Below are 112750 nucleotides of genomic sequence, written 5' to 3' on the forward strand. Positions count from 1 at the left end.
AGATCTCGGGCCAGTTCCGCCGGGTAAGCGGGATGGTCGAGCAGGGTCAAGATGATCCGGGATCGAGTGGGGTCGGCCAGTGCACGACCCAGGCGGTTCATCACGTCGAGACGCGAAGCAATAGTCATCATGGACTGAACTATACAGCGTGAACTGAACACTCGGTCACAGGCGTCAGCCCAGATCGCATGCCCGTAAGGGGATCCTTCACCGTACGTCGAGCGAGCTCAGTCCTCGACGACTTCTTGTGAGGGATCGTCATGTACGCAAGACCCGTACGGTGACGTGGGCGGTGAGGGGAGGGTAACTGCAACAATGGGGACATGCATGTTGGCTACGCGCGCGTCTCGACTCTCGAGCAAGACCTCTCCGCCCAACGGGAAGCACTCGAGCGCCTCGGAGTCGAGAACAAGGACATCTACTTCGACCACGGCCTGACGGGAACGACCCGCGCCCGGCCCGGGCTGCGCGAAGCGCTCGCCGCGACCCGGGACGGCGACACCCTGGTGGTGACCAAGCTCGACCGGCTGGCCCGCTCGCTCCCGGACGCGAGGGACATCGCCGACGAGCTCACCACCAAGGGAGTGGCGCTCAGTCTCGGAGGCAGCGTCTACGACCCCAACGACGCCGTCGGCCGGTTACTGTTCAACGTGCTCGGCATGGTGGCCGAGTTTGAGGCGGACCTCATCCGCCTGCGCACTCGCGAAGGCATGGCCATCGCCAGATCCAAGGGCAAACTCAAAGGCAAGAAGCCCAAGCTCTCGCCCTCTCAGCGCAAGCACCTGCTGACGTTGCACGCCGCCGGCGAGCACGCCCAAGCCGAGCTGGCCGAGCTGTTCAACGTCTCCCGCACCACCATCTACCGCGAGCTGCGCCGCACCACGACCGACACCTGACCGCGCCTGCACCGCCACTGAGCGATCACAGAAACCCGCCACCAAGCCATCACATCCACAGGACTGGGTCGCCCGAGTCGTTGCCAAGAACCTATGGGTTGTGGCGGGAGGTTTCGAGAGCGGGGACGATCTCCCACCCCATAGACTCTTGAGTTGTGCCCAGTGCGAAGTACCCCATGCAGCTCCCGCGTGAGACCCCTACTCAGGTTCGGAGAACGAATCTAGATCCCGAGGGGAAGTTTCCTCATCCTTTGGTGGCATGCCTCGCGGAGGCGACGGTGTCGCCGGCAGAGGTCGATGTTTTCCCCATGGTGGTCCGAGCACAGCAGCCAGACGAGCTCCACCTTCCTGACTACGACCTGATCGTCTCGTTCGGCCAGCCAATCAATGGCGCCCAGGCGCCGGTCATCGTCTTCGGCCCCGTTGGCGGCCAACGTCTAGCCTGTCCGGAGGACTTCTTGCTTGAGGCTTCGTTCCACGGCTCAGTATTGGACGATGGCTACTCAGTTGAGACCCGGGAGACACAGCTGCGCTCGTTGATACAGGTGCCCCTGGCGGCAACACCTTGGAGGGATCTTCTCAAGGAAGGGCTCCAGCCGGCCATCTCAGCGAACCTGGGCAACCTTCACACCATTCAGACGTCTGACCTAGTGATCATGACCAGGGACAGCGAGCCGCAGATACAACACTGGTTGGGACCAGAGGAGGCGCTTACGCCGCTCCTGAAGTTCCAGGACGGCACGGTAATCGCCGCCATGGGGCTGACGGCAGAGCGCTTCCCCATCTTGTTCCTCCCGTCATGGACGCCAAACAAGCGCGCATGGCTGCTGACAGCATGGAGGGAGTGGGTCGCCGATGGCACCATAGATGCTCCTCCTCCCAGCGAAGGGTTCGACGACGCAGCCTGGACGACCGGGGCAGAGCTCCGAGAGCTGGAGGAAATCCATCGTCTTGAGCTCGATCTGCAGCGTGAGAAGGAGAGGTTGGGTCAGGCAATCGCGGCCGCGAAGGGTCGGTTAGCCGAGGCCTCAGAGGCTGCGGAATCGGGGGCGCGGCGTCTATTGACCAAGAACGGCGAAGACCTCGAATTGGCAGTGGAGGAGGCCCTCTCGGCCCTGGGCTTTGAGGTTACGCTTATGGATTCGGATGGGGTGGCCAAACTCGAGGACCTGCGGGTGAGTACAAGTTCCGGGACGTGGACCGCGCTTGTGGAGGTCAAGGGCTACTCCAAGGCTGGTAAGTCCAACGACTTCCAAAAGTTTGCCCGGTACAGCTCTGAGTACAGTCGCCAGACAAACATGCAACCGGACGCCTACTGGTACGTGGTAAATGCGTACATGGGACAACCTCCGGCCGCTCGGCCGGGCCCCTTCGAGTCAGTGCAGGACCACGTTCAAACCTTCAGCGAGGAGGGTGGTCTTGTAATTCCGACCGCAGAACTCTTCCGCCTGGTCAGGTCCGTCGAGGCCGGCGTTCTCACCACGGGGGCAGCGCAGGCCTCTCTTACTAGCCAGCGGGGTCTCTACAGTACAGATTCACTGACTCACGAGGCGTCTGATGGGGGCACTGCGGAGTAGACGGCAGTCCCCAGTCACCAGCACCAGGAACACCGGCGGCGACGGCCACGGGCATCTCGAACCGACCGACGTGTCCCCAGAGCTGGCCGACTACATACGCCACCTCACACTCGCAGCCGTCGCCTACCTCCTGGCTGAGGTCCAGCACACGCCCCCTCGACAGTGACTGCTGTACGGACCGGGGGACGTCGGTGACACCGCCCGCGGCCGAGGGCCACTTTTCGCGGGCCACACTGACTGACCTGCTCTGCGAAAAGTTCACCGCGTGTCGTGTGAAATCTTCACTGCATCTCGACAGCAGCGATGCCGTGACGTGGGACGACGGTGCCGGACACGACGAAGCCCCGGGACCGAACCGGTCCCGGGGCTTCGTGCTCCGCGGAGGATGGGGGATTTGAACCCCCGAGGGCGTGAACCCAACACGCGTTCCAGGCGTGCGCCATAGGCCGCTAGGCGAATCCTCCTTGGCGTGCCCCCGTGCGGCGGACCGCGCAAGGGCAGGCTCCATCATAACCAGATCGCCGCGCAGGGTGCCACTCGGGGCCGGGGGTGCCCGCGTCGGACCGCTGCCTCACGCGGGCGTCGCGCCCCGGGGGCGGCCACTGCTAGACTCTGGGACGGCCCCTCACGTGGTGTCATCTCGCCGAACTCCCCCAGGACCGGAAGGTAGCAAGGGTAGGTGGGCTCTGGCAGGTGCGTGAGGGGTCTTCGATTTCCCCGAGACCGAGGGAGGCCCCATGCCCGCCGGCCGATACGCCCCCTCCCCCACCGGGACCCTGCATCTGGGCAACCTGCGCACCGCGATCGTCGCGTGGCTCGCGGCCCGCGCGTCGGGCCGGGACTTCTGGCTGCGGATCGAGGACCTGGACCGCGTCCGCTCGGGCGCGGAGGCCGAGCAGCTGCGGGACCTGCGGGCCGTCGGCCTGGACTGGGACGCCGCACCCGTCCGCCAGTCCGAGCGCGCCCCCCGGTACGCGGACGCCGTCGCCGCCCTGCGTGCCGCCCACGGGCAGGACGCCGTCTACGAGTGCTTCTGCTCCCGGAAGGACATCGCGCAGGCCGGCTCCGCACCCCAGGCCGGGGACGAGACGGACGACGACGCGCCACCCGCCCCGCTGCGCCCGCCGGGCTTCTACCCCGGCACGTGCCGCGGGCTGACGGAGGCGGAGCGCGCCGTCCGCCGCCGCGAGCGCCCCGCCGCCCTCCGGATCGACGCGGCCCTGGTGGCTGGGCTGCCGGACGGGGCGGTCCCGGAGGCCTCCGCCCACGACCTGCTGCACGGCGAGGTCACGGGCCTGGTGGACGACCTGGTGCTGCGCCGCAACGACGGCGCGTGGGCGTACAACCTGGCGGTCGTCGTCGACGATGCAGCGCAGGGCGTGGACCAGGTGGTCCGCGGGGACGACCTACTCGACTCCGCGCCCCGGCAGCGCTGGCTGGCGGCGCGGATCGCGGAGGCGCAGGGACAGAAGGCCGCGCGGGTGGAGCACCTGCACGTGCCGCTGGTCCTCAACGCCGACGGACGGCGGCTGGCCAAGCGCGACGGCGCCGTGACCCTGGCAGACCTGGCCGCCGAGGACTCCGCCTGGACGCCGGAGGCCGTGCGGGACCGGCTCCTGGCGTCCCTGGGCCTGCCGGTCGGGCCGCTCTCCCATGCGGTGGCCGCGTTCGACCCGGCCGCGCTGCCGCGGGATCCGTGGGTGTTCCGCGGCCGACTGTGACGGCGGCCGCCGGGCCTCAGAGGACCTGCGCGGCCTGCTCGAACTCGAGCCGGCCCTGGCGCGGCTGCTGGGCGTTCTCGTCGTCGGCCGGGGCGTGGCCCACGTTGACGACCACGAGCGACTTCCAGGCGCGGTCCGCGTGGAACTCGGCGTCCACGCCGTCGTTCTTGAAGCCCGCCATGGGGCCGACCTCGAGACCGTGGGCGCGCAGGGCCATCAGCAGGTAGCCGATCTGGATGGCCGCGTTGAGCCGGCCCATTCCCTCGCGCATTGTCGGCCTGCCCTCGGCGTCCTGCTCGAAGCCCTCGCGGAACGGGGCCAGGTGACCCATGTGGCGGTGCCAGTCGAGGTCGTAGGAGGCGATCAGCGTCAGCGGCGCCCGCTCCGTCTTCTCCCTGTTGAAGGCGATCATGTGCGGGAGCAGACGCTGCTTCGCCTCGGGGGACGCGATGACGTCCAGGCGCAGCGGCTGGCTGTTCATGGCGGTCGGGGCCCAGCGCAGGTCCTCGTAGGCGCGGCGGACCAGCTCGAGGTCCACGGGCTCGTCCGCGAAGAGCTGGGTGGTGTGCCCGTCGAGGAAGAGATGGTCGATCGCCTCCCGGTCCAGCCGGCCGGTGTCGGCCCGTGGCTGCGTGGGGTGGGCGGTGTCCTCGGCGTCGTGGTGCATCTCCGCGGTCATGGCAGGGCCAACGCCGAGCGCCGCGGCCGGGATTCCCGGCACCGCCCTCCGCCGGTGGACGCCGCTATCGTGTCCGGACCCACCGGATAGGCTGACGCGGGTGAGCACCGCCCTGTACCGCCGCTACCGCCCCGACCGGTTCGAGGACGTGATCGGGCAGGACCACGTCACCGTGCCGCTCCGGACCGCGCTGTCCAAGGACCGCGTGAACCACGCCTATCTCTTCTCCGGCCCGCGCGGCTGCGGCAAGACCACCTCCGCCCGCATCCTGGCGCGCTGCCTGAACTGCGCGCAGGGCCCCACGCCCACCCCGTGCGGGGAGTGCGACTCGTGCCGGGACCTCGCCACCGGCGGCCCCGGCTCGCTGGACGTCCTCGAGATCGACGCCGCCAGCCACGGCGGAGTGGACGACGCGCGGGGACTGCGCGAGCGGGCCACGTTCGCCCCGGTGCGGGACCGCTACAAGATCCTCATCATCGACGAGGCCCACATGGTCACGGCGGCCGGCTTCAACGCGCTGCTGAAGATCGTGGAGGAGCCGCCGGAGCACCTGAAGTTCATCTTCGCCACCACGGAGCCGGACAAGGTGATCGGCACCATCCGCTCGCGCACGCACCACTACCCCTTCCGTCTGGTGCCGCCGGAGCCGCTCATCGCCCACCTGGAGCAGCTGTGCCAGGAGGAGGGCATCCGCGTGCAGCCCGGCGTGCTGCCGCTCGTGGTGCGCGCCGGCACGGGCTCGGTGCGGGACACCCTCTCCGTGCTGGACCAGCTGATCGGCGGCGCCCAGCAGGGGCAGGTCTCGTATGAGCTCGCCGTCAGCCTGCTCGGGTTCACCCCGGAGGCGCTGCTGGACGACGTGATCGACGCCGTCGCCGCGGAGGACACCCCCACCGTGTTCCGCGTGGCGGACCGCGTGGTGCAGTCCGGCCAGGACCCCCGCCGGTTCGTGGAGGACCTGCTGGACCGGTTCCGGGACCTGGTGATCGCCCGCGCCCTCCCCGACGAGGCCGGAGCCATCCTGCACGGCATGCCCGAGGACCAGGTCCGCCGCCTCGCCGCGCAGGCCGCCCAGCTCTCCCGGTCCGAGCTCTCCCGCCTCGCGGACGTGACCAACGTGGCGCTGACGGACATGGTGGGCGCCACGAGCCCCCGCCTGCACCTCGAGCTGCTCATGGCGCGCCTCATGCTGCCCGCCACGGATGACTCGCACCGCGGCCTCGCCGCCCGCCTGGAGGCCCTCGAGCGTCGCGTCGGCGCCGGCGCCCCCCTCACCGACGACGACGGCGTCCCCGCCGACACGGTCAGCACCCGGGGCACGGCGGATGGGGCCGCAGGGCTGAGCGGCGCCGCGCTCGCCCGCGCCGCTGCCCGGCGTGCCGAGACCGCCGCCGCCCCTGCCCCGGAGACCGCTGACACTCCGGCCCCCGCAGCGCCGACGGAGGACACCCGCCCGGCGCCGGTCGCGCCGGACACTCCGCGCCCGGCCGAGACCGGCGGGGGGACGGACGGGGAGGCCCCGGCGCGTCGTCCTGCGCCGGAGGCGGCGCCGACGTCGTCCGCAGGCCCCCGCACCGCGGAGGAGCCCCCCGCGCAGCGGGCCGCCGCACCGGCCGGGCCCGCAGCCGCGCCGATCCCCGCTGCCGCCGCGCCGAGCCAGGTGGAGAAGGTGCGCCGCGCGTGGCCGGACATCCTCGGGGCGATCGAGGACTCCTCACGCCTGGTGTGGATGCTGGTCAAGGACAACGCCTCGGTGGCGGGGTACGACGGCGACCTGCTCACCGTCGCGTTCACCCAGGACGGCCCGCGCCGGACCCTGCTCGCCCGTCAGGGGGACCAGGTCCTCGCGGAGGCCGTGCACCGCGTGCTCGGCATCCGGCCCGAGCTGGACCTCATCCTCGGCGGCGACGGCCCGCAGGACGGCGACCGCCCCGGCGGCGGGCCGTCCCGGCCGGACAGGCCCGCGCCCCCGCAGGGTCCGCAGCCGGGCCGAGGCTCCGCGCCCGAGAGTGCGGAGGAGCCGACGACGCCCCGGCCCTCGGCCGAGCGGGCCGCCCCTGCGCCGGCGGCCCCCGAGCGCCGGACCCCGGCCGAGCCGAGCCCGCCGTCCGCTCCGGCGGGGCGCACGTCCGCCCCGGAGGTCCCGGTGGCCACGTCCTGGCCCTCGCCTGCACCCACGCCTAGCGGGGCGACCCCGCCGCCGCCCGCCCGCACGGAGCAGCCCACGGGCCGGCCAGCACCGGCCCCGCCGTCCGGCGGGCCCGCCCCCACCGCGGCACGCCCCGCCGCCCCGGCGGAGGCCCGCTCGGCAACGCGCCCCGGACCCGCGGACACCACGCCCCCTGCGGCGCCCGCGCCGCAGGGCTGGGGCCGCGCGGACGAGGAGCCCCCCGCCTGGGAGGACGCCCCGCCACCGCCCGAGGACCCGTGGGACGACCTGCCGGAGTTCGACCCGGACGCGGACATGGAGGACTCCCCCGGCCCCGAGGGCTGGACTCCGGACCAGGACGGCGCGGAGGGCTCCGACCGCGCGGCCCCCGCCGCGCCCGCCCTGGACGTGCCGACCCCGCAGGACTGGGGCGCCCCCGCCGGGCAGGGAGCCGCCGCACCGTCGTCGCCCGCGCCGGACCAGCCTGCCGAGGCGCCCCCCGCCCCCAGCGACGCCGACGTGCGCCGCGCCTACGACCCGGGCCCGCTCGTCCGCGAGGAGGAGCACACCATTCCCGTGTTCGCGAAGCCCGAGGCCGAGCTGCGCGCCGAGTTCGCCGCCCGCTTCGGCGGTACGCGGCCGGCCGGCTTCGACGCCGATCGCGCGGCGGAGCAGGCGGACGACTCCCCCTCCGGGGACGACGACGCCGACCCCGACCGACCCGGAGCGGCCGTCCGCGCCGCCCTGGCCGGGGAGCCGGACCGGTACGGGCAGGACGCCGCCGAGCACGCGGCGGAGGAGGAGGCCGGCGTCCGGGAGGACCCGCAGGCCGCCGCCTCCGGTACGGAGGATCCCGTCTCCGCATCTCCGGCCCGCCCCACCGCGGATGACACGCCGGACCCCGGCGTTCCCGCGGAGCACCACGACGACGCCGAGGGTGACTCCGGGGGCGGCCGCACCGGGGCACCGACCCGCGCCCCCGGTGAGGGCCGCGGCTCCGGCCACCCGGACAGCTGGTTCGGCGCGCTCATGGAGCGGCTCGAGGCGGGGGGCCCGCTCGACCCCCCGGTCAACGCGGGGCGGCCCGGACCGGACTCCGCGGCGGGCCCCGGCGGGCGGCCCAGCGCCGCCGCGCTCGGCGGACCGGACGGGTCAGACCCCGCACCGCCCACGGGCACCGTCGACGTCGACCCCCGGGCAGCTGCCATCCGTGCCGCCCGCGAGGCGGCACGCGGCGGCGGGGCGAGGCTGGACGGCGACGCGCCCGCCGGCCCCGCTGCGGCGTCCGCCCCGTCCGTAGACTGGTCGGACGAGGTGGCGAGCGAGGACGACGTGTCCCTCGAGGAGTCCGGCCTGGTCGGCCGGCCGGTGGTCGAGCGCCTGCTGGGCGCGCGCCTGCTCGAGGAGCGGCCCCACGAGGGCGGCTTCTGACCCACCACAGCACCCGCAGGAGGACGGGCACCCGCGTGCCCCCAGGAGAGGACGGTGAGACGTGTACGACGGTGCCGTCCAGGAGCTGATCGACGAGCTCGGCCGACTTCCGGGCATCGGCCCCAAGTCCGCCCAGCGCATCGCCTTCCACATCATGGAGGCGGACGCCGCGGACATGCTCCGCCTGGCGGAGGCGATCCGCACCGTCAAGGACAAGGTGCGGCTGTGCACCGTGTGCTTCAACGTGTCCGAGGACGAGGTCTGCCGCCTCTGCCGGGACGAGCGTCGGGACCGCACCCAGATCTGCGTGGTGGAGGAGTCCCAGGACGTCATGGCCATGGAGCGCACCCGCGCCTTCTCCGGGCGGTACCACGTGCTCGGCGGCTCCATCAATCCGATCGCGGGCATCGGCCCGGAGCAGCTGCACGTGCGGGAGCTGCTCACCCGGCTCCAGGACGAGACCGTCCAGGAGGTCATCCTCGCCACGGACCCGAACCTCGAGGGGGAGGCCACCGCCACCTACCTGGGCCGACTCCTCGGCGCCACCGGGATCCGCGTCACCCGGCTCGCCTCCGGCCTGCCGGTGGGCGGCGACCTCGAGTACGCGGACGAGGTCACCCTCGGCCGCGCCTTCGAGGGCCGCCGCCCGATCGCCGGCTGAGCCCGCCCCCGCTCAGGCCACCCGCGTGCCGGCGGCGAGCTGCCCGGCCGGAGTGTCCAGCCGTCGGTGGCCCCACCACAGCAGGCCCGCGGTCAGCGCACCCTGCATGGCCAGGCCCAGCGGCCACATGGGCCACGTCTCCTCGCGGGTCGGCATCACGTTCGGGTCGATCCCGCGCAGCTCGCCGTCGAGGCACTCCACCGACGCCCGCGGATCCCGCTGCGCCTGCCGGTACACCGCTGACAGCCAGTTCAGCGGGCCGGCCTCCGGGGCGGAGCCGGCCGACGACCCGCCCGGACGGACGATCCACGGGGAGGCGTCCGCCACCACCACGAAGGGGTTCGGCGCCACAAGCCAGGCCACCCGGCGCCCGTCGGGGACCTCCTGGTCCAGCACCGGGCCCACGCACCGGTCGGCGATGTTGTCGTATGCCTGGGGGAACTGCCGCTGCTGCTCGGCGTAGTAGGCCGCCCAGTCGTCGTCGCTCATCGACGCCGCCTCCTCCTCGGAGAGGTTCTCCTCCGGGTACGCGTGCTCGGGCTGGCTCGCCTGCACGGTCATCGAGGTGAACTGCATCGACAGCACGAGCGCCACCACGGAGCCGATGGTCAGGGCCGCCACGAGCAGGTACGTCACCACCACGGCGAACAGGGTGCGCCCGGCGATCGCGGAGACGGCCACACCGATCCCGGTGACCACCGCGAACTCCACGAGGATCATCAGGATCCCGACCAGGACGTACAGGGGAGGGACCCGCCCCACGACGGCGGCGACCACCAACCACGGCAGGGCCGCCGCCACGAACGCGGCCGAGGCGATCCAGGCCGCCAGCCACTTGCCGGCCATGAGCTGCCATGTGGACAGCAGCGTCACCTGGGTGATCGCGAGCGTGCCCCCCGCCCGGTCACCGGAGATCGCGTTGGCCGCCAGCGCCGGCGCCACGAGCAGGGCGAGGGTGAGGGCGAACATGAGGACGCCGTCGAACATCCACTGCCCGGCCGTGCGCAGCGCGGCCTCCTGGTCGGCGGCGGTCATGCCGGTCATCTCCCCGGCGCTGAGGGCGCGCAGCCCCAGGGCCCCGAGGGTGACAGCCCCGACCAGCAGGAAGAACAGGCCCAGCAGCACGTACCAGCCGCGGGAGCGCAGCCGCTGACGCAGCTCCATGCCCACCACGGTGCGCAGGGCGGCGCCGCCGGACAGGCCCGCGGGACCCGTGCCGGGATCCTGCGGCGCGGCGTCGGGGGTGGGGCGGGTGTCCAGTGCGGTGCTCATGCGCGGTCTCCTTCGATGGGCTGGGGGCGGGCGCCGCCGTCGAGGGCGAGGTCCAGGTAGGCGTTCTCGAGGCGCGAGCCCTCGGGGGCGAGGCGGCTGACCGGCACGCCGGCGGCCACCAGGTCCGCCAGCAGCGCCGCCGCGGCGTCCTCGCCGCGCAGGCGCACCACGACGCCGGGCCGGTGCCGCTCGGGGCCGGCCTCCAGGGGCACGCCGCGCGCCTCGAGGGCGCGGACCAGCTCGGGCAGGCGCGAGGGGTCGGGCCCGGCGATCCGGTAGGGCCGCTCGCCGGCGGCGTCGTCCGACCCGGTGAGGTCCTTGACGGCCACCGTGGCCCCCGCGTTGACGAACACCGCGCGGTCGGCCATCTCCTCGAGCTCGGACAGCACGTGTGAGGAGACCAGGACGGCGGTGCCCTGCGCGGCCATGGCGCGGACGTCGTCGCGCAGGCGCAGCCGGGAGGTGGGGTCCAGCCCGTTGGCGGGCTCGTCCAGCATGAGGACCGCGGGCCGGTGCACCGTGGCCCGGGCCAGGGACAGGCGCTGCTGCTGGCCGCGGGAGAGCACGCGCGCGGGCCGGTCGGCGAACTCCTCGAGCCCCACCCAGGCCAGCTGCTCGCGCGCGCGGGCGGCGGCGTCGGCGGCGCGCATCCCGTACAGCCGGCCCAGGCTGGTGAGGATGTCCCGACACGTCAGGGCCTCCCACACGCCGAGGGTGTCCGGCATCCAGCCCAGGCGGGCGCGGGCGGCCGCCGGGTCGGTCATGGCGTCCACGCCCGCCACGCACACGGACCCCCGGTCCGGGCGCAGCAGGGTGGCGAGGATCAGCATCAGCGTGGTCTTGCCGGACCCGTTGGGGCCCACGAGGGCGGTCACGGACCCGGCGGGGGCGGTCAGAGAGACGTCCCGGACCGCATGCACGGCGCCGAAGGACCGCGCCAGGCCGTGGGCGGTGATGCCGCCGGGGGCGGGGAGGGCTGTGGTGGTCATGCCCCCCATCCTGGGCCCCGCTCGGCGGCCGGGGATCCGACCACGGGATGATCCCCGCTCCCCCCGCCTCGTCCACGGGGCGGACGTCCGGTGTCACCCGCCGGTCGCCGCCGGCGCGCGACCCTAGACTGGCTCCAGCCACCGCCCGGCGCCGGTCCCCTCCGGACCGCCCGGTCCCGGCCCCGTCCGCCTCCCCGTCCGGAAGGATCCTCTCCCGTGAGCCTGATCGTCCAGAAGTTCGGCGGCTCCTCCGTGGCCGACGCCGAGGGCATCCAGCGCGTGGCCCGCCGCGTCGTCGCCACGCAGCGCGCCGGCCACGAGGTCTGCGTGGTGGTGTCCGCCATGGGCGACACCACGGACGAGCTGCTCGACCTCGCCGCCGAGCTCACCGACGACGCCCCCGCGCGCGAGATGGACATCCTGCTGTCCGCAGGTGAGCGCATCTCCATGTCCCTCCTGGCCATGGCCATCGACGCCCAGGGCGTGGAGGCCCGTTCCTTCACCGGCTCCCAGGCCGGCATGATGACGGACGCCTCCTACGGCCGCGCGCGGATCGTGAAGGTCAGCCCGGACCGGGTGCGCCAGGCCCTCGACGCCGGCTCGGTGGCCATCGTCGCCGGATTCCAGGGCATGAGCCCCGAGTCGAAGGACATCACCACCATGGGCCGCGGCGGCTCGGACACCACCGCGGTGGCGCTGGCGGCCGCGCTCGGCGCGGACGTCTGCGAAATCTACACGGACGTGGACGGCGTGTACTCGGCGGACCCGCGCGTCGTGCCCTCGGCCCGCAAGCTCGGGCGCCTCTCCTCAGAGGAGACCCTCGAGCTGGCCGCCTCCGGCGCCAAGGTCCTGCACCTGCGCTCCGTGGAGTACGCCCGCCGGTTCGGCGTGCCGATCCATGTGCGCTCCTCCTTCTCCGACCACGAGGGCACCTGGATCATGCCCGACCCGAACGACACCATCACCCTCGAGGAAGGCGCTCCCATGGAACAGCCCATCGTCTCCGGCGTGGCCCACGACCGGTCCGAGGCCAAGGTCACGATCGTCGGCGTCCCGGACGTGCCCGGCAAGGCCGCCGAGATCTTCCGCGTGATCGCCGAGACCAACGTGAACATCGACATGATCGTGCAGAACGTGTCCCGCCAGGGCTCGGGCCGGACGGACATCTCCTTCACCCTGCCGCTCGTGGAGGGCAAGGATGCCATGGCCGCGCTGCAGGCCGCGCAGGAGACCATCGGCTTCGAGGAGATCGTCCCGGACCGGGAGATCGGCAAGCTCTCCCTGATCGGCGCGGGCATGCGCTCCAACCCCGGCATCTCGGCGACCTTCTTCAAGGCCCTCTCCGACGCCGGTGTGAACGTGGACCTCATCTCCACCTCGGAGATCCGCATCTCCGTGGTCACCTCCGAGGACAAGCTCGACGACGCCGTCCGCGCCGTGCACACCGCCTTCGGCCTGGACACGGACGTCGAGGCCACCGTGTACGGCGGCACCGGGCGCTGACCGGGCGACCACGACGCGCGACGCCCGCCCCGGACGGACCGGGGCGGGCGTCGTCGTCTCCGGGAGGCCCACCCCCGGCACGACGCCGCCCCCGCACCTTCGTGGAGAAGGTGCGGGGGCGGCGTCGTGCCGGGGTGCCCGTCAGAGGCGGGCAGACCCGTCAGGGGCGGGCAATCAAGGGACGACCGTCACCTCGACGTCGGTGGCGACGCCCTCGGCCCACTGGACCTGGCCGCGCCAGGTGCCGGAGGTCAGGCCCGCCCAGGACACGGTGGCCTCGGTCTCCTCACCCACGGTCACGGGGACCGGGTTCGGGGTGACCGTGAGGTTGCCGGCGTCCGAGGTCAGCTGCACGGTCTCCAGGGACGCGGTGTCCGCGCCCGCCGGGTTCGCGTAGAGCTGGGTCAGCACCAGGTAGGTGCCGGGCTCCGGGTTCTGGATGGTCACGGACTCGTCGGAGGACTCCGTGGCGGACGCCAGCTGCTGGCCGGAGGGCGTCTGCACCAGCATGTCCCAGTCGGCGGTGTCCACGCCGGAGTCCACCGCGAAGGTCACGGACTCCACGCCCTCGCCCACGGTGACCTGGGTGACCTTGGAGGCGCCGGGCTCGAGCGTGACCGCCTGAGCGTCCACCTTGTTCAGGCCCAGCACGGTGGGGGTGAGCTCGCCGGTGAAGCCGGGCTCGAGGGTGACCTGCTCGGAGCCGGAGGCCCCGGTGCCCTGTACGGCGGTCTCGGCGATGGCCGGGACCGACTTGAGGGTGATCGGCGAGGTCACCGTGGGGACGGCCTTGCCCTTGGCGGTGGACCAGGAGAAGGAGCCGTGGGCCCACTCGTTCAGGGCCGCGTCGGTGCGGGTGACCGTGAGGGTGATCTCGGCCGACTGGCCGGCCTTCAGGTCCAGCACGGACGGGGACGCGGTGACGTCGTAGCCGGGCATGTCCTCGGAGAACTGCCAGCGGCCGTTCTCGAGGGCGGTCACGGTGCGCGTGATCGTGGTGGTGCCCAGCACGTCCGGGATGGCCACGGACGCCAGGTTGACGTCACGGCCGCGCAGCTCGCCCATGATCAGGGCGTCCCACTGCTCGGCTCCCGACTCGTAGACCAGGCCCGGACGGGCGGCGGCCTTCGGGTCGGCCGAGCCGGCACCGGTGGCGAAGTTGTCCTCGTTGACGGAGCCGTCCGCGTCGTAGACGTCACCGGCCGAGGTCATGAGGGCCGACTTCACGGCCATCGGGGACCAGTCGGGGTACTTGCCGATGAGCAGGGACGCCATGCCCGCCAGGTTCGGCGAGGCCATGGAGGTGCCGGACATGAGGCCGAAGGTGTTGCCGTCGTAGGACGGGTCCAGCGGGGAGACGCCGGCGATCACGTTGACGCCCGGGGCGGCCACGTCCGGCTTGAGGAACTCCTGGTTCACGGCGTTGGACGGGCCGCGCGAGGAGAACCCGGCGATCTGCGGCAGCGGCTCCTCCGGCAGGCCGGTGGTGTCCTGCGGGACGATCGTGGCCGTGTAGTCGCCGTTCTTGACCTTCTCGATCAGGGAGGCGTCGTTGGTGTGCACGGTGGGCACGGAGTGGATGTCCGCGTCCAGGGAGCCCGGGGTCACGTTCACGAGGATCATGCCGATGCCGCCGGCCTCGGCCACGGCCTTGGACTTGTCCACGCGGGCGATCGCGCCGCGCTCGCAGAGCACGATCTTGCCGGCGGTCTTGGCCGGGTCGAGCGAGCCGGGCACGCAGAGGCGGGCGTCCTCGGCGCTGGCGCCCGCGGCCGCCACCTCGCTGGAGTGCACGACCTCGGCCGGGCCGACGCCGGTGCGGGCCGAGGATGCACCGCGCACCTTGGTGCCGTCGGAGAGCTCCACGGTGCCGGTCAGCTCGTTGGAGAACGTCTCGGCGGCCACGGTGGTGACCCACGGGGAGGAGTGGTTCACGGTGTTCGCCGTGGGGCCGGAGTTGCCGCCCGAGGCGGAGACGAAGATCCCGGCCTCGGCGGCGGAGCGGAAGGCCATGGCCACCGGGTCCACCACGGAGGTGTTGTTGCCGGAGATGGAGTAGTTGATCACGTCCACGTTGTTCTCGATGGCCTGCTCCACGGCGGCCACGGAGGCGGAGGTGTAGCAGCCGCCCGTGTCCGGGTCGGTGTCCTCCCAGCAGATCTTGTAGGAGATCAGCTTCGCGGCCGGGGCCACGCCCGCGCCGGTGCCGAAGGAGTCCCCGTTGATGGCCTGCTCGACGTCCGTGTTGCCGACGATCGTGGTGGCCACATGGGTGCCGTGGGAGAACACGCCCAGCGGGGAGATCCGCTCGGCGGGGTCGCGCTGGTCCACCGGGACGTACTTCTCGAAGTCCTCGGAGAACGCGTAGGCGCCCAGCAGCTTGGAGTCACAGGAGGAGGCCGGGAAGTCCGGGCCGGTCTCGCACTCGGCGACGGCGGTGGTGCCGTCCGCCTTGAGCATCGCGATCTGGCCGTCCGCCGTGCGGTACGGCTCGCCGACCTTCGGCTTGCCCTTCAGCGGGCCCACCGGCTCCCCGTCGATGTAGGGGTTGTCCGGGTGGATGCCGGAGTCGATCACGCCGACGACCACGCCCTTGCCGGCGTTGACCGGCTTGCCGTAGGTGGTGTTCCAGGTGCCCTTCTTGCCGGGCAGGCCGAGGAACTCGGTGGAGGTGTAGTCCGGGGCCACCTGCTCGTCCGGGGTGACGGCGAGGACCGAGGGGTCCTTCGCCAGGGTGGCGGCCTGGTCGGCGGACAGCTCGGCCACGAACGCGTTGACGGCGCGCTGGAACTGGAGCTTCGGCTCCACGCCGGCCTGGGCGGCCAGCTTGGCCTGCTGGCGCTCGAGCTTGGCCTCGTAGGCCTTCACGCGCGGGTGCGAGGGGTCGAACTTCGCCTTCGGTGCGGCGCCGGGCGTGATCTGCGCACCCTCGGCGACCACGGACGGGGCCTCCTTGAGGACCACGAAGTAGCGGCCGGCCTCGAAGACGCCGGTCTGGCGCAGGGGGCCCTGCGGGCTCTGGGCGACGGCGCCGTCGCCCAGGTCGAGAGCGCCGGCGGGGACGGCGAGTGCGGGGGCGGCCACGAGGCCGAGGCCGGCGACGGCGGCGGCCAGGCGCCGGAAGCGCGGAGCGGGGGTGGTGGAACGGGGCATGGGGCCTCCGCCTTTCTCATCACGAGGGGTGCGAGTCCGGCCGTCCACCTCCGTCTCGCCTCCGGATGAGGGGCGAGGATGTGAGGCGGACCACAGACGGTGAGTGGAATGTACACCCTGACGCACGGGCGGCGCCAGGCGGACGTCCAGAGTGCGGACAGAGGGTTCATGCGGCGACGCAGGACGCCGAGACCGGGGCCTCCCCGTCCGGGAGAATGGTCCCGCCATGCCCTCCCCTGACCATTCCCCCCTCGCCCCGTCCGCCCGTCCCCTGACTGTCCTGGCACCCGGGGCCTGGCGCGCTCGCGCCCGGGCCCACCGCGAGCGCATCGCCCGCCGCACCGACCCGCTGGTGGCCCTGCGCATGCGCGGCGAGAAGCACCCCGTGCAGGACTTCCTGTTCGGCTACTACACCCACTCCCCCGCGGCGCTGCAGCGCTGGCACCCGGGCGCCGGCGTCGTTCTGGCGGACTGCGACGGCGCCGCGGCCGCCGCCGAGGCCGCCGAGCTCGGCACGGCGCCCCGAGGCGAGTGGAAGCACTGGCGACGCATCGAGGCGGGCGAGGCGCCCGGCGTCGTGCTGGAGGGGCGCGAGGTGGGCGGCTGGGCCGTGGACGTGCCGGCGTTCCTGGCGGACCGCGCGTCGGGGGCCGCGTTCACCCGGGAGCTGCTGGCGCGCACGGCGGAGCGGGCGCCGCGGCTGGGGTGCTTCGGGCTGCACGAATGGGCCATGGCCTACCGGTCGGACGTGCACGGAGTGCGGCACTCCCAGCTGCCGCTGCGGCTCGGCGCGGCGGGGACGGACGCCGTGGTGGAGGGCTCGCGGATCCGCTGCACCCACTTCGACGCGTTCCGGTTCTTCGCCCCCGAGGCACGGGGGCTGAACGAGGGCGAGGGCGGCGTGCTACCCACCCGGGAGGGGATGCGGGAGATGGAGCAGCCCGGCTGCCTGCACGCCGGGATGGACCTGTACAAGTGGGCGTACAAGCTCGTGCCGCTCGTGGACTCGGACCTGCTGGCCGACTGCTTCGACCTCGCGTGGGACATCCGGCGCCTGGACATGGAGGCCTCCCCGTACGACCTGACAGGCGTGGACGATCTGTCCGACGGCGTCGGGGGCTACGAGGCCGTGCGGATCGAGGAGCCGGCCGGGCGCACCGAGTACGCCCGGCGGCAGCGGGAGTTCGCCGAGCGGGGCCAGGCGCTGCGGATAAGGCTGCTGGCGGTGCTGGACGCAGCGGTCTGACCGGCGGGGTCAGCCGTCGAGGATGCAGAACTCGTTGCCCTCGGGGTCCGCGAGCACGGCCCAGCCGAGATCGCCGCGACGGTCGTCGACGACGACGGCACCCAGCGCGAGGGCCCGCGCGATCTCCGCGTCCCGGGTGGACGGGGCCTGCGCCCGCAGGTCCATGTGGGCCCGGTTCTTCACGCGCTTGGCGTCCGGCACCCGGAAGAACAGCACCACCTGACCCTCGGGGCCGACGATCGAGCACTCGTCCGAGCCGGGCGCGTAGCAGTCCGGCTCGTCCACGTCCCAGCCGAGCAGCCCCCGCCAGAACTCGGCGACGGCGAACGGGTCCAGGGCGTCCCACGTGGTGTGGGAGAGACGCAGTGACATGACGGACTCCTCGGGACGGGGCGGGGCGGGTGCGCTCACTCGGGCACGCTGACGAGACAGAACGGGTGGCCCTGGGGATCGGCGAACACCCGCCAGCCCTTCGGGCCGGGGTTCTGCACCTCGGTCAGCGGGCGCGCGCCGGCGTCGAGGACCCGGGCGGTGGCCTCCTCGAGGTCCGCCACCAGCAGGTCGAGGTGAGCATGCTGCTCACCGCGTTCACCCGGCCACGGGGGCGCTTCGTATCCCGGGACCTCATGGAAGGTCAGCCGCCCGACCGGAGCCCATTCGAGCGTGATCCAGCCGTCGTCGCCCGTCGGGTCGGGCAGGTCCAGGATGCGCCGCCAGAAGTCGGCGAGCGCCCGCGCGTCCGCGCACTGGATGACGAGCTGGGTGAGGGTCCCGACGGCGGCCATGCGCCCAACCTAACCGCGGCCGGTACCCTCGCGCCATGATCGTGCACATCACCCTGCCGGCGGACTGGGCCGAGGCCCGCCGCACGGGCCGCTACGCGGTGTCCACGCGCGGCGCCACGTTCCCCGAGGTCGGCTTCCTGCACGCCTCCGAGGACGCCCGGCAGGCCGCGGCCGTGGCCGCGGTGGCGTACGCAGACCGCCCGGACGCGTTCCTCGCCGCCCTGGACGAGAAGGCTCTCGCCGAGTCCGGCTTCGCGGTGCGCCGCGAGCCCGGCGACCCCACCGACCCGTCCTCCGAGCTCTACCCTCACGTCCACCCCGGCACGGTGGCCTGGGACCACGTCCCCGTGCAGATGATGACGCCGGTCGCCATCCCTGGGGCTGAGGCCCGCGTGCTCCGTCAGGACACCGCCGAGGCCGCCGCTCTGCAGGACGCAGGGTGGACGGTGCGGTCTCGGTCCTGGGGCGCCCGGCTGCACCTGGCCGACGACGCCGGCCTCACCCCCTACCGCGACCTCGTCGCCGCGGTGGAGGCGCAGGGGGTCGAGGTGCGGGTGGTGGAGGCTGCGGACCTGTCCGCCCTGCGCGCTCTCGACGCCGAGGCCGCCCCACGCTTCCCGCGTACCGACGGCTCGTTCCACACGCCCTTGCCGGAAGACCTCGAGGCGCGGATCGCCGGGGAGGACGGCGTCGCCGTCGGCGCGTTCGCGGGCGCGGAGCTGATCGGCTTCACCCTGCTGAATCGCGTGGAGGACGGACGAGGGGAGGTCCGGTGGGACGTGGACCGGACGGCGGTCCGCCAGGGGCATGAGGGCAGGGGCGTGGGCAAGGCCGTGAAGGCGGCCTCGGCGCTGGCCACCCATGCCCGGGGCGGACGGGTCTGGGGGACCGGCGGGGCCGAGGTCAACACGGCCGCGCTGCGGATGAACAAGGCCCTCGGCTTCGAGCTCGAGCCGTTGTGGCTGGCCCTCGTGCCGCCGGCCCCGGCCCACGCTCGGGAGACGTCCAGTGACACCACCGGGAGCGAAGAGGAAGTCAAGGGTGCTTGACGTACAGCGTGCTTGACTGTCAAGCTTGCTTCACATCGCCGGGCACGGGGCCCGGCCCCGCACGAAGGAGCAGGCCATGACCTCCCCGCACACCCACGACGTCGCCACCCCCGCCACCGAGGCGCCCCGCACCACCACCGACCCCCGACGGGACACGCGCCCCCGCTGGGGCAGGTCCGCTCGGCTCGGCGGCGGCACGGGACGGCTGCTCCTCATGAGCCTGGTGCTGGGCCTGCTCATCGCCCTGCTGATCGGCGCCGCCGCCTACGGCCTGGCCACCCTGCGCGACCAGCCGGACGCTCGCTACCCCTGGATCATGGGCCTCATCATGGCGGCCACGTCCCTGCCGATCGGCGCCGGCGTCGCCTGGTTCTTGCTCGTGGATCGCACGACCGTCCGCGGCGCGATCCGGGACACCGAGGAGACCGTCGAGGGCCGCTGGCTGGAGAAGGCGCAGTCCGGGGCGTTCGGTGACCTGCTCGTGGTGATCGGGCTGGGCACGTTCGTGATCGGCATGACCGGGTGGCAGCCGTCCCCGTCCCTGACGGGTGCCACCCTGATCGTCGTCGCCGCAGCCTCCGCCGCGGTCCGCTACCTGCTGCAGAAGCGGCGGGGCTGAGCCGTGGAGAACTCGATCCCCGCCGAGCGCGCCCGGCTGGGCTGGTCCCAGCAGCGGCTCGCCGACGAGCTCGGCGTCTCCCGCCAGACCGTCATCTCCCTGGAGAAGGGCCGCTACGACCCCTCGCTCCCCCTCGCCTTCCGCCTGGCCGCCGTGTTCGGCCGGCGCATCGAGGACCTGTTCACCCCGGACGCGGACTGACCCGCCCGTAGACTGGCCCGACCCCGACCGGCCCCACCCCAGGAGCACCATGACCGGCCTTCCCCCCGAGCTGCGCGACGCCGACCTCACCCCGGACGACTCCCCGCGCCGCACCCGGCCGGTGGTCACGATCGTCGCCCTGCTGTGCATCGTCGGGCTGGTGTTCAGCGTGGCCGCCGGGTTCCTCTCCGCCTTCTGATCCGCGCCGCTCCCGACGACGACGCGCGGCCGGCTCAGCCGGCGACGTCCCCGTCCACGTAGCGCCACACCCCGTCCTCGCGGCGGAACCGGCTGCGCTCGGTCAGGCGCACGCGTGCCCCGGAGGCGTCCCGGCCGAGCGCCGTGAATGTGACCGTGCCGACCGAGTCGAAGGGTCCACCGCCGGTCGTGTCCGTGACCGCCAGGCGGGTGAAGCGGATGGCCGGGTCGCCCGGGGACAGGGTCAGGTCCGCCGGGGACGGTCGCGTCTCGGCCGCCCAGGTGGCGCGCAGGTAGGCGACCATCGCGGTGACGGTGCGCGCGCCGTCGTCGGACGTGGGATCCGCCGCGCCGAGACGGGCGAACGCCGTGTACCGCGAGCGCATGAGGTCCTCGGCCGTGGGCGCGGCGAGGGTGCCGTCCGCGGCGTGGCGCGCGTGCCAGCGGCCGCAGCACTCGGGGTACGGCAGGCCCCGGCCGCAGGGGCACGGCTCGGCGGCGGGCTGCGCGGAGGCCACCGGGTCAGGCGCGATCGGCGGCGGCGCGGCGACGTCCGGCGCGGGCGCGCATCCGCCGGATCGCGGAGAGCGCGACGCCGCCGAGGGCCAGCACCATGGCCGGACCCAACGGGCTGACGGGGCGCACGCGCCCGGAGTCGGAGGCGACGGCGGCGCGACGGCCGGAACTCAGGCGGGCGGGACGGCGGGGGATGCGGGCCAGGATCATGCGTCCAGGCTAATCCGGGCCACTCCCGTCGGGTCGACATCGGTTCGCAGGGTCGCCCTGATTCAGGACGACCCTGCGAAAGAGCGTCGACCCCGTGGATAGGGCTGGTCGGGCGGGGAGGACGACGCCGCACGCCCCCTCGGTAGACTGGCGGGGCAAGCTCGCGGAGCGTCCGGATCCCCGGCGTGAGACGGCACCACCGCTCTCTTCTGTCTGCCCCGGAGCACCACCCGCACGGCCCCCTCACATACCAGGAGCGTTGGATGCCCATCATCGTCGTCGACGTCATGCCCAAGCCCGAGATCCTCGACCCGCAGGGCAAGGCGATCAACGGCGCCCTGCCGCGGCTCGGCTTCACCGAGTTCAGCCAGGTCCGCCAGGGCAAGCGCTTCGAGCTGACCGTGGAGGGCAAGGTCACGGAGCAGATCCTGGACCAGGCCCGCCGGGCGGCCGAGGAGCTGCTGTCCAACCCGGTCATCGAGGACGTGGTGAACGTCGCGGTGATCGACGAGTCCGAGACCAACGACGAGGCCCACGCCTGATGACCACGGACCTCCCCCTGATCGGCGACTACTCGACGCCGCAGACCCCGCTGAACGGCGCCCGCATCGGCGTCGTCACCTTCCCCGGCACGCTCGACGACGTCGACGCCCTGCGCGCGGTGCGCCTCACCGGCGCCGAGGCCGTGTCCCTGTGGCACGCCGACGACGACGCCGCGGCCACGCTCGCCGGCCTCGACGCCGTGGTGATCCCCGGCGGCTTCTCCTACGGCGACTACCTCCGCGCCGGTGCGATCTCCCGGTTCGCCCCCATGATGACCGCCGTGGCCGAGGCCGCGGGCGGCCCCGAGGGCTCCGCGGACGGCCTGCCGGTGCTCGGCATCTGCAACGGCTTCCAGATCCTCACCGAGTCCCACCTGCTGCCGGGCTCCATGATCAAGAACGACCACCTGCACTTCCTCTGCCGGGACCAGCAGCTGCGCGTGGAGAACACGGACACCGCCTGGACCCGCGACTTCGAGCCGGGCCAGACCATCACCGTGCCCCTGAAGAACCAGGACGGCCAGTACGTGGCGGACGAGGCCACCCTGGACCGTCTCGAGGGCGAGGGCCGCGTGGTGTTCCGCTACGTGGGCTGGAACCCGAACGGCTCGCGCCGGGACATCGCCGGCATCGCCAACCCCGCGGGCAACGTGGTCGGCCTGATGCCGCACCCGGAGCACGCGATCGAGGTGGGCTTCGGCCCGGACACCGAGCACGGCGTCCGCACGGGCACCGACGGCCTGTCCTTCTTCACCTCCGTCCTGACCACCCTCGCGAGCCGGGGAGGCGCCGCATGAGCCAGCAGTTCAGCATCGAGACGGTCGAGCAGGCCGCCGCGCACCCGGACCTCGAGCAGCCCTGGGCCGAGCTCGGCCTCAAGGAGGACGAGTACGCCCGGATCCGCGAGATCCTGGGCCGCCGCCCCACCGCGGCGGAGCTGGCCATGTACTCCGTGATGTGGTCCGAGCACTGCTCCTACAAGTCCTCCAAGGTGCACCTGCGCCAGTTCGGCGAGAAGCTCACCGAGGAGATGACGCGCCACATGATGGTCGGCATCGGCGAGAACGCCGGCGTCACCGACCTCGGCGACGGCTGGGCCGTGACCTTCAAGGTCGAGTCCCACAACCACCCGTCCTTCGTGGAGCCGTACCAGGGCGCCGCCACCGGCATCGGCGGCATCGTGCGGGACATCATCTCGATGGGCGCCCGTCCCGTGGCCGTCATGGACCCGCTGCGGTTCGGCGCGATCGACCACCCGGACACCGCGCGCGTGGTGCACGGCGTCGTCGCGGGCATCGGCGGCTACGGCAACTCGCTGGGCCTGCCGAACATCGGCGGTGAGGTCGCCTTCGACGCCTCGTACCAGGGCAACCCGCTGGTCAACGCCCTGGCGGTGGGCGTGCTCAAGCACGAGGACCTGCGCCTGGCCAACGCGTCCGGCGTGGGGAACAAGGTGGTCCTGTTCGGCGCTCGCACCGGCGGGGACGGGATCGGCGGCGCCTCGGTGCTCGCCTCGGAGTCCTTCGACGACGGCGGCAAGCCCGCCAAGCGCCCCTCGGTGCAGGTGGGCGACCCGTTCGCAGAGAAGGTGCTGATCGAGTGCTGCCTGGAGCTGTTCCGGGACTCCCTCGTGGAGGGCATCCAGGACCTCGGCGCGGCCGGCATCTCCTGCGCCACCTCGGAGCTGGCCTCCAACGGCGAGGGCGGCATGCGCGTGGAGCTGACCCACGTGCTGCTGCGCGACCCCACGCTGACCCCGGGCGAGATCCTCATGTCCGAGTCGCAGGAGCGGATGATGGCCGTCGTGACGCCCGAGAACGTGGCCGCGTTCGAGGCCGTCATGGCGAAGTGGGACGTGGAGCACTCCTGGCTCGGCGAGGTCACCGGCGACGGCCGGCTCGTCATCACCTGGGACGGCGAGACCATCGTGGACGTCGACCCGCGCACCGTGGCCCACGACGGCCCCGTGTACGAGCGCCCGTACCACCGCCCCTCCTTCCAGGACGCGCTGCAGGCGGACACCTTCCGCTCCTCCGCGGCCGGGCAGGACCTGCCGGCCACGGGCGAGGAGCTGCGCGCCGCCGTCGTCGAGCTGATGTCCTCCCCGAACCTGGCGGACGTCTCCTGGATCACGCGCCAGTACGACCGCTACGTCCGCGGCAACACCGCCCTGTCCGCTCCCGACGACGCCGGCGTGGTCCGCGTGGACGAGGAGACCGGCATGGGCGTGGCCGTGGCCACGGACTGCAACGACCGCTACGCCTACCTGGACCCGTACGCGGGCGCCCAGCTGTCCCTCGCGGAGGCCTACCGCAACGTGACCACGGTGGGCGCCGTGCCGCTCGCCGTCACCGACTGCCTCAACTTCGGCTCCCCCGAGGACCCGGAGGTGATGTGGCAGTTCGCCGAGGCCGTGCGCGGCCTCGCGGACGCCTGCCAGGAGCTCGGCGTGCCCGTCACCGGCGGCAACGTGTCCCTGTACAACCAGACCGGCGGCGTCGCGATCCACCCGACGCCCACCGTGGGCGTGCTGGGCCGCTTCGACGACGTCCTGCGCCGCACGCCCTCCGGCTTCGGCCGGGACGCGGACGGCCAGGCCGTGTACCTGCTGGGCGAGACCCGCGACGAGCTGGACGGCTCCGAGTACGCGAACCTGCGCGGCCACCTCGGCGGCGTGCCCCCGCGTGTGGACCTGGCCCGGGAGCGGCTGCTGGGCGAGCTGCTGGTGAACATGTCCCGGGACGGCATGGTCGACGCCGCGCATGACGTCTCCAAGGGCGGCCTCGCGGCCACGCTCGCGGACATGGTGCTGCGCTTCGGCGTCGGCGCCCGGATCGTGCTGGACGAGATCGTGCGCCGCGACGGCGTGGACGCCTTCACCGCCCTGTTCTCCGAGACCCAGGGCCGCACCGTGGTCTCCGTGCCCCGCACCGAGGAGGTCCGCTTCACGGACATGACCACGGCGCGCGGCTACACCGTCACGCGCCTGGGCGTGGTGGACGCCGAGTCCGGGGCCCTCGAGGTGCAGGGCCACTTCACCCTGCCGATCGCCGAACTGCGCGAGGCCTGGGAGGCCACGCTGCCGAGGCACTTCGGCTGATCCGGGCTCCCGGCGGGCATGCGCCGGCCGCCCCGCGGGCGGGAGAGGGGATCCCCTCTCCCGCCCGCGGCGTCCCACCCCTGGCCGGACCCCTCACCTGCGGCAATACGGTCGAAACACCGGGAGGGGCGCTGATCGCGCGCACCTCCGCCACTCGCACCGAGAGGACCACCATGGCCCAGAAGAACCGACCCCGACCCTCCCACGCCGCCCCCCAGCGCGCCGCGGACACCACCCCCGCCCCGGAGCACGGCTCCTCCACCGCCCGCGAGACCGTGGCCGCGCACGACGACGCCGCCCGCGACTCGTGGCTCGGCACCGACCACGGCCACCGCCCTTCGAACATCTCGTGGGGTGCCATCCTCGCCGGCGTCATGACATTCCTCGCCGTGCTCGTCCTGCTGGGCGTGCTCGCCACCGCCCTGGGCCTGAGCGCCGCGAGCGGCGCCGCCGTGGGCATCTGGTCCCTGATCACCCTGGTGCTCGGCCTGGCCGCGGCCGGCTTCGTGGCCGGCGCCCTCGCCGTGCGCGGCGGCCTGCTGCACGGCCTGGTGACGTGGGCGACCTCGCTCATCGGCCTCCTGCTGCTGGTGGGCCTGCTCGGCTCCTCGCTGCTGGGCACCGTCGGCGGCGTGGTGGGCGGCATCGCCGACACCGCGGCCCAGACCACCCAGGTCTCCCCCGAGCAGATCGGCGCCGCCACGCAGGACGCGCAGGCGCAGGTCAGCGAGGAGGACGTCCAGCAGGCGCAGGACCAGGCCCAGCAGGCCGCCGACGAGGCGTCCCGCACCTTCGAGGAGAACCGCGACGAGCTCGCCCAGGGCGCCTGGTGGACCTTCGGCGGCCTGCTCCTCGGCGGCCTCGTGTCCTCCCTCGCCGGCGTGGCCGGCGCGCGTGCGGTGCACCGCCGCGAGACGGAGCTGCGCAGCGGCACCGGCCGTCGCAGCGACGCCTGATCCGCAGCACCACCCTCGGACGGTCCCACCGACCGACCGACGCAGGCCCCGGGGCACCGCCGCGGGGCCTGTCCCGTGTCCGGGCGCCCCGCCGGGTCAGGAGCGGCGGACCATCTCCCCCACCCACAGCGACGTGCCGGAGTGGGTGGGGTCGCCGTCGAAGTGCTCGTGGGACACGTCCACCACGGGGTACTCGGCGAGCCGCACGCCCTCGGGCACCGTCAGCACGGCGTCCTGCGTGGAGACGGTGCCCAGCGAGATCATGCGGCTGGCCGCCTCGTCCCGCAGCCACACCTCGAGGTAGCCGTCCTCGGCGTCCGGCACGGCGGGCACGCGCACCTCGAGCCGCAGCTCCCCGTCCTGCTCGCGGCGCATCTCGGCGCGCGCGAGGGTGCCGTCCTGCACCACCGGGTCCAGCCGCGCGTCGCCGAGGACCTCCTCGGCCGGCGTCGGCTGGGCCACGGGCGCGCCGTCCGCGGCGCCGTCGCGCCCGGACAGGGCCAGGCCCACGCCCAGCCCGCCCACCAGCAGGCCCGCGGCGGCCGCCGCGGCCACCGGCCACCAGCGGGTCCGCCCCTCCCGCGCCGCGCTCCGGGCGGCACGGCGCTCGGCGAGGGGCACCACGACGTCGTCACGCCCCGCCGCGCGGACCGCGGGCTCCGCCGGCGCGGCGTCGGAGCCGAGGCCCGCACCGTCCCCCCCCCGTGCCGTCCAGGTCCGCAGCGATCCGGTCCCACAGGCCCGCGGGCGGGGCGAGGAGCGCGGGGGCCGGGGCGTCCAGGGCGGCCAGGACGCGCAGCGTGCCGCGCACCTCCTTCAGGGAGCGCGAATCGAGACCGGCCGCGACGTCGTCGGGCACGGGGGCGGGGCCGCCGAGGCCGGCGGCGGCGTGCTCCCGATGCAGGCGCACGGCGAGGTCGGCCGCCGGGTCTTCGCCCGGGCGATCGTGGGTCACGGACAGCTCAGACACCGGACACCTCCAGACTCCTCCTCAGCGCGGCCAGGCCGCGGTGCACGTGGGACTTGACGGTGCCGAGCGGCAGGGACAGCCGCTCGGCGATGTGCGGGTAGGGCAGGTCCTCCAGGAATGCCAGCCGCAGGACCTCGTCCTGGGGTGGGCCGAGCCGGTCGAGGGCCTGCCGGACCACCAGGGACGCCACCGCGGACTCGCTCACCGGGTCCCCCGCGGCGTCCTCGCGGGGCAGGCGGCCGGCCTCGGCCTCCACGGTGCGGACCTGGCGGGTCCGTGCGGCGCCGACGTCGGCGACGACCCGGCGGGTGATGCCGGTGAGCCAGCCGCCGAGGGGTCGGGACGGGTCGTAGGTCGCCCGCGAGCGCCAGGCGCGGGTGAAGACCTGCTGGGCGGCGTCCTCGGCGTCCTCGCGGTGCCGCAGCGCCGTCACACACAGGGAGAACACGAGCGTGCCGTGCCGGTCGTAGGCCTCCCGCATCGCCTCGGGGTCCCCGGCCGCGAAGCGTCGGCCGAGGTCGTCGTCGTGGTCCACGGGTCCTTCCCTCCCCTTCCGGTCCGCACCGGACGGGCGGCGTCCGCCCGGCGGGGGCTCCGGGCGTCCGTCCAGCGTAGCGCTCACCCCTCGGCGGGGACCGCGGTCACCAGGATGTTGTCCGTGTAGTGCCCCGTGGCCTCGTCCCATTCGCCGCCGCACGTGATCAGGGTCAGCACCGGGGCGCCGTCGCGGCGGAAGTGCGGGGCGAAGTCGAGCCCCGCCTTGCCGAGGGCGGTCACCGAGGTGACCACGTGCCGACGCTCGACGCCCTCGGCGTCCACCACCGTCACCTCGTCCCCCACCGCGGCCTCGCGCAGCCCGTAGAGCCGTCCCACGGGGTTGCGCGGGGAGCCGGAGTGGGAGGCGATCACGGCGGAGCCGACGGCATCCCCGGGGGCGGGGCCGTAGCGGTACCAGCCGGCCACGTCCGGGTCGTCAGGCAGCTCCATGCCCCCGTCCGGGAGCACGCCGGTGGGCGCCACCTCCATGTCCGTACCGATGGCCGGGTAGACGAGCCGGACGGGCGCGGCGGCCTGACGCGCGGGTGTGTCCGCCGCAGGACGGACGGGCACGGGGCGGCGGCTCGGCGCCGAGGCCGCCGGCGACGACGACCCCTCAGCCGATACCCGGGCCGGACGCGACCGTCCCGGGTCCGGGTCCGGCGTCGTCGCGGAGGACGGACCGGCCGCGGCCGACGGGGCCGCGGGCGCCCCCGGCACCCCGGGCGCGCCCGCACCGACGGTGACGCCGTCGGCAGGGCCGCAGCCGGAGGAGGCCAGCAGGGCGGCCGCCGCCGCCACCAGCGCGGGGGCACCCCCCGCCCGGCGGTGACGGCGGCCGCGCAGTCCGGGGATGTCAGGCACGGGCCGCCCGGAGACGGACCGTGGCCCACGCGCCCGCGGCGAGGGCCGCGAGAGCGGCGCCACCGGCGGCCAGCAGACCGGCGGAGGGGCCGGCCGGGGCGACGTCGACGTCGGCGGACACGGCGGAGGGCGCCGTGTGCTCGGCCTCGACGGTCTGGGTGGCGAGCGCCAGGGTGCCGTCCGCGGCGGAGCCCCACGCGTAGGCGATCGTGGTGACGCCCTCGGCGACCTCGACGTCGGCGGGGCCCAGCACGGGCTCGGTGGTGCCGGCCACGGAGATCGCGGCGGGGACGGTGCCCGCGGGGATCTCGAGGGAGGCCTCGTCCGGGTTCTCCAGGCCCGGCACCACGACCTCCTCGCCGGCCCACACGTCCACGGCGGGGGCGGCGGCGATGTGGCGCACGGTCAGGCGGCCCTCACCGGCGGCCAGCGCGTCGGTGTCGTTCTCGAACGCGGTGACGGTGGGGGCGCCGTCGGCGTCCAGGTGGGCGGCGGCGGTGTAGTCGCCGCCCTCGGCGAGGGTGAGCTCGACCGGGCCCAGCACCGGGGCGGCGTCGTCCTCGGCATCGGCCGCGGTGATCGCCACCTCGTAGTCGCCGGCGGGCAGCTCGAGCGGACCGGCCAGCTCGCCCGGCGCGAAGTCGTCGAGGGTCAGCTCGCCGTCCACGTACACGTCCACGGTCAGGTCGGGCACGCCGTGCAGGACGGACAGGCTGGCGCCGTCCTCGTGGTCCATGGCGGCGGCGGACAGGGGGGCCGCCACGGCCAGGCCGACGGCGGCGGTCACGGCGGCGGGAAGGGTCTTGCGCATGGGAGTGGTCCTCTTCGTCGTCGCCCCGGAGGGCGGGTCGGATGCGGCACGGGATGTGCTCACACCAGGACTACCGGCCTGGAGGCGGTCCGGTTGCAGGTCGGGGAAAAATCTCTCCACGCCCTCCTCCGAGGTGTGCCCCGCGGCCCTCCGTCACCCGGCGACCCGTCCTCGGGGCCCGCCCCTGCGCCCGTCACCGCACGACTCCGGGCGAGCCGGGCCACGTCCCCCGCACTAGGCTCCCGGCATGGCAGACCCCGCACGTACCGCATCCCCCCTGGCCGAGTTCGCCGCCGCCCTGGCGAGCGGCGCCGTGGAGGTCGTGGACCTCACCAACCCACTCTCGGCGGACACGCCCATGCTGTCCCTGCCCGAGCCGTTCGTGAACCTGCACGACTTCGAGCTGCAGCCCGTGGCCGCGTTCGACGACCGCGCCCCGCTGTGGGCGCACAACGACTTCCGCATGGGCGAGCACGTCGGGACCCACGTGGACGCCCCGCGCCACTGGATCTCCGGACGCGGCGGCGACTCCGTGGCGGACCTGCCGCCGGAGCGCCTGGTGGGCCCCGCCGTCGTGATGGACTTCAGCGCGGAGGCGACGGCGGACCCGGACTGGTGCCTGGACGTCGAGGACGTGGAGGCCTGGGAGGCCGAGCACGGTCCGATCCCGGAGAACGGGTGGGTGCTGCTGCGCACCGGCTGGGACCGGCACGCCCAGGACCGCGAGGCGTTCCTCAACGCGGACGAGACCGGCTCCCACACCCCCGGCATCACCGCCCGCTGCGCGGAGCTCCTGGCCACGCGGCGTCCGCTGTCCGGGTTCGGGGTGGAGACCGTGGGGATCGACGCGGGCATGGCCGGCACGTTCGACCCCCCGTTCCCCGCGCACTTCCACTTCATGGGCAACGACACGTACGGCGTCACCTCCCTGCAGAACCTTGACCGGCTCCCGGCGACCGGCGCGGTGGTCGTGGTGGCGCCCCTGCCGATCGTGGACGGCACCGGCGCCCCCGCCCGCGTGCTCGCGCTCGTGGAGCGCCCGTCCGGGGCCGTCGCATGACGGGCCCCGCCACGCCCTCGTCCCCGACGACGCCGCCCGCGGCCTCCGCCCGGACGGTCGCCGAGGCCGTGGCGCAGGTCCTGGCCCCGGAGCTGGGGCACGTGTTCGGGGTGGTGGGATCCGGCAACTTCCACCTGACGAACGCCCTGGCCGCGGCGGGGGTGCCGTTCACGGCGGCCCGGCACGAGGGCGGGGCGGCCACCATGGCGGACGCGTTCGCGCGCGTCAGCGGGCGGGTGGCCGCGGTGTCCGTGCACCAGGGGTGCGGGTACACGAACGCGCTCACGGGGATCGGCGAGGCCGCCAAGTCCGCCACCGGCCTGCTCGTGCTCGCGGCGGACACCCCCGCCGGGGCGGTCGGCTCGAACTTCGACGTGGACCAGGACGCCCTGGCCCGGGCGGTCGGCGCGCAGGCTCACCGGATCACCTCCGCCCGGACCGCCGAGGCCGAGGCCCGCGCCGCCCTGGCGGCGGCCGCCGCGGGCGCCGCCGTCGTGCTGTCCCTGCCGATCGACGTCCAGGCCGAGCCCGCCCCCTCCCCCACTGCGCCTCCGCTCGCGGAACCGTCGCATGCGGGTCCGGCGGAGGGGGCCGAGACGACGCCTCCGCGCACGACGACGCACGCCCCGCGGCCCATGCCCCCGCAGGACGCGGCCCAGGACGCCGCCGTCACCGCCGTCGCCGCGGTGCTCGCGCACGCCCGCCGCCCCGTGATCCTGGCCGGGCGCGGCGCCCGCCATGCCGGGGACGAGCTGGTCCACCTGGCCGAGCGCAGCGGCGCCCTGCTGGCCACCTCCGCGGTGGCCCACGGGCTGTTCGAGGGCCACCCGTGGAGCCTCGGGATCTCCGGGGGCTTCTCCACCCCCACGGCGGCGGAGCTGATCGCGGGAGCGGACGCCGTCGTCGCCTTCGGGTGCGCCCTGAACGACTGGACCACCCGCCACGGGCGGCTGATCGGCCCGGACGCGGTGCTGATCCAGGTGGACCGCGACCCGGCGGCGATCGGCCGGCACCGCCCCGTGACGCACGCCGTGGTGGGCGACGCCGCCGCCGTCGCCCGGGCCGTGGTGGACTCGCTCGAGATCGAGGGCGAGGCCGCCGCCACCCCCACCGCCCACCGCACCGAGGAGGTGCGGGCGCGCCTGGCCGCCCGCGGCCGCTGGAACGACGAGCCGCTGGCCGAGCACGGCGGGGACCTGGGCACGCCAGGCCCCGCGGGGCGGATCGACCCCCGCGTGCTCAGCGACGCCCTGGACCGGATGCTCCCGGCGCAGCGGACCGTGGCCGTGGACTCGGGCAACTTCATGGGCTATCCGGCCCAGTGGCTGCGCGTGCCGGACGAGCACGGGTTCGTGTTCACGCAGGCCTTCCAGGCGGTCGGCCTGGGCCTGGCGACGGCGGTGGGCGCGGCCCTGGCCCGTCCGGACCGCCTGCCCGTGCTCGGCGCGGGGGACGGCGGCTTCCTGATGGGCGTCTCCGAGCTGGAGACCGCGGTCCGTCTGGGCCTGCCGCTGCTGGCCGTGGTCTACGACGACGCCGCGTACGGCGCCGAGGTCCACCACTTCGGCCCCGACGCGGACCTCGCCGCGGTCACCTTCCCGCACACGGACCTGGCCGCGCTGGGCCGCGGGTTCGGGGCAGAGGCGCTCACCGTGCGCGCGGTGGAGGACCTCGCCTTCGTGGCGGACTGGCTGGAGCGGGCATGGGACGCCGACGCCGGCCGGGCCCGACCCGGGGCGGTCCCGCTCGTGCTGGACGCCAGGATCGCCTCCGACGGCGGCGCCTGGTGGCTGCAGGAGGCGTTCGGGCACTGACCCGCCCGCACCTCCGGGGCCGCCGACCCGCGTCCCGGGCGCGTCATCATGCGCCCCGGGTGTTGACGCGGCGGCGCCCGGCGGCGAAGGTGGACCTGACGGCGCCGAACGGGCGCCCCGTGCCCGGCCCCTGCGGCCGGGTCGCCACGACCCAGAAGGAGACATCATGCGTTGGTTCACCCTCGCCGTCGGCGCCGCCGCCGGCTACCTGCTCGGCAGCGCCGAAGGCCGCCAGAACCTGCAGAAGATGACCCAGAACGCCCAGACGCTCTGGAACGATCCGAAGACCCAGGAAAAGGTCGGCCAGGCCAAGGAGAACGCCCGGGCCGTCGCCTCCGACGCCAAGGACAAGACCCAGGAGAAGGCCGCCGAGGTGAAGGCCAAGGCGGACGAGAAGAAGGAGTCCGACGTGACCGAGAACGACGTGATGAAGAACCAGAAGGACGAGACCACCGTCTCGAACAACGAGAACGTCCCGGCCGCGAACGCCACCGGCGCCGACCCGGACATCATCTCGGACCCCTCCACCGCGCTCGGCGACGAGGGCCCCGCGCACGCCTGATCAGACCTGCACCGGTCCAGCGCCTGAGCGCCGGCCCCGCACGACGACGGCGCCCCGCCTCCTTCCGGAGGCGGGGCGCCGTCGTGTGTCCCACCCGGGCTCCACGGGGCCCGGGCGGGCGCTCAGCCGGCCGGAGCGGGCTCCGGGGCCGCAGGCGGGGCGGCGATCTCGTCCGCCGCGGGCACCTCGACGGGCTCCACGGCGTCCCAGTCGGAGAACGTCACGGTGCCCTCGGTGCCGGGGGACACGGTCTCCACCGTGAGCAGGGCGCCGTCGTCCTCGGCCACCGTGAACGCCTTCAGGCGGGTGGTGGCGTCCCCGGCTCCGGCGGCGGGCTGCTCGAGCACGTAGCGGACGGCGTCCTCACCGCTGCGGCGGAGGCCGTCGGCCTCCACGGCGGCGCCCTCCAGGCCGCCGGCGGCGGGCACGCCCGCGAGCAGCCCGTCCACCACGGCGCGCATGCTCAGGCCCTGGGCCGCCGGGGCCTCCTGCCACTTCTGGGCGTACTCGGGGCGCTCCGGGCCGGCGACGCCGCCGCGCTCCTCCACCGCGAACCGGTGGTACTGCTTCCCGCCCACCACGCGGGTCTCGTCCCGGGCGGTGTGCTGCCCGGCGCGGAACTCGCCGGTGTAGAGCAGGTCCCCGCCGTCCACGGCACCGGCCACCTCGGTGGCGTCCGGGACGCCCATCCCGCCGCCGGCCACACCGGCGTCGGTGCTGACCTCGGTGGTCATGCGGACGGACTGGGCGCCCTCGAGCTGGGCGCGGGCGCGGTCCCACGCGCCGGAGGCGTCCTCACCGGAGGCGCCGCACGCGGTCAGGGCCAGGGCGGCGCCGAGCCCGAGCACGGCCGCGGGCACGGCGCGACGGATGGGGACGCGGGGGCTGCGGTCGGGGCGCATCACTGCTCCACCTCCTCCGGCACCTCGGCCGGGTCGATCTGGTTCCAGTCGGTCAGCGTGAGCTCCTGGATCTGCGTCCCGTCCTCCACGCGCAGGCCCACGAGCGAGCCGTCCTCGTCCACCGTGAAGGCGCGCACGGTGAACGTGTCGCCCTCCTGGCGGGCGGCCTCGGCAGCCTGGATGGGCACTTGGTAGCGGTGGGCGGTCCCGCCGGACCACTCGACCTCCTCGGGCTGCACGTCGGCGCCGGCGAGGGCGTCCGTGGCGGGCAGGGCGACGGCGTCGAGGGTCCCTCCGATCGGGCTCCCCTGGGACGGGGGGGCCGTCTCGCGCCACCCCTCCGTGTGGTATTGCGCGGCCACCTGCGCCGGCACGTCCTGGCCCTGCGTGGTGATGCGCGCGTAGGAGCGGCCGTCCACGGTGCGGGTGTCCACGGTCATCCAGGAGTCCTCACCCACGAGCATGGAGGCCTCCGTGGTGCCGTCCGTGCCCTCGAGCGGTCCGGCGAGGTCCCACGTGATCACCCGGGGCGTCTGCGAGCCGTCGGTGCTCACGAAGGACATCCGGACGGACTCCGCGCCGTCGATCTGGGCGCGGGCCTGCTCCCAGGCCTCGCCGGCGGCGGGCGGCTGACTCGCGCACCCGGCGAGGGCGAGGGCCCCCAGGGCCCCCAGCCCGGCCGCGTGGACGGCACGTCTGCGCTGCATGTTCTCCTCCTGACAGGCGGGACGGCGGTCGACCCGCCGCGGTGCTGGGCCTCACCCTACCCAGCGCGCATGGACGCGGCCTGCCCGACGACGGCGCCCGGCCCCTCGCGCGGAGGGGCTGGGCGCCGTCGTCGTCGAGAGGGCCGGTCAGCCCTGCCGGCGGCGCAGGGCGAAGGATGCGCCGTGGTGGTTCTGCGGCAGGTGGTCGCCGCGGCCGAAGAGCTTATGGCGCAGCGTGCCGTCCGTGTACGCGGTCTTGTAGCGGCCGAGCTCCTGCAGCTCCGGCACCACGAACTCCACGACATCCTCGAAGGTGCCCGGGGTGATGTGGTAGGCGAGGTTGAAGCCGTCCACGTCGGTCTCGTCGGCCCACTCGACGAGCTGGCGGGCCGCGGACTCGCCGCCGCCCACGATCACGGGGCCGAAGCCGCCGATGCCCACCCACTCGGCGAGCTTGCGCACGGTCCACTCCTCGTCCGTCCCGGAGGCCTTCTGGAAGGTCTCCACGGTGGACTGGATCGCGTTCGACTTCACGTCCCCGATCGGCTCGTCCAGGTCGTACTGGGACAGGTCGATGCCCATCCAGCCGGACATGAGCACGAGCGCGCCCTCGGCGTCCACGTACTGCGCCAGGTCCTCGAACTTGGCCTGTGCGGCCTCGTCCGTGGGGCCGGTGACGATCGTCTGCATCGCGAAGATCTTGACGTCGTACGGATCACGGCCGGCGTCCACGAGCGCCTGGCGGATCTTCTTCACGGTGGCGGCCGCCAGCTCCTTCGTGGGGGAGTTGATGAACACGGCCTCGGCGTGCCTGCCGGCGAAGGCGCGGCCGCGCGTCGAGGCGCCGGCCTGGTAGATCACGGGGGTGCGCTGCGCGGACGGCTCGGTCACGGCGTGGCCGGGGACACGGAAGTAGCGGCCCTCGTGGGCGATGTCGTGGACCTTGGCCGGGTCCGCGAACACGCCGGACTCCTTGTCGTAGACGACGGCGTCGTCCTCCCACGAGCCCTCGAGCAGCTTGTAGACGACGTCGAGGTACTCGTCGGCGTGGTCGTAGCGCTCGTCGTGCTCCATCTGGTCGTCCTGGCCCATGTTCTGGGCGGCGGAGGGCAGGTAGCCGGTGACCACGTTCCAGCCCACGCGGCCGCCCGTGAGGTGGTCGAGCGTGGCGAGGCGGCGGGCGAACGGGTAGGGGTGCTCGTAGGCGGTGCCGGCGGTGACGCCGAAGCCGAGGTGCTCGGTGACCGCGGCCATCGCGGAGACGAGCAGGAACGGGTCGTTCACGGGGGTCTGCGCGCCGGTCCTGATGGCGGCCTCGGAGTCGCCGCCGTACACGGAGTACGGGCCCAGGACGTCGGCGATGAACAGGCCGTCGAACAGGCCCTGCTCCAGCACCTTCGCCAGATGCGTCCAGTAGCCCAGGGTGTTGTAGTCCCGGGCGCGGTCGTCCGGGTGGCGCCACAGGCCCGGGGACTGGTGGGCCACGCAGTTCATGTCGAACGCGTTGAAGAGGATCTCGCGGCCCGTGCGGCCCTGGGTCTGCTCGGTCTCGGTGCTCATGCGTCCAGTCAAACGGGCAGGGGCCGTGGGATCCCAGGCGTGTAACGCGATCGGCCGCCACGGCCGCGACACCGGCCCCGCCGGTGCCATGCAACGGGTCCGGCCGCCCCGGTGTGACGCGGCGTTGCGGCGGAGGCCGACGCCCCGGGCCCGGGTTTCCCGACCGGACGCGTCGGGTGCTGGGATGGGCCGCGTATCCATCCAGAACGGCTGAGAGACCTGGCTCTGCGACGCCGTGGCAACCCGACCCGGTCCCGAGGGACCGGTGCACGGGTGCCCCCGCCAGCGACCGATGGGAGAGCAGCACCCTCATGCCTGCGCACACCGCCACCGCCGCGCTGGAGCCCCCGGCTCCCGCACCCCGGCCCGTCACCGGCACGACGCCGGCCGAGCGGCACAGCCTCGACGTCGCCCTCCAGGGGGTGGGCCGTTCCTTCACCACCGCAGAGGGTCCGCGCACCGTGCTCCGGGACGTCACCCTGACGGTGTCCCCCGGCGAGGTGCTGGCGGTCATCGGCGCCTCCGGCTGCGGCAAGTCCACGCTGCTGCGCGCCGTCGGAGGGCTGGACACCGCCTTCGACGGCCGGGTGCTGATCGGCGGCTCCCCCGTGCTCCCCTACGACGAGCGCACCGCCGTCGGCTTCCAGGAGCCCCGACTGCTGCCCTGGCGCACGATCCGCCGCAACGTGGAGCTGGGCCTGCCGCGCGGGCTGGACCGCGCCGAGGGCCGCGAGCGCGTCCACCACCTGCTCGAGCTCGTGGGCCTGGCCCCGTTCGCGGACCACCGGCCGCGCGAGGTCTCCGGCGGGATGGCGCAGCGGACGTCCCTGGCCCGTGCGCTGGCGCGCCGCCCCGGCGTCCTCCTGCTCGACGAGCCGTTCGGGGCGCTCGACGCCCTCACCCGGCTGAGGATGCAGGACCTGCTCCTGGACGTGCATGCCGCCACGGGGACGACGGTCCTGCTGGTGACCCACGACGTCGAGGAGGCCCTGCAGCTGGCCGACCGGGTCCTGCTGCTCTCCCGTCCCCGGCCGGTCCCCGGCGGGCCGGACCCCGCCCCCGGGGCCACCGTGGGACGGATCGTCGACGTCCCGGGCCCGCGTCCGCGGGACCGCGCCGACGCCGGCCTGGCCCGCCTGCGGAGCGACCTGCTCGAGGGACTCGGCGTCGAGTCCCACTCCCACTGACCCACCCGTGAAAGGCACCCCCATGCGCACCCCTCGCCCCGTCCTCCGGTTCGCCGGCCTGCTCGCCGCCTCCACCCTCGCCCTGACCGCCTGCGCCGGAGAGGACGCCGGGTCCTCCGAGGGCTCGGGCACGGCCGGAGCGGCCGGGGGGAGCTCCCCCGAGACCCTCTCCATCGACTTCGCGACCTACAACCCCCTCTCCCTGGTCATCAAGGACCAGGGATGGCTCGAGGAGGAGCTCGCCGACGACGGCGTCACGGTGGAGTGGGTGCAGTCGGCCGGATCGAACAAGGCCAACGAGGCCCTGCGGTCGGGCGCGATCGACGTCGGCTCCACCGCCGGGTCGGCCGCCCTGCTCAATCGGGCCAACGGAGCCCCGATCAAGACCATCGTCGTCGCGAACCGGCCCGAGTGGGCGGCCCTGCTGACCGGCCCGGAGTCCGGGATCGCCTCCGTCGAGCAGCTCGAGGGACGGTCCGTGGCCGCGACGAAGGGCACGGACCCCTACTTCTTCCTCATCCAGGCCCTCGAGGGGGCCGGGGTCGACCCGTCCTCGGTCACGGTGCAGAACCTCCAGCACGCGGACGGCCGCGCCGCGCTGGAGAACGGCTCGGTGGACGCCTGGGCCGGACTGGATCCGATCATGGCCGCCGCCGAGGCGGAGGGGGCGCGGTTCGTGCACCGCGACCCGGGCCTGAACAGCTACAGCGTCGTCAACGCCACGGAGGACTTCCTCGAGGAGAGCCCTAAGCTGGCGCAGGTCGTCGCCGACACCTATGAGCGTGCCCGCCAGTGGGCCCAGGAGCACCCGGAGGAGACGACCCGGATCCTGGCCGAGGTGGCCGGGCTCGAGGAGTCCGTCGCCACCACCGTCATCGAGGAGCGGACCAACCTGGACGTCTTCCCCGTGCCGGGCGACGAGCAGCGCCGGGTGCTGGCCGACATCGGCCCGATCTTCGTCGACACGGGCGATGTCCCCGATCAGGAGCAGGTCGACGAGGCGCTCGAGACCCTCTTCGATCCGTCCTTCGCCGAGAAGGCCGAGTCGAAGTGAGCACGTCCACGACCGTCGGCGCCCCCGAGACGACGCCGCCCCCCGCGGGCGCGTCCCGTCAGGAGACGCTGTCCCGACCGGGAGTGCGCGCCGCCGTCGGACTCGCGGTCCCGGTCCTGCTCCTGCTGGCATGGTGGTCCGCCACCGCGGCCGGCGCCTTCTCGGCGGTGCAGCTGCCCTCCCCGCAGGCGGTCGTGCGGGCCGGGGTCGACCTGGCCGAACGCGGCGATCTGTGGACCCACATCGGGATCTCGACGCAGCGCGTGCTGCTCGGATTCGCGATCGGCGCGGTCCTCGGCCTGGCTGTGGGATCGGCCCTGGGACTGTCCCGATGGGCGGACGCGTTGCTGGCGCCGCTGATCGGAGCGCTGCGCGCCGTGCCGTCCCTCGCCTGGGTCCCCCTGCTGATCCTGTGGATGCAGATCGGCGAGGACTCGAAGGTCACCCTGATCGCGATCGGCGCGTTCTTCCCCGTGTTCACCACCGTCCACGCCGCCCTGCGCCACGTGGACCCGCACCTGGTGGAGGCCGGTCGGGCCTTCGGCTACCACGGGCTGTCCCTGCTGCGGACAGTGCAGCTGCCCGCCGTGGTGCCGGCCGTGTTCTCCGGCCTGCGGCTGGCCCTGGCCCAGGCCTGGCTGTTCCTGGTGGCCGCGGAGCTGATCGCCTCCTCCATGGGGCTGGGCTTCCTGCTCACGGATTCGCAGAACAACGGCCGGACGGACCGGCTGATCCTAGCGATCATCCTGCTGGCGGTGCTCGGGAAGGTGTCCGACTGGGTGCTCGGCCTCGTGGAGCGCGGGGCGCTGCGCCGCTGGGGCTGAGCCCGGCACGTCCGGCGAAACGCGGGTTGAGTTATCGCGGGTCGAGAGCGTCTGTACCCGCGACAACTCAACCCGCGTTGCTGAGGCAGGGCGGTCAGTCCCCCTCGGGGGCCTCGCCGGCCGACGTGTAGGCGGTCGGCGGGGTGCCGTTCACGAGCCAGTCGCCGGCCATGCGCACCTTGAACGCCGCCGGATCGTGGGTGGCGAGGGTGCGGGCGTTGCGCCAGTGCCGGTCGAGGCGCAGCGTGGCCGACGTCGCCGACGCGCCGAGCGTGTCGAAGATGCGGGTGCACACCTCGAGGACGGCCTCCGGCACCACGGCCTGGGCCCGGTACGCGGCCGCCATCGCCTCGGCGGACGCCGCCGCGACGTCGGCCTCCGCCGGGCCGGCCCCGTGGGCGCCGTCCTCCCCCTCGTCGAGCAGACGCCCGACCTCGCGCACCATCAGCTCGGCCGCGGCCTGCCGCCCGGCCAGCTGCCCCATGATCTCGAGGAGCTGCGGGTCGTCCTTGGGCAGCGCGGCCGTGCCGGTGTTGAAGGTGCGGCGCCGCTTCCGCAGCAGCTGCGTGCCCTCCGTGAGCGCCGCACGGCCGATCCCGGCCTGCAGCGCCAGCAGGGTCGCCTCCATGAGCACGGGCACCGGTCCGTCCTGCCGCGGCACCTCCAGCAGCTCCTCGGCCGCGGCGTCGTCGAGCACCACGGACCCGGTGGCGGTCAGGCGCTGGCCGAACCCGTCCCAGTCGTCCTTGATGCCCACGCGCGGCTGACGCACGCGCACGACGGCGACGGCCCGGTCCGGCTCGCGGACCGCGCCCCCGGCCCGCTTGGAGTTCCGGCGGGAGACGAGGTCCGCCCCCTCGATGCCCACGGTCGCGGCGGTCCACGTGGCGAAGGCCGAGCCGGTCGCGTAGTACTTCTGCCCCCGCACGACCCAGGTGCCGCCCTCGTCCCGGCTGGCCAGGGTGGCGGCACGGCCCGGCGCAGCCCCTCCGGCGCGTTCGGCCAGGGCGGAGCCGGCCCAGTCCCCCGCGACGATGTGCCGCAGCCACCGGTCCCGACGGGCGGGCGCCTGGTCCATGGCCGTGGCGATGAACACGAGGTGGGAGCGCCAGACGTGCGCGGTGTTCACATCCCGGGCGGCCAGGTCCATGAGCAGGCGCAGCACGGTCTCGCTGCCGCCGCCCTCGCCGCCCGCGTCCACGGGGACGCCGACCTTGCCGAACCCGGCGGCCTGCAGCTCCCCGAGGGCGGCGAACGGCAGGTGCCGGCCCGCCTCGCGGGCCCGCTCGCCGTGGGCGACGGAGTCGAAGGCGTCGGCGTACCGGGCGGCGAGGGTGGCGTAGGTGGTCATGGACCTACTCTGACACGTGCGGGCGGCCCGGCGGCCGGGGCGCCCCGGCCGTGGGACGGGGTCCACACCGGCCGCCGTCGCCCTGGCCCGCGCCGGGCGCCCGCGGGGGTCCCGGCGGGCCGAGCATGACCGCCGGTGACGACGGCGGGCGCGGCGCCGTCGTCGGCGTCCCTAGCCTGGTCGGACCCGCCGACCAGGAGGAACCGCCGCCCATGACGCCCACCGAGGACCCCGCCCGCCCCGACCCGGCCGAGGAGGGCGCCTCCGGGGCCGTCCGCGGCCCGAACGACGGCGTGCCCGCCGCGGCCCTCGCCACGCTGCCCGGACCGCTGCCGCAACACCTGGTGGACGCCGCGGACCCGGACGTCCACCCGGGACGACCGGCGGGCCGGGTCCACGGCGGCCGCGGGGACGGCCGCCCGGTGGCCGAGGAGGGCCGCCTGGCGTTCTGGGAAGCGGTGGGCCGACGTCTGAGCTGGGAGCGTCCCTTCACCCGGACGCGCTCCCTCACCGCCCCGGACCCGGCCGCCGAGCGCGGCCCGGAGATCCGCTGGTACGAGGACGGCACCCTGAACGTGGCCGTGAACTGCGTGGACCGGCACGTGGCGGCGGGGCGCGGGGAGAAGGTCGCCCTGTACTTCGAGGGCGAGCCCGGCGACCGCCGCGCCGTCACCTACGCGCAGCTGCAGCGCGAGGTCTCCCAGGCCGCGAACGCCCTCGAGGAGCTGGGCATCGAGGCGGGCGACCGCGTCGTCGTGTACCTGCCCGTGCTCGTGGAGACGATCGTCATCGCGCTGGCGTGCGCGCGGATCGGCGCCGTGCACTCGCTCGTGTTCGGCGGGTTCTCGGCGGAGGCGCTGCGGTTCCGCGTCGAGGACACGGGTGCCAAGCTGCTCGTCACCACCGACGGCCAGTTCCGCCGCGGCACCGCCGTCCCCGTGAAGGCCAACGCGGACGAGGCCGTGTCGGGGGACAACGTGATCGAGCACGTCCTCGTCCTGGACCGCACGGGCCACCGGGACATCCCGTGGACCGAGGGCCGAGACCTGTGGTGGCACGACGTCGTGGACCGCCAACCCACCACGCACGCGGCGCCGGCGTTCGACGCCGAGCACCCTCTGTTCATCATGTACACCTCCGGCACCACGGGGCAGCCCAAGGGCCTCGTGCACACCTCCGCCGGGTACCTCGCGGCCGCCTCCTGGACGCACGACCTCCTGTTCTCGAACCCCGACGTGTCCCGGCGGGGGAAGGACGTGCACTGGTGCACCGCGGACCTGGCCTGGGTCACCGCGCACACCTACGAGATCTACGGTCCGCTCTCGAACGGGGTCACGCAGGTGATCTACGAGGGCGTGCCGAACGCCCCGCACCCGGGCCGGCACTTCGAGGTGATCGAGCGGTACGGGGTGACCAGCTACTACACGGCGCCCACGCTGATCCGCTCGCTGATGGGCTGGCACCCGGACGGCATCCCCGCCACCGCGGACGGCGGTCCCGACCTCTCCTCGATCCGCCTGATCGGCACGGTGGGCGAGGCCGTCAACCCGGAGGCGTGGACGTGGGCCCGCACGCAGATCGGCCGCGACGCCCTGGGCCCGGAGGATCCGCGCGACGGCTCGGCGGGCGTGCCCATGGTGGACACGTGGTGGCAGTCGGAGACCGGCTCCACCGTGATCTCCCCGCGCCCCACGGACACGGTGTTCAAGCCCGGCTGCGGCTCCCGACCCCTGCCGGGCCTGGACGTGGCCGTGGTGGACGACGACGGCGCGCCCGTCCCCGCGGATGTCCAAGGCAGGATCGTGGTCACCCGCACGTCGCCGTCGATGGCCCGCACCGTGTGGGGAAACCCGGCGCGCTTCTTCCACTCCTATTGGGAGGACTACGCGGAGCAGGGCTGGTTCCTGGCCGGCGACGGCGCCAAGCGGGACGCGGACGGGGACGTGTGGATCCTCGGGCGCATCGACGACGTCATCAACATCTCCGGGCACCGGCTGTCCACCATCGAGATCGAGTCCGCGCTCGTCTCCCACCCCGAGGTGATCGAGGCCGGCGTGTGCCCGGTGCCGGACCCGAGGACCGGGCACGCCGCCGTCGCCTTCGTGGTGGCCCACGCCCGCTGGGCGGCCGGCGACGACGCCGCCTCCGCCGCCGAGCGGGCCCAGGAGCTGCGGGCGCACGTGGGCCGCGTGATCGGCCCGGTGGCCAAGCCGGCCGAGGTGGTGTTCGTCCCCGACGTGCCGAAGACCCGCTCCGGCAAGATCATGCGCCGCCTGCTCACGCAGCTGCACCGGGGCAGCCCCCTCGGCGACACCACGAGCCTGCAGAACGAACCGTGCATCGCGCAGATCGCCGAGGTCATGGCCGCCCGCCGCGCCTCCTGACCCCCGCCCCCCGCTTTCGTTCGGGAAACGGCACTTCCCCGAGCGTTTTCGTTCGGAAAGCCGCGCCTCCCCACGCATCTCGTGCGGGAGACGGTGCCCGCCGACGGGCGCCCGCATCTCCGCCTGGAAGGTGTCCTCGGCGCCGTCACCGGCAGCGCCCGTTTCCCGAACGACAGCGTTCCAGCGGGTGCCGTTCCCCGAACGACGACGTTCTCGAGCGCGCTTCTTCGGTTCGCTCAGCCCCCGGTGGCGCCGTCGTCGAAGATCTGCCCGACGGGTGTGCGCTTCTCCGCCTGGAACGCGTCCTCGGCGCGACCGTGCGCCCAGTACGCGGAGACCGAGAGCGCCCGGCGGTCGACCCCCTGCACATCCGTCAGGTGCGCCCGCGCCCGCTTGACCTGCTCGCGCTCGCCGTGGACGAACACCTGGACGCGGCCGTCCCGCCACTCGACGTCCTCGACGGCGGCCGCGAACCGGGACGTCTCCGGGGTGAACGGGCCGCCGCGGTGCAGCCAGCGCACCTGGACCCCGGCCGGGGCCGTCAGGTCCAGCTCCTCCTCGGGGCCCGCCACCTCCACCAGCGCGACACCGACCGCGCCCGGGGCGGTCGCGGCCAGGTCCTCGAGGGCCGCCGCGATCGCCGGGAGCGCGGACTCGTCCCCGGCCAGCAGGTGCCAGTCCGCCGCCGGGTCCGGGCGGTACATGCCGCCGGGGCCCAGGAACGCCACCCGGTCCCCCACCGGCAGGGACGCGGCCCACGGACCGGCGAGGCCGGCGTCGTCGTCGCCCGCCTCCCCGTGGACCACGAAGTCCACGTCCACCGTGCCCGCCGCCGCGTCCACGGAGCGCACCGTGTAGGTGCGGGTCACGGGCATCTGCTCGGGGGCGTGGCGCTCGCGGAGGGCGTCCATGTCGTAGGGCGGCTCGAGCCCGAGCGCGGGGTCCGCGAACAGCAGCTTCAGGTACTGGTCCGTGGCGCCCTTCTCCGCCCAGCGGGCGTGGAAGGCCGCGATCCCCTCCCCGCCGAGTGTGAGCCGCACCAGGTGCGGGGTGAGACGGCGCGCCGCCTGCACGGTGAGCACGGTCTGCGGGCGGGGTGGGCGGTCGGGGGCGACAGGACGGGACATGCGGGCCTCCTGGCGGTGGGTGCGGGCCGGTCGTCGGCCCACTCTGTCACGACGGCGTCGGGTCGGCTCCCGGCGGCCGTCGGCCCGGCACGGCCCCGGGACCCGTCCCAGGGCGTCCAGTAGCATCGGGGGAGCCGTGCCGGCGCCGGCCCCTGCCGGATCCCCGGCGCCCCCGCCCGCGATCCCCGGAGGAACCCATGACGTCACTGGCCGAGCTCGCCGGAACGTGGACCCTGGATCCGGAGCACACCCGCATCGGCTTCTCGGCCCGCCACGCGATGGTGACGAAGGTGCGCGGGGCGTTCAACGACGTCGCCGGCACCCTGGTCATCGACCCCCGGGGCCTCGAGCACTCCCACGTGAGCGTCACGGCCACGGCGGAGAGCATCGACACCCGCAACGAGAACCGGGACGAGCACCTGCGCTCCCGCGACTTCTTCGACGTCGCCACGTATCCGGGCATCACGTTCCGCTCCACCTCGATCGTGGAGCGCGGGGACTGGAGCTTCCTGGTGGTCGGGGACCTCACGCTGCGCGGGGTCGCCCACGAGGTGATCGTGCCGCTCGAGCTGGTGGGCGTGGACGTGGACCCGTTCGGCCTCACCCGCGCGGGCCTCGAGGGCTCGCGCCGCGTGGACCGCCGGCAGTGGGGCCTCGAGTGGAACACCCCCCTGGACTCCGGCGGCGTCCTGATCTCCGAGCGCATCACCCTGGAGTTCGAGCTCTCCCTGATCCGCGACGCCGCGTGAGCCGCGCCTCCGACGCCGACCGCACCCCGTCCGGCCCCCTCCTCGACCCGCCCAGGCCCCCGGGCACCGGACGCCTGCTGTTCCTCCTGGTGGCCGCCGCGTTCGTGGTGATCCTGAACGAGACCATCATGTCCGTGGCCCTGCCCACGCTCATGGCGGAGTTCGCCGTCACGGCCGCCACCGCCCAGTGGCTGACCACCGGGTTCATGCTCACCATGGCGGTGGTCATCCCGTTCACGGGCTGGCTGCTGACCCGGCTGCCGCTGCGGGCCGTGTTCGTGCTCGCGATGTCCGCGTTCCTGGCGGGCACCGTCCTGGCGGGTCTGGCGCCCGTGTTCCCCCTGCTGATCGCGGGCCGCGTGGTGCAGGCCACGGGCACCGCGCTGATGATGCCGCTGCTGATGACCACCGTGATGACCGTGGTCCCGTTGGCCCGGCGCGGCACCACCATGGGCCTGATCTCCGTGGTCATCTCCGTGGCCCCGGCCGCGGGGCCCACCGTGGGCGGGGTGATCCTCGAGCACCTCACCTGGCGGTGGATGTTCGGCGCCGTCGCCCCGATCGCCCTCGCCGCCCTCGTGGCGGGCTCGGTGTGGGTGCGCGACGTGACGGAGCGGCGCCGGGTGCCCCTCGACGTCGTCTCCGGCCTGCTCTCCGCCGCCGGGTTCGCCGCCCTCGTGTTCGGGCTGTCCTCGATCGGGGAGGCCGCAGCGGGCCATGCGCCCGCGCCACCCGCCCTGCCGATCGCCGTGGGCGCGGCGCTGCTGGCGGTGTTCGCGGTCCGCCAGCTGCGCCTGGGCGACGCCGCCCTGCTGGACCTGCGCGTCCTCGCCCGCCCCGGGTACACCGTGCCCCTGGCGGTGCTCCTCGTGGGGATGATGGCCTTGTTCGGCACGCTGATCCTGCTGCCCATCTACCTGCAGTCCGTCCTCGGCTGGGATGCCCAGGCCACGGGCCTGGCGCTGCTGCCCGGCGGCCTGGTGATGGCCGCCCTGGGCTACCTCGCCGGCCGCGCCTACGACCGCGTGGGCCCCCGGCCCCTCGTGCTCCCCGGCGCCGCGCTGGCCGCGGCCGCCCTGTGGGGCTACGCGCTCCTCCTGGATCCGACGACGACGGCCGGCCTGGTGACGGCGCTGCACGTCACCCTGTCCGCGGGGCTGGCCCTGCTGTTCGGCCCGCTGATGACCTCCGCGCTGGGCGCCCTCGACCGCCCCCAGTACCCGCACGGCTCCGCGCTGCTCTCCACCCTCCAGCAGGTGGCCGCCGCCACGGGCACCGCCGTGTTCATCACCCTGCTCACCGTGGGCACCGCCGCCGGCCTGGACGCAGGGGTCGGGCGGAGCGAGGCCACCATGCGGGGCGTGCACACCGCGTTCCTGACCGGCGCCGCGATCTTCCTCGTGGCCGCGGCCGGCACGCTGCGAGTGCGCAGGCCCGCGGCGCCGGACGCCCCGGCGCACGCCCCGGACACCCCCGCAGCGGGCTGAGGCCGTGCCCCTGGTCCTGCTCGTCCTCGTCTCCCTGCTGAGCCAGCAGCTGGGCGCCTCGGTGGCGGGCCTGCTCTTCGACGACGTCGGCTCGGCCGGCATGGTCGCGCTGCGCATCGTCTTCTCCGCCGCGGTCCTGCTCGCCGTCACCCGGCCCTCGCGTGCCACGCTGGCCGGGCTCGGCCGGCCCGGGTGGGCCGCCGTCGTCGGGCTCGGGGCCGCGATGACCGGCATGAACCTGATGATCTACGAGGCGTTCGCGCGCATCCCGCAGGGCGTGGCGGTGACGTTCGAGGTGCTCGGCCCGCTCGCGCTGTCCGTGCTGGCCCGGCCGTCCTGGCGTTCGGGGCTGTGGGCGGCGATCGCCCTGGCCGGGATCGCGGTGCTCGGGCGGGACGGGTTCTCCTCGGCGAGCGGGATCGACGCCGCCGGCCTGGATCCCGTGGGGGTGGCGCTCGCCCTGGGGGCGGCGGCGTGCTGGGCCGGGTACATCGTGCTGTCCCGACGCGCGGGCGCCCACCTGCCCGGTGTGCAGGGGCTGGCCCTGGCGGCGGCGGCGGGGTCGCTGCTGGCGGTGCCCGTGGGCGCGGGGACGGCCGGGTCTGCCCTGCTGGACCCCGTGGTGCTGGCGGTGGGTCTGGCCGTGGCGCTGCTGTCCACGGCCGTGCCGTACGGGATCGAGATGCAGGTGCTGCGGCGCATGCCCACCGCGCTGTTCTCCCTGCTGACCTGCCTGTCCCCGGTGGCCGCGGCCCTGACCGCATGGGCCGTGCGCGGTCAGGAGCTCGGCGCGCCGGACCTGGCGGGGATGGCCCTGGTGATCGCCGCGTGCGCCGCCGCCGTGTGGACCGGCCGCGAACGCCCGGTCCGGGGCGCGGGTTCCGGGCCGGGCGGCCGCAACGCGCTCAGCGGGCGCTGAAGGCCGCGATCCAGAGGACGGCCGGGAGGGCCACACCGGTCAGCCCCACGAAGACGAGCACGAGGGCCTGTCCGCCGCGGGAGCCCACGTTCACGGTGGTGCCGACACCGTAGCCGGGGCGCTTGGGCACCATGACGCGGGCGTCCTCGGGGTCCTTCATCAGGCCCGCCGCGGTCCAGCGGGCGTCCTCGGCCTCCTCTTCGGCGGTGGGGCGCACACCGGTCTCCGCGGCCCGCGCGCGCATGACCCGCTGCTGCCATGCGATGATCGGGCCCATGGCCAGCAGCGTGCCACCCAGGACGAGGGTGGCGCACAGGGGCATGACCCACCACGGCAGGGCGCCGTCCCCCCCGCCGAGCACGGAGAGGGTGGTCGGGACCGTGAGCAAGGAGACCAGGAGCATCACCACGCCCACCAGCACCGTGGTGCCGCGCGCGGTCCCCTCGGTCTGGAAGCGCCGCCATGGGTTCGGCTCGGCCGGGCCGTGTGCGCCGGCGGCGGTCGGCTGCCCCGCACCCATGCGGACCAGCGGGATGGTCAGGGCCATGACCGCGCACGTGCCGAGGGCGATGAGCGGGCCCAGCGCGAGCGAGCCGAGCGAGGTGTCCTCCCACGCGTCGGGGCGGCCGTCCGCGCCCCAGTGCGTGGGGATCCGGTCCGGCAGGCCGGGCAGGGCGAGCCAGGCGGCCACGATCAGGCCGAGGTTGAGCAGGGCCGCGGCCAGCAGCGGCAGCCAGGAGCGGCCACGACCGGCGCGGAGGGCGTCGTCATAGGCGTACGACGGCGCGGGTGTGGGCGAGGGTGCGGTGTCGTGAGTCACATCTCCACCCTAGGGGTGCGTGTCTGGGCCCACCCTCGCAGGGCGGGACCTCCGGGCGGCTCGGTCACGTGGGACCCGCCAGGGCGAGGACCGCGTAGACCAGCATCGGGGAGGCGAGGGCCACGCCGGCCACCGCGGTCCACCGCCAGGCGACACGAGCCGAGGACGTCAGGAAGGTCCGCACGGTCGCCACCACCGCCGCGGCCAGGCCGAGCAGGGCCACCACCACGATGCGTGATTCGATCCGTGCCACCGCGTCCTCCGTGCCCCAGGGAGCGGAGAGGCCCTGGACGAAGGTGAGGGCGAGGAGCAAGAAGCACACCAGCACCGCCGAGGGCGGGCCCAGCAGCACCCAAGCCGCTACCGCCGTGATGCGGGCCGTCACCAGGGAGCGTGGGGTCGGCTCACGCGGCGGGGCCCACGCACCACCCGCAACCGGCGGGGTCGGTGGCGACGGCGACCCGTCACCGCGCCCCGGCGTCCCCCCGCCCGTCCCCGTTCCGGGGTCGTGTCCGGATCCTGTGTCCATGATGGCTCCGCCCCTTCCGCCCCGGCTCCAGGCTGTCAGGATGTCAGGATGCGCGCAGAATTCTCCACAGGCACCCGTCTGCTCCTCATCGCGGACACCCACATCCCGAAGAAGGCTCGCGCCATGCCCGCCGCCGTGTGGGAGGAGGCGGCGCGGGCCGACGTCGTGTTCCACGCCGGCGACTGGGTGGACGAGGCCGTCCTGGACGCGCTCGAGGCGCGGGCGCGCCGCGTGGTGGGGGTGTGGGGCAACAACGACGGCCCGGCCCTGCGCGCACGGCTGCCCGAGGTCGCCCGATTGGAGGTGGAGGGCGTGCGGATCGCGATGGTCCACGAGACCGGCTCGGCCGCCGGCCGCGAGATGCGGATGGCGGCGGCGTTCCCGGACGCGGACGTCCTCGTGTTCGGCCACAGCCACATCCCGTGGGACACCGTGGCCGGCCCGGAGACCGCGAACCCGGGCCTGCGCCTGCTCAACCCCGGCTCCTGCACGGACCGCCGGCGGCAGCCCGAGTGCACCCTCATGCGGGCGACGGTCGCGGACGGACGCGTGGCCGCGGTGGAGCTGGTCCCCGTGGACCGCACGCCCTGACACCCCGCCCCGACCTCTCGCCCACACGGCCTGCCCCCACAGCCGTGCCACGCCATGGACCGGCCAGCGACGCGACGCGACGGTGTGGTTGACGCATCGCATGACATGTCTATGATGAGCGTGGGGCGCATCACATCCGCGTGACAGCTCCGCACTCCGACGCCTGAGACCCCGGGCCGCATGGTGCGGGGGGCGCGACGGCCGCGCTCCTTACCGCGATGTCAGCCTCCCCTGCCGCCGCGGCCCATGACCGCGACCTGTCGCCGTCGGCCGTCCCGCTCACCGCCACGGACGGCGGGGGCATCGGCTTCACGGACGCCTCCGACGGGTACGTGGACTACTCCCTCACCCTGCCCAAGGGCAGCTCCCTCGAGGCCCGCGCGGACGGGTCGCTGGACATCGTGGACGCCGCCCGCATCTCCGGGTTCCTCGGGGGCAACGTCTGGACGCTGCTCGGCTTCGGCTCGTGCGCCGAGCTCGTGATGGGGCTCCGCCGATGAACGCGCTCCTCCTCGCCCTCCTGGCCGTCGTCGCAGTCAGCACCTTCGTCCCCGCCTGGACGTTCACCGCCGCCCGCCGCCGCGGCGAGCAGCCCGTGCCCGTGAGCTCCGGCATCGCCGCCGTGGTGACGTTCGTGGCCGCCGTCGTCTACAGCATCCAGTCCGCCGACGGCGGCTGGGGCGTGCGCCTCGCGGGCGTCGGCGTGCTCGTCGTCGCCCTGCTCCTCGGGGCGTTGGCGGGCCGGCGCGGCCCCGCACACGCCTGACCCTTCCCACGCGCCCACGCCCCGCCCCCGGACCCCTGGGGGCGGGGCGTCCGTGCCTCCGGGGTGCGGCCGGCGCCGCGTGACGCTCTGCGACGTGCCCACCCTGCCTCCGGCACACCTCGCCCGGGACAATGGGACGGACTGTCCCGAAGCCTCCATCGAAAGGACCCCCGTGGCTGACCACGAGTTCGGCTTCCGCACCCAGGCGCTGCACGCGGGCGCCGTCCCGGACGCCGTCCACGGCTCCCGCGCGGTGCCGATCCACCAGACCAGCTCGTTCGTGTTCGAGTCCGCCGAGGACGCCGCCAACCTCTTCGCGCTGCAGAAGTACGGCAACATCTACTCGCGGATCGGCAACCCCACGGTCGCCGCCTTCGAGGAGCGCGTCGCCACGCTGGAGGGTGGCATCGGCGCCGTCGCGACGGCGTCCGGCATGGCCGCCGAGTTCGTCACCTTCGCGGCCCTCGCCGGGGCCGGCGACCACATCGTGGCGTCCTCCAAGCTGTACGGCGGCACGATCACCCAGCTGGACGTCTCCCTGCGCCGGTTCGGCGTCGAGACCACGTTCGTGGACTCCGCCGAGGCCGCGGACTTCGAGGCCGCCCTCCAGCCCAACACCAAGGCCGTCTACACGGAGATCGTCGCCAACCCCTCCGGTGACGTCGTGGACCTGCCCGGCCTGGCCGACGTCGCCCACCGGCACGGCGTGCCGCTCGTCGTGGACGCGACCCTCACCCCGCCCTACCTGATCCGGCCGATCGAGCACGGCGCGGACATCGTCATCCATTCGGCCACGAAGTTCCTCGGCGGGCAGGGCACCACGCTGGGCGGCGTCGTGGTGGAGTCCGGCCGTTTCCCGTGGGACAACGGCAAGTTCCCGTCGATGACCGAGCCCGTGCCCTCGTACGGCGGCGTCTCCTGGTGGGGCAACTTCGGCGAGTACGGCTTCCTCACCAAGCTCCGCTCGGAGCAGCTGCGCGACTTCGGCCCGTCGCTGGCCCCGCAGTCGGCGTTCCAACTGCTGCTCGGCGTCGAGACGCTGGCCCCGCGCATGGACGCCCACCTGGCGAATGCGCAGGCCGTGGCGCAGTGGCTGGACGAGGACCCGCGCGTCTCCTGGGTGCGCTACGCGGGGCTGCCCGACCACCCGCACCACGCCCGCGCGCAGCAGCTGCTGCCCCGGGGCGTCGGCTCGGTGTTCAGCTTCGGCGTGGCCCCGGCGGCCACGGACACCGACGACGGCGCCTCCGGTCCGGAGGCCGGGCGCGCGACGGCGTCGCGCTTCATCTCCGCGCTGCAGCTGGCCTCCCACCTGGCCAACATCGGCGACGCGAAGACGCTGGTGCTGCACCCCGCCACGACGACCCATCAGCAGCTCACCGCCGAGCAGCTCGTGGCCGCGGGCATCCCGGCGGACCTGATCCGCATCTCGGTGGGCATCGAGGACGTCGAGGACATCCTCTGGGACCTGGACCAGGCCCTGACCGAGGCCACCGGCCGCACCCGCGACGGCGCCGTCGTCCCTGCAGAGCAGGAGGCCTGAGCCATGAGCACCACCCACCCCGAGCGCACCTGGACCGGCCCCGGCGCCCCCGAGCGCCTGGCGATCCTGCGGCGCACCCGGTCGATCGCGATCGTCGGCGCCTCGGACAAGCCGGCCCGTGCGTCGTACTTCGTGGCCACGTACCTGCTGAGCTCGACCACGTACGACGTCTACTTCGTGAATCCCGTGCTCGCCGCGGCCGGCAAGGAGATCCTCGGCCACCGCGTGTACGCCTCGCTCGACGACCTGCCCGTCACCCCGGACCTCGTGGAGGTGTTCCGCAAGTCCTCCGACGCTCCCGAGGTGGTGGCGGACGCCGCCCGCGTGGGCGCCCGGACCGTGTGGCTGCAGCTGGGCATCTGGAACGAGGACGCCGCGCGTCAGGCCGAGGCCGCGGGCCTGGAGATCGTGATGGACCGCTGCGTGAAGATCGAGCACGCCCGCTTCCATGGCGGGCTCAACCTCGCCGGCTTCGTCACCGGCGTGATCAGCTCGCGGCGCCAGGAACTGGACCGCTAGGCGGACGACGCCCCGTGTCGGGCGTCGTCCGGCCCTCGTTGCGCACCCGCCCGTCGATGGCGTGGGATGGTCCCATGACCTCCGAGCTCCCCTCCTCGTCCCTCTCCCCCGCCTGGACCGGCCGCACCGACGGCGACACCCCCGAGCACCTGCGCTGGCACCAGGTCGTCCGCCCCGCCGACGGGCGCGGCGATCCCACGACGACGCACCGCGACCCCGGTGCCGGTGCTCCGACGTCGGGCGCGCGGTCCACGGCGCTCATCGGCTTCGCCTCGGACGAGGGCGTGCGCCGGAACCACGGCCGCGTGGGCGCTGAGGACGGCCCGGAGGCGCTGCGCGGTGCGCTCGCCTCGCTCGCGTACCTCGAGGGCACGGGCGCGCTCGTGGACGCGGGCGACGTGTCCGTGGACCGCGGCGACGACGACGCCCCGGGCGAGCTCGAGGCGGGCCAGGCCGAGCTGGGCACGGTGGTCAGCGGGCTGCTGAACGCCCACGACCTGGCCGTGGTGCTCGGCGGCGGACACGAGACCGCCTACGCCTCGATCACGGGCCTGACCGGCTCCACGCGCGTGGGTGCGGGCACCCGCGTGGGCATCCTCAACCTGGACGCGCACTTCGACCTGCGCGAGGCGCCGCGGCCCAGCTCCGGCACCCCGTTCCTGCAGGCACTGCGGGACGCCGAGGGGGCGGAGCATCAGCTCTCCTACGCGGTGGTGGGCATCAGCGAGGCCAACAACACCCGGGCCCTGTTCGACACCGCGCGCGAACGCGGGGTCACGTGGGTGACCGACGAGCAGGCCCAGACCGCCGACGTCACCGGCGTCCGCCGCTGGGTGCGCTCGTTCATCAACGCGGTGGACGTGCTCTACCTGACGATCGACCTGGATGTGCTGCCGGCTGCCGTCGCCCCGGGGGTGAGCGCACCGGCCGGCTTCGGCGTGCCGTACGAGGTGATCCACGCGTGCGCGCTGGAGGCCACCCAGTCCGGGAAGCTGGCCCTGGCCGACGTCGTGGAGCTCAACCCCGCCCTGGACGTGGACGGTCGCACGGCGAAGGCCGCGGCCCGCCTGATCCACACGATCGTCAGCCGTCACCGGACGGACGCGTCGCTGCTGGCCTGAGCGGGCCGGGGGTCCATGCAGGCGCGGCGGGCCGCGCGCGTCAGCGTCCCTCCGCCCACGGGGCCGGGGGCTCGGCGCTGCCGTGGGCCGCGCGTCGGGCGGCGTAGTCCAGCGCCGAGCCTGCCAGGAAGTCGTGCAGGGCCAGCACCCCGGCCCGGGCTCCTGCCGCGTCCCTCCGGGTCACCGCCTCCAGCGCCGGGACGTAGAATGCCCGGCCGCGTTCGACCTCGTCGGGCAGGCCCTTCGTGGTGGCCAGCCAGAACCGCCGGCAGAGCCCCTGGAGCGGGACCAGGGAATCGGCGAGATAGCGGTTGTTCGCGATCGTGCGCAGGAGTTCGTGCGAGCGCCCGACGGCGGCGACGTACGCGGCCAGGTCCTCCACCGTGCGCAGGTGCCGCACGTGGGCCGCAACGGCGGCCAGCTGCTCCTCGTCCGCCCGCGCGCAGGCCAGTCCCACGGCCAGCGCCTCGAGCGACCGCCGCACCTCCAGCCTCTCCAGCTGGTCGTCCACGGAGATCGCGGGGACCTGCAGGCCACGCCCCCCACCGACCAGGAGCCAGTGGTCGCGGATGAGGCGCTGCACGGCCTCGCGCAGGGGTGTGCGCCCCGTCTCGGCGGCGTCGATGAGGGCCGCCTCGCTGAGGATGGCGCCCGGTGGCAGCTCCCCGGTCTCGATCTTCTGCGTCAGGCGGGCGTAGGCCTCCTCCGACTTGTTCATGGGCCCAGCCTAGGCAGTCATCTGCCCACCACTGCTTGATATATCCGGAATATGCAGCGTAACGTGGCTCACACCCTGTTACCGGCATCACATGGAGGACTCATGAAGTACCGCCCGCAGCACGAGGCCAACCCCCTGCCCTTCTCCCCCTTCAAGAGCTCCACCGTGCCGCGGCCCATCGGCTGGCTGTCCTCCGTGAGCACGGACGGCCGGGAGAACATCGCCCCCTACAGCCAGTGGCAGAACCTCACCTTCGACCCGCCCATGGTGATGTTCTCCGCGAACCAGTACCCGGACGGACGCCGCAAGGACACCGTCCTCAACGCGGAGCAGACCGGCTGGTTCGTGTGGAACATGGCCACCTACGACCTGCGCGAGGCCGTCAACGTCTCCGCCATGGCCCTGGAGCCGGGCGAGAGCGAGTGGGACCGCATCGCCGAGCACGGCGTCACCAAGGTCTACGCGGACAACCACCCCATCCCGATGGTCGCCGAGTCCCCCGTGCACTTCGAGTGCCGCTACCACTCGACGCACCGCATCAAGGGCGACTCGAACGTCGGCACCATCGACGTGGTCTTCGCCCATGTGGACACCATCCACATCGACGACGACGTCATCACCGCCGACGGCCGCATCGACATCCCGCGCATCCAGCCGATCGCCCGCCTGGGCTACTTCGACTACACCGTGGTGCGGGAGACCTTCGAGATGCGGGTGCCCGGCGCCGACGGCGATGCCCAGGCCGGTCTCGAGGGACGGGCATGAGCACCGCGGCCACCGGCGCGGCCCGGCCCGCCCCCGGAGCCTGAAGGACATGCTGGCCGTGAACTTCGGCAACGCGCTGGAGTGGTACGACTGGAACGTCTACACGATCTTCGCCCCGGTCTTCGCGGCGCAGATCTTCCACGCGGACAACCCCACCTCCGGGCTGCTCGCCACCCTGGCCGTCTTCGCGGTGGGCTTCGTGGCCCGCCCCATCGGCGGCTACGTGTTCGGCGCCTACGCGGACCGGGTGGGCCGCAAGCGCAGCCTCTTCGCGGCGATGATGATCACCGCGCTCGGCAGCCTGATCATCGCGTTCACCCCCACCTACGGCACGGTGGGCGTCCTCGCCTCGGTGATCCTCGTCATCGCCCGCCTGCTGCAGGGCCTCGCGCACGGAGGCGAGATGGGCACCTCCGTGACCTACCTCGTGGAGCGCGCGCCGCAGGGCCGGCGCGGGCTGTTCGGGGCGACGTCGTGGGTGTCCGTGGTGGTGGGCACGATCCTGGCGACGCTCGTGGGCCTGGCCGTCAACACGCTGCTCTCCCCCGAGCAGGTGGCGTCCTGGGGCTGGCGCGTGGCGTTCGGCATCGGCGGCGTCCTCGGCCTCTACGCGCTGTACCTGCGACGGAGCCTGACGGAGTCGGAGCACTTCACGGCGGCGCAGCAGGTGGTGCCCACCGCCGACGACGCTCCCCGCCGGGAGCCGGGTGCGGTGTGGCGCGGCCTGCTGACGATCTTCCTGGTCTCCGCGGGCGGCTCTCTGATGTTCTACACGTGGCTGATCTACCTGCCCACGCACGCGCAGGTGGCCCATCACATGGACAAGTCCACCACCCTCTCGGCCTCGCTCGTGGCCCAGGTGATCTTCCTGGTCGCCATCCTCGGGGCGGGCCTGCTCGGTGATCGGGTCGGCCGCCGTCCGCTGGTCATCGCCTTCGGCCTGCTCTTCGTGGTGCTGCCGTTCCCGCTCTTCGGCATGCTGGACGGCACCTTCGCCTCGTTCCTGCTCGTGCAGACCATCGCCCTGCTGGCCGTGGCGCTGCTGTTCGGCGTCAACGGCGCCGTCTGGTCCGAGGTGCTGCCCACGGCGGTGCGCGCCAAGGGCGTGGCCACCATGCTCTCGCTGGCCACCGCGATCTTCGGCGGCACGGCGCCGTACCTGATCACGTGGCTGACGGCGCAGGGGTGGACCAGCGCGTTCCCGATCTACCTCATGGTGGTCGGCGGCCTCACCGGCCTGACCGGCCTGGTCATGAAGGAGACGAAGGACGTGGACCTGGCAGCCTGAGCCGGCAGGGCCGCCCACACACACAGAGTGGTCACGACACGCCGTCTCGTGCAGACGCTCGCGGCATGTCGTGACCACTCTGTGGCCTCTGACCGCTCTGCGGCGTCAGTGCCCCTCGGCCTCGGCGCCCTCGGACTCCTCGGCCAGGTCCTGCGGCTCGGCGTCGGCGGACGCACCCGCGAGCGCCTCCGCCACGGCGGCCAGCACGGACCCGTCGCGCAGGGCCTGCTCGGCGGCGGCCAGCTGCGGGGCCATGTACTGGTCCGGGCCGGGGCCGGGGACGCCGGCCTCGCGGATCACGCAGACGGCGGCACCCGTCGCGGCGGAGGGCTGCAGCGGCGCGCGCAGCTCGATCGCCCGGGCGGCGGCCACGAGCTCGACGGCGAGCACGCGGCGGAAGTTCTCCACGGCCGAGCGCAGCTTGCGGGCGGCGTGCCAGCCCATGGACACGTGGTCCTCCTGCATGGCGGAGGACGGGATGGAGTCCACGGAGGCGGGCACGGCCAGGCGCTTCATGTCCGAGACGAGCCCGGCCTGCGTGTACTGGGCGATCATCATGCCGGAGTCCACGCCGGGATCGTCCACGAGGAACGCGGGCAGGCCGTGGGAGCGGGCCGGGTCCAGCATGCGGTCGGTGCGACGCTCGGACATGCTGGCGACGTCGGCCACCGGGATGGCCAGGAAGTCCAGCACGTACGCCACGGGCGCCCCGTGGAAGTTGCCGTTGGAGGACACGCGGCCGTCGTCGAGCACCACCGGGTTGTCCACGGTGGCGGCGAGCTCGCGCTCGGCCACGGTGGTCACATAGGCCAGGGTGTCGCGCAGGCCGCCGGCCACCTGCGGGGCGCAGCGCAGCGAGTAGGCGTCCTGCACGCGGGAGTCGCCCTCCTTGTGGCTGGCCACGATCGGCGAGCCCGCCAGGATCTTCAGCATCCGGTCGGCGGAGGTCGCCTGGCCCGGGTGGGGGCGCAGCGGCAGGTGCAGCTCCGGCACGAACACGCGGTCGGTGCCGAGCAGCGCCTCCACGGACATCGCGGCGGTGAGGTCCACGGTGTCGGCGAGCTCCTCGAGGTCGGCCAGCGCCATGATCAGCATGCCGAGCATGCCCTCGGTGCCGTTGACGAGGGCCAGGCCCTCCTTCTCCCGCAGCTCGACCGGCTCGATCCCGGCCTCGGCGAGCGCCTCGCCGGCCGGACGCAGCGCGCCGTCCGTCCCGACGACGTCGCCCTCGCCCATCAGCGCCAGGGCCACGTGGGAGAGCGGGGCGAGGTCGCCGGAGCAGCCCAGGGAGCCGAACTCGCGCACGGCCGGGGTGACGCCGGCGTTGAGCATGGCCACGAAGGTCTCCACGACCACGGGGCGCACGCCGGTGCGGCCGGAGGCCAGCGTGGTGGCCCGCAGGAACATCAGGGCGCGGATGACCTCGCGCTCCACCACGGGGCCCATGCCGGCGGCGTGGGAGCGGATGAGGGACTTCTGCAGCTGCGCGCGGGACTCGAGCGGGATGTGCTTGTCCGCGAGCGCGCCGAAGCCGGTGGAGACGCCGTAGGTGGGCACCTCGCCGGCGGCGAGGTCCTCGACGTGACGGCGGACGGCCGCGACGGCGTCGATCGCCTCCTGGGTCAGCTCGACGCGCGCGCCGTGGCGGGCGACGGCGACGACGTCGGCCAGGGTGGCGCCCGAGGGGCCGAGGGTGACGGTGGCGGGGGTGGTGGACATGCGGTGTTCCTTCTTCCGGTGGTCGGGAGGGCGGGGCGCGCTGCGGAGCGGACGCGTCAGACGACGCGCTCGCCGGCCCGCCACACGGCGTGGGTGAGGGGCATGCCGGGCCGGTAGGCCAGGTGGATCGCGGCGGGGGCGTCCAGCACGTGCAGGTCGGCGCGCTTGCCGACCTCGATCGAGCCGACCTCGTCCTGCCTCCGCAGGGCGATCGCCGAGCCCATCGTGGCCGCACGCACGGCCTCCGCCAGCGTCAGGTGCATCTGCAGGACGGCGATGGCCACGTTGAAGGCCTGCGAGGTGGTGTAGCTGGTGCCCGGGTTGCAGTTGGAGGCCAGGGCGACCTCCACCCCGGCGTCCAGCAGACGCCGGGCCGGGGCCAGGGGGGCCCGGGTGGACAGGTCGCAGGCCGGCAGGCATCCGGCGACGACGCCCGGCGTCCCGGCCGCCGTCCTCCGGTCCCAGCCGGCCCACGTGCCGGCGAGGGCGTCGACGTCGTCGTCCGTGAGGAAGTTGACGTGGTCCACGGAGGCGGCGCCGAACTCGACGGCCAGGGACACCCCGGGGCCAGCCTCCAGCTGGTTGCCGTGCAGGCGCACGCCGAGCCCGGTGTCCCGGCCGGCGGCCAGCACCCGACGGGTCTGCTCGGCGTCGAAGGCGCCGCGGTCGCAGAACACGTCGATCCAGTCGGCGTCGGCCGCCACGGCCCGCAGCATGGGCCCCACGACGTCGTCGAGGTAGTCCTCCGCCTCCCGTCCCGGGGGCACCAGGTGCGCCCCGAGGAAGGTGACGGCGTCGATCTCGCCGGCGTCCCGCAGCCCGGCCAGCAGGCGGGCGTGGCGGGTCTCCTCCTCGACGGAGAGCCCGTAGCCGGTCTTCGTCTCGATCGTGGTGGTGCCCCCGGCCACGGCGTCGGCCACCCGGCCGCGCACGAGCTCGCGCAGGCGCTCGTCCGAGGCCGAGCGCGTGGCCTCCATGGTCACCCCGATGCCGCCGGCGGCGTAGGACTCCCCGGCCATCCGGGCCTCGAACTCGGCAGAGCGGTCGCCGTCGAACACCAGGTGGGTGTGGGAGTCCACCCAGCCCGGCAGCGCGGCCCGGCCCTCAGCGTCGGTCACCGTGTCCGCGGACGGCGCCTCGGCGGCGGCGCCGATCCAGGCGATCCGCCCGTCCTCGACGACGACGGCCGCGTCCGTCAGCACGCGCGCCTCGGCGTCCACGCAGGTCAGCTCGCCGATGTTCGTGATGAGCTCGGAGGTCATGCGGTCCTTTCGAGATGGGGGTCGGGCCGGGGCCCGGGTCGGGCGAGGCGCGCGGGTCAGCCGGCGACGGCAGCGACCAGGTGGGCCAACGGGGTGGCGAGCAGGATCGTGAGGATCACGCGCTCGACCCAGATGACCAGCAGGTGCCAGAGCTTCACCGGGATGTCCGTGGCCAGGATGGCCGGGACGACCGCGGAGAAGAAAATGATGGCGGACACGCAGACCACGCCGATCACGAAGCGGGCGACGAAGTCCGGGTGGTCGGCGACCATCGTGGCCGGGATGAACATCTCCGCCACGGAGGTGGCCGCGGCCGAGGACAGCAGCGCCGGGTCGGAGAAGCCCAGGGCCCAGAAGAACGGGCGGAAGATCATGCCGACCCACGCGAACACCGGGGTGTAGGTGGCCAGCACCAGCGCGATCAGGCCCACGGACATGATGGACGGCAGGATCTGCATGACCATCACCAGGCCGTCGCGGAAGTTGATCCACATGTTCCGGGGCAGCGAGGGCGCCTCGGCCAAGGTCTGCTCGGCCGCGCGCTTGGCCACCTGGAAGCGGTTCCGGGTGACGGCCTGCTCGGGGTGGTGCACCACGCCGGGGGCCACCTCGTCCGGGATCCGGGACAGCGGCGGGATGCGCACGGTGATGGCGGTGACGAGGAACGTCACCACGAGGGTGCCGGAGAAGTACCAGAGCCACACGTCCATCAGGCCCAGCGTCTTGGCGACGATGACCATGAACGTGGCCGAGACCGTGGAGAAGCCCGCCGCGATGATCGCCGCCTCGCGGGCGGTGTACCGACCGCCGGTGTACATGCGGTTGGTCAGCAGCAGGCCCAGGGCGTAGCTGCCCACGAAGGAGGCGACGGCGTCGACGGCGGCCCGGCCCGGGACCTTCCAGATCGGACGCATGGCCGGGCGCAGGTACACGCCCACGAACTCCATGAGCCCGTAGCCGATCACCAGGGCCAGGAACACGCCGCCGATCGGGACGATCAGCCCCACGGGGACGACGAGCTTGTCGAGGAGGAAGGGGCCGATGTTCTTGTCCAGCAGCCAGAAGGGGCCGACCCCGGCCATCACCATCACGGCCGCCACCAGGCCGAGGACGGCCAGGAGGGCGAAGACCATGCGCGTGGCGTCCTTCCGCCAGCGCCCGGTGACGAACGGGTGCACCGCGCCGGCGGCGATGATCGCCAGGCCGACCCAGCGGCCGAACGGGCCGAGCAGCCCGCGGACCCAGGTGACCAGGTGGTCCAGCGGGATCGTGGAGACCCCGTTGACCGTGATCGGGACGAAGAACATGAACACGCCGATCGCCGAGTAGACGAGCATGCGCCAGCGGGCCGACGGCCGTGGGGCGTCGGCGTCGATGGCCGCCATCGCCGTCGTGTCGGTGTGCAGCTGCCCGTGGGGGTCCTGCGGAGCCTGGCTCATACGGGTGTCCTTTCGACCCGGCCCCGGCGGGTCGGGGCCCGCCGGGGCGTGAAGGGGAGGGCGGACGACGGCGGCGCGCGCCGCCGTCGTCCGCGTCAGGGGATCAGTCGCGGACCTTCGGCTCCATCGGGATCCGGACGCCGCGCTCCTCGGCGACCTCGACGGCCCGCGAGTAGCCTGCGTCGACGTGGCGGATCACGCCCATGGCCGGGTCGTTGGTGAGCAGGGCCTCGAGCTTGGCGGCGGCCAGCTCGGTGCCGTCGGCGAGGCCCACCTGGCCGGCGTGGATGGAGCGGCCGATGCCCACGCCGCCGCCGTGGTGGATGGAGACCCACGTGGCGCCGGAGGAGGTGGCGGTCAGGGCGTTCAGCAGCGGCCAGTCGGCGATCGCGTCGGAGCCGTCCAGCATGGACTCGGTCTCACGGTACGGGGAGGCCACGGAGCCGGAGTCCAGGTGGTCGCGGCCGATCGCGATCGGCGCCGTGACCTTGCCCTCGGCGACGAGCCTGTTGAAGAGCAGGCCGGCCTTGTGGCGCTCGTTGTAGCCCAGCCAGCAGATGCGGGCCGGCAGGCCCTCGAACTCCACGAACTCGGCGGCGCCGTCGAGCCAGCGGTGCAGGTGCTCGTTCTCGGGGAACAGCTCCTTGAGCGCCTCGTCGGTGACCTTGATGTCCTCCGGGTCGCCGGAGAGGGCGACCCAGCGGAACGGGCCGAGGCCCTCGCAGAACAGCGGGCGGATGTACGCCGGGACGAAGCCGGGGAACTCGAAGGCGCGGGAGTAGCCGGCCTTGCGGGCCTCGTCGCGGATGGAGTTGCCGTAGTCGAACACCTCGGCGCCGATGTCCTGGAAGCCGACCATGGCCTCGACCTGGCGGGCCATGGACTCCTGGGCCTTCTTGGTGAAGGTGTCCGGGTCGGCCTCGGCCTCGGCGTGCCACTCGGCCTCGCTGATCTCCAGCGGCAGGTAGGACAGCGGGTCGTGCGCGGAGGTCTGGTCGGTGACGATGTCGATCTCGACCTCGCCGCGCTGCTGACGCTCCAGCAGCTCCGGGAACACCTCGGCGGCGTTGCCCACGAGGCCCACGGAGACGGCCTCGCCGTCGCGCTTGGCCTGCATGACGCGCTCCACGGCCGTGTCGATGTCCGTCTCCACCTCGTGGAGGTAGCGCTTGCCCATGCGGCGGCGCAGGCGGTCCTCGGAGACGTCCACGATCAGGCAGACGCCGCCGTTGAGGGTCACGGCCAGGGGCTGGGCGCCGCCCATGCCGCCGCAGCCGCCGGTGAGGGTCAGGGTGCCCTTGAGCGTGCCGTCGTACTTCTTGCGGCCGATCGCGGCGAAGGTCTCGTAGGTGCCCTGCAGGATGCCCTGGGTGGCGATGTAGATCCACGAGCCGGCGGTCATCTGGCCGTACATCATGAGGCCCTCGGCCTCGAGCTTGCGGAAGAACTCCCAGTTGGCCCAGTCGCCCACGAGGTTGGAGTTGGCGATCAGCACGCGCGGGGCCCACGTGTTGGTGCGCACGACGCCGACGGGCTTGCCGGACTGCACCAGCAGCGTCTCGTCCTCCTCGAGGTCCTTGAGGGTCTCGACGATCGCGTCGAAGGCCTCCCACGAGCGGGCGGCGCGGCCGGTGCCGCCGTAGACCACGAGGTCCTCGGGACGCTCGGCGACCTCGGGGTCGAGGTTGTTCATGAGCATCCGCAGGGGCGCCTCGGTCTGCCACGACTTGGCGGAGATCTCGGTGCCGCGCGGGGCGCGGATGGTGCGGGACGGATCGTGCTGGGTGAAGCCCACGGCCATGGCGGTTCCTCTCGACGGGGTGCGTGCGCCGCCGGGACGGGTGGCCCCGGTGATTTCACGGCTCGGCATGCACTTTCCGAACATTGAAACAGTGACTCGGCTCACGCGCAAGCCCGATCCGCGTGTCCCGCACCCGTTACGCTCCCTGTCATGACCACCCCCACCGCCTCGACGCGCACCGTGGACCGGGCCCTGGACCTGCTCGCCGCCGTCACCGAGCAGCCCCGGCTGAGCCTGACCGAGGCCGCCCGCGCCACGGAGCTGCCGGCGTCCACGGCGCTGCGCCTGCTGCGCAGCCTCGAGGGCGCGGGCCTGGTGGCCCGGGACGACGACGGCCTGTTCCATCCCGGACCCAGCCTCATCCGCCTGGGTGCGCGCGCGTTCAGCCGGGCGCCGCTGGTGGACCTCTCCCGCGCCCCCATGCGGGAGGTGGTGGCCCGCACCGGCGAGTCCGTCTACCTGTCCGTGGCGGCCGGCCCGGACACGGCCGTCTACCTGGCCATCGAGGAGGGCACCCACTCCGTCCGGCACACCAACTGGGTCGGGCGCACCGTGCCGCTGACGGGCACCGCCGTGGGCGAGGCCCTCCGCGGGCACGTGGCCGCCGGGGCCTCGGTGCTGCGCACGGACACCGTGGAGTCGGACGTCACCGCCCTGTCCTCCCCCGTGGTGGTGCACGGCACGCCCGTGGGCGCGCTCAGCACGCTCGTGCCCACCTACCGGTGCACCGACGAGCTCGCCGCGCGCTGCGGCGAGGCGCTCGTGGCCGCCACGGCGGAGATCGCCCGCCGACTCGGGGAGGGCTGAGGGGCGCCTCCCCGCGGGGCCGTCTCAGGACGGCGGAAGGCCCCGACCGGATCGGTCGGGGCCTTCCTCTCGAGGACGGGCGGCGCGCCGGCGCCGGCCCGGTCACCCGGTCAGCGGCGCGCGGAGGTGATGCCCGCCCACAGGCCGCCGAGGAGACCGGCCAGCGGCAGGATCCAGAACACGTGCGCGCCCAGGGACAGGGCCACGGTGTTCGAGAAGACGAAGATGATGCCGACGGCGGCGAGGACGCCGCCGATCAGGCCGCCGATCGCGTAGCGCGCCGCGGAGCGGGCGGCGCCGCCCAGGAGCAGGACGATCAGGTAGCCCGCGGCGGCGGCGAGGGCGCCGCCCACCAGGCCGAAGAGCATGGACTGCAGCGAGGCCACCCAGCCGCGGCCGGTCTCCCCCATGGCCACGGCGTACTGGTCCGTGTCGATGTACACGTCGCGCACGGGGACCTCGCCCGCCTCCGGGAACAGGAGCAGGCGGCCGAGAACGAACGCCATGGTCAGCAGAGGGGCCAGGATCATGACGCGGTTGGCGAAGCCCCAGCCGTCCACCGGACGAGTCGGCTCCACGGCCTCCGCCGGCACCACGGCGCGGCGCACGGGACGCTGCGGCTCCTGGTGGCCGGAACGGGTCTGGACGGCGTGGGCGCCGCGCGTGTCGGTGACGCGCAGGGCGGGGGCCTGCGCCGGGACGGCGCGGCGACCGGTCTGGGCGGCGTGGGCGCCGTGGGCCTCGGTGTTCATCTGGGTGCTCCCTCGGTTCCGCCCCGGGGCGGGGCGCGGTGCGTGGCGCCGGACGCCCGAGGCGCCCGTCGGTGATGGATCTGCCCCGATTCTAGGTGTCCGCGCCGGTGGGGCGGCAACGATGACCCGTCCCGCCCCCGGAGGGAGGGTCAGATGCCGGGGGCCGCGTCGTCGTCGTGCCGGTCGCAGGAGGTCCGCGGGACGTCGAACACGTCGGTGCGACGGTTGGCCAGCACGGGCAGGAACGCGCGGACCTCGTCGATGCGTTCATGGGTGACGTCCGCGGTGACGAGGGCCTCGGCTTCGTCCGTGAGCTCGGCGACGGTCAGCGCGAGGGGATCGATGACGGCCGAGTGCCCCACCGTGGCCTCCGAGCACGTGTCCGCCGCCGCCACCCACACGGTGTTCTCGACGGCGCGGGCGCGCAGCAGGGTCCGCCAGTGGTCCACCTTGTGCTCCCCGGCGAACCACGCCGCGGGGATCGCCAGCACCTCGGCGCCGGCGGCGGCCAGGGCGCGGGAGACCTCGGGGAAGCGCAGGTCGTAGCAGGTCTGCAGGCCCACGCGGACCCCGGCCACCTCCACCACGACGATGCCACGGTCCCCCGGCGTGATCAGGTCCGACTCGCGGTGGTCGAACGCGTCGTAGAGGTGCAGCTTGCGGTACGCGCCGATCACGGCGCCCTCGGCGTCCACGGCCACGAGCGTGTTGTACGGCCGGTCCCCCACCGCGGGCTCGTAGCCGCCGGCCACGATCGCCAGTCCGTGGTGCCGCGCCAGGCGTGCCAGGCCCTCGGTGAACGGCTCCCACGCCCCGGTGGCGGCGGCCGCGAAGCCCCCCTCGACCGCGCGGAAGGTGAACATCGTCTCCTCCGGGAGGACGAGCAGGTCCGCCCCCTCCCGGGCCGCGCGGGCGGCCAGCCGGCCGACGACGGCCAGGTTGTCCTCCACACGGCCGGCGGGCCCGAACTGTCCGACGCTGATCCTCATGCGCGCCAGCCTAGCCACCGTCTCGGGACAGACGCGGCTCTCCCCTGGTCAGACCGGCCCTCAGGCCCCAAGCTGGAGGGGTGCACCTCTGCAGGGGCGGCTCCGGGAGACGGACCCGTCCCGCGAGGCACCCCAGACCCGGGATACAACCGCCCCGGGCAGTCGAGACAGGAAGCAGTCACCCCATGAGCGCGAAGCAGCCCCCCATCCCCGGCACGCCGGGGCCGCAGACCCCCTCCCTCGAGGAGCCGACGCCGCAGACCGCGGGCGAGGCGCCCGTCGCCCCCGCCGCCCCGGACCAGTCCGGCCCGGCCACCGTGTCCCCCACGGGCCAGGCCACCGGCGCCGACCAGGCGGCCATGGCCCAGGGCTGCCCGTACCTGACCACGGCCCACGGCGTGCGCCTGGCGGACTCGGACCACTCCCTCAAGGCCGGCCGCCGCGGCCCGACCCTCCTGCAGGACCACCATCTGCGCGAGAAGATCAGCCATTTCGACCACGAGCGCATCCCGGAGCGCGTGGTCCACGCCCGCGGCGCCGGCGCCCACGGCGTGTTCCGCGGCTACGGCACCGCCGCCAAGATCACCCAGGCCGGCGTGTTCGCCAAGGACAAGGAGACCCCGGTCTTCGTGCGCTTCTCCACCGTGGCCGGCTCGCGCGGCTCGATGGACCTGGCCCGCGACACCCGCGGCTTCGCCACGAAGTTCTACACCGACGAGGGCACCTGGGACCTCGTGGGCAACAACATGCCGGTGTTCTTCGTGCAGGACGCGATCAAGTTCCCGGACGTCGTGCACTCCGTGAAGCCGCACCCGGACCGGGAGATCCCCCAGGCCCAGTCCGCGCACGACACGTTCTGGGACTTCGTCTCCCTGCACACCGAGGCCCAGCACCACACCATCTGGAACATGTCCGACCGCGGCATCCCGCGCTCGTACCGCACCATGGAGGGCTTCGGCGTCCACACCTACCGCTTCATCGCGGCGGACGGGACGACGTCGCTGGTCAAGTTCCACTGGAAGCCCGTCCTCGGGGTGCACTCGGTGACCTGGGAGGAGGCGCTGATCGCCAACGGCGCGGACCCGGACTTCCACCGCCGCGACCTCGCCGACGCCATCGAGGCCGGCGCGTTCCCCGAGTGGGAGCTCGGCGTCCAGGTGTTCGAGGACAACGAGGAGCAGATGTTCGAGGGCATCGACCTGCTCGACCCCACCAAGCTGGTCCCCGAGGAGCTCGCTTCCGTGCAGCCGATCGGCCGCATGACCCTGAACGCGAACCCCTCGAACTACTTCGCGGAGACCGAGCAGGTGGCCTTCAACCCGGCCAACCTGGTCCCGGGCATCGACGTCACCAACGACCCGCTGCTGCAGGGCCGCCTGTTCTCCTACCTGGACACCCAGCTCTCCCGCCTCGGCGGGCCGAACTGGACCCAGCTGCCCATCAACCGCCCGCACGCCGCGGTCAACGACATGCTGCGCGACGGCATGCACCAGACCGCCGTGCACCGCGGCGTGGCCCCGTACCGCCCGAACTCCCTGGACGGCGGCATGCCGTTCGAGACCCCGGCGGACGGACGCCCGTTCATCGACCACCCGCAGCCGATCGAGGCCTCGGCGGAGAAGGTGCGCGGCCACGCCGCCTCCTTCGACGACCACTTCTCCCAGGCCCGCCTGTTCTTCCTCTCCCTCTCCGAGGTGGAGCGCGAGCACGTGGCCCAGGCATACACGTTCGAGCTGGCCAAGTGCTACGAGGAGACCATCCGCGTGCGCCAGCTGCGCGCCCTCGCCGCGATCGACGCCCGCCTGGCGAAGACCGTGGCGGACGGCCTGGGCCTCGAGGTCCCGGAGCCGGCCGAGGCCCCCGCGGACGTGCAGCCCTCTCCGGCGCTGTCCCAGATCGGTCAGACCTGGCCGCTGGACGGCCGCCAGGTGGGCCTCGTGGTGGGCCCGCAGGTGGACGAGAAGGTGCTCGGCGACGCCGTGCAGGGCGTCCACGACGCCGGCATGGTGCCGCTCGTGATCGCCCCCAAGGGCGGCCCCGTGGCCGGAGAGGTCGTGGCGCAGCGCGCCTACCTCACCGCCGCCTCGGTCGAGCTGGACGCCGTGGTGGTGCTCGGCGCCACCCCGCCCGCGGCGGACGCCCAGCACGGCCTGGACGCCAAGGCCGCCGCCGACGCCCCGGACGCCGTGGACCCGCGCGTCGCCAAGCTGGTGCAGGAGGCCTGGCGCCACGCCAAGGCCGTCGTGGCCGTCGGCGAGGGCGCGACCGTGCTGGACGAGCTCGGCCTGACCGGCACCCCGGGCGTGCTCGCGGGGGACGGCGGCGCGGCCGCCGTCGCCCAGCTGAAGGAGCTCATGCCCGCGCACCGCGTGTGGGAGCGCTTCCCGACGACCGGCCGCCTGGCCGACTGACCCGGCTGCAGGACGAGGGGGCGGGGGCCGTGTGGTCCCCGCCCCCCGGCGTGTCGCGGGGACTTCCCTAGGGTGGCCCTCATCCGCGACCGCCCCGATCGCCATCACCCGAGGACACCACCATGAACGGCCCGCACCGCTCCCTCGCCTCCACCGCCCGTGGGCCGCGCCCGCTCACGACGGCGGCCCTCGCCGCCGCCGGCGTCCTCGCCCTGGCCGGGTGCTCACTGCTGGGCGGGGACGTGCCCCGCGTGACCCTCCAGGAGGCCGTGGGCGTCCGCTGGCTGAGCGCGGAGCGGCCGTGGGAGCAGCCCGAGGGGCAGTCCAGCGCGCTGGTCACCGGCCCCCTGGGCCTCACCGCTCAGGGGTGCCTCGCCGTGCTGCCGGACCCTCAGGTGGCGGCCAGTGATCGGCGGCCGACGCTGATCGCCCTGCCCGAGGCGTCCGTCGTGCTCGAGAACGGGCGGGTGGTCGCCGTGGACACCGGCGGCGGCCGGATCGTCAAGGCCGACGTCGCCACCGGCTTCACCGGCGGCATGGTCCCCTCCGCGGACCTCCCCCGGGACGTGCGGGACGCCGTCGCCTCCTGCGGGGTGCGCGACGAGGTCCTCGTCCCCGGCCCCCTCGGCTGACGTCCGGGGGCGCACGCCCGTACCCACGCACTGGTGAGGACACACCGTCACGGTGCCCTGAATCGGGCGGTTGAGGGTGTGTCCTCACCAGGAAGCCGGCGCAGTGGCCGGGCTCAGTCCTCGATCAGGTCCCGGATCTGCACGACCTGGTCGCGCCCCGGGCCCACGCCGACCGCCGAGATGCGGCAACCGGAGAGGCGCTCGAGGGCCTTCAGGTACGTCTGCGCGTTCTCCGGCAGGTCCTCGAAGGTGCGGGCGCCGGAGATGTCCTCGGTCCAGCCGTCGAAGTGCTCGTAGACCGGCGTGGCGTGGTGGAACTCGGTCTGCGTCATGGGCATGCGCTCGTGGCGCACGCCGTCCACGTCGTAGGCCACGCACACCGGGATCCTCTCGATCCCGGTCAGCACGTCCAGCTTTGTCACGAAGTAGTCCGTGAAGCCGTTGACGCGCGCGGCGTAGTGGGCCAGGACGGCGTCGTACCAGCCGGTGCGGCGCGGCCGGCCGGTGTTGACGCCGAACTCGCCGCCCGTGGCGCGCAGCTGCTCGCCCATCTCGTCGAAGAGCTCGGTGGGGAACGGCCCGGCGCCCACGCGCGTGGTGTACGCCTTCACGATCCCGATGGTCCGGGAGAACCGGGTGGGGCCGATGCCCGCGCCCACGGACGCGCCGCCGGCGGTGGGGTTGGAGGAGGTGACGAACGGGTAGGTGCCGTGGTCCACGTCCAGGAAGGTGGCCTGGCCGCCCTCCATGAGCACCACCTGGCCCTCGTCGAGCGCGTCGTTGAGCAGGTTCACGGAGTCCACCACCATGGGCCGCAGGCGGTCGGCGAAGCCGAGGAAGTACTCCGCCACCTCGTCCACGGTGACGGCGCGGCGGTTGTAGAGCTTCACGAGGAGCTCGTTCTTCTGCTTCAGCGCCCCCTCGATCTTCTGGCGCAGGATGGACTCGTCGAAGATGTCCTGCACGCGGATGCCCAGGCGCGCCACCTTGTCCTGGTAGGTGGGGCCGATGCCGCGGCCGGTGGTGCCGATGGCCCGCTTGCCGAGGAATCGCTCGGTGACCTTGTCCATGGTCTGGTGGTACGGCGCCACGAGGTGCGCGTTCGCGGAGATCTTGAGGTTCGCGCACGAGTGGCCGCGGGACTCGAGCCCGTCGATCTCCTCGAACAGGGCCTCCAGGTTGATCACCACGCCGTTGCCGATCACCGGCACGGCGTTCGGGGACAGGATGCCGGCGGGCAGCAGCTTGAGCTCGAACTTCTCGCCGTTGACGACGACGGTGTGCCCGGCGTTGTTGCCGCCGTTCGGCTTGACGACGTAGTCCACCCGGCCGCCCAGCAGGTCGGTGGCCTTGCCCTTGCCCTCGTCGCCCCACTGGGCTCCGACGATCGCGATCGCTGGCATCTGCATCTCTCCTCTGGGCCCGGAGGGACTGCGCCGGAGGGGCCCGCACATGGAAAACGCCCCCTGCTGTGCGCACGGAGGCCGTACTCCCGAATCCTACCAGCGTGATGCGGGCCACGCCGGGGGGGCAGTCAGGCGCTCCCCCGGGCCGCCCGGGCGGCCGCGGCCCGCTCGACGGCTTCAAGGTACGCGGTGCCCTTGGCGCAGCACCCCCCGAGGCAGCAGTCGTCGTCGAGGTCGAAGTCCGCGGGGTCCGGCGCCACGACGCCGTCCGCGAGGGCGTCCTGGCGCAGCCGCTCGGCGATCCGTCGCCACTCGGGCCCGGCGGCGTCGGCGGACGGGACGGTGGTCATGGCGGGCCTCCTCGGCGGATGGGGACGGCGCCCTGCCACGGCGTCGCGGCGGGCGGTCGGGCGGAGCCGCCCGTCGTGTCACCACGCTAGCCCGCGGGGAGGAGCTCCAGGACATCGTGCGGCACGGTCTCGAGACGCGCGCCCTGGGTCTCAGCCATGCGCGCCAGGCACCGCAGGTTGGCCTGCTCGACGGCGTCCGGCGCCTGGCTCGTGCCGCTCACCAGGATGCGCGCGGGCGGGACGCCCCGGGCCGCCGCGTGCTCCACCGTGAGCCGCGTGTGGTTCTGGGTGCCCAGGCCGGGCCGCGCCACCACGCACAGCTGCGCGGCGCACCCCGCCGCCCGCAGGGCCAGCGCGGCGTCCACGGGGCCCTCGTCCGCGTCCGTCCAGGCGACCGTGATGCCGCCGGCCCCCTCGATCAGCACGAGGTCGACCTCGGCCGCGAGGGCCCGCCAGCGCCGGACCTGCCGCGCCAGCGTGGGCAGCGTCGGCACCGCCCCGCCGGCCCCGGCCGCCTCCGCCACCGCGTCGACCGGGGCCATGGCGGGCCCGAGCCGTGCCCCCTCGGACACGCTCAGCCGCTCGAGGGCCGTCGCGGGGAGCACACCCGCCGCGGCCCGCTCGGCCACGAGCTGGCGCACGACGTCGACGTCCCCCTCCTCGCCGCGCCGCACCCCGGTCTGCACCGGCTTGTCCACGTGCACCCGCTCCCCCGCGGCCAGGGCCCGGACGGCGAGGGCCGCGGTGCCCCACGTCTTGCCGACGTCGGTGTCCGTGCCGGTGACGACCTCACAGCGCATGCGTGGGCTCCTCCCTCTCCCGCTCCGTCGACGTCGTCCCGCTCGGGCGGACCAGCACGTGGTGCGGGGCCTGGAACGAGAGCAGGCGTAGCCACGTGGGCTCGGGGCCGGTCAGCTCGGCGTCGGGCCAGCACCGGGCGACCTCCCGCACCACGAGGGCCGTCTCGAGCTCGGCCAGCCCCGCGCCGAGGCAGCGGTGCAGCCCGAACCCGAACGCGAGGCGGTCGTCCGGGTGCTGCTCGCCGCTCAGGTGCAGCAGCAGTTCCTGACCGGCCCGGATGCGCCGACGGCCCACCGTCGCGTCGGCGGTGGCCACGCGTCGCCAGGTGGGCACCGACGACGACGACCGCAGGCACTCCGCCGCGAGCCGCGCCGCGGCGGCCTCCCCGACCTCGTCCGCCTCCGACCCCAGCTCGGCCCACCGCGCCCGATCGCGCAGCGCGGCGTTCAGGGCGGTGCCGATCAGCAGCCGGGTGGTCTCCTGGCCGGCGATCACCAGGAAGTAGCCCAGGGAGATGATCCGCTCGTCGTCGACGCCGGCCCGGTGCAGCGCCGCGAACAGGTCCTCCCCGTCCGCGTCCTCCCGGACCTCCGCGACGGTCGCCCGCAGCCACCGGTGAAGGTCGGCGGCGGAGCGGGCCAGGCGCAGCTGCCGGTCCTCATCCGGCCAGCGCCAGAACAGCTCGAGGGAGTCGGCGCTCCACCGGTGCAGCCGCTCCTCCGGCGGATTGGGCACGCCCGTCAGCCGCGACATCACGCGCGCGGGCACGGCGGCGGCCACCGTCGTCGCCAGGTCCACGGTCCTCCCCGCGGCGCGGGCGGCGGCGAGCTCCTCCCGGGTGGTCTCCCGGATCTGCTCCCGCACGGCCCTGACCTTCGCGGGCGAGAAGAACCCCGCCACGACGCGACGCACGGCGCGGTGCTCCTCCCCGCCGGCGGAGGCCAGCACGGGCGGCAGGCGGAACCGGGCGGCGGCGAGGACGCGGCGGGCGGGCCCGCTCAGCGGCACGAGCGCGGTCAGGGCGTTGGCGGAGGAGAAGGTCTCCGGGTCGCCGAGCACCTGCCGCAGCTCGGCAGGGTCGCTGATCCGCAGGTGGTCGCCCCGCACCTCCTCGGGTCGCGCGTCCCCGTGTGCGAAGGGGCAGCGCTCGGGGGCGCCCCAGGCCCGCCCCGCCTCGGTGGCGACCGCCTCGAGCGCGGCGCGCAGGTCCGGCTCGGGCACCGCGGCGCTCAGGCTCACCCGCAGGCGGGCGACCCCGTCCGGCACGCTGGGCGGGCGGAAGCAGCCGACGAGCACCCCGTGCGCGCGCAGTCGCGCGGCCGCGGCGACGGCGGCCTCGGGGTCGGGCATGCGGATCGCGTGGACGGGGCCTGCGCCGATCTCCACGTGCCCGGCCAGCTCGGGGCGACGGGTCAGCACCTCCTCCGCGAGCGCGCGGGCCCGCTCCAGCCGGGCGGCCGACCCGCCCTCCGCGGCCAGCCGGCACGCGACGGCGGCCGCCGCGGCCAGGACCGGGGACAGCGCGGTGTCGAACACGAAGGTGCGGGCCGTGTTGAGCACGTGCTCGCGCCACGCCTGCGCCCCCGCGCCGCCGAACAGGGCCACGCCGCCCTGCCCGCCGAGGGCCTTCGAGAGCGTCGCCGTCACGATCACGGGTGCGGCGCCCCGCCACAGCCCCAGGGCCCCGGCCCGGCTGCCCCCGGGGACCACGCCGAACGAGTGGGCCTCGTCGACCACGAGCAGCGCCCCGTGCTCGGCCGCGAGCGCCGCGACGGCGGCCAGGTCGGCGGCGTCGCCCAGGACCGAGTACGTGGACTCGACCACGAGCACGAGGCGTGCCGTGCCCGGCTCCCCGCGCAGCCGCGTGCACGCGGCGGCCATCGCGTCCAGGTCGCCGTGGGGCACCGTGATCACGGCCGCCCCCGGCAGGGTCCCGAACGCCCCGGACCGGGAGGTCATGGCGAGGGTGGCGCCGTCGCGCAGGCTGGCGTGGGCATGCTCGTCCAGGACGAACGCGGTGCCCGGGCCGGCGAGGGCGCCGAGCACCCCGAGGTTCGCGGTGTAGCCGGAGGAGAAGGCGAGGGCCGCGTCCGCCCCGGCCAGGGCCGCGGCGGCCGTCTCGAGCTCGGCGTGGGCGGGGTGGGTGCCCGTCACCACGCGCGAGGCCCGGGCCCCGACCGGCCCGTCCGCGGCGGCACGGGCGGCGGCGGCCCGGACCTGAGGATGTGCGGCCAGTCCGAGGTAGTCGTTGGCGGCGAGGTCGACGACCCGGCCGCCGTCACCGGTCCGCGCCCCGGGCGACGGCGGGTCCGCGCGCCGGGCGAGGCCGCGGCGATGCCGCACCCGGGCGCGGGCGTCGCGCCAGGATGTCCACGGGTCGGCGCCTGTCATCCGTGCACCTCCTCTACGGCGCCCACGACGGCGGCGGTCAGCTGGGCGAGGTCGGCGTCGGTGCTGACGTACGGCGGCATCACGTACACCAGCCGCCGGAACGGACGCACCCACGCGCCGCGGGCGACGGCGGCCCGCGTGACCGGCTCGACGTCCACGGGGCGGTCCAGCTCGACGACGCCGACGCCCCCGAGCACGCGCACCTCCGCGACGGCGTCGAGGTCGGCGGCCGGGGCGAGCCCCGCCGTGAGGGCGTGCTCGAGACGCGGCACGTGGTCGGCCCAGCCGGGTCCGTCCCCGCGCCCGGCGAGCACGTCGAGCGAGGCGGCGGCGACGGCGCACATCAGCGGGTTGCCCATGAACGTGGGCCCGTGCAGCAGCGCGCCGGGCATCCCGTGGTCGGCTCGGGAGACCGTCGCGGCGACCTCGGCGGTGCACAGCATGGCCGCCCCGGTCATGGTGCCGCCCGTCAGGGCCTTGCCGAGGCAGAGGATGTCCGGCACCACGTCAGCCCACTCGCAGGCCAGCCAGCGGCCGGTGCGCCCGAAGCCGGTGGCGATCTCGTCCGCGACCAGCAGCAGCCCGTGCTCGTCGCACAGCCGCCGCAGGGTCCGCAGGGCGCGCGGGTCGTACCAGTCCATGCCGCCGGCGCCCTGCACGACCGGCTCGAGGATCACCCCGGCCAGCTCGTGGCCGTGCTCGACCACGGCTTCCTCGACCTCGGCCTCCCAGGCGGCGAGGGCGCCGTCGTCGGCGTGCCACTGCCCGGTGGCCGGGTCACGTCGTGCCCGCGGCGGGCGGGGCACGAACCGGTGCTGCGCCACGAGCGAGGCGAACGCGGCGTGCATGCCGTCCACGGGGTCGCACACGCCCATGGGCGCGGCGGTGTCCCCGTGGTATCCGCCGCGGACGGTGAGGAACCGGCCGCGGCCGGCACGCCCGCGGGTCGCCTGGAACTGCAGGGCGAGCTTGAGGGCCACCTCCACGGAGACGGAGCCGGAGTCCGCGAGGAACACGTGCTCGAGCGGGCCCGGGGTGAGCGCCACGAGGCGTTCAGCGAACTCGACGGCGGGGCCGTGGGTGAGCCCGCCGAACATGACGTGCGGGAACGCGTCCGTCTGCCGGTGCAGGGCGGCCCGCAGCTCCGGGTGGTCGTACCCGTGCACCGCGGACCACCACGAGCTCATGCCGTCGATCGCCTGGTGCGTGGCGCCGTCGGCGTCCTCGAGGGCCAGGCGCACGCCCGACGCGGCCGTCACGGCGTACAGCTGGTGGACGCCGGCCGGGGCGTAGGGGTGCCAGAGGTGCGCGGCGTCCCGCTGGAGCAGCTCGGCGCCGCGGGCGTCAGTGGGGGCGGCCACCGGCGCTCAGGCGTTGGCCGGGGCGTCCGTGCCCGCGCCACGGCGGCGCAGGGCCGGGGCGGGGCCGGCGGAGGCCTCGGGGGCGGTGGTCTCGGCGGCCGTGCCGCAGCAGCCACCGGCGGACACGGCGTTCGCGTGCGCCGCCGTCGGCGCGCGGCGGTCCGCGCCGAGCACGGTGTAGCCGGCGTCGGCGATCATCTGCAGGTCCGCCTCGGCGGCCTGGCCCTCGGAGGTCAGGTAGTCGCCCAGGAAGATCGAGTTGGCCACCTGCAGGCCCACGGGCTGCAGGGAGCGCAGGTGCATCTCGCGGCCGCCGGCGATCCGCAGCTCCTTGTCCGGGCAGGCCAGGCGGACCATGGCCAGGATGCGCAGGCACTCGAGCGGGGTGAGCTGCACGTGGCCCTCGAGCGGGGTGCCGTCGAAAGGCATGAGGAAGTTCACGGGGATCGAGTCCGAGTCGAGCTCGCGCAGGGCGAGCACCGCCTCGGCGAGCTGGGCGTGGGTCTCCCCCATCCCCGCGATCAGCCCGGAGCAGGAGGAGAGCCCCGCCGCACCGGCGCGCTGCACGGTGTCCACGCGCTGGTCGTAGGTGTGGGAGGTGCAGATGGACTCGTAGTGGGACTCGGCGGTGTTGAGGTTGTGGTTGTAGGCGTCCACGCCGGCGTCCTTGAGCTTCTCCGCCTGGCCGTCCTTCAGGAAGCCCAGGCATGCGCACACCTCGACGTCCGGGTGCTGGGACTTCAGGTCCGCCACCATCCCGACGACGCGGTCCACGTCCCGGTCGGTCGGTCCGGTGCCGGAGGCGACCATGCACACGCGGGAGGCGCCGCCGGCGATGCCCAGGCCCGCCTGGCGCACGGCCTCCTCGGGCTTGAGCCACGTGTACCGGAGGATCTCGGCCTCCGTCCCCAGCCGCTGGGAGCAGTAGGTGCAGTTCTCGGGGCACAAGCCGGTCTTGAGGGACACCAGGTAGTTGACCTTGACGGTGCGGCCGAAGTGCTTCTCCCGCAGGCGCGAGGCCGCCGCGACGATCCGGAACGTCTCCGCGTCCGGGGCGTCCAGCACGGCGACGGCCTCCTCCACGGTGAGGCGGTGGCCGGCGTCGATGCGCTCGACGAGCGCGACGGGGTCCAGCGAGGCGGAGGGAGCGTCCTGCTCGGCAGGGCTCGGGGTGGTGGCGGTGTCCGGCACAGCGGTCATGGCGGGGCGGCTCCTCGGGACGGAACGGTCACGGCGGTGTGGTGTGCGGCACTCTAGCAGGGTTCCTGAACGGTGTTCAGGGCACCCTGCGGCCGCGGCGATAGGGCGATGCACGTCACTTCTCTCACTCCGACCAGAGGAGCCCCATGCCCAGCTCGCCGCCCCCGTCACCCACGACCGCGCCGCCCGCCGTGGCCCCGCCGGCGGGGACACCCTGTTCTCCCGCGCCATGGGCCCGGTCAACCGGCTGGTCGAGCGCTGGATCCCGTCCTCCCTGGTCTTCACGATCGTCCTGACCTTCGTGGTCGCCGCCCTCTGCCTGGCGCTCACACCGGCGGGGCCCGCCGAGGTCGTGACCGGCTGGGCCGAGGGGCTCTCCGGCCTGCTCTCGTTCATCACGCAGAGGGCGCTCGTGCTCATGCTCGGCCACATCCTCGCCAGCACCGGGCCCGTCCGACGCCTGCTCGCCGCCCTGGGCGGGGTGCCCCGCACCCCGACGACGGCCTACCTGTTCGTCTTCGTGGTGGCCGCCCTCGTCTCCCTCATCACCTGGGGCCTCGGCCTCGTGGTCGGCGGGCTGCTCGCCCGCGAGGTCGCGGCGCAGGCGCGGGAGCGCGGCATCGTCCTGCACTTCCCGATGCTCGTGGCCGCCGGCTTCGCGGGGTTCGTGGTGTGGCACATGGGGTACTCCGGCTCGGGGCCGCTGACCGCCGCCACGCCCGACTCGTTCCTGACGGAGAGCCTCGGCGGGCGGACCGTTCCGGTCACGGAGACCACCTTCTCGTGGTGGAACATCGCGGCGGCCGCCGCCACGATCGTCGTGGTGGCGGGGGCCCTCACCCTCGTGGCCCCGCGCGACGCCGACCGGATCGTGGAGCTGCAGGTCGACGCGCGGGAGGGCGCGCTCGTCGAGGACCCCGTGGTGGAGACGCCGGCCGACCGCCTGGACGCCTCGCGCATCCCCACGACGCTGGTGGGCCTGCTGCTCGCGACGTACCTGGTGATGCACTTCGCGGGCGGCGGATCGCTCACCCTCGACGTCGTGAACTGGTCCTTCCTCGCGCTGATCCTGCTGCTGACGCGCAGCCCGCACGAGCTGATCGGGCTGACGCAGCAGGCCGCCTCGCACGTGGGCGAGATCCTGCTGCAGTTCCCGCTGTACGCCGGCATCCTCGGGATGATGACGACCACCGGGCTGGTGGCGGTCCTGTCCGAGGCGTTCGTGGCCATCTCGACGCCGCAGACGTTCGGCCTGCTGGCGTTCCTGTCCGCCGGACTCGTGAACTTCTTCGTGCCCTCCGGGGGCGGGCAGTTCGCGGTGCAGGGACCGATCATGCTCTCGGCCGGCGCCGAGCTGGGCGTGGACCCGGCCGTCACGATCATGGCGGTCTCCTACGGCGACCAGTGGACCAACATGATCCAGCCGTTCTGGGCGATCCCCCTGCTGGCGATCGCCGGACTGAAGATGCGGGACATCCTCGGGTACACCACCGTCGTCCTGCTCGCCTCCGGGCTCGTGTTCGGCGCCACCCTGCTGCTCGTCTCCCTCTGATCCCGGCCGTCACACCCGCGGCGGAGACCGAGGGTCGGAGAGGCCTTGACCCCCGTCCCGGACAGACGAAGGGCCCCGGATCTCTCCGGGGCCCTGCGCCTGTCATCACTCACACCTTCATCTCTCGCACCTCGATGAAGTGGTTCCCACCGTACGGAGCGCCTATGGGGAAACCAGGGGTGCCGCCTGGCAGTTCCCTGAACGCCCGACCCGACCCAGCGCGGCGGGGCCCGTCATCCGCTCAGCCGAGCCGTCCGCCGGACTCCTCGAGGTAGCACGCGCCGCACAGGGACTCGTAGGTGACCTGCACGCCGTCGATGGCCACCTGGTCCCCCTCGAACACGAACCGGCGCGCCCCGGTGGCCGGGTCCGTGACCTGACGGGTGTTGAACAGGGCCTTCCGGCCGCAGCGGCAGATGGTCTTGAGCTCCTCGAGCGAGTGGGCGAGCTCCAGCAGCCGCCCCGACCCGGGGAAGGAGTGCGTCCGGAAGTCGGTGCGGATGCCGTAGGCCATCACGGGCACGCCCTCCAGCACGGCGATCCGCAGCAGATCGTCCACCTGGGCCGGCTCGAGGAACTGGGCCTCGTCCACCAGCAGGCACGCCACCGGCGGCACGGCCCCGTCCAGGTGGTCCACCAGGGCGTCGGGGTCCTCTGCGGCGGCGTGCCGGTGGAAGAGCTCCACCACGTCCGCGCCGGCGGGGATGAGGAAGTCCACGGCCCGGGTGACGCCGAGGCGGGAGACCACCTCGTCGTCGCCCTTGGTGTCCAGCGCCGGCTTGGCCAGCAGGACCCGCTGCCCGCGCTCCTCGTAGTTGAACGCGGCCTGCAGCAGGCCCGTGGACTTGCCGGAGTTCATGGCTCCGTAGCGGAAGTACAGCTTGGCCACGCGCGGCGGGGGGCGACGCGCGGGCCCTCAGGCCTGCGCGGCCTCGATCTGCTCGGCGGCCGTGGGGTCCGAGTCGTCCAGGAACGTGCGGATGCGCTGGACCTCTTCGGTCTCCCCGATCCCGGCGGAGGCGCGGCCGAGGGCGTACAGGGCGCGCAGGAAGCCGCGGTTGGGCTCGTGAGACCACGGCACGGGGCCGGCACCGCGCCAGCCCGCCTTGCGCAGCGCGTCGAGACCGCGGTGGTAGCCCACGCGGGCGTACGCGTAGGAGTCCACGGCGCGGCCCTCGGACCAGGCGTCCTCGGCCATCAGGGCCCACACGAGGGAGGACTCCGGGGCCACGGGGACGACGTCCTCGGGCAGATCCCCGGCCGCCAGGCGCGCCAGCACCTCGGGCTCCTCCGGCAGGAGGGTGGCCGGCGGCTCCATCAGATTCCTGCCGATGAGGGACTCGGACATCGCTCACACACCTCTTTCCTGCCCCGCGCGGGCGGGACGTGGGGGGACGCCGACGCGCGGCCGGCGGGGTTCACGCCCGAGTCTAGCGAGCCGCCCGCGCCCGGGCCGGGGCGCCCCCAGGCGCGTCCGGTACCGTGGTGCCCGCGTCCGCTCGGGGGCCGGAGGCCTCGCACCCGGGCGAGGACGCGATCCGAAGGAGTCCTCGCATGTCCCACCCCGCGCCCGCGCGTCGTCGCACCGCCCCGGCCCTCGGCGCCCTCGCCCTGGCCCTCGCGCTGACCGGCTGCGGCGGCGGAGGCGAGAGCACGCCGTCGTCCTCGGCCCCCGCCGTCCCGGCGGCCGGCCCCTCGACCCCCGGCGTGGCGGCCACGGCCACGGGCGACCCGGAGAGCCCCGCCTCGCAGGCGGCCGCGCAGATCCGCGAGGCCCGCGCCTCCGAGCGCGCCGAGGGCAGCGACCGCCCCCAGCCGCGCGAGGCCCTGGAGACCGTGGGCCCGGGCGTGCAGGCCGGCGCCGCCAGCCGGGGATGGCAGAGCGTGGCGTCGAGCCGCAACGACTCGGTCGCCGTCATGGACTGCACTCAGGACGTCCTGGAGCAGGCCACTCTGGACGCCGTGGCCACCCACATCCCCGTGGCCAACGACATCGCCATCGTCCAGCTGTTCGCCTCCCGGGACGAGACCCACGAGTTCCTCACCTGCCAGTACCAGGGCTCGTCCTCCCGCGGCGAGGGCGCTCCGCTGGTGATGGTGCACTACCAGCACAACATCGACGGCTCCCGCCTGGACTGGTGCCAGGAGGAGCCCGCCGTGCGCGCGGACGAGTACTCCTTCGACCCCGCCACGGGCAAGGGCCTGCTCGCGCTCCTGCGTCCCGGCATGGTGGGCGGCTCGGACGGCGCCCCCCTGCTGCCGCAGCGCACGGGCTGGGCCTGCACCGAGGACGGCACGCAGCTGGTGTCCGTCACCTTCGGCTCCATGGAGGGCTACGGCCCCCAGAACGAGGGCCTGACCCAGGTGGAGAACTCCCCGGTGGCCAACAGCACCACCGTGGTCACCCAGGCCCGTGACCACCTCGCGGACACCGTGCTGAAGGACCCGGCCGCCTTCCAGGAGGTCATCTCCATCGCCTCCCCGTACTTCCTGAACGCGCAGATGGACGAGGAGACCCTGCAGGAGGCCCTCCGGATCCCCACGGGCCTGGTGCCCGAGGAGATGCTCTCCGACCAGTCCACCATCGACCGCCCCGAGGGCGCCCCGGAGCCGGTGGCCCCGGGCCAGCCCCCGCGCCCGTTCGTGGGCGCCGCACGCGAGGCCGCTGAGTCCGCCGCCGCGGCCTCGGCCGCGGCCTCCGCGAGCGCCGCCTCGGCCTCCCCCTCGGAGGGCCAGGACGCCGACCCGGACGGCGCCACGCCGGCGTCGAGCTCCCCGGCGCCCTCCCCCTCCCCCACGCGGGACTGACGACGCCGGCCCCGGGTCTCCGCGGTCCGGCCCCATGTCCTCCCCGTGCACGACGGCGGCCGGCCGCCTCCCCGAGGGAGGCGACCGGCCGCCGTCGTCGATGCGGATCAGCCGCGGCGGATCACCGGACGGACTTGCCTGCGGAGCCGAGGTTCTGGGCGGCCAGGGCCACGCGGGCGGCCATGGACTCCTCGGCCTTGGCGCCCCACACGCGCGGGTCGTACAGCTTCTTGTTGCCGACCTCGCCGTCCACCTTGAGGACGCCGTCGTAGTTCTGGAACATGTGGCTCACCACGGGGCGGGTGTACGCGTACTGGGTGTCCGTGTCCACGTTCATCTTCACGACGCCGAAGCCCACCGCGTCCGCGATCTCCTGCTCGGAGGAGCCGGAGCCGCCGTGGAACACGAGGTCGAACGGACGCTGCTTGCCGAACCTCTCACCCACGGCCTCCTGGATCTCCCGGAGGATCTCCGGACGCAGCTTCACGCCGCCGGGCTTGTACACGCCGTGCACGTTGCCGAAGGTCAGCGCGGTCAGGTAGCGGCCCTGCTCGGAGGTGCCGAGCGCCTCCACGGTGGCGATGCCGTCCTCGACGGTCGTGTAGAGCTTCTCGTTGATCTCGTGGGCGACGCCGTCCTCCTCGCCGCCGACGACGCCGATCTCGATCTCGAGCAGCTGCCGGTTGGCGTGGGTGCGGGCCAGGAGCTCCCGAGCGATCCGCAGGTTCTCCTCAAGGGTCTCGGCGGAGCCGTCCCACATGTGGGAGTTGAAGATCGGGTCACGGCCGGCCTTCACCTCGGCCTCGGAGGCGTCCAGCAGCGGGCGGACGAACTCGTCCAGCTTGTCCTTGGGGCAGTGGTCCGTGTGGAGGGCGATGTTCACGTCGTACTGCTTGGCGACCTCGCGGGCGAAGGCTGCCATGGCGAGGGACCCGACCACCATGTCCTTCTTGGAGGGGCCGGAGAAGTAGGCCGCGCCGCCGGTGGAGACCTGGATGATGCCGTCCGACTCCGCCTCGGCGAAGCCGCGGATGGCGGCGTTGAGGGTCTGCGAGGAGGTGACGTTGATGGCCGGGTAGGCGTAGCCGCCGTCCTTGGCCGAGTCGATCATCTCCGCGTACTTGTCCGGGGTGGCGATGGGCATGGTGTGCTCCTTCACTCGCGAGGCGACGGGTTTGTCCAGCGGTCGGGCGGCACACTGCACACGGGCACAGCAACGCCGCCGTGCTGTCCTCATCGTAGCGACCGGTCACCCGGGTGACCCGGTCCCGTGCGCGCCCCGACGCGGCCTGCGATGCTGGGGGAGCCGACGTCGTCGGCACCCTCTGACCCCCACCCGAAGGAGCCCGCCATGCGCGCCGAGCAGGTCACCGATCCCCTCTGCTACCACGGGGAGGGCCCCGTGTGGGCCGAGTCCTGGGGCGGGCTGCGCTGGGTGGACATGCTGGCCGGGGACTACCTGTCCCTGCGGGCCGACGGCACCGTGGACCGCACCTCCGTGGACGATCGCGTGTGCGCGGTGCTGCGCCCGCGCGTCGGGGGCGGGGCGGTGATCGCGGTGGAGCGCGGGTTCGTGCTCGAGGACGCGGACGGCACCCTGCACCGGCTGCCCCCGGTGTGGGACGACCCCGACCTGCGCATGAACGAGGGCGGCTGCGACCCGGACGGCCGCTTCTACGCCGGCTCCATGGCCTACAGCAAGACGCCCGGGGCCGCGACGCTGCACCGCCTGGACCCCTCCGGCGAAGTGGACCTGGTGCTGGAGGGCGTGAGCACGTCCAACGGTCTGGCGTGGAGCCCGGACGGCTCGCGGGCCTACTACAACGACACCCCCACGCGGCAGGTCGCGGTGTTCGACTACTCCCGTGAGGAGGGTCTGACGAACCGTCGCGTGCTCACCGACGTCCTGAGCGGTGAGGGCAAGCCGGACGGTCTCACCGTGGACGCCGAGGGCGGGATCTGGGTGGCCGTGATCAGCCACGGTCAGATCCACCGCTACACGCCGGAGGGTCGGCTGGACGAGGTGATCGAGGTGCCGGCGCAGAAGACGACGGCGTGCACGTTCGGCGGGCCGGGTCTGGACCGGCTCTACATCACCACGAGCTGGGAGGGCATGGAGCGCGGCGAGGACCCGCTGGCCGGCGCGCTGTTCGCGGCGGAGCCCGGCGTGCGGGGCCTGGCCACGCTGCCTTTCGCGGGCTGACCTGGGGCGATTCGGGCGGATCCACCGCACGGGGCGGCGGCCGGCGCGGTCGATCCACACCTGCCGTTCACGTACCAGGGGAAGTCGGGATACGATCCCTGGGAGTGTGATTGGAATCACACCATCGAGCCTCGCGCCTGTCATCCCCCCTCCAGAAGGATCCCCCATGGACTGCACCCGTCTCCCCACCCGCCGCTCCCGCCTCGCCGCCGCCGTCGCGAGCGCCGCCGTCGTCACCGGGCTGCTCGCCCCGGCCGCCGCAGCCGCGGACGCACCCGCCCCCACCGACCCCGAGGTGACCACCGCCGTCGAGGACCTCTCCGCCCCGGCCACGGCCCAGGAGGAGGCAGCGTGGGATGCCGCCCGGACCGCCTTGGCCGAGCAGACGGACTCCTCCTTCTACTCGGCACCCACGAGCGTGCCCAGCCGTCCCGGCGTCCTGCTGCGCCAGGAGCCGATGGACTTCTACCTCGACCCCGTGAAGCTCGTCCAGGTGCCCGCCACGGGCACCCGGATCATGTACTCCTCGCAGGACGCACAGGGTCGGCCGACCGCTATCACGGGCACGGTCCTCACCCCGACGAAGCCCTGGACCGGCTCGGGCCCGCGGCCCGTGGTCGCCTACGCCGTGGGCACCCAGGGCCTGGGTGACCAGTGCGCGCCCTCCCGGACCATGTCCGTGGGCCTCCAGTACGAGGGCGTGGGCATCACCTCGCTGCTGAGCGCCGGGTACACCGTGGTGGCCACCGACTACGAGGGCCTCGGCACCGAGGGCACGCACACCTACATGGTGCGGGCGGCCCAGGCGCACGCCGTCCTCGACTCGGTGCGCGCCGCGCAGGACGTGGAGGGCGCCGACGTGACGGCGACCTCGCCCGTCGCCCTCGCCGGGTACTCCCAGGGCGGCGGCGCCTCCGCGGCCGCCGCCGAGATCGCCCCGGACTACGCGCCGGAGATCAACCTGAAGGGCGCCTTCGCCGGCGCCCCGCCCGCCGACCTCCACGCCGTGGCGAACCAGCTGGAGGGCAGCCTGTACGCCCAGTTCCTGCTCTACGCCATGGCGGGCCACATGGAGGCCTACGACCTGGACCCCACGGACTACCTGAACGAGCGCGGCCGCACGGTCGTCGCCGACGCCACGGAGGGCTGCGTGACCGACGTGCTGGAGAACGCGTTCCTCAGGACCGGCGTGCTCACCCGTTCCGGGCTTCCGCTCAGCACCCTCGCGGCCACAGACCCCACGCTCTCGAAGGTCCTCGCCGAGCAGCGCCTCGGCGCGTCGGGACGCGCCCCGGAGGTCCCGGTCATGATTGCGCACTCCATCGGCGACGACGTCATCCCCTACTCGGCCGGACGGGGGCTGGGGCACCGGTGGTGCGCCGAGGGCACCCGGGTGCGGTTCGACCCGCTGCCCATGCCCACGCACGTGGGGGGCCACATCGCGTCCCTGCCCCGTATGGAGCAGTTCGTCTCCGCAACCCTCGCCGACCGCTGGACCCCCGATTCCTGCGGCTGGTTCTGACACACACCGTCACGCAGGCGCGGCCACGGGTCGCCGCGCCTGCGTGCGGGCGGGTCATGACTCCGTCCCGGCCCGCATGACGCTCACCCGCGCCGCGGACTGGACTCCTCCGGCCTCCACCGCCTCAGATGGTCCCATCACACCATCCAGAGCGGCCGAGAGACCTGGCTCCACGACGCCGCGGCAACCCCCCGTCCCCCCGCCTGAGCGAGGGGACGGGCACGGTGCTCCCGCCAGGACCGATGGAGGAGCGCATGCATCACCCTGCCACCCAGCAGATCCACGCGGGATACGTACCGGAGGGGCCCCACCACCCGGTGGCCGTGCCCCTGCACCAGACGACGGCCTACCGGTTTCCGGACCACGCCACCGCCGTCGCCCTCTTCCGGCAGGAGGCCCCCGGGTTCACCTACAGCCGGACGGGCAACCCCACCGTCGCCGTGTTCGAGACCCGGCTCGCGGCTGCGGAGGGGGGCGTCGGCGCCGTGGGGACGGCCAGTGGCCAGTCCGCAGTGGCCCTGTCCCTGTTGGCCCTGCTCCCCTCCGGGACGCACCTGGTGGCCTCGAACCAGCTGTACGGCGGGACGGTGGACCTTCTGACGGACACCTTCGGGGACCTGGGTATCGCGGTGACGTTCGTGGACCCCGCGGACCCCGGGGCCTGGGCCGTGGCCGTCCGGCCGGAGACCCGCGCCTTCTTCCTCGAGGCCGTCACGAATCCGCTGGCCACCCTGCCCGACCTGCGGGCGCTGGCGGACGTGGCGCACACGGCGGGCGTACCCGTGGTGGTGGACGCCACCCTCGCCACCCCCGCCCTGTACCGGCCGCTCGAGCACGGCGCGGACGTGGTGGTCCATTCAGCGACGAAGTTCCTCGGCGGGCACGGAGCCGCCCTCGGCGGCGCGATCGTGGACGGCGGCACGTTCGACTACGGGGCGGACCCGGAGCGGTGGCCCCGGCTCGCCCGGCCGCAGGCCCGCTTCGGGGGGCGGTCCCTCGTGGAGCGCCACGGGCGCTCGGCCTACCTCGCCCTGGTCCGTGCCCGGTTCCTGCACGATCTGGGCCCGTCCCTGGCCCCGGCGAGCGCGGCGCACTTCCTGCAGGGGCTGGAGACCCTCGAACTGCGCATGGCCCGGCACACGGCCTCCGCGCTGACCGTGGCTGAGCACCTCGCCGCCCATCCGGCCGTGTCCCGCGTGCACCACCCGGGCCTGCCGGGGCATCCGAGCGACGGTGTCGCCGCGCGCGACTTCCCCCGCGGCACCGGATCCGTGTTCTCCTTCGACCTCGCCGCCGGCCCCGACGCCGTGGGGCCCTTCCTCGACGCCCTGGAGCTGTTCCAGCTCGTGGCCAACGTGGGGGACGCCCGCTCCCTCGCCTGCCACCCGGCCACCATGACCCACTGTCGGCTCAGCCCGGAGCAGCGCACGGCCGCGGGCATCGCCGACACCACCATCCGGCTCTCCGTGGGACTGGAGGACCCGGCGGACCTGATCGAGGACCTGGACCGGGCCCTGGCCGGGGCGGTGCGCTGAGATGCCCGCCTCCGACGTCGTCCTCGCCCCGCCGCGCGCCCGCGGCTTCACCACGACAGCGGTGCATGCCGGCCAGGAGCCGGACCCCCTCACGGGGGCGGTGGTGCCGCCGATCTACCAGACCAGCACGTTCGTGCAGGACGGGGTGAACGTCCTGCGTGCCGGTCACGAGTACAGCCGCGGGTCCAACCCCACCCGCAACGGCCTCGAGACGCAGCTGGCCGCGCTCGAGGGCGGGCACCACGCCTTCGCGTTCGCCTCGGGGCTCGCGGCGGAGGACGCGCTGCTGCGGGCCGTCCTGCGCCCGGGGGACCACCTTGTGCTCGGCGCGGACGGCTACGGCGGGACGAACCGCCTGGTGAACACGGTGTTCGGCGCGTGGGGCGTGGAGAACACCCCCGTGGACATCACCGACCCGGCGGCGGTCGCGGCCGCGGTGCGCCCCGGCGTCACGGCGGTCCTGTGGGTGGAGACCCCGTCCAACCCGCTGCTGGACATCGCGGACCTCACGGCCTGGGCGGAGATCGCCCACGCCGCCGGGGCGCTGCTGGTGGTGGACAACACGTTCGCCTCGCCGTACCTGCAGCGGCCCCTGGCTCTGGGAGCGGACGCGGTGGTGCACTCCACCACGAAGTACATCGGCGGACACTCGGACGTGCTCGGCGGCGCCGTGGTGGTGGCCGACCGGGAGCACCGCGGCGTCCCGCTGGAGGAGGCCGTGGGCCACCAGCAGTTCGCTGCGGGGGCCGTGGCCGGACCGCAGGACTCCTACCTGGCGGCACGCGGGCTCAAGACCCTGAGCCTGCGCATGGACCGGCACCAGGCGAACGCCGCCCGGCTGGCCGAGTGGCTCCAGGGACGGCCCGAGATCGCCCGGGTCCTCTACCCGGGGCTGCCCGACCACCCGGGCCACGCGCTGGCGGCCCGGCAGATGGACGGCTTCGGCGGCGTCGTCTCCGTGCGGCTGGCCGGCGGCGAGCCGGCGGCGCGCGCCTTCGCGGAGGCCACCGAGCTGTTCGCACTGTCCGTCAGCCTCGGCGGCGTCGAGTCCCTGATCTGCCACTCGTGCGAGATGACGCACGCCTCCGTGCGGGGCACGCCCCTGGCGGTCCCCCGCGACCTGGTCCGCCTCTCCGTCGGCATCGAGGACGTCGCCGACCTCGAGGAGGACCTGGCGGCGGCGCTCGAGCGCGCCGCGCCTCGATGACGCCTCGCCCCCTGCCCCTGCCCCCTCCCCCGATGAGGACCCCATGACCCGGACCCCCGCCCCGGACGCCGTCGCGTTCGAGATCACCACGACCCCCTTCGACGAGCACTACCGCCCCTCGGCCACCTCCCGCAGCACCACGAACTTCGCCAACCTCGCCCGCGGGGAGGACCGCGAGGAGAACCTGCGGGCCGTGCTCGCGATGATCGGCCGCCGCTTCGACGAGCTGACCCGCGGGGACGCCCCGCCCTCGGACCGGCACCGGGTGACGCTGGAGATCGTCTCCGCGGACCTGTGCTTCACGGCCGACGGCGAGGACGTGCGGTTCCCGATGTTCGAGATGCTCGCCTCCCGGGTCCACGACGCCGTCACCGGCTCGGACGTGGAGGGGGTCGTGGGCCACAACTTCTCCTCCTACCTGCGCGACCACGACTTCAGCGTGCTCCTGCCCCGGCACACGGCCAGCGGCGCGCCGGGCGATGTCCCGGACGGGTTCGGCGAGCTCCACGGCGCGCTGTTCCGGCGCCTCCTGGAGTCCGAGGCGTACCGCTCCCGCTTCACCACGGACCCGGTGATCTGCCTCAGCGTCTCCTCCAGCCGCACCTACACCCGGGGCACGCACCGCCACCCCGTCCTGGGGGTCGAGTACCACCAGGACGCCCCCTCCCGCACCGACGACTACTTCGCCCGGATGGGGCTGTCCGTGCGGCACTTCATGCCGGACGGCGCCGTCGCCCCGCTCTCCCTGTACCACTCCGGCGACCTGGAGGCCCAGCACACCGACGTCGCGCTGACCAGCCTGATCGCCACGATGGAGACGTTCCAGCGGATCTACCGGCCGGAGATCTACCACGCCACCACGCCCGCCGGGACCACGTTCCGCCCGAGCCTGGAGAACCCGGACCACACGGTCCCCCCGATCTCCTACGACCGCGTGGAGCGCACGGACCTGGCCCGCGAGCAGGGCCGGTACGCCGAGGAGCACCTGATGACCCCCCACGCGGACCTGCTGCGGCAGTGGGCCGCGGCCGCGCCGTCGACCGATCGAGAGGACGCCCGATGACCACGCTCCTGCCCACCACCCTCGTCGGCAGCCTGCCCAAGCCCTCCTGGCTCGCCCAGGAGGAGTCCCTGTGGGCGCCCTGGAAGCTCAGCGGGGACGAGCTGCAGGAGGGGCGCCACGACGCCCTCGCCCTGGCCGTGGCGGACCAGCTGCGGGCCGGCGTGGACCTCGTGTGCGACGGCGAGCAGACCCGCCGCCACTTCGTCACCACGTTCATCGAGCACCTCGGGGGCGTCGACTTCGAGCGCCGCGAGACGGTGCGCATCCGCGACCGCTACGACGCGGAGGTGCCCACCGTCGTCGACGCCGTGCACCGCGAGCGGCCCGTGTTCGTCGAGGACGCGAAGGTCCTGCGCGGCCTCACCGACCGGCCCGTGAAGTGGACCCTGCCCGGCCCGATGACCATGATCGACACGCTGGCCGACCGCCACTACGGCAGCCGCGAGGAGCTGGCCTGGGAGTTCGCCGCGATCCTCAACGCGGAGGCCCGCGAGCTCGAGGCTGCGGGCGTGGACGTGATCCAGTTCGACGAGCCGGCGTTCAACGTGTTCGCCGACGACGTCCGGGCCTGGGGCGTGGCCGCCCTCGAGCGCGCCGCCGAGGGGCTGGGCTGCACCACGGCCGTGCACATCTGCTACGGCTACGGCATCGAGGCCAACACCGCGTGGAAGGCGACGCTGGGCGAGGAGTGGCGGCAGTACGAGGACGTGTTCCCGCTGCTCCAGCGCTCGTCGATCGACATGGTCTCCCTCGAGCGGCACAACTCGCGCGTGCCCGCCGAGCTGATCGGCCTGCTGCGCGGCAAGACCGTGATGGTCGGGGCGATCGACGTGGCCTCCCGGACGGTGGAGACGCCCCAGGAGGTGGCGGCCACACTGCGCGAGGCCCTCGACCACGTGGACCCGGACCGGCTGGTGGCGAGCACGAACTGCGGCATGGCGCCGCTGCCGCGCGCGCTCGCCCGCGCCAAGACCGAGGCGCTGGTGCAGGGTGCGCGGATCGTGCGGGAGGAGCTGGCCTGAGACCGGCCCCGGGCCCGACGCCGGCTCACGCGGCCGGCGTCGGCTCACGCGGCCGGCGTCGGGCCGCCGTGCTGCCGGATCCAGGCGTGCATCGCGATCCCGGCCGCCACGCCGGCGTTGATCGACCGGGTGGAGCCGTACTGCGCGATGGACAGCACGGCCTGGCTCGCGGCGCGGACCTCCTCGGACAGGCCTGGGCCCTCCTGGCCGAACACCAGGACGCACGCCCGCGGTAAGTCGAACGTCTCCACGGGCACCGACTCGGGGAACAGGTCCACGCCGAGCACGGGCAGGCCCTCGCCTGCCGCCCACTCCGTGAACGCCGCCACCGTCTCGTGGTGGCGCACGTGCAGGTAGCGGTCGGTGACCATGGCGCCGCGCCGGTTCCAGCGCCGCCTCCCGATGATGTGCACCCCGGCGGCGTTGAACGCGTTGGCGGTGCGCACCACGGTGCCGATGTTCAGGTCGTGCTGCCAGTTCTCGATGGCCACGTGGAACGGGTGCCGCGTGCGGTCCAGGTCCGCGACGATCGCCTCGAGCGACCAGTACCGGTACCGGTCCACCACGTTGCGGCGGTCGCCGTCGCGCAGCAGGTCCGGGTCGTACCGGTCGTCCCGCGGCCACGGGCCCTCCCACGGCCCCACCCCGACCACGCGCCCGGCCGCCCCGGCGTCGGAGGGCGGGGCGGCGTCGTCGTGGGAGCCGGCGGCGGGCTCGCTCAGCGGCGGCCGTCCCGGTCGACGGCGGCCCACGCCGCGCCCGCAGAGGCGGCGGCCACGGAGAGGACCGCGGGCCACGCGCCGATCTTCTTGGCCAGTGGGTGGGAGGCGCCGAAGCCGCCCAGGTACAGCGCGCCGAGGCCGGCGGCGACGCCGGGGCCGCCCTTGGCCAGCCACGTGCGGCCCGCGTACAGGCCGGCCGCGGCGAGGACGGCACCGCCGAGCGGGCGGATGCCGGTCTCGCGGGCGGTGAGGTAGCCGCCGATCAGCCCGAGGGCGGCGATCGGGGCGGTGGTGACGGCGTCGGCGGGCAGGAGGGTCCTGCCGTCGCGGACGAGGGTGTTCGAGGAGTCGCTCATGTCCCCACCGTACGGCGGGAGGCGGGCGGATGCCCACGTCGGCCGACGGTGTCACCGCGGGGGAGAATGGCGCGGTGACACTGATCGACAACGCCGTGTACGTGGCCGGCCGCCGCGTCTACGCCCCCACCAGCCTGTCCGAGACGTGGGACGCCATCGAGCGCACCGGCGGCATGGCCTGGCTGGGCCTGTACCGCCCCCACCCGGACGAGCTCCAGGAGGTGGCGGATGAGCTGCCGCTGCACCCCCTCGCCGTCGAGGACGCCCTGACCCCCGGTCAGCGCGCCAAGCTCGAGCGCTACGGGGACGACTGGTTCATGGTGCTGCACCCGGCCCGGTACATCGACGCCACCGAGACCGTGGAGTTCGGCGAGCTGGACGTGTTCACCGGCGAGGACTACCTGGTCACGGTGCGCCATGCCGAGGAGCCGGACCTGGCCGCCATCCGCACCCGCCTGGAGCAGAGGCACCCGGACCGCCTGGCCCAGGGGCCGGCCCAGGTGGCCTTCGAGATCCTGGACCGCGTGGTGGACGACTACGTCCCGGTGGCCGAGGGCCTCGAGCAGGACATCCGCGAGATCGAGGACCAGATCTTCTCCGGGGACTCCTCCGTGTCCCGCCGCATCTACGAGCTCTCCCGCGAGGTGATCGGCTTCGAGCGCGCCACCCGGCCGCTGCCGCGCATGCTCGAGCAGCTGCAGGAGGCCGCTCGTGACCGCCTCAGCGAGGCCTCCAACGGGTCCCACGCCGTGGGCGAGGACGTCCCCGAGCCGGAGCCGGAGGACGTGCAGGAGCGGGCGGAGCTCGTGGAGAGCCTGCGTGCCCTGCGGGACATCCACGACCACGCCGTCCAGATCACCGACCGCGTGACCACCATGCGCACCATGCTGGAGAACGCCCTCGAGCTGGACTCCACCCTGGCCTCCAAGCGCCTGGCGGAGCAGTCGATCGAGCAGAACGACCAGGTGAAGAAGATCTCCTCCTGGGCGGCCATCATCTTCGCCCCGCAGCTGATCGGCTCGATCTACGGCATGAACTTCGAGCGCATGCCGGAGCTGCACTGGGCGTTCGGCTATCCCATGGCCCTCGGGCTCATGCTGGCCGTCGCCCTGGTGCTCTACACGCTGTTCAAGCGGGCGGACTGGCTCTGAGCGCTCAGTCGAGCCCGAGCTCGTCCTTGCCGAACGCGTACAGGTAGGGGACGCCGGCCTCCTGTGCCACGCGCTCGGCGGCGCCGGTGGCGCGGTCCACGATCACGGCCACGGCCTGGACGTCGCCGCCGGCCTTCCGCACGCCCTCGACGGCGGTCAGCGCGGAGCCGCCGGTGGTGGAGGTGTCCTCCAGGACGACGACGCGGCGCCCGTCGACCCCGGGGCCCTCGACCTGGCGGCCCATGCCGTAGGACTTCTGCGCCTTGCGCACCACGAACGCGTCGAGCGCGCGGCCCTGCGCGCCGGCCTGGTGCATCATCGCGGTGGCCACGGGGTCCGCGCCCATGGTGAGCCCGCCCATGGTCTCGAACTCGATCCCGTTGTCCTCGAGCAGGCGCAGCATGACGCGGCCGATCAGCGGGGCGGCCTCGTGGTGGAGGGTCACGCGGCGCAGGTCCACGTAGTAGTCCGCCTCCTTGCCGGAGGACAGGGTGACGCGGCCGTGCACCACGGCCAGCTCCCGGATGAGCTCGCGGAGGCGCTCGCGGTCCTGCTCGGGCGTGGGGGCGGAGGGGGTCTGCGCGTCGGTCATGCCGCCCATGCTACGGCGGCGGGCGCACCCCTCGACCGGGCGCGGAGCGCGGGGCTAGCCTCGGACCATGACGGACCCGGCACAGCAGCACACGTCCCACCCCTCCGGCCTGCCCCTGTCCCACTGGCTCACGGTGGCCGAGGGCCTGCTCGCGGCGCGGATCGGCGCGAATCTCGAGGAGCACGGCCTGACCCGCCCGCAGTGGCAGGTCCTCAACGCCCTGACCACCTCGCCCCTGTCCGCCGCGGTGATCCGCTCGGGCTTCGAGGCGGAGGTGCGCGACGCCGTCGCCGACCAGCTGGACGAGCTCGTGGAGGCCGGCTGGGTGACCGTGGAGGGCGAGCTGTTCACTCTCACCGCCACGGGCCGGGCCGCCGGCGAGCGCGTGGGCGAGGCCGTGGCGCGCCTGCGCGGGGACGCCACCGCGGACCTGCCCGCCGAGCACTACGAGATCACCGTGACCACCCTGCGGGCGATCGCGCGGAACCTGGGGCACCCGGAGGCCTGAGGGGCGGGTTTTCCCCGGGCCGCGGGGCCGGCCCTACGCTGGGGCCATGCGTGAACTCCAGCAGCAGATCATCGCCGAGATGGGCGTGCACCCCCGGATCGACCCCGCCGCCGAGGTCGAGGCCCGCGTCCAGTTCCTCGTGGACTACCTCGAGGCCACCGGCACGTCCGGGTTCGTGCTCGGCATCTCGGGCGGCGTGGACTCCACCACCGCCGGGCGCCTGGCCCAGCTCGCCGTCGAGCGCCGCCGCGCGCAGCTCGGGGTGACAGACGCCGTCGCCCTCGGGGGTCCCGTGGCCGGCGCCGTCCCCGGGGAGGCTGGCTCCGGAGCCCACGCCCCCGCCCCCTCCCGCGAGAACCCCCGGTTCACGGCGGTGCGCCTGCCGTACCGGGTGCAGCAGGACGAGGCCGATGCGCAGACGGCCATGGACTTCATCGACGCGGACGAGGAGCGCACCCTGAACATCGCCGGCGGGGTGGACGGCCTGGCCGAGGCCTTCGCGGAGGCGGCCGGCGAGCCCCTCACCGACTACAACAAGGGCAACGTGAAGGCCCGCATGCGGATGGTGGCGCAGTACGCGCTGGCCGGAGCGCACGGGCAGCTGGTGATCGGCACGGACCACGCGGCCGAGGCCATCACCGGGTTCTACACGAAGTTCGGCGACGGCGGCGCGGACGTCCTGCCGCTGGCCGGCCTGAACAAGCGGCAGGTGCGGGCGCTGGGCCGCGAACTCGGCGCCCCCGAGCCCCTGTGGAACAAGGTGCCCACCGCGGACCTGCTGGACGGCACGCCGGGCCAGACGGACGAGGCCGAACTCGGGATGACGTACGAGGACATCGACGACTACCTCGAGGGCAGGGACATCCCCGCCGAGGTCGCGGAGAAGCTCGAGGGCATCTGGCTCCGCAGCCGCCACAAGCGCACCACGCCGGTGACGATCCACGACGACTGGTGGCGGTGACGCCTCAGCGGCGGAAGGCCGCCCCCGGGTGGTCGTCTCGGAGCGTGTCCGTGCCGAGGATCCGCCCGCGCAGCGTGCCCGACGCCGGCCGGTGGCCCTCCCGCAGGTGCCCGCGCTCGCGCAGCACCGGGCTGACGTGCTCGGCGAAGGCCGGCAGGTCCACGCCGCGCAGCGCGTAGTCCACGTTGAACCCGTCCACGCCGGCCTCGGCGGCCCAGCGCTCGAGCTCGTCCGCCACGGTCTCGCCCGAGCCCACGATCACGGGCCCGCGGGCGCCGATCGCCATGAACGCGGCGAGGTCCCGCACGGTCCACGCGCGGTCCGGGTCCATCGAGGTGAAGGACTGCAGCGCGGAGCGGTTGCCCTCGATCGGCACGTCCTCGAGCACGTCGTCCGGGGACAGGGCCGCGAGGTCCAGCCCGGTCCACCCGGCGAAGAGGGCCAGGGCCGCGTCCTCGTCCACGTGGCGGGCGTAGTCGTCCAGGCGGGCGCGGGCGGCGTCGTCGGTCTCCGCCGCGACCACCGTGACCGAGGTGATGGTGCGGATCGCGTCCCACGGGCGCCCGGCGCGCTCCAGGTGCGCGGGCAGCGCGTCGGTCAGGCGGCGCACGTTCTCCGGCGTGGTGCCGGAGAAGAACAGGGCCTCCGCGTGGCGGGCGGCGAACTCCAGCCCGCGCGGGGAGGAGCCCGCCTGGAACAGGAACGGCGTGCCCTGCGGCCCGGGCAGCGTCAGCCCCGGCCCGGGCACGGAGAACCAGCGGCCCTCGTGCCCCGCCCCGTGGACCCTCTCGGGGTCCAGGTAGACACCGGCCTCGTCGTCGGCCACGAGGGCGCCGGGGGCGAAGGTGCCCTCCCACAGCGCGTAGACCACGTCCATGAACTCGTCGGCGCGGTCGTAGCGCTCGTCGTGCGGGACGAGGTCCCCGAGGCCCAGGTTCTCGGTGGCCGAGCGCTGGTAGGAGGTGACGATGTTCCACGCGATCCGCCCGCGCGTGAGGTGGTCCAGTGTGGCGAACCTCCGGGCCAGCAGGTACGGCTGCTCGTAGCTCACGGAGGCCGTCACCCCGAAGCCGATCCGCTCCGTGGCGGCCGCGAGCGCGCTCACCGCCAGCAGCGGGTCCAGCATCGGGTACTGCATGCCCTCGCGGATCGCGGTGGCCCCGGAGCCGTCGAACACGTCGTAGACGCCGGCCACGTCCGCGAAGAACATCGCGTCGAAGCCCGCCGCCTCGAGCAGGCGGGCGTGCCGGATCCAGAAGTCGAGGTCCCGGTACTGCTCGACATCGGCGTCGGGGTGACGCCAGATCCCGATGGTCTGGTGCGTGGGGACCATCATGTCCAGGGCGCAGAGGAGCATGCGCCCATCCTCGCATCCCGGGCGTGACCGGGCTCACGGACGGCCCGACGACGCCGCCCGCGCCGTCCCGCGTCCGCTCTCCCCGCTAGCCTGGTCGGGTGAAGATCGCCACCTGGAACGTGAACTCCCTCCGCGCCCGCGCCGACCGCGTGGAGGCCTTCCTCGAGCGCCGGGACATGGACGTCCTGGCCATCCAGGAGACCAAGTGCAAGGACGAGAACTTCCCCTGGGAACTGTTCGAGCGCGCCGGCTACGAGGTCGCCCACCACGGGATCTCGCAGTGGAACGGCGTGGCCATCGCCTCCCGCGTGGGCCTGTCCGACGTGCAGCGCGGCTTCCCCGGCCAGCCGCACTTCGGCAAGGGCGGCAAGGACCCGCAGGAGGAGGCCCGCGCCCTCTCCGCGGTGGTCGGGGAGGAGGCGGACGGCGTCGAGCCGGTGCGCCTGTGGAGCCTCTACGTGCCCAACGGCCGCGGCCTGCAGGACGAGCACATGCCCTACAAGCTCGAGTGGCTGCGCGTCCTGGCGGAGCACGCCGCGGCGGAGCTCGCCGCGGACCCGCGGGCCCGCACCGCCTACGTGGGCGACTGGAACATCGCCCCGCGGGACGAGGACGTGTGGGACATCGAGATGTTCCTCCGGGACGGGTACACCCATGTCTCCGAGCCCGAGCGCGCGGCGTTCCGCGCCTTCGAGGAGCTCGGCTTCACGGACCCCGTGCGCCCGCGCCACCCCGGCCCGGACGTCTACACCTACTGGGACTACACGCAGCTGCGCTTCCCCAAGAACAAGGGCATGCGCATCGACTTCCCGCTGCTCTCCCCCGCGCTCGCCGAGACCGTCACGGACGCCTGGATCGACCGCGAGGAGCGCAAGGGCAAGGGCGCCTCGGACCACGCGCCCGTGGTCGTGGAGCTCGGCTGAGCCGGCCCGCCCCATGACGACGACGGCGCCCGCCCCCTCCCGACCGCACCCCCTCCGCCGGGGGCGGGCGTGAACGCCGCCGCGCACCTGCGCGTCTTCCAACCGCTGTGCGCGTACCCGGACGCGGTGCAGGCGCGGCTCATCGCGGCCGCCCACCTGACCCGCGCCGAGGTGGAGGCCGAGGCGCAGGCGCGGGCCCGGCGTCGTCTGCTGCGGCGCGTGGCGGACCCGTTCCCGGAGCCCGGCGAGGACGACCTGGTGCGCGTGCTGGAGGTGGACGGGTCCGCGTTCTACTGCCCGGACGAGCTCGGGCTGCGCATGGAGATGGCCGCGGCCATGCTCGAGGAGTCCATGGCGCTGTCCGCGTACGAGGCCGCCGTCCCCACGGCGGCGCGCGCCATGAACCGCGGCCGCGCCCTCGTGGCGCTCGAGGACGAGTGGGGCCTCACCCCGGGCGCGGACGACGAGCCCGCCGAGGAGCACGGCCCGGGGCGAGGCGCCGCGGTCCAGGGCCACGACGACGAGCCGGCCCCCCGGGACGGCGGCCGCGGCCCCGAGCAGGCCCACCAGGACGGGGACGGCACGGGCGGCACCCACCGGGTGCAGACCCGCACCGCCGTGTGGGGCCTGCCCCACGCGTGGCTGGCGGTGTTCGACCCGGAGGAGCCCGTGCGTCGCCTCGTGGACGGGGAGACCGTGGCGTACCGGCGCACGCCGGTGACGGCCGCGGTCGAGCGGGCCGGGCACGCCGCCGCGGTCCTGGCCCGGCACGCGGAGGACTCCGAACTGCTCGGCGAGCTGGCCGTGATGATCCCGTGGCTGCAGGCGTTCCACCCGGCCTCCGTGCTGGAGCTGGACTACGGCGGGCTCACGCCCCACGTGTGGCCGGACGACTCGGCGTTCGACCTCTGGACCCTGCTCGACGCGCTCGAGGAGGGGGACGAGGCCACCGCCGGACTCGCGCAGGAGCGGCTCAACCGCCGGTGGGGCCGCGTGGGGATGCTGGCGCACGCGAACTGAGCGCGGGACCCGGCCCGCCGCCCCGTCAGCGGCGCGGCATGCGCCCGAGGAACGGCGCCGGGTCGAGGGCCGGCTTGTGGGAGGCGGCGAGGCGTTCCCGGAACGCGGGCTCGACGTCCCCCACGTACAGCCAGCCCAGGAGCATCTCCTCGTCGGCCAGGCCGTGGGCGGCGCGCACCTCGGGCGCGTCCGTCAGCAGCCCGGACCGCCACATCACGCCCCAGCCGGCCTGCCACAGCGCGAGCTCGAGCAGGTGCGCCGCGCCGGCGGCGGTGGCGTGCTGCTCCCACGCGGGCACCTTGGGGTGCTCCACGTGCCGGGCGACCACGGCGATCAGCAGCTCGGCGCGGAACGGCTTGTCGTTGACCTCGCCCGGCGCGCGCTCGACGCCGGCCGCGGCGTCGAGGGCCTCGCCGAGGACGCGTCGGTCGTCCCCGCGGAGCAGGATCAGGCGCCAGGGCCGCAGCGCCTTGTGGTCGGCCACCGGGGTGACGGCGGCGAGGAGCCGGGCGATCTCCTCGTCCGACGGGGTGTCCGGGCCCACCTTGGAGACCGACCGGCGCGAGGCCATGGCCTGCAGGACGGGGTCGTCGAAGTGCTTCATGGCTCCATCCTGCCCTCCGGTCCGAGGTCCGCGGGCAGGACCGTCCACCCCATGACGTCCCCCACTCCGCGCAGGGCCGACCCTGCGCCGCGTCCGCCGCCCCGCCTACGCTGGGTCCCATGACCCCGCAGCGCCCCGCCGTCACCCCCCTGAGCACGCCTCCCTCGGAGGCCCGCAACCGCCCCACCACCCCGTGGTGGGTGGACGCGGTGATCTACCAGGTCTACCCCCGCTCGTTCGCGGACGGGGACGGCAACGGCATGGGCGACCTGCCCGGCGTCACCGCGAAGATCCCGTACCTCACCCGGCTCGGGGTGGACGCGATCTGGCTCTCGCCCTTCTACCTGTCCCCGCAGCACGACGCCGGCTACGACGTCGCGGACTACCGCGCCGTGGACCCCCGGTTCGGCACGCTGGCGGACGCGGACGAGATGATCGCCGCCGCGCACGACGCCGGGATCCGCGTGATCGTGGACCTCGTCCCCAACCACACCTCGTCCGACCACGCCTGGTTCCAGGCCGCCCTGGCCGCCGGTCCGGGCTCCCCCGAGCGGGCCCGCTACCACTTCACGGAGGGCCGCGGCGAGCACGGGGAGCTGCCCCCGAACAACTGGGAGTCCACCTTCGGCGGCGGCGCGTGGTCCCGCGTGACCGAGGCGGACGGCTCTCCGAGCCAGTGGTACCTCCACCTGTTCGACACCACCCAGCCGGACCTGAACTGGGAGAACCCTGAGGTCCGCGCGGAGTTCGAGGACATCCTGCGGTTCTGGCTGGACCGCGGCGTGGACGGGTTCCGTGTGGACGTGGCCCACGGGCTCATCAAGAAGCCGGGCTACCCGGACGCGGACCACACCCGCATGGGCATGGTCACGGACGCCGACGAGGACCAGGACCCGGACTTCGACGTGGACGCGTTCGAGCCGGCCATGCCGTTCATCGACCAGGACGGGGTCCACGAGGTCTACCGCCAGTGGCGCCGCGTGCTGGACGCCTACCCGCACGAGCCGATGATGGTGGCTGAGGCCTGGGTCTCCCCGCTGCCGCGCATGTTCCGCTACGTCCGCGCGGACGAGATGCACCAGACCTTCAACTTCACCTACCTCATGGCCGGCTGGGACGCCGAGTCCCTCTCCTCGGCCATCACCCGCTCCTTCCGGGAGGCCGAGAAGGTCGGCGCCCCGAACACCTGGGTGCTCTCCAACCACGACACGGTCCGGCACACCTCCCGCTACGGCCTCTCGGACCCCCGCGCCTACCCGGCCGGCATCACGGCCGAGGACGAGCAGCCCGACGAGGCGCTGGGCCGGCGTCGGGCACGGGCGGCGGCGATGATCGAGCTGGCCCTGCCCGGCTCGGCGTACATCTACCAGGGCGACGAGCTCGGGCTGCCCGAGCACACCGCGCTCGCGGCCGAGCACCGCCAGGACCCCTACTTCTTCCGCACGGACGGCGCCGAGCCCGGCCGCGACGGCTGCCGCATCCCGATGCCGTGGGCCGCGGACGAGCCGCATCTGGGCTTCACGGTCCACCCCGACGGCGCCCCCGCGCCCGCCGACGCCGCCGCGCCCTGGCTGCCCCAGCCGGAGGCGTTCCGGGCGCTGGCCGCGGACCGGCAGGTCGGCGTCGAGGGCTCGCACTTCGAGCTGTACCGGCACCTGCTGCAGATCCGCGCCGAACTGGACCTGGGCACGGGCGCGTTCGCGTGGGCCGAGGCCCATCACCGCCCCGAGGAGAGCGTCCTGGCCTTCACGGTGACCTCGGGCGGAGGCCGCCATCTGGGCTCAGGCGAGCCGATCCCCGCGCGCACCGTCCTGGTGGTGGCGAACATCGGCACCGAGCCGGTCGCCCTGCCCGAGGATCGGGAGGTGGCGCTGCTGTCCCTGCCGGAGGACGAGGCGATCGTGGGCGGCCGCCTGGCCCCCGACGCCGCCGCCTGGCTCCTCCAGCGCTGAACCCCACCGGGGCTCCGCTGTGAGGAATGTCACTGTGTGGATGCGACGTTCCATCTAGTGGGGGGTCATGATGGTGTGTCACTTCACACCGATCAGTGGGAGACCCATCGTGGCCCATACCCCCGAGTCCTCGGCGCGCCTGGTCGCCGAGACCCCGACCGCCAGACCCGGCGCCGTCGCCGACGCCCCGGCCGACCCCGGACTGCACCGGGGCCTGAGCAAGCGCCACATCATGTTCATCGCCCTCGGCACCGCCATCGGCACCGGCCTGTTCTACGGCTCCGCCGGCGGCATCCAGACGGCGGGGCCGGGCGTCATCCTGTCCTTCGCCATCGCGGGCCTGGCCGTGTTCCTCGTGATGCGTGCCCTGGGCGAGATGGCGATGCGGGAGCCGGTCTCCGGCTCGTTCGCGGCCTACGCTTCGCGCTACCTGGGCCCGTACGCGGGCTACCTGACCGGCTGGACCTTCGTGTTCGAGCTGGCGGTGGTGATCGTGGCGGACACCTTCGCCATCACCAAGTACATGGAGCTGTGGTTCCCGGCCGTGCCCGCCTGGGCGTGGGTCGCCGCCACCATCGTGGTGATCGGCCTGATCAACCTCATCCATGTGGGCAACTTCGGCGAGGTCGAGTTCTGGCTCTCCCTCATCAAGGTGCTCGCCATCGTCGCCATGATCTTCGGCGGCGTCATCCTCATGTTCCTGGGCGCCCAGGCCGACGACGGCACCACCGCCGGCCTGCACAACCTGTGGTCCCACGGCGGCTTCCTGCCGATGGGCTTCGCCGGGGTGATCGCGGCCCTGACCATCGTGACCTTCTCCTTCGGCGGCATCGAGACCCTCGGCGTGGCCGCCGGTGAGGCCAAGGACCCGGAGGAGGCCCTGCCCAAGGCCATCAATACGGTGCCCGTGCGCATCCTGTTGTTCTACGTGGGCACCATGGTCGTCATCATGTCGCTGATGTCCTGGCAGTCCATCGACGGCTCGGCCAGCCCGTTCGTGCAGATCTTCGACAAGCTCGGCGTGCCCTTCGCGCCCCACCTGCTGAACTTCGTGGTGCTGACCGCCGCCGTCTCCGCCATCAACGCCTGCATCTACGCCTCGGGGCGCCTGCTGTATGCGATGGCCCAGGACGGCCAGGCTCCGCGGGCCTTCACCCGCGTCAACCGCGGCGGCGTGCCGTGGCTCTCCGTGGCCGTGATGCTCGTGGTCATGGTCCTCGGCGCGATCCTCATCACCGTCAACGGCGACCTGTTCGGCGTCGTGGCCGGCGTCGCCTCCTTCGCGGTGATCCTCACCTGGGCGATGATCCTGCTGTCCCACCTGACCATGCGTCGGCGCATGACGGCCGCCGGCGAGCCGGTGCCGTCCTTCGCCATGCCCGGCGGCGTCCTGGGCACGGCGTTCGGGCTGCTGTTCGTGGCGGTCGTGGCCGTGGGCATGGCGGTGAACCCCGAGTCGCGCCAGGCGCTGCTCATCGGCCTGGCCTGGACCGCGGTCCTGACGCTGGCGTGGTTCGTCACCGGCGTGCGCACGTCCGCTGCCGTGCACGACCGCACCGGCGTGCTGCCCACCGTGCCTCCGCGGGACGCCTCCGAGCACTGAGCTCCGCCCCGCACGACGACGGCGGCCCGCCCCCTGCGCGCAGGGGGCGGGCCGCCGTCGTCGTCCGTGCGGGCCCGGGTCAGTCCCGCGGAGCGCGGCGCAGGCGCGTCGAGGAGCCCGCAGCGGTGCCCCCCACCGGCGCCTGGCCGGCGTGGAGCCGGATCTCGTCCGTCGGGCCCGGGGAGGCCATCTGGGCGATCTTGCGCTGGTGGTCGCGGCTGAGCGAGGCCCACCACTGGGAGGCGGCCACGGGACCGCCCTCCACGACGTCCGGGTCGTCCGTGTCCAGACCCAGGCGGTCCTTGATGGAGCCGAGCATGGCCTTGCGGCGCACGGCCTCGACGCGGGCCACCGAGTAGCTGAGGACGCGCAGCGTGGCCACGCACATCACGAGCATCATCACGGAGAACGGCAGGCCGATGGTGATGGCCAGCGTCTGGATGGCGGAGAGCCCGCCCGCCATCAGCAGGGCAGCCGCCATGAACGCGGTGGCGATCGCGAAGAAGATGCGCACGGTCACCTTGGGGTTCACGTCGCCGCCGGTGGCGAGCATGCCCATCACAAGAGAGCCGGAGTCCGAGGACGTCACGAAGAACACGGCGGACAGGAGGATGAAGCCGATCATCATCATGACGCCGCCCGGCAGCTGCTCGATCACCTGGAAGAGGGCGGTGTTGGCGTCGATCGCGCCGTCCGGGCCCACGACCGAGCGGTAGCCCTTGGGGCGGACGGTCTCGAGGTAGATGGCGGTGCCGCCGAGGACGCCGAACCACACGATCGAGATCAGGGTCGGCACCAGCAGCACGCCGGCGATGAACTCACGGACGGTGCGGCCGCGGGAGATGCGGGCGATGAAGATCCCCACGAACGGGGTCCAGGACATCCACCAGCCCCAGTAGTAGGCGGTCCAGCCGGCCTGCCACGCGTCGCCCTCCGCCCCGAAGAACGCCGAGACGTTCAGCGAGTTGGCGAAGAAGCCGTTCAGGTACGCGCCGGTCGACTGCACCATCTCCTTCATCAGGAAGGCGGTGGGGCCCACGATCGCCACGAACAGCAGCAGGCCCGCGGCGAGGATGAGGTTGAAGTTGGACAGGTACTTCATGCCCCGCTCCACGCCGGAGACCACGGTGTAGAGGACCACGCAGGTCACGAGCGCGATCATGACGTACTCCAGCCACGCCGCGTCCTGCGGCACGAAGCCGAGCGAGCGCAGGCCGGCGGCCATCTGCGTCACGCCGAGGCCGAGCGAGGTGGCCACGCCGAACACGGTGCCGATCAGGGCGATGTTGTCGATCAGGTGACCCCAGCCGCCACGGGTGCGGCGCTCGCCCAGCAGGGGCTCGAAGGCCCAGCGCAGGGACAGCGGACGGCCACGACGGTGGATGGCCAGGCCCACGGCGACGCCGACGACGGCGTAGATCGCCCAGGGCTGCAGGCCCCAGTGCAGGAAGGTGGTGGCCAGGGCCTGCTGCGCGGCCTGGCCCTCGTTCGGGTCCGTCGCCGCGAGGTCCGGGCGCGGGGTGACGAAGTGCATCATGGGCTCGGTCATGCCGTAGAACACGAGGCCGATGCCCATGCCCGCCGCGAACAGCAGCGAGAACCAGGACAGGGTGGAGAACTCCGGCTTCTCATCCGGCTTGCCCATCGTGATCTGACCCTTGCGGGAGAACGCGAGGTAGAGGCAGAACAGGACGAAGAACAGCGCGACGGCGGCATACCACCAGGAGAAGTTCGTGATGATGCCCTGCTGCACGGCGCCGATGGCGTCCGTCATCTGCTCGGGCAGCAGCATCGTGGCGACCACGAAGCCCAGGACGATCACGGTGGACGGCCAGAAGACCCAGCCGACCAGGGAGCGGCCGGGCCCGGTCTGGGCGTCGGCCGACGCCGCGGGGACCGTCGGGGACGGGGTGGAGGCGTCGGCGGAGCCGGGCGGCGCGGGGGTGCGGTGCGGTGGAGTGGTGTCGGTCATCTGACTCACGCTACGTGACCCACGCCGACTCCGTGCCGTCCAGAGCGGACCCGTATGATCCTTCTCACCGCGGGATGTGACCGTCCTCGCGGCAATGGCGGGGAGCCATCGGCCCGGAGATGCAGGAAGGCCCCCCGCTGCTGCGGGGGGCCTTCGCACTGCTGTGGCTCCGACCGGCGTCGATCCGGTGACCTTACGATTTTCAGTCGTACGCTCTACCAACTGAGCTACAGAGCCGGGCGATGGGGCATCGCCGGGATCCTCCAGGCACCGGACTCCGGTGTATCGGATGATCCGAGCGACCCTGACGGGACTTGAACCCGCGACCTCCGCCGTGACAGGGCGGCGCGCTAACCAACTGCGCTACAGGGCCATGTTCTGTTGTTCGCCACCCCGGATCTCTCCGTTGCAACGAGTAGAGACTCTATCAGCGTCCCCGCGCCGCGTGCAAATCGCCGGACGCGGGTCTGCGGGAGACCGCCCCGGCACCTGCGGCGCCGTACCCCCAACGGGATTCGAACCCGTGTCGCCGCCGTGAAAGGGCGGTGTCCTAGGCCTCTAGACGATGAGGGCGCGCCCGCCCGGCACAGCCGGTGGACCAGTGAAGTCTATAGGGTGGCCGCATCGGCCGCGAGCAGAGGAGGCGCCCCGTGGGCACGTGGATGGACGAGGCGGAGTTCGATGCCGCCGTCGACGCCGCCCTGGCCCGCATCCCCGACGAGCTGGCCCGCCTGCTCACCAACGTGGTGGTCGTGGTGGAGGACGAGTACGAGCCGCAGCCGTGGGAGGACCCGGACATGGAGCTCTTCGGCGTCTACGAGGGGGTACCCCTGACCGAGCGCGCGGAGATGCCGTGGCAGCTGCCGGACCGGATCGTGGTGTTCCGCGGCCCGCTCACCCGGCACTGCCGCAGCCGCGCCGAGCTCGAGCATGAGATCACCGTGACGGTGATGCACGAGGTGGGGCACTTCTTCGGGATCTCCGAGGAGCGCCTGCACGAGCTCGGCTGGGGCTGACCGGCTCAGCGCTCCCGCGGCCCCTGCGACGCGACCGGGGCGAACTCCCCGCGGGAGCCCAGGCGCACGTCCTCCCGGAACGGGACCACCATGACGGGGCCCTTGGCGTGGTGGGCCACACCCTGGCTCGTGGAGCCCACGAGGGCGCCGGAGAACCCGCCGAGGCCGCGCGTGCCCAGCACGGTCAGCCGCGCCGTGGCGGTCTGCTCCACCAAGACGTCCACGGGATTGCCCTCCACCAGCTCCGTGGTGACCCGCAGGCCCGGGAACTCCGAGGTCAGCCACTCCACGCCCGCGTCGAGACGCTCCTGCAGCTCCCGCCGCCGTGCCTCCTCGTCCAGGGTGACGGCCAGCCAGGCGGCGTTCGCGCTCACGGGGGGCAGGGCGCACACCAGGTGCAGCGGCGCCGTCCGGGCCGCGGCCTCCTCGGCGGCCACGAGGGCGGCGGCACGCCCCTCCTCCGAGCCGTCGACGCCGGCGACCACGGGCACGCCGTCCGCCGCGCGGGACTCCTCCACGCCCGCCGGGATGATCGCCACGGGGCAGTGGGCGTGGCCGGGCAGCGCGGAGGACACCGAGCCCAGCAGTCGGCCCAGGAACCCGCCGCGGCCGCGGCTGCCGGCGACCAGCAGGGACGCCTGGGCGGAGAGGTCCACGAGGACGCCGGCGGCGTCGCCGACCTCCACGCGCAGCTCCGGGGTGACGCCCTCCGGGTCGAGCGTGCCCGCGACCTCCCGCAGGAGCGCGTCCACGCCGGAGCGGAGGCGGTCGTTGTCAGCCAGCGCGATGCCGCCGTCCAGGGAGGCGCCCCAGAAGACCGGGACCGTGTAGGCCGTGGCCAGCGTCAAGACGTCCCCCCGCAGCCGCGCCTCACGCTGGGCCCAGCGGGCGGCGGAGATGGACTGGTCCGAGCCGTCGACGCCCACGAGGACGCCCAGCGGGGCGTCCTGGGAGACGGGGGCGGACGGGGTGGTCTGGGCGGACATGGCGGCCTCCTGTGTCGTCCTGCCGGACCTCGCCGTCGGGGTCCGGGCGGTCGCCCTCAGCTTAGTGGCCCAGGCCACAGCACGCCCGCCGTGTGACGCGGTCGTCCGCGAGACCGCACGGGTCAGGCCGCGTCCGCGTCCGGCGCGGCCGGCGGCGGGGGGACCAGCGGCGTGGTGTCCGGGGCGAGGCCCCTCGTGAAGGCCGCGACGTCGTCGACCAGCTGCGCCGGCAGCGCGTCCGAGCGCAGAGCGCGTGCCAGGCCGGCGCGGCCGCCGAGGTCGTCCCGCGTCAGCGGCCGGTCCGACGCCGCGGCGATCACGTTGCCGCGGCGGCGGCCCTTCAGCATGGCGGGGTCGGCCATCACCTCCACGTGCGCGAACGCCGCCGTGAGGGCGGCGACCTCCCTGCGCACCGAGGTGAGGTCCGGGCCCCCGCCGATGTTCAGGACGTACGCCCCGCCCGGGGTGAGGACGCGGGCGGCGTGCGCGGCGGCGTCGAGCCCGGTGAGGTGGACGGGGGTGACGTGCGGGGCGTCGGGCGCGGACGACGCCGGGGCGAAGACGTCCCGGAAGACCACCTCGCGCGTGGCGTCCCGGAGCCCGGCGAGGACCTGCCCGGCCTCGCCCACGCGGATCTTCAGCTGCGGGGCGCGGGGCAGGTCGAACTGCTCGCGGGCGAGGGCGGCGAGGCCGGAGTCGAGCTCCACGGCCAGCTGATGGGCGCCCGGGTAGGCGTGGGCGACCCAGCGCGCGAACGTGCAGCCGGCGCCGCCCAGGTGCAGCACGCGGAGGGGAGCGGTGTCCGGCGCGAAGCGGTGCGTCAGCACGGCCGCGGCCCAGCGCATGTACTCGAAGCCGAGGGTGTCCGGGCGGTCCGGGTTCAGCTGAGAGGACTCGACCCCGTTGACGCGCAGCAGGAACACGCCGTCCGTCCACGGGTCCGGCTCGATCGTCGCGACGCCCGAGCTGATGGCGTACGTGCCGGGGGTGATCATGGGGTCGATTCTCCCCTCCCCCGCCGGCATCTCCGATCCCCCTGCGGCACTGTCGAACGCGGAATAAGGCCTATTCCACGCTCAAAAGCGGCCATTCCACCGATCTCACGCTCAAAAACGTCTGGGGGCCGGGGGCGGGTCGGGGAGGGGTCGGAATCCGGCTCCGATCAGGGGCGGACCATGAGCTGCTCGCGCGCGTCACCCCACGCGCCGCCGATCGGCTCGGGATCGCCCACCGGGGCGTAGCCGTGCCCCCTGTAGAAGCGCACCGCCCGCTCGTTGCCCTCAAGCACGCGCAGCACCGCGGGAATGTCCCCGAGCGCGGCCTCGTGCAGCCGGTGCCCGAGCCCCGTGCCGTGGGCCCTGGCGAGCACGTAGAGGCTGGTCAGCACGGTCTCCGGCAGGTCCTCGGGCCATCCGTCCGCGCCCGCGGGGGCGGGCAGGGACCGCTCGGTGCGGGGCGCCGTCGCGGCCATTCCGACGACCACGCCGTCCGCCTCCTCCGCCAGCCACACGCGCGCACCCTGGGCCAGGGCGGTGCGCCAGCCCTCGACCTGCTCGTCGAGCCGGGCGTCGAGTCGGTCGAGGAGGGCGGCGTCGAGGACGTGCGCATACGTCTCGCGCCAGGAGGCGTTCTTCAAGGTGAGCACGGCGGGCAGGTCATCGGCCGTGGCAGGACGGACGGTCACGTCTTCCACGGATCCATCGCCGTCCCCGAATCCACTGCGGAAATGACCCTTCTGGGTGCCGTTCGGGCCCTGAGAAGGGTCGGAAGTGCAGTCGATTCCGCTGGTGGCGGGGCTCATGCCGGGTCGCCGCCGTCGTCCCCGAGTGCCGCTTCGAGCCGAGCGACCTTCCCGTCCAGCTCACCGGTGCGGCCCGGGCGGATATCCGCCTTGAGCACCAGGGAGACGCGGGAGCCGAAGGGCGCGACGGCGTCGCAGGCCGCCTTGACCACGGCCATCACCTCGTCCCACTCCCCCTCGAGCTCCGTGAACATCGAGGAGGTCCGGTGCGGCAGGCCGGAGCCGCGGATCACCGCGACGGCGGCCGCCACCGCCCGGTGGACGGAGGCGGGGTCGCCGTCGGAGGACGGGGCGTGGGCGGCGTCGGCGGGCTGGCCGGACGGAGCGACGGAGAACGCAACGATCATGGCCCCAGTGTGCCCCGTCCGACGTCCCGCGTCAGCGGGGGACGGCTCGCCGGCGGGTCAGCCCCCGAGCAGCGGGCTGAGCGCCTTGATCAGCTCGTTGACGCCGATCGCCACGAAGACCGCGGCCGTCAGACCCAGCAGCACGTTGCGGACCGGACCGTTGCGGAACGTCGCGGGCACGTTCCGCGCGTTGTTGAGGAACAGCAGCGTGACGGCCAGGAACGGCATGAACAGGGCGCCGAGCGTGCCGTAGAGCAGGATCAGGAAGATCGGCTTGCCCAGCAGGAGCAGGACCATGGGCGGGAAGGTCAGCCACAGCAGGAAGAAGCGGGCGGGCGTCGAGGACAGCGACGGCGCGTCGTCCTGGTCCAGCTCCTCAGCGGGGCGGCGGAAGTTCGTCCAGAAGTCCGCGAACATGAGGGACACACCGTGCCACACGCCCAGCAGGGAGGAGAAGGACGCGGCGAAGAAGCCCACCAGGAACACGGTGGCCCACACCTCGCCGTAGCGGTCCGCCAGGACGGTGCCGACGTCCAGCAGGCCCTTGTCCCCCGAGGAGATCGCGATGCCCGCGGAGTTCAGCAGCTCCACGCCCATGATCATGGTGGCGATCACGAAGACGCCCGTCAGGACGTAGGAGACCGTGTTGTCGAAGCGCATGACGCGCATGTACTTCGGGGTGTTCCAGCCCTTCTCCCGCAGCCAGTAGCCGTACGCGCCCAGGGTGATGGTGCCGCCCACGCCGCCGGCCAGGCCCAGCACGTAGAACATCACGTCCGGGTCCCCGGACGGGATGCGCGGCACCAGGCCGCCGAGGATCTCGCCGAGGTTCGGCAGGGTGAGCGTCGCGGAGAGCAGCACCGTCACGAACATGACGCCGATCAGCACCATCATGAGCTTCTCGATCAGCCCGTAGCGGTCCAGCCACACCAGGGCCAGGCCGGCCACGCCGGCGGCCACCGCGAAGATCGTCGGGTCCACGCCCGGGAACAGCGCGGCCAGCGGCAGGGCGGTGGAGGACATGGCGGTGGCGCCGTACACGAAGCCCCAGATGAGGATGTACGGGCCGAAGTACCAGGAGGTCCAGGAGCCGAGCGAGCGCCAGCCCTGGAAGATGGTCCGGCCGGTGGACAGGTAGTAGCGGCCGGTGCCCTCGACCAGCACGATCTTGAAGACCACGCCGAGCACCACGGCCCACAGCAGCATGTAGCCGTAGCGGGAGCCGGCGGTGAGGGTGGCCACGAGGTCCGCCGCGCCCACGCCGGTGGCGGCGGCCACGATGCCCGGGCCGAGCGAGTTCCAGCGGGGCTTGACGGGGGTCTCATCGATCTCCGCCTGCGTGAAGCCGACGATCTCGGGGTTGTGGACGGGGTGATGCCGGTCCACCGGGCCGTGGCCCGCGGCGGTGCTGTGCGACATGGGGCTCCTCGCGCGGTGCGGCGCACCCGGAGCCGGCGGGCAGCCCCGGCCGGTGTGCGTGATGCATCTCACCGTAGGGCATGGGACGCCGCCCGAGTGCGCGTGTCCGCACGACGACGACGTCCCCGTCGCGGCCTCTGAGGCGCCCCTCGGGCCTGGGGCCCGCGGGGGGACGGTCGATACTGTGACCGGGGGTGCCCCGCCGGGTCCGTCCCCGCCCACACCGCACCGCCGTCGTACGCGAAAGGCCGTCATGCCACAGGGGATCTTCGTCACCACCACCACGCCGGGCGCAGGCAAGTCGCTCGTGAGCCTCGGCCTGGCCGACTCGCTGTACAAGCGCTCCGGCTCGGTGGGCTACTTCCGCCCCGTGGTGCCCGGGGACGACGTGGAGAAGGACCCGATGGTGCTGCTCATGCGCGAGCAGTTCGGCCTCACCGCCGAGCAGGCGCGCGGCGGCCTCACCGCGGCCCAGGCCCGTTCCCTCATGGCCGAGGGCCGCGGGGACGAGGTGCAGGAACGCTGCGTGGAGGTCTTCGACGCGATGGCGGCGGCGGCCGGCGTCGTGGTGGTGGAGGGCACGGACCTGACCGGCGCCGACCCCGCCGCGGACCTCGAGCTCAACGCCCAGCTGGCGCTGAACCTCAGCACCCCCGTGCTGGCCGTGGTCTCCGGGGCCGGCCTGGACCCGCGGCGGGCCGCCGACGCCGTGGACCTCACCCGCCACGCCCTCGACGAGTCCGGCGTGGACCTGCTTGCCGTCCTCGTGAACCGGGCGGACGCGGACCGGGTGGACGAGATCCGCGACGCCATCCGGCCGGGCCGGCACCGCCGTCCGGTCTACGTGCTCCCGGAGCTGCCGGAGCTCGCACTGCCCTCGGTGGCCGAGGTCGCGGACGCGCTCGGGCTCGACCAGGTGGCCGGCCGCGAGACCCTCGACCGCGACGTCGCCGAGGTGAAGGTGGTCTCCATGGACGGCGGCAACTTCCTGGAGATCCTGCGTGAGGGCGCCCTCGTGATCGTGTCCGGCGACCGCTCGGACGCGATCCTCGCGACGGTGGCCTCATCGCTGACCCCGGACTTCCCCACGCCCTCGGCCATGGTGCTGACGAACGGGATCCTGCCGAATGCCCAGGTGCAGCGCCTCTACCTGGACGCCTCGTTCCCCGTGTTCGTGACCCACGACGACACGTTCAACACGGGGGCGAAGGTGTCCCGGGTCCGCGCCGAGCTCTCGAGCGCCCAGCCGCGCAAGACCGCCGCCGCCCTGGGCGCCTGGCACCAGCGCGTGGACGGGGACGAGCTGCTGGCGCGCATCGACCTGCCGCGCAGCTCCACCGTCACCCCGCTGCGCTTCCTCCACGACCTGATCGAGCGCGCCCGCACGGACCGGAGGACCGTGGTGCTGCCCGAGGGCGAGGACGCCCGCGTGCTGCGGGCCGCCGAGATCCTGCAGCGCCGGGACGTGTGCGACCTCGTGGTGCTCGGCGTCGAGGCCGAGGTGAAGGAGCTGGCCTCGCGCGAGGGCATCGACCTGACCGGCCTGACCCTCGTGGACCCGGCCACCGCACCGGACCGCGACCGCTACGCCGAGGAGTACGCCCGGCTGCGCGCCCACAAGGGCGTGGACGTGGAGCGGGCCCGCGAGGTCATGCTCGAGGGCGCCTACTACGGGACCATGATGGTCCACCTGGGCGACGCCGACGGCATGGTCTCCGGGGCCGCGCACACCACGGCCAACACCATCCGGCCGGCGCTCGAGTTCGTGAAGACCAAGCCGGGCGTCTCGATCGTCTCCTCCGTGTTCTTCATGCTCCTCCCGGACCGGGCGCTGGTCTACGGCGACTGCGCCGTGAACCCGGACCCGGACGCGGAGCAGCTCGCCGACATCGCGGCGGCCTCCGCGGAGACCGCCGCCCAGTTCGGGGTGGACCCGCGCATCGCGATGCTCTCCTACTCCACCGGCGCCTCCGGCTCAGGAGACGCCGTGGACAAGGTCCGCCGCGCCACCGAGCTCGTGAAGGACCGTCATCCGGAGCTGAAGGTGGAGGGTCCGCTGCAGTACGACGCAGCCGTGAACGCCTCCGTGGCCGCCTCGAAGATGCCCGACTCCGAGGTGGCCGGCCAGGCCACGGTGTTCGTGTTCCCGGACCTGAACACGGGCAACAACACGTACAAGGCGGTCCAGCAGTCCTCGGGCGCGGTCGCCGTCGGGCCGGTGCTGCAGGGCCTGAACAAGCCCGTCAACGACCTCTCCCGCGGCACCACGGTGGAGGACATCGTCAACACGGTGGCCATCACCGTCATCCAGGCCCAGGGCTGAAAGGAATCCCCATGACCGACCCGATGAACCCCTCCCCCGCCACCGCCGCCCTGCCCACCGTGTCCGCCCGGGAGCTGGACCAGGAGACCCTGCTGGTGCTCGTGGTGAACTCCGGCTCCTCCTCCCTGAAGTACCAGGTACGGGAGATCACGCCGGACGGGGAGGACACCGCGGACCCGGTGGTGACGAAGGGCCTCGTGGAGCGGATCGGGGTGGCCGGCTCGGACGTCCCGGACCACGCCGCGGCGCTCGAGCGGGTGGAGCGGCAGATCGCGGAGGTGGTCGGGGATCGCCGCCTGGCCGCCGCCGGCCACCGCGTGGTGCACGGCGGCGAGCGGTTCCACGCGCCGGCGCTGGTGACCAACGAGGTCATCCGCGCGATCGAGCGGCTCGCCCCCCTGGCGCCGTTGCACAACCCCGCCGCCGCCCAGGGCCTGCGCGCGGTGGCCCAGCGCTGGCCGGAGCTGCCGCAGGTGGTGGTGTTCGACACCTCCTTCCACCAGACGATGCCGCGTGAGGCCTGGCAGTACGCCCTGCCGGACGAGCTCTACACGGAGCACGGCATCCGCCGGTACGGGTTCCACGGCACCAGCCACGACCTGGTCACCGGCCTCGCCGCGCGCCACCTGGGGATGGATCGCGGCGAGTTCGACGGCGTGGTCCTGCACCTGGGCAACGGCGCCTCCGCCACGGCCATCCGGGGCGGGCGGTCCGTGGACACCTCCATGGGCTACACCCCGCTGGCCGGCCTCGTGATGGGGACCCGTTCCGGCGACCTGGACCCCTCCGTGGTGACCCACCTGATCACCGCCCACGGCATGTCCGCCGAGCAGGTGGACACGATGCTGAACAAGGAGTCCGGCCTGCTGGGGCTGTCCGGCCATGCGGACATGCGCCAGGTCCTCGAGGCCGCGGAGGCGGGCCACCGCGCGTCGCGCGATGCCCTGAAGATCGCGTCCTACCGCCTGGCGAAGTACGTCGGCGCGTACCACGTGGCCGTCGGCGGGGCGAAGGCGATCGTGTTCACCGCGGGCATCGGCGAGAACTCCGCGCCGTTCCGCGCCCGCGTGCTCGACCGGCTCGAGGCCCTGGGCGTGCGGTACGACCACGCCCGGAACATGGCGCGCGGCGACGACCCGCGGACCATCTCCGCGGACGACTCCGCGATCCCGGTGCTCGTGGTCCCCACGGACGAGGAGATGGCGATCGCCCATCTCACCCACACCGTGGTGGAGCGCGAGGAGGCCTGGCCGCTGCAGGGCTGAGGCCGGCGTCGTCAGGGGTCGGGGCGAGGGCGGGCCCCGCCCCCCAGCGTCCCGCTCAGACGTGCTCGCCGTCGCCCTCCACCCGGATGTCCAGCTCGTTGCCGGGGATCGAGGCGAGCAGGCGGCGCGTGTACGGGTGGCGCGGGTTGGTGAAGATCTCCTCCGAGCTCGCGGCCTCCACCACCTCGCCGTCCTTCATGACGCACACGTAGTCCGAGATCAGGCGCACGACGGCGAGGTCGTGCGAGATGAACAGGTAGCTCAGCCCCAGGCGGTCCTGCAGGTCCTTGAGCAGGTCGAGGATCTGCGCCTGGACGAGCACGTCGAGGGCGGAGACCGGCTCGTCGCACACGATCAGGTCCGGCTCGAGCGCCAGCGCGCGGGCGATCGCCACGCGCTGACGCTGGCCGCCGGAGAGCTCGGACGGGTACCGCCGGTGGAAGTGCGCGGGCAGGGCCACCTGCTCCATGAGCTCGAGGGCCCGCTTGCGCCGCTCCGTCGCGTTGCCGCGACGGTAGGCCTGCAGCGGCTCCTCGATGATCCGTCCCACCGTGAAGGAGGGGTTGAGCGAGGAGAACGGGTCCTGGAACACCGCCTGCACCCGCTGGCGGAAGTCCTTCAGGTCCGCGCCCCTCATGCCGAGCACGTCCTTGCCGTCGAAGGTGATCTCCCCCGACGTGGGCTCGATCAGCTTCAGCAGCATGCGGGCCGTGGTGGTCTTGCCGGAGCCGGACTCGCCCACCACGGACACCGTGGCCCCGCGCGGGATCTTCAACGAGACGTCCTTGGCGGCCGTGAAGTCCTCGCGCCCGCGGACGGGGTAGACCTTGGTCAGGTCCCGGATCTCCACGAGCGGGGTGAGGTCCTTCTTCCGCAGCGCCACGGTGCTCAGGGACGCCGTGTCGTCCTCCGCCAGGGCGGCCGGGGCCGGGTCGAACGCCTCGGGCAGCAGGCGGGCGGCGGCCACGGACGGCGCCGCCGCCACGAGGGAGCGGGTGTACGAGTGCTGCGGGTCCTCGAGGATGGCCCGCGCGTCGCCGGCCTCCACCACGCGGCCGCGGTGCATCACCACCAGCTGCTGGGCGCGCTCGGCGGCGAGGCCGAGGTCGTGGGTGATCAGCAGGACGGAGGAGCCGAGCTCGCGGGTCATCTCGTCGATCTGGTCCAGGATCACCTGCTGCACGGTCACGTCCAGCGCCGAGGTGGGCTCGTCCGCGATCAGCAGCTGCGGGCGGCAGGCGAGGCCGATCGCGATCAGCACGCGCTGGCGCAGGCCGCCCGAGAGCTCGTGCGGGTACTGCCTCGCCCGGCGCTCCGCCTCCGGGATGCCGGCGCGCTCCATCACCTCCACCACCTGGTCCTTCACGGTGGCCTTCGTGGCCAGGCCGTGCGTCAGGAGGGTCTCCCCGATCTGCTGTCCCACCCGGGTGACGGGGTTGAGGTTGGACATGGGATCCTGCGGCACCAGGCCGATCCGCCGGCCGCGGATGTGGCGCATCTTCGCGTCCGGCAGGCCCACGAGCTCCTGGCCGTCGAACCGGATGGAGCCGCCGGTCACCCGGCCGTTGCCGGGCAGCAGGCCGATCGCGGCCATCGCGGTGGTGGACTTGCCCGAGCCGGACTCGCCCACGATCGCCAGGGTCCCCCCGGCCGGCAGGCTCAGGGATGCCCCTTCGACGGCTGTCACGGTGCCCTGCTGCGTGGCGAACTCCACGTCCAGGTCGCGGATCTCGAGCAGGGGGGCCGCGTCGTTGTGATGGGTGTCCATGTCAGCGCCTCCGGGACGTGGGGTCGAGGGCCTCGCGCAGGGACTCGCCGAGCAGTGTGAAGCCCAGGGCGGTGATCGCGATGCACAGGCCTGGCAGGAACGCGAGCCACGGGTTGATGCCGAGCTCCGCCTGCGCGTAGGTCAGCATGCGGCCCCACTCGGCGGTCTCGGGGCGGCCGCCTCCGAGGCCCAGGAAGGACAGGGCGGCGGCGTCGATCACGGCGGTGGCCAGCGTGAGGGTGGCCTGCACGATCACGGGGCCCATGGAGTTGGGCAGCACGTGGGACATGGTGATGGTCCGCCGGGACAGTCCCAGGGTCTGCGCCGCGAGCACGTAGTCCGAGCCGCGCTGGCTCAGCATCGACGAGCGCAGCAGGCGCGCGAAGATCGGGATCTGCGCCACGCCGATCGCGATCATCACGGCGAACGGGGTCTGGCCCAGGATCGCGGCGATGGACACGGCCAGCAGCAGGTGCGGCACGGACAGCAGGATGTCCACCACGCGCATGACGACGGCGTCCACCCACCCTCCGAACATGCCCGCCAGCAGGCCCAGGAGCATGCCGCCGGCCAGGCCGAAGGCCGTGGAGACCACGCCGATCAGCAGGGACGCCTGCGCGCCCCAGATCAGCTTGGACAGCACGTCGCCGCCGAAGCGGTCCAGACCGAGGGGGAACCCGGCCAGTTCGCCGGGGCCCGGGACGTCCGTGGGGCGGATCTCGCGCATGCCCGGCGTCGCGGTGCCCGCATAGGGGGCCAGCACCGGGGCCAGGACGGCCACCAGCAGGAACAGGGCCACGATCGCCGCGCCGACGATGGCCGCGGGGTTGCGGCGCAGGCGCTGGAAGGCCGCGCCCCACACGGAGGTGCCGCGCGCGTCCGCGCCGGG

General features: G+C 73.9%; 103 protein-coding genes, 4 tRNA genes, 1 other RNA gene, 1 pseudogene and 1 riboswitch (1 of these 110 cut by a window edge). Of the genes and pseudogenes, 55 read left to right on the forward strand and 54 right to left on the reverse strand.

Annotated elements, in window-relative coordinates:
- Nucleotides 1–131: pseudogene (locus MA879_RS04175) on the reverse strand (Cd(II)/Pb(II)-sensing metalloregulatory transcriptional regulator CmtR); the annotation flags it as partial.
- 192 nt (nucleotides 132–323) lie between these two features.
- Between MA879_RS04175 and MA879_RS04180 the strand changes: the two are divergent.
- Nucleotides 324–896, forward strand: coding sequence for a recombinase family protein (locus MA879_RS04180; RefSeq protein ID WP_248123752.1), 573 nt, complete (start codon nucleotides 324–326; stop codon nucleotides 894–896).
- Between the two features lie 155 nt (nucleotides 897–1051).
- The gene (locus MA879_RS04185; protein WP_248123754.1) at nucleotides 1052–2473 is read left to right on the forward strand and encodes a hypothetical protein; all 1422 of its coding nucleotides are present in this window, start codon (nucleotides 1052–1054) and stop codon (nucleotides 2471–2473) included.
- A gap of 379 nt (nucleotides 2474–2852) precedes the next feature.
- Here the strand turns inward: MA879_RS04185 and MA879_RS04190 are convergent.
- A tRNA-Ser gene (locus MA879_RS04190) sits at nucleotides 2853–2937 on the reverse strand.
- A gap of 152 nt (nucleotides 2938–3089) precedes the next feature.
- Between MA879_RS04190 and ffs the strand changes: the two genes are divergently transcribed.
- Both ffs and gluQRS read left to right on the forward strand, forming a co-directional pair.
- An RNA gene (gene ffs / locus MA879_RS04195) (signal recognition particle sRNA small type) lies at nucleotides 3090–3186 on the forward strand.
- 24 nt (nucleotides 3187–3210) lie between these two features.
- Nucleotides 3211–4194, forward strand: a complete 984-nt coding sequence (gene gluQRS / locus MA879_RS04200) for a tRNA glutamyl-Q(34) synthetase GluQRS (RefSeq protein WP_248123756.1) — start codon at nucleotides 3211–3213, stop codon at nucleotides 4192–4194.
- Nucleotides 4195–4210: 16 nt separating this feature from the next.
- Here the strand turns inward: gluQRS and MA879_RS04205 are convergent, their stop codons facing one another.
- The gene (locus MA879_RS04205) at nucleotides 4211–4873 is read right to left on the reverse strand and encodes a malonic semialdehyde reductase (RefSeq protein WP_248123758.1); all 663 of its coding nucleotides are present in this window, start codon (nucleotides 4871–4873) and stop codon (nucleotides 4211–4213) included.
- 100 nt (nucleotides 4874–4973) lie between these two features.
- Between MA879_RS04205 and MA879_RS12375 the strand changes: the two genes are divergently transcribed.
- A complete protein-coding gene (locus MA879_RS12375) occupies nucleotides 4974–8453 on the forward strand; it encodes a DNA polymerase III subunit gamma and tau (protein ID WP_335342031.1) in 3480 nt (1159 codons plus the stop codon).
- A 61-nt stretch (nucleotides 8454–8514) separates the two neighbouring features.
- Nucleotides 8515–9114 (forward strand): recombination mediator RecR, encoded by a 600-nt coding sequence (gene recR / locus MA879_RS04220; RefSeq protein ID WP_248123760.1) that lies wholly within the window; start codon nucleotides 8515–8517, stop codon nucleotides 9112–9114.
- A 12-nt stretch (nucleotides 9115–9126) separates the two neighbouring features.
- Here the strand turns inward: recR and MA879_RS04225 are convergent, their stop codons facing one another.
- Nucleotides 9127–10386: an ABC transporter permease gene (locus tag MA879_RS04225; RefSeq protein WP_248123768.1), complete on the reverse strand. Its 1260-nt coding sequence runs from the start codon at nucleotides 10384–10386 to the stop codon at nucleotides 9127–9129.
- On the reverse strand, nucleotides 10383–11375 hold the full coding sequence (locus tag MA879_RS04230) for an ABC transporter ATP-binding protein (protein WP_248123776.1): 993 nt from the start codon (nucleotides 11373–11375) through the stop codon (nucleotides 10383–10385). Before MA879_RS04230 ends, MA879_RS04225 begins: the two co-directional genes overlap by 4 nt.
- A gap of 216 nt (nucleotides 11376–11591) precedes the next feature.
- Here MA879_RS04230 and MA879_RS04235 point away from each other — a divergent pair, with 216 nt between their 5' ends.
- Nucleotides 11592–12878: an aspartate kinase gene (locus MA879_RS04235; RefSeq protein WP_248123778.1), complete on the forward strand. Its 1287-nt coding sequence runs from the start codon at nucleotides 11592–11594 to the stop codon at nucleotides 12876–12878.
- Between the two features lie 174 nt (nucleotides 12879–13052).
- Here MA879_RS04235 and MA879_RS04240 read toward each other — a convergent pair whose 3' ends face one another.
- Nucleotides 13053–16031 carry a S8 family serine peptidase gene (locus MA879_RS04240; protein WP_248123780.1) on the reverse strand — a complete coding sequence of 993 codons (2979 nt, stop codon included), beginning with the start codon at nucleotides 16029–16031 and terminating at the stop codon, nucleotides 13053–13055.
- A 226-nt stretch (nucleotides 16032–16257) separates the two neighbouring features.
- On the opposite strand from MA879_RS04240, the gene MA879_RS04245 reads away from it, so the two are divergent.
- Nucleotides 16258–17277 carry a 3-methyladenine DNA glycosylase gene (locus MA879_RS04245; protein WP_248123782.1) on the forward strand — a complete coding sequence of 340 codons (1020 nt, stop codon included), beginning with the start codon at nucleotides 16258–16260 and terminating at the stop codon, nucleotides 17275–17277.
- 9 nt (nucleotides 17278–17286) lie between these two features.
- On the opposite strand, the gene MA879_RS04250 is transcribed toward MA879_RS04245, so the two are convergent.
- Together MA879_RS04250 and MA879_RS04255 are read right to left on the reverse strand one after the other, a co-directional pair.
- Nucleotides 17287–17649 (reverse strand): VOC family protein, encoded by a 363-nt coding sequence (locus tag MA879_RS04250; protein WP_248123784.1) that lies wholly within the window; start codon nucleotides 17647–17649, stop codon nucleotides 17287–17289.
- Between the two features lie 35 nt (nucleotides 17650–17684).
- Nucleotides 17685–18062 carry a VOC family protein gene (locus MA879_RS04255; protein ID WP_087114446.1) on the reverse strand — a complete coding sequence of 126 codons (378 nt, stop codon included), beginning with the start codon at nucleotides 18060–18062 and terminating at the stop codon, nucleotides 17685–17687.
- A 35-nt stretch (nucleotides 18063–18097) separates the two neighbouring features.
- On the opposite strand from MA879_RS04255, the gene MA879_RS04260 reads away from it, so the two are divergent.
- From MA879_RS04260 to MA879_RS04275, 4 genes are all read left to right on the forward strand, one after another.
- Complete coding sequence (locus tag MA879_RS04260; RefSeq protein WP_248123786.1) at nucleotides 18098–19111, forward strand: GNAT family N-acetyltransferase; 1014 nt, start codon at nucleotides 18098–18100, stop codon at nucleotides 19109–19111.
- Between the two features lie 76 nt (nucleotides 19112–19187).
- Nucleotides 19188–19730 (forward strand): hypothetical protein, encoded by a 543-nt coding sequence (locus tag MA879_RS04265; protein WP_248123788.1) that lies wholly within the window; start codon nucleotides 19188–19190, stop codon nucleotides 19728–19730.
- Between the two features lie 3 nt (nucleotides 19731–19733).
- Complete coding sequence (locus MA879_RS04270; protein WP_135030728.1) at nucleotides 19734–19931, forward strand: helix-turn-helix transcriptional regulator; 198 nt, start codon at nucleotides 19734–19736, stop codon at nucleotides 19929–19931.
- A gap of 49 nt (nucleotides 19932–19980) precedes the next feature.
- Nucleotides 19981–20130 (forward strand): hypothetical protein, encoded by a 150-nt coding sequence (locus MA879_RS04275; protein ID WP_248123790.1) that lies wholly within the window; start codon nucleotides 19981–19983, stop codon nucleotides 20128–20130.
- A gap of 34 nt (nucleotides 20131–20164) precedes the next feature.
- Here MA879_RS04275 and MA879_RS04280 read toward each other — a convergent pair whose 3' ends face one another.
- The gene (locus tag MA879_RS04280) at nucleotides 20165–20647 is read right to left on the reverse strand and encodes a YchJ family protein (RefSeq protein ID WP_248123793.1); all 483 of its coding nucleotides are present in this window, start codon (nucleotides 20645–20647) and stop codon (nucleotides 20165–20167) included.
- Nucleotides 20648–20651: 4 nt separating this feature from the next.
- Nucleotides 20652–20855 carry a hypothetical protein gene (locus tag MA879_RS04285; RefSeq protein ID WP_248123794.1) on the reverse strand — a complete coding sequence of 68 codons (204 nt, stop codon included), beginning with the start codon at nucleotides 20853–20855 and terminating at the stop codon, nucleotides 20652–20654.
- 263 nt (nucleotides 20856–21118) lie between these two features.
- Here MA879_RS04285 and purS point away from each other — a divergent pair, with 263 nt between their 5' ends.
- The 4 genes from purS (at nucleotide 21119) to MA879_RS04305 (ending at nucleotide 25453) form a co-directional block, all read left to right on the forward strand.
- Entirely contained in the window at nucleotides 21119–21397 is a 279-nt protein-coding gene (gene purS / locus MA879_RS04290; protein ID WP_248123796.1) for a phosphoribosylformylglycinamidine synthase subunit PurS, read from the forward strand.
- On the forward strand, nucleotides 21397–22194 hold the full coding sequence (gene purQ, locus MA879_RS04295) for a phosphoribosylformylglycinamidine synthase subunit PurQ (protein WP_248123797.1): 798 nt from the start codon (nucleotides 21397–21399) through the stop codon (nucleotides 22192–22194). The genes purS and purQ overlap by 1 nt, the downstream gene beginning before the upstream one ends.
- Nucleotides 22191–24497 (forward strand): phosphoribosylformylglycinamidine synthase subunit PurL, encoded by a 2307-nt coding sequence (gene purL, locus MA879_RS04300; protein WP_248123798.1) that lies wholly within the window; start codon nucleotides 22191–22193, stop codon nucleotides 24495–24497. The genes purQ and purL overlap by 4 nt, the downstream gene beginning before the upstream one ends.
- A 173-nt stretch (nucleotides 24498–24670) precedes the next feature.
- Nucleotides 24671–25453 carry a YrzE family protein gene (locus MA879_RS04305; protein WP_248123799.1) on the forward strand — a complete coding sequence of 261 codons (783 nt, stop codon included), beginning with the start codon at nucleotides 24671–24673 and terminating at the stop codon, nucleotides 25451–25453.
- 96 nt (nucleotides 25454–25549) lie between these two features.
- Here MA879_RS04305 and MA879_RS04310 read toward each other — a convergent pair whose 3' ends face one another.
- The 5 genes from MA879_RS04310 to MA879_RS04330 all read right to left on the reverse strand — a co-directional run bounded on the left by MA879_RS04310 (nucleotide 25550) and on the right by MA879_RS04330 (nucleotide 28635).
- Nucleotides 25550–26074, reverse strand: coding sequence for an anti-sigma factor domain-containing protein (locus MA879_RS04310; RefSeq protein ID WP_248123800.1), 525 nt, complete (start codon nucleotides 26072–26074; stop codon nucleotides 25550–25552).
- A gap of 10 nt (nucleotides 26075–26084) precedes the next feature.
- Nucleotides 26085–26423, reverse strand: coding sequence for a hypothetical protein (locus MA879_RS04315; RefSeq protein WP_248123801.1), 339 nt, complete (start codon nucleotides 26421–26423; stop codon nucleotides 26085–26087).
- On the reverse strand, nucleotides 26416–26958 hold the full coding sequence (locus tag MA879_RS04320) for an RNA polymerase sigma factor (RefSeq protein ID WP_248123803.1): 543 nt from the start codon (nucleotides 26956–26958) through the stop codon (nucleotides 26416–26418). Before MA879_RS04320 ends, MA879_RS04315 begins: the two co-directional genes overlap by 8 nt.
- Before the next feature lie 83 nt (nucleotides 26959–27041).
- Nucleotides 27042–27824, reverse strand: a complete 783-nt coding sequence (locus tag MA879_RS04325; protein WP_248123804.1) for a class F sortase — start codon at nucleotides 27822–27824, stop codon at nucleotides 27042–27044.
- Nucleotides 27817–28635 carry a DUF4397 domain-containing protein gene (locus tag MA879_RS04330; protein WP_248123806.1) on the reverse strand — a complete coding sequence of 273 codons (819 nt, stop codon included), beginning with the start codon at nucleotides 28633–28635 and terminating at the stop codon, nucleotides 27817–27819. The genes MA879_RS04325 and MA879_RS04330 overlap by 8 nt, the downstream gene beginning before the upstream one ends.
- A gap of 247 nt (nucleotides 28636–28882) precedes the next feature.
- Between MA879_RS04330 and MA879_RS04335 the strand changes: the two genes are divergently transcribed.
- The 3 genes from MA879_RS04335 (at nucleotide 28883) to MA879_RS04345 (ending at nucleotide 32071) form a co-directional block, all read left to right on the forward strand.
- The gene (locus MA879_RS04335) at nucleotides 28883–29695 is read left to right on the forward strand and encodes a cyclase family protein (RefSeq protein ID WP_248123808.1); all 813 of its coding nucleotides are present in this window, start codon (nucleotides 28883–28885) and stop codon (nucleotides 29693–29695) included.
- Nucleotides 29692–31509 carry a thiamine pyrophosphate-binding protein gene (locus MA879_RS04340; RefSeq protein WP_248123810.1) on the forward strand — a complete coding sequence of 606 codons (1818 nt, stop codon included), beginning with the start codon at nucleotides 29692–29694 and terminating at the stop codon, nucleotides 31507–31509. Before MA879_RS04335 ends, MA879_RS04340 begins: the two co-directional genes overlap by 4 nt.
- 166 nt (nucleotides 31510–31675) lie before the next feature.
- Nucleotides 31676–32071 (forward strand): YtxH domain-containing protein, encoded by a 396-nt coding sequence (locus tag MA879_RS04345; protein ID WP_248123812.1) that lies wholly within the window; start codon nucleotides 31676–31678, stop codon nucleotides 32069–32071.
- Between the two features lie 122 nt (nucleotides 32072–32193).
- On the opposite strand, the gene MA879_RS04350 is transcribed toward MA879_RS04345, so the two are convergent.
- The 3 genes from MA879_RS04350 to MA879_RS04360 form a co-directional block, all read right to left on the reverse strand.
- On the reverse strand, nucleotides 32194–32976 hold the full coding sequence (locus MA879_RS04350; RefSeq protein WP_248123814.1) for a hypothetical protein: 783 nt from the start codon (nucleotides 32974–32976) through the stop codon (nucleotides 32194–32196).
- Entirely contained in the window at nucleotides 32973–33680 is a 708-nt protein-coding gene (locus MA879_RS04355) for a Tat (twin-arginine translocation) pathway signal sequence (RefSeq protein ID WP_248123816.1), read from the reverse strand. Before MA879_RS04355 ends, MA879_RS04350 begins: the two co-directional genes overlap by 4 nt.
- Before the next feature lie 147 nt (nucleotides 33681–33827).
- A complete protein-coding gene (locus tag MA879_RS04360) occupies nucleotides 33828–35240 on the reverse strand; it encodes an LLM class flavin-dependent oxidoreductase (RefSeq protein WP_248123818.1) in 1413 nt (470 codons plus the stop codon).
- A gap of 194 nt (nucleotides 35241–35434) precedes the next feature.
- Nucleotides 35435–35539: riboswitch (SAM riboswitch) on the forward strand.
- 12 nt (nucleotides 35540–35551) lie between these two features.
- Here MA879_RS04360 and MA879_RS04365 point away from each other — a divergent pair.
- From MA879_RS04365 to MA879_RS04375, 3 genes are read left to right on the forward strand one after another with little or no spacing between them, the layout of a single operon-like run.
- Entirely contained in the window at nucleotides 35552–36427 is an 876-nt protein-coding gene (locus tag MA879_RS04365) for an ABC transporter ATP-binding protein (protein WP_248123820.1), read from the forward strand.
- 22 nt (nucleotides 36428–36449) lie between these two features.
- On the forward strand, nucleotides 36450–37481 hold the full coding sequence (locus MA879_RS04370) for an aliphatic sulfonate ABC transporter substrate-binding protein (RefSeq protein ID WP_248123829.1): 1032 nt from the start codon (nucleotides 36450–36452) through the stop codon (nucleotides 37479–37481).
- The gene (locus MA879_RS04375) at nucleotides 37478–38305 is read left to right on the forward strand and encodes an ABC transporter permease (protein WP_418001211.1); all 828 of its coding nucleotides are present in this window, start codon (nucleotides 37478–37480) and stop codon (nucleotides 38303–38305) included. Before MA879_RS04370 ends, MA879_RS04375 begins: the two co-directional genes overlap by 4 nt.
- Nucleotides 38306–38399: 94 nt before the next feature.
- On the opposite strand, the gene MA879_RS04380 is transcribed toward MA879_RS04375, so the two are convergent.
- Nucleotides 38400–39656: an acyl-CoA dehydrogenase family protein gene (locus MA879_RS04380; RefSeq protein WP_248123831.1), complete on the reverse strand. Its 1257-nt coding sequence runs from the start codon at nucleotides 39654–39656 to the stop codon at nucleotides 38400–38402.
- A 212-nt stretch (nucleotides 39657–39868) separates the two neighbouring features.
- Here MA879_RS04380 and acs point away from each other — a divergent pair, with 212 nt between their 5' ends.
- Nucleotides 39869–42040 carry an acetate--CoA ligase gene (acs, locus tag MA879_RS04385; RefSeq protein WP_248123833.1) on the forward strand — a complete coding sequence of 724 codons (2172 nt, stop codon included), beginning with the start codon at nucleotides 39869–39871 and terminating at the stop codon, nucleotides 42038–42040.
- Between the two features lie 236 nt (nucleotides 42041–42276).
- Here acs and MA879_RS04390 read toward each other — a convergent pair whose 3' ends face one another.
- Complete coding sequence (locus MA879_RS04390; RefSeq protein WP_248123835.1) at nucleotides 42277–43167, reverse strand: siderophore-interacting protein; 891 nt, start codon at nucleotides 43165–43167, stop codon at nucleotides 42277–42279.
- 197 nt (nucleotides 43168–43364) lie between these two features.
- On the opposite strand from MA879_RS04390, the gene MA879_RS04395 reads away from it, so the two are divergent.
- The 3 genes from MA879_RS04395 to MA879_RS04405 are packed head-to-tail and all read left to right on the forward strand — an operon-like array spanning nucleotide 43365 to nucleotide 46322.
- Entirely contained in the window at nucleotides 43365–43916 is a 552-nt protein-coding gene (locus tag MA879_RS04395) for a YceI family protein (RefSeq protein ID WP_248123837.1), read from the forward strand.
- Nucleotides 43913–45403, forward strand: coding sequence for an MDR family MFS transporter (locus tag MA879_RS04400; RefSeq protein ID WP_248123839.1), 1491 nt, complete (start codon nucleotides 43913–43915; stop codon nucleotides 45401–45403). Before MA879_RS04395 ends, MA879_RS04400 begins: the two co-directional genes overlap by 4 nt.
- Before the next feature lie 4 nt (nucleotides 45404–45407).
- On the forward strand, nucleotides 45408–46322 hold the full coding sequence (locus MA879_RS04405) for an EamA family transporter (RefSeq protein WP_248123841.1): 915 nt from the start codon (nucleotides 45408–45410) through the stop codon (nucleotides 46320–46322).
- Here MA879_RS04405 and MA879_RS04410 read toward each other — a convergent pair.
- Complete coding sequence (locus MA879_RS04410) at nucleotides 46309–47142, reverse strand: DUF1648 domain-containing protein (RefSeq protein ID WP_248123842.1); 834 nt, start codon at nucleotides 47140–47142, stop codon at nucleotides 46309–46311. The genes MA879_RS04405 and MA879_RS04410 overlap by 14 nt on opposite strands.
- Before the next feature lie 64 nt (nucleotides 47143–47206).
- Nucleotides 47207–47527, reverse strand: coding sequence for a hypothetical protein (locus tag MA879_RS04415; protein ID WP_248123843.1), 321 nt, complete (start codon nucleotides 47525–47527; stop codon nucleotides 47207–47209).
- 192 nt (nucleotides 47528–47719) lie between these two features.
- On the opposite strand from MA879_RS04415, the gene MA879_RS04420 reads away from it, so the two are divergent.
- From MA879_RS04420 to hutG, 6 genes are all read left to right on the forward strand, one after another.
- Nucleotides 47720–48262 (forward strand): metallophosphoesterase family protein, encoded by a 543-nt coding sequence (locus tag MA879_RS04420; RefSeq protein WP_248123844.1) that lies wholly within the window; start codon nucleotides 47720–47722, stop codon nucleotides 48260–48262.
- A 218-nt stretch (nucleotides 48263–48480) separates the two neighbouring features.
- Nucleotides 48481–48762 carry a hypothetical protein gene (locus tag MA879_RS04425; RefSeq protein WP_248123845.1) on the forward strand — a complete coding sequence of 94 codons (282 nt, stop codon included), beginning with the start codon at nucleotides 48481–48483 and terminating at the stop codon, nucleotides 48760–48762.
- Nucleotides 48759–49028, forward strand: coding sequence for a hypothetical protein (locus MA879_RS04430; protein ID WP_248123846.1), 270 nt, complete (start codon nucleotides 48759–48761; stop codon nucleotides 49026–49028). Before MA879_RS04425 ends, MA879_RS04430 begins: the two co-directional genes overlap by 4 nt.
- A 172-nt stretch (nucleotides 49029–49200) precedes the next feature.
- Nucleotides 49201–50571 (forward strand): O-acetylhomoserine aminocarboxypropyltransferase/cysteine synthase family protein, encoded by a 1371-nt coding sequence (locus tag MA879_RS04435; protein WP_248123847.1) that lies wholly within the window; start codon nucleotides 49201–49203, stop codon nucleotides 50569–50571.
- Nucleotides 50572–50574: 3 nt separating this feature from the next.
- Nucleotides 50575–51090, forward strand: coding sequence for a CoA-binding protein (locus tag MA879_RS04440; protein ID WP_002857647.1), 516 nt, complete (start codon nucleotides 50575–50577; stop codon nucleotides 51088–51090).
- A gap of 74 nt (nucleotides 51091–51164) precedes the next feature.
- On the forward strand, nucleotides 51165–52211 hold the full coding sequence (gene hutG, locus MA879_RS04445; protein ID WP_248123848.1) for a formimidoylglutamase: 1047 nt from the start codon (nucleotides 51165–51167) through the stop codon (nucleotides 52209–52211).
- A 40-nt stretch (nucleotides 52212–52251) separates the two neighbouring features.
- Here hutG and MA879_RS04450 read toward each other — a convergent pair whose 3' ends face one another.
- A complete protein-coding gene (locus MA879_RS04450) occupies nucleotides 52252–52929 on the reverse strand; it encodes a GntR family transcriptional regulator (RefSeq protein ID WP_248123849.1) in 678 nt (225 codons plus the stop codon).
- A gap of 102 nt (nucleotides 52930–53031) precedes the next feature.
- Between MA879_RS04450 and MA879_RS04455 the strand changes: the two genes are divergently transcribed.
- Nucleotides 53032–53694, forward strand: a complete 663-nt coding sequence (locus MA879_RS04455) for a flavin reductase family protein (protein WP_248123851.1) — start codon at nucleotides 53032–53034, stop codon at nucleotides 53692–53694.
- Between the two features lie 49 nt (nucleotides 53695–53743).
- The gene (locus tag MA879_RS04460) at nucleotides 53744–54982 is read left to right on the forward strand and encodes an MFS transporter (protein WP_248123853.1); all 1239 of its coding nucleotides are present in this window, start codon (nucleotides 53744–53746) and stop codon (nucleotides 54980–54982) included.
- A 105-nt stretch (nucleotides 54983–55087) separates the two neighbouring features.
- Here the strand turns inward: MA879_RS04460 and hutH are convergent, their stop codons facing one another.
- From hutH to MA879_RS04480, 4 genes are all read right to left on the reverse strand, one after another.
- On the reverse strand, nucleotides 55088–56701 hold the full coding sequence (gene hutH, locus MA879_RS04465) for a histidine ammonia-lyase (RefSeq protein ID WP_248123855.1): 1614 nt from the start codon (nucleotides 56699–56701) through the stop codon (nucleotides 55088–55090).
- Between the two features lie 56 nt (nucleotides 56702–56757).
- Nucleotides 56758–57963 carry an imidazolonepropionase gene (gene hutI, locus MA879_RS04470; RefSeq protein ID WP_248123857.1) on the reverse strand — a complete coding sequence of 402 codons (1206 nt, stop codon included), beginning with the start codon at nucleotides 57961–57963 and terminating at the stop codon, nucleotides 56758–56760.
- Nucleotides 57964–58019: 56 nt separating this feature from the next.
- Nucleotides 58020–59402, reverse strand: a complete 1383-nt coding sequence (locus tag MA879_RS04475; RefSeq protein ID WP_248123860.1) for a YjiH family protein — start codon at nucleotides 59400–59402, stop codon at nucleotides 58020–58022.
- A 103-nt stretch (nucleotides 59403–59505) separates the two neighbouring features.
- Complete coding sequence (locus MA879_RS04480) at nucleotides 59506–61203, reverse strand: urocanate hydratase (RefSeq protein ID WP_248123966.1); 1698 nt, start codon at nucleotides 61201–61203, stop codon at nucleotides 59506–59508.
- 150 nt (nucleotides 61204–61353) lie between these two features.
- Between MA879_RS04480 and MA879_RS04485 the strand changes: the two genes are divergently transcribed.
- Nucleotides 61354–62010: an IclR family transcriptional regulator gene (locus MA879_RS04485; RefSeq protein WP_248123868.1), complete on the forward strand. Its 657-nt coding sequence runs from the start codon at nucleotides 61354–61356 to the stop codon at nucleotides 62008–62010.
- A gap of 110 nt (nucleotides 62011–62120) precedes the next feature.
- On the opposite strand, the gene MA879_RS04490 is transcribed toward MA879_RS04485, so the two are convergent.
- On the reverse strand, nucleotides 62121–62762 hold the full coding sequence (locus tag MA879_RS04490) for a hypothetical protein (protein WP_248123870.1): 642 nt from the start codon (nucleotides 62760–62762) through the stop codon (nucleotides 62121–62123).
- A gap of 149 nt (nucleotides 62763–62911) precedes the next feature.
- Nucleotides 62912–63751: a carbon-nitrogen hydrolase family protein gene (locus MA879_RS04495; protein WP_248123871.1), complete on the reverse strand. Its 840-nt coding sequence runs from the start codon at nucleotides 63749–63751 to the stop codon at nucleotides 62912–62914.
- Nucleotides 63752–63936: 185 nt separating this feature from the next.
- Here MA879_RS04495 and MA879_RS04500 point away from each other — a divergent pair, with 185 nt between their 5' ends.
- Together MA879_RS04500 and MA879_RS04505 are read left to right on the forward strand one after the other, a co-directional pair.
- Complete coding sequence (locus MA879_RS04500) at nucleotides 63937–66162, forward strand: catalase (protein WP_248123872.1); 2226 nt, start codon at nucleotides 63937–63939, stop codon at nucleotides 66160–66162.
- Between the two features lie 122 nt (nucleotides 66163–66284).
- Complete coding sequence (locus MA879_RS04505) at nucleotides 66285–66794, forward strand: hypothetical protein (protein WP_248123873.1); 510 nt, start codon at nucleotides 66285–66287, stop codon at nucleotides 66792–66794.
- A 113-nt stretch (nucleotides 66795–66907) separates the two neighbouring features.
- On the opposite strand, the gene MA879_RS04510 is transcribed toward MA879_RS04505, so the two are convergent.
- The 6 genes from MA879_RS04510 to bioB all read right to left on the reverse strand — a co-directional run bounded on the left by MA879_RS04510 (nucleotide 66908) and on the right by bioB (nucleotide 74303).
- Nucleotides 66908–68197 carry an adenylosuccinate synthase gene (locus MA879_RS04510; RefSeq protein ID WP_248123874.1) on the reverse strand — a complete coding sequence of 430 codons (1290 nt, stop codon included), beginning with the start codon at nucleotides 68195–68197 and terminating at the stop codon, nucleotides 66908–66910.
- A 131-nt stretch (nucleotides 68198–68328) separates the two neighbouring features.
- Nucleotides 68329–68550 (reverse strand): hypothetical protein, encoded by a 222-nt coding sequence (locus tag MA879_RS04515; RefSeq protein ID WP_248123875.1) that lies wholly within the window; start codon nucleotides 68548–68550, stop codon nucleotides 68329–68331.
- 86 nt (nucleotides 68551–68636) lie between these two features.
- Nucleotides 68637–69350: an ATP-dependent dethiobiotin synthetase BioD gene (gene bioD, locus MA879_RS04520; RefSeq protein WP_248123876.1), complete on the reverse strand. Its 714-nt coding sequence runs from the start codon at nucleotides 69348–69350 to the stop codon at nucleotides 68637–68639.
- Complete coding sequence (locus MA879_RS04525; RefSeq protein ID WP_248123877.1) at nucleotides 69340–71742, reverse strand: aminotransferase class I/II-fold pyridoxal phosphate-dependent enzyme; 2403 nt, start codon at nucleotides 71740–71742, stop codon at nucleotides 69340–69342. Before MA879_RS04525 ends, bioD begins: the two co-directional genes overlap by 11 nt.
- On the reverse strand, nucleotides 71739–73103 hold the full coding sequence (gene bioA / locus MA879_RS04530; RefSeq protein ID WP_248123878.1) for an adenosylmethionine--8-amino-7-oxononanoate transaminase: 1365 nt from the start codon (nucleotides 73101–73103) through the stop codon (nucleotides 71739–71741). Before bioA ends, MA879_RS04525 begins: the two co-directional genes overlap by 4 nt.
- Nucleotides 73104–73109: 6 nt before the next feature.
- Nucleotides 73110–74303 carry a biotin synthase BioB gene (gene bioB / locus MA879_RS04535; RefSeq protein ID WP_248123879.1) on the reverse strand — a complete coding sequence of 398 codons (1194 nt, stop codon included), beginning with the start codon at nucleotides 74301–74303 and terminating at the stop codon, nucleotides 73110–73112.
- Between the two features lie 229 nt (nucleotides 74304–74532).
- Between bioB and MA879_RS04540 the strand changes: the two genes are divergently transcribed.
- Nucleotides 74533–75855, forward strand: a complete 1323-nt coding sequence (locus MA879_RS04540) for a short-chain fatty acid transporter (protein ID WP_248123880.1) — start codon at nucleotides 74533–74535, stop codon at nucleotides 75853–75855.
- A gap of 241 nt (nucleotides 75856–76096) precedes the next feature.
- Here the strand turns inward: MA879_RS04540 and MA879_RS04545 are convergent, their stop codons facing one another.
- On the reverse strand, nucleotides 76097–76744 hold the full coding sequence (locus MA879_RS04545; protein ID WP_135030183.1) for a thymidine kinase: 648 nt from the start codon (nucleotides 76742–76744) through the stop codon (nucleotides 76097–76099).
- Between the two features lie 27 nt (nucleotides 76745–76771).
- The gene (locus MA879_RS04550; RefSeq protein ID WP_248123881.1) at nucleotides 76772–77203 is read right to left on the reverse strand and encodes a DUF3151 domain-containing protein; all 432 of its coding nucleotides are present in this window, start codon (nucleotides 77201–77203) and stop codon (nucleotides 76772–76774) included.
- Between the two features lie 206 nt (nucleotides 77204–77409).
- Between MA879_RS04550 and MA879_RS04555 the strand changes: the two genes are divergently transcribed.
- Entirely contained in the window at nucleotides 77410–78663 is a 1254-nt protein-coding gene (locus tag MA879_RS04555) for a hypothetical protein (protein WP_248123882.1), read from the forward strand.
- Nucleotides 78664–78784: 121 nt separating this feature from the next.
- On the opposite strand, the gene fbaA is transcribed toward MA879_RS04555, so the two are convergent.
- The gene (gene fbaA, locus MA879_RS04560; RefSeq protein WP_248123883.1) at nucleotides 78785–79807 is read right to left on the reverse strand and encodes a class II fructose-bisphosphate aldolase; all 1023 of its coding nucleotides are present in this window, start codon (nucleotides 79805–79807) and stop codon (nucleotides 78785–78787) included.
- 207 nt (nucleotides 79808–80014) lie between these two features.
- Between fbaA and MA879_RS04565 the strand changes: the two genes are divergently transcribed.
- The 6 genes from MA879_RS04565 to MA879_RS04590 all read left to right on the forward strand — a co-directional run bounded on the left by MA879_RS04565 (nucleotide 80015) and on the right by MA879_RS04590 (nucleotide 87215).
- Nucleotides 80015–80866 (forward strand): SMP-30/gluconolactonase/LRE family protein, encoded by an 852-nt coding sequence (locus MA879_RS04565; protein ID WP_248123884.1) that lies wholly within the window; start codon nucleotides 80015–80017, stop codon nucleotides 80864–80866.
- 166 nt (nucleotides 80867–81032) lie between these two features.
- Nucleotides 81033–82388 (forward strand): lipase family protein, encoded by a 1356-nt coding sequence (locus MA879_RS12380; RefSeq protein WP_282447600.1) that lies wholly within the window; start codon nucleotides 81033–81035, stop codon nucleotides 82386–82388.
- A 254-nt stretch (nucleotides 82389–82642) separates the two neighbouring features.
- Complete coding sequence (locus MA879_RS04575; RefSeq protein ID WP_248123885.1) at nucleotides 82643–83923, forward strand: O-acetylhomoserine aminocarboxypropyltransferase/cysteine synthase family protein; 1281 nt, start codon at nucleotides 82643–82645, stop codon at nucleotides 83921–83923.
- 1 nt (nucleotide 83924) lies between these two features.
- Complete coding sequence (locus tag MA879_RS04580; protein ID WP_248123886.1) at nucleotides 83925–85130, forward strand: cystathionine gamma-synthase; 1206 nt, start codon at nucleotides 83925–83927, stop codon at nucleotides 85128–85130.
- A gap of 43 nt (nucleotides 85131–85173) precedes the next feature.
- The gene (locus tag MA879_RS04585; RefSeq protein WP_248123887.1) at nucleotides 85174–86193 is read left to right on the forward strand and encodes a putative oxygenase MesX; all 1020 of its coding nucleotides are present in this window, start codon (nucleotides 85174–85176) and stop codon (nucleotides 86191–86193) included.
- Nucleotides 86190–87215 (forward strand): methionine synthase, encoded by a 1026-nt coding sequence (locus tag MA879_RS04590; RefSeq protein WP_248123888.1) that lies wholly within the window; start codon nucleotides 86190–86192, stop codon nucleotides 87213–87215. Before MA879_RS04585 ends, MA879_RS04590 begins: the two co-directional genes overlap by 4 nt.
- 44 nt (nucleotides 87216–87259) lie before the next feature.
- Here MA879_RS04590 and MA879_RS04595 read toward each other — a convergent pair whose 3' ends face one another.
- On the reverse strand, nucleotides 87260–87967 hold the full coding sequence (locus MA879_RS04595; RefSeq protein WP_418001213.1) for a TrmH family RNA methyltransferase: 708 nt from the start codon (nucleotides 87965–87967) through the stop codon (nucleotides 87260–87262).
- Nucleotides 87934–88293, reverse strand: coding sequence for a hypothetical protein (locus MA879_RS04600; RefSeq protein ID WP_248123890.1), 360 nt, complete (start codon nucleotides 88291–88293; stop codon nucleotides 87934–87936). The genes MA879_RS04595 and MA879_RS04600 overlap by 34 nt, the downstream gene beginning before the upstream one ends.
- A gap of 74 nt (nucleotides 88294–88367) precedes the next feature.
- On the opposite strand from MA879_RS04600, the gene MA879_RS04605 reads away from it, so the two are divergent.
- A complete protein-coding gene (locus tag MA879_RS04605) occupies nucleotides 88368–89444 on the forward strand; it encodes a magnesium and cobalt transport protein CorA (protein WP_248123891.1) in 1077 nt (358 codons plus the stop codon).
- A gap of 4 nt (nucleotides 89445–89448) precedes the next feature.
- Here MA879_RS04605 and pyrE read toward each other — a convergent pair whose 3' ends face one another.
- Entirely contained in the window at nucleotides 89449–90045 is a 597-nt protein-coding gene (pyrE, locus tag MA879_RS04610) for an orotate phosphoribosyltransferase (protein ID WP_248123892.1), read from the reverse strand.
- Nucleotides 90046–90103: 58 nt separating this feature from the next.
- Here pyrE and MA879_RS04615 point away from each other — a divergent pair, with 58 nt between their 5' ends.
- The gene (locus MA879_RS04615) at nucleotides 90104–90544 is read left to right on the forward strand and encodes a MarR family winged helix-turn-helix transcriptional regulator (protein ID WP_248123893.1); all 441 of its coding nucleotides are present in this window, start codon (nucleotides 90104–90106) and stop codon (nucleotides 90542–90544) included.
- Between the two features lie 46 nt (nucleotides 90545–90590).
- The gene (gene nadE / locus MA879_RS04620; RefSeq protein ID WP_248123894.1) at nucleotides 90591–91505 is read left to right on the forward strand and encodes an ammonia-dependent NAD(+) synthetase; all 915 of its coding nucleotides are present in this window, start codon (nucleotides 90591–90593) and stop codon (nucleotides 91503–91505) included.
- A 4-nt stretch (nucleotides 91506–91509) separates the two neighbouring features.
- On the opposite strand, the gene MA879_RS04625 is transcribed toward nadE, so the two are convergent.
- Complete coding sequence (locus MA879_RS04625; protein WP_248123895.1) at nucleotides 91510–92862, reverse strand: NtaA/DmoA family FMN-dependent monooxygenase; 1353 nt, start codon at nucleotides 92860–92862, stop codon at nucleotides 91510–91512.
- Between the two features lie 98 nt (nucleotides 92863–92960).
- Here MA879_RS04625 and MA879_RS04630 point away from each other — a divergent pair, with 98 nt between their 5' ends.
- Nucleotides 92961–93785 (forward strand): exodeoxyribonuclease III, encoded by an 825-nt coding sequence (locus MA879_RS04630; protein ID WP_135030167.1) that lies wholly within the window; start codon nucleotides 92961–92963, stop codon nucleotides 93783–93785.
- A 69-nt stretch (nucleotides 93786–93854) separates the two neighbouring features.
- A complete protein-coding gene (locus MA879_RS04635) occupies nucleotides 93855–94805 on the forward strand; it encodes a DUF8083 family protein (RefSeq protein ID WP_248123896.1) in 951 nt (316 codons plus the stop codon).
- Nucleotides 94806–94830: 25 nt separating this feature from the next.
- On the opposite strand, the gene MA879_RS04640 is transcribed toward MA879_RS04635, so the two are convergent.
- Nucleotides 94831–95409 carry a nitroreductase family protein gene (locus MA879_RS04640; RefSeq protein ID WP_248123897.1) on the reverse strand — a complete coding sequence of 193 codons (579 nt, stop codon included), beginning with the start codon at nucleotides 95407–95409 and terminating at the stop codon, nucleotides 94831–94833.
- 119 nt (nucleotides 95410–95528) lie between these two features.
- Here MA879_RS04640 and MA879_RS04645 point away from each other — a divergent pair, with 119 nt between their 5' ends.
- Together MA879_RS04645 and MA879_RS04650 are read left to right on the forward strand one after the other, a co-directional pair.
- On the forward strand, nucleotides 95529–97361 hold the full coding sequence (locus MA879_RS04645) for a glycoside hydrolase family 13 protein (RefSeq protein WP_248123898.1): 1833 nt from the start codon (nucleotides 95529–95531) through the stop codon (nucleotides 97359–97361).
- A gap of 109 nt (nucleotides 97362–97470) precedes the next feature.
- On the forward strand, nucleotides 97471–98964 hold the full coding sequence (locus MA879_RS04650; RefSeq protein WP_248123899.1) for an amino acid permease: 1494 nt from the start codon (nucleotides 97471–97473) through the stop codon (nucleotides 98962–98964).
- A 79-nt stretch (nucleotides 98965–99043) separates the two neighbouring features.
- Here the strand turns inward: MA879_RS04650 and MA879_RS04655 are convergent, their stop codons facing one another.
- From MA879_RS04655 to MA879_RS04670, 4 genes are all read right to left on the reverse strand, one after another.
- Nucleotides 99044–100936 carry a BCCT family transporter gene (locus MA879_RS04655; RefSeq protein ID WP_248123900.1) on the reverse strand — a complete coding sequence of 631 codons (1893 nt, stop codon included), beginning with the start codon at nucleotides 100934–100936 and terminating at the stop codon, nucleotides 99044–99046.
- A gap of 164 nt (nucleotides 100937–101100) precedes the next feature.
- Nucleotides 101101–101173 (reverse strand) — tRNA-Phe (locus tag MA879_RS04660).
- A gap of 62 nt (nucleotides 101174–101235) precedes the next feature.
- Nucleotides 101236–101309: transfer RNA gene (locus MA879_RS04665), tRNA-Asp, on the reverse strand.
- Nucleotides 101310–101436: 127 nt separating this feature from the next.
- A tRNA-Glu gene (locus MA879_RS04670) sits at nucleotides 101437–101509 on the reverse strand.
- Nucleotides 101510–101598: 89 nt separating this feature from the next.
- On the opposite strand from MA879_RS04670, the gene MA879_RS04675 reads away from it, so the two are divergent.
- Nucleotides 101599–101952: a metallopeptidase family protein gene (locus MA879_RS04675; RefSeq protein ID WP_282447618.1), complete on the forward strand. Its 354-nt coding sequence runs from the start codon at nucleotides 101599–101601 to the stop codon at nucleotides 101950–101952.
- A 5-nt stretch (nucleotides 101953–101957) separates the two neighbouring features.
- Here MA879_RS04675 and MA879_RS04680 read toward each other — a convergent pair whose 3' ends face one another.
- From MA879_RS04680 to MA879_RS04700, 5 genes are all read right to left on the reverse strand, one after another.
- Nucleotides 101958–102938: a universal stress protein gene (locus MA879_RS04680; RefSeq protein ID WP_248123902.1), complete on the reverse strand. Its 981-nt coding sequence runs from the start codon at nucleotides 102936–102938 to the stop codon at nucleotides 101958–101960.
- Nucleotides 102939–103060: 122 nt separating this feature from the next.
- The gene (locus MA879_RS04685; RefSeq protein ID WP_248123903.1) at nucleotides 103061–103933 is read right to left on the reverse strand and encodes a spermidine synthase; all 873 of its coding nucleotides are present in this window, start codon (nucleotides 103931–103933) and stop codon (nucleotides 103061–103063) included.
- Nucleotides 103934–104100: 167 nt separating this feature from the next.
- Complete coding sequence (locus MA879_RS04690) at nucleotides 104101–104622, reverse strand: GNAT family N-acetyltransferase (RefSeq protein ID WP_248123904.1); 522 nt, start codon at nucleotides 104620–104622, stop codon at nucleotides 104101–104103.
- 113 nt (nucleotides 104623–104735) lie between these two features.
- On the reverse strand, nucleotides 104736–105086 hold the full coding sequence (locus tag MA879_RS04695; protein ID WP_248123905.1) for a thiamine-binding protein: 351 nt from the start codon (nucleotides 105084–105086) through the stop codon (nucleotides 104736–104738).
- Between the two features lie 57 nt (nucleotides 105087–105143).
- Nucleotides 105144–106505 carry an Nramp family divalent metal transporter gene (locus tag MA879_RS04700; protein ID WP_248123906.1) on the reverse strand — a complete coding sequence of 454 codons (1362 nt, stop codon included), beginning with the start codon at nucleotides 106503–106505 and terminating at the stop codon, nucleotides 105144–105146.
- Between the two features lie 253 nt (nucleotides 106506–106758).
- Here MA879_RS04700 and pta point away from each other — a divergent pair, with 253 nt between their 5' ends.
- The gene (pta, locus tag MA879_RS04705) at nucleotides 106759–108828 is read left to right on the forward strand and encodes a phosphate acetyltransferase (protein ID WP_248123907.1); all 2070 of its coding nucleotides are present in this window, start codon (nucleotides 106759–106761) and stop codon (nucleotides 108826–108828) included.
- 89 nt (nucleotides 108829–108917) lie between these two features.
- Nucleotides 108918–110093, forward strand: coding sequence for an acetate/propionate family kinase (locus MA879_RS04710; protein ID WP_248123968.1), 1176 nt, complete (start codon nucleotides 108918–108920; stop codon nucleotides 110091–110093).
- Nucleotides 110094–110148: 55 nt separating this feature from the next.
- Here MA879_RS04710 and MA879_RS04715 read toward each other — a convergent pair whose 3' ends face one another.
- Both MA879_RS04715 and MA879_RS04720 read right to left on the reverse strand, forming a co-directional pair.
- Nucleotides 110149–111861 carry an ABC transporter ATP-binding protein gene (locus MA879_RS04715; RefSeq protein WP_248123908.1) on the reverse strand — a complete coding sequence of 571 codons (1713 nt, stop codon included), beginning with the start codon at nucleotides 111859–111861 and terminating at the stop codon, nucleotides 110149–110151.
- 1 nt (nucleotide 111862) lies between these two features.
- Nucleotides 111863–112750: the 3' portion of an ABC transporter permease gene (locus MA879_RS04720; protein ID WP_248123909.1), read on the reverse strand. It continues 96 nt past the right edge of the window; the window shows 888 of its 984 coding nt (coding positions 97–984); its start codon lies off the right edge, out of view; its stop codon occupies nucleotides 111863–111865.

Origin of the sequence: Micrococcus lacusdianchii, assembly GCF_023155805.1 — a bacterium.
Lineage (GTDB): Bacteria > Actinomycetota > Actinomycetes > Actinomycetales > Micrococcaceae > Micrococcus > Micrococcus lacusdianchii.

Coding starts and splice junctions, on each gene's coding strand:
- MA879_RS04640 (WP_248123897.1), bottom strand. CDS start 95,409: ATGAAGCACTTCGACGACCCCGTCCTGCAGGCCATGGCCTCGCGCCGG.
- MA879_RS04250 (WP_248123784.1), bottom strand. CDS start 17,649: ATGTCACTGCGTCTCTCCCACACCACGTGGGACGCCCTGGACCCGTTC.
- MA879_RS04700 (WP_248123906.1), bottom strand. CDS start 106,505: ATGTCGCACAGCACCGCCGCGGGCCACGGCCCGGTGGACCGGCATCAC.
- MA879_RS04625 (WP_248123895.1), bottom strand. CDS start 92,862: ATGCTCCTCTGCGCCCTGGACATGATGGTCCCCACGCACCAGACCATC.
- MA879_RS04395 (WP_248123837.1), top strand. CDS start 43,365: ATGACGTCACTGGCCGAGCTCGCCGGAACGTGGACCCTGGATCCGGAG.
- MA879_RS04355 (WP_248123816.1), bottom strand. CDS start 33,680: ATGCAGCGCAGACGTGCCGTCCACGCGGCCGGGCTGGGGGCCCTGGGG.
- MA879_RS04360 (WP_248123818.1), bottom strand. CDS start 35,240: ATGAGCACCGAGACCGAGCAGACCCAGGGCCGCACGGGCCGCGAGATC.
- hutH (WP_248123855.1), bottom strand. CDS start 56,701: ATGTCCACCACCCCCGCCACCGTCACCCTCGGCCCCTCGGGCGCCACC.
- MA879_RS04645 (WP_248123898.1), top strand. CDS start 95,529: ATGACCCCGCAGCGCCCCGCCGTCACCCCCCTGAGCACGCCTCCCTCG.
- MA879_RS04540 (WP_248123880.1), top strand. CDS start 74,533: ATGGGCCCGGTCAACCGGCTGGTCGAGCGCTGGATCCCGTCCTCCCTG.
- MA879_RS04575 (WP_248123885.1), top strand. CDS start 82,643: ATGCATCACCCTGCCACCCAGCAGATCCACGCGGGATACGTACCGGAG.
- pyrE (WP_248123892.1), bottom strand. CDS start 90,045: ATGGGCGGCATGACCGACGCGCAGACCCCCTCCGCCCCCACGCCCGAG.
- MA879_RS04455 (WP_248123851.1), top strand. CDS start 53,032: ATGAAGTACCGCCCGCAGCACGAGGCCAACCCCCTGCCCTTCTCCCCC.
- MA879_RS04245 (WP_248123782.1), top strand. CDS start 16,258: ATGCCCTCCCCTGACCATTCCCCCCTCGCCCCGTCCGCCCGTCCCCTG.
- MA879_RS04715 (WP_248123908.1), bottom strand. CDS start 111,861: ATGGACACCCATCACAACGACGCGGCCCCCCTGCTCGAGATCCGCGAC.
- MA879_RS04480 (WP_248123966.1), bottom strand. CDS start 61,203: ATGGCCGTGGGCTTCACCCAGCACGATCCGTCCCGCACCATCCGCGCC.
- hutI (WP_248123857.1), bottom strand. CDS start 57,963: ATGACCTCCGAGCTCATCACGAACATCGGCGAGCTGACCTGCGTGGAC.
- fbaA (WP_248123883.1), bottom strand. CDS start 79,807: ATGCCCATCGCCACCCCGGACAAGTACGCGGAGATGATCGACTCGGCC.
- MA879_RS04495 (WP_248123871.1), bottom strand. CDS start 63,751: ATGAGGATCAGCGTCGGACAGTTCGGGCCCGCCGGCCGTGTGGAGGAC.
- gluQRS (WP_248123756.1), top strand. CDS start 3,211: ATGCCCGCCGGCCGATACGCCCCCTCCCCCACCGGGACCCTGCATCTG.
- MA879_RS04305 (WP_248123799.1), top strand. CDS start 24,671: ATGGCCCAGAAGAACCGACCCCGACCCTCCCACGCCGCCCCCCAGCGC.
- MA879_RS04260 (WP_248123786.1), top strand. CDS start 18,098: ATGATCGTGCACATCACCCTGCCGGCGGACTGGGCCGAGGCCCGCCGC.
- bioB (WP_248123879.1), bottom strand. CDS start 74,303: ATGACCGCTGTGCCGGACACCGCCACCACCCCGAGCCCTGCCGAGCAG.
- MA879_RS04225 (WP_248123768.1), bottom strand. CDS start 10,386: ATGAGCACCGCACTGGACACCCGCCCCACCCCCGACGCCGCGCCGCAG.
- MA879_RS04420 (WP_248123844.1), top strand. CDS start 47,720: ATGCGCGCAGAATTCTCCACAGGCACCCGTCTGCTCCTCATCGCGGAC.
- MA879_RS04580 (WP_248123886.1), top strand. CDS start 83,925: ATGCCCGCCTCCGACGTCGTCCTCGCCCCGCCGCGCGCCCGCGGCTTC.
- MA879_RS04485 (WP_248123868.1), top strand. CDS start 61,354: ATGACCACCCCCACCGCCTCGACGCGCACCGTGGACCGGGCCCTGGAC.
- MA879_RS04425 (WP_248123845.1), top strand. CDS start 48,481: ATGTCAGCCTCCCCTGCCGCCGCGGCCCATGACCGCGACCTGTCGCCG.
- MA879_RS04340 (WP_248123810.1), top strand. CDS start 29,692: ATGACGGGCCCCGCCACGCCCTCGTCCCCGACGACGCCGCCCGCGGCC.
- MA879_RS04345 (WP_248123812.1), top strand. CDS start 31,676: ATGCGTTGGTTCACCCTCGCCGTCGGCGCCGCCGCCGGCTACCTGCTC.
- MA879_RS04440 (WP_002857647.1), top strand. CDS start 50,575: ATGAGCACCACCCACCCCGAGCGCACCTGGACCGGCCCCGGCGCCCCC.
- MA879_RS04685 (WP_248123903.1), bottom strand. CDS start 103,933: ATGATCACCCCCGGCACGTACGCCATCAGCTCGGGCGTCGCGACGATC.
- MA879_RS04500 (WP_248123872.1), top strand. CDS start 63,937: ATGAGCGCGAAGCAGCCCCCCATCCCCGGCACGCCGGGGCCGCAGACC.
- MA879_RS04180 (WP_248123752.1), top strand. CDS start 324: ATGCATGTTGGCTACGCGCGCGTCTCGACTCTCGAGCAAGACCTCTCC.
- MA879_RS04255 (WP_087114446.1), bottom strand. CDS start 18,062: ATGGCCGCCGTCGGGACCCTCACCCAGCTCGTCATCCAGTGCGCGGAC.
- MA879_RS04475 (WP_248123860.1), bottom strand. CDS start 59,402: ATGAGCCAGGCTCCGCAGGACCCCCACGGGCAGCTGCACACCGACACG.
- MA879_RS04460 (WP_248123853.1), top strand. CDS start 53,744: ATGCTGGCCGTGAACTTCGGCAACGCGCTGGAGTGGTACGACTGGAAC.
- MA879_RS04240 (WP_248123780.1), bottom strand. CDS start 16,031: ATGCCCCGTTCCACCACCCCCGCTCCGCGCTTCCGGCGCCTGGCCGCC.
- purL (WP_248123798.1), top strand. CDS start 22,191: ATGAGCCAGCAGTTCAGCATCGAGACGGTCGAGCAGGCCGCCGCGCAC.
- MA879_RS04370 (WP_248123829.1), top strand. CDS start 36,450: ATGCGCACCCCTCGCCCCGTCCTCCGGTTCGCCGGCCTGCTCGCCGCC.
- hutG (WP_248123848.1), top strand. CDS start 51,165: ATGACCTCCGAGCTCCCCTCCTCGTCCCTCTCCCCCGCCTGGACCGGC.
- MA879_RS04590 (WP_248123888.1), top strand. CDS start 86,190: ATGACCACGCTCCTGCCCACCACCCTCGTCGGCAGCCTGCCCAAGCCC.
- MA879_RS04285 (WP_248123794.1), bottom strand. CDS start 20,855: ATGATCCTGGCCCGCATCCCCCGCCGTCCCGCCCGCCTGAGTTCCGGC.
- MA879_RS04430 (WP_248123846.1), top strand. CDS start 48,759: ATGAACGCGCTCCTCCTCGCCCTCCTGGCCGTCGTCGCAGTCAGCACC.
- MA879_RS04680 (WP_248123902.1), bottom strand. CDS start 102,938: ATGTCCGCCCAGACCACCCCGTCCGCCCCCGTCTCCCAGGACGCCCCG.
- MA879_RS04450 (WP_248123849.1), bottom strand. CDS start 52,929: ATGAACAAGTCGGAGGAGGCCTACGCCCGCCTGACGCAGAAGATCGAG.
- MA879_RS04695 (WP_248123905.1), bottom strand. CDS start 105,086: ATGATCGTTGCGTTCTCCGTCGCTCCGTCCGGCCAGCCCGCCGACGCC.
- MA879_RS04600 (WP_248123890.1), bottom strand. CDS start 88,293: ATGAGCGACTCCTCGAACACCCTCGTCCGCGACGGCAGGACCCTCCTG.
- MA879_RS04555 (WP_248123882.1), top strand. CDS start 77,410: ATGTCCCACCCCGCGCCCGCGCGTCGTCGCACCGCCCCGGCCCTCGGC.
- purS (WP_248123796.1), top strand. CDS start 21,119: ATGCCCATCATCGTCGTCGACGTCATGCCCAAGCCCGAGATCCTCGAC.
- MA879_RS04330 (WP_248123806.1), bottom strand. CDS start 28,635: ATGCGCAAGACCCTTCCCGCCGCCGTGACCGCCGCCGTCGGCCTGGCC.
- MA879_RS04335 (WP_248123808.1), top strand. CDS start 28,883: ATGGCAGACCCCGCACGTACCGCATCCCCCCTGGCCGAGTTCGCCGCC.
- pta (WP_248123907.1), top strand. CDS start 106,759: ATGCCACAGGGGATCTTCGTCACCACCACCACGCCGGGCGCAGGCAAG.
- MA879_RS04505 (WP_248123873.1), top strand. CDS start 66,285: ATGAACGGCCCGCACCGCTCCCTCGCCTCCACCGCCCGTGGGCCGCGC.
- MA879_RS04585 (WP_248123887.1), top strand. CDS start 85,174: ATGACCCGGACCCCCGCCCCGGACGCCGTCGCGTTCGAGATCACCACG.
- MA879_RS04525 (WP_248123877.1), bottom strand. CDS start 71,742: ATGACAGGCGCCGACCCGTGGACATCCTGGCGCGACGCCCGCGCCCGG.
- MA879_RS04655 (WP_248123900.1), bottom strand. CDS start 100,936: ATGACCGACACCACTCCACCGCACCGCACCCCCGCGCCGCCCGGCTCC.
- MA879_RS04615 (WP_248123893.1), top strand. CDS start 90,104: ATGACGGACCCGGCACAGCAGCACACGTCCCACCCCTCCGGCCTGCCC.
- MA879_RS04490 (WP_248123870.1), bottom strand. CDS start 62,762: ATGAACACCGAGGCCCACGGCGCCCACGCCGCCCAGACCGGTCGCCGC.
- MA879_RS04365 (WP_248123820.1), top strand. CDS start 35,552: ATGCCTGCGCACACCGCCACCGCCGCGCTGGAGCCCCCGGCTCCCGCA.
- MA879_RS04550 (WP_248123881.1), bottom strand. CDS start 77,203: ATGTCCGAGTCCCTCATCGGCAGGAATCTGATGGAGCCGCCGGCCACC.
- MA879_RS04265 (WP_248123788.1), top strand. CDS start 19,188: ATGACCTCCCCGCACACCCACGACGTCGCCACCCCCGCCACCGAGGCG.
- acs (WP_248123833.1), top strand. CDS start 39,869: ATGACGCCCACCGAGGACCCCGCCCGCCCCGACCCGGCCGAGGAGGGC.
- purQ (WP_248123797.1), top strand. CDS start 21,397: ATGACCACGGACCTCCCCCTGATCGGCGACTACTCGACGCCGCAGACC.
- MA879_RS04565 (WP_248123884.1), top strand. CDS start 80,015: ATGCGCGCCGAGCAGGTCACCGATCCCCTCTGCTACCACGGGGAGGGC.
- nadE (WP_248123894.1), top strand. CDS start 90,591: ATGCGTGAACTCCAGCAGCAGATCATCGCCGAGATGGGCGTGCACCCC.
- MA879_RS04390 (WP_248123835.1), bottom strand. CDS start 43,167: ATGTCCCGTCCTGTCGCCCCCGACCGCCCACCCCGCCCGCAGACCGTG.
- MA879_RS04510 (WP_248123874.1), bottom strand. CDS start 68,197: ATGCCAGCGATCGCGATCGTCGGAGCCCAGTGGGGCGACGAGGGCAAG.
- MA879_RS04675 (WP_282447618.1), top strand. CDS start 101,599: ATGGACGAGGCGGAGTTCGATGCCGCCGTCGACGCCGCCCTGGCCCGC.
- MA879_RS04205 (WP_248123758.1), bottom strand. CDS start 4,873: ATGACCGCGGAGATGCACCACGACGCCGAGGACACCGCCCACCCCACG.
- MA879_RS04230 (WP_248123776.1), bottom strand. CDS start 11,375: ATGACCACCACAGCCCTCCCCGCCCCCGGCGGCATCACCGCCCACGGC.
- MA879_RS04515 (WP_248123875.1), bottom strand. CDS start 68,550: ATGACCACCGTCCCGTCCGCCGACGCCGCCGGGCCCGAGTGGCGACGG.
- MA879_RS04275 (WP_248123790.1), top strand. CDS start 19,981: ATGACCGGCCTTCCCCCCGAGCTGCGCGACGCCGACCTCACCCCGGAC.
- MA879_RS04380 (WP_248123831.1), bottom strand. CDS start 39,656: ATGACCACCTACGCCACCCTCGCCGCCCGGTACGCCGACGCCTTCGAC.
- MA879_RS12380 (WP_282447600.1), top strand. CDS start 81,033: ATGGACTGCACCCGTCTCCCCACCCGCCGCTCCCGCCTCGCCGCCGCC.
- bioD (WP_248123876.1), bottom strand. CDS start 69,350: ATGCGCTGTGAGGTCGTCACCGGCACGGACACCGACGTCGGCAAGACG.